The following is a 101007-nucleotide window of genomic DNA, read 5'->3' as shown; positions in this document are numbered from 1 at the left end:
CATCGACACTCTGAAAAGACCGCACGAAAGCCCCACAACGGACCCAAGACAATTCTCGCTGCAATTGACCGGGAGTTAAACCGGACAATAGTGGGTTGTGGCCGGGACTGCTGATTGAGCTGACGGCCCTGACGCCATTTTCGGACGCCAGGCGTTTGAAGCCATCTAGTCGCTGAGGACGCTCAGTTCAACCAGGCAGGAAAAGAGAACCACCTGTTACTGGACGCTCTGGTCCCACCATGCCGGCAGCTGGTAGCCGTAAAGCGGCACCGTGTCGGGACGGCCGATGCGCTTGCTGCGAGCGACCCACTGGTTGTTGACGTGATAGAGCGGCAGCACATAGTGCCCCGACAGGAGCATGCGGTCGTGCGCGCGGACGGCGGCGGTGAAGTCCTCCGCGGAGCGGGACGTCAGGATGTTCTGGATCAGCTTGTCGACATCCGGGTCCGCGACGCCGGCGAAATTGTCGGTGCCATCGCGGTCTCGCGAGGCCGACGACCAGCGGCCGACCTGCTCGATGCCTGGAGACAGCGACGAGGTGAAGGATTTGACGATGACGTCGTAGTCGAAGGTGTTCGTACGGCTCTGATACTGCGAATCATCCACGGTGCGGATGGAGACGCTGATGCCGAGCAACTGCAACGATCGCTGGAAGGAGACGGCGAGTTTCTCCTGGTCGGTGTTCTGCGTCATGATCTCGAAGGACAGCGGCCGGCCGTTGGCGTCGCTCATCCTGCCGTTCTTGATCGTGTAGCCGGCCTCCTTCAGTATAGCGGCGGCTTGCTTCAGCACGTTGCGGTCACGCCCGGAGCCATCCGTGACCGGAAGCTTGTAGGTGCCATCGAGGATGGCGGGATCGATACGATCCTTGATCGGGCCGAGCAGTTTCAGTTCGCGCTCGTCGGCGGGGACGCCGAAGCTGGAGAGACCGGAGTTCTGCCAGTAGCTCTGCGTCCTGATATAGGCGCTGGAGAAAAGGTTCTTGTTGGCCCATTCGAAGTCGAAGATCAGCGACAGGCCCTCGCGCAGCTTCACGTCGGCGAAGAGCGGCCGGCGGGTGTTGAAGACGAAGCCGAACATGCCCGAGGGCAGCTTGGGCTGGAAGGTGTCCTTGACGACGTCGCCTGATGTGACCGCCGGAAAATTATAGGCGCTGGCCCAGTGGCCGGGGCTGCCATCTGGATAGACATCGATATCGCCCTTCTTGAACGATTCGAATAGTGTCGTGTCCTGCAAGAAATACTGGACGGTGATCTGGTCGTAATTGTCGAGGCCGACCTTGGCCGGGACATCCTTGCCCCAATAGTTCGGATCGCGCTCGAAAGTTATGCTTTCGCCGGGTTTCAGCGACTTGATCTTGTAGGGGCCGGAGCCGATCGGCGGCTTCAGCGTCGAGCGGTCGAAATTCTCCGCGTCGATCGCGTGCCTGGGGAGAATCGGCGTCGAGCCGGCGAGAATCAGCGGGAATTCGCGGTCGGCCTTGTCGTTGAAGGTGAAGCGGACGCTGTTGTCGCCGACCTTCTCCATTTTCTCGACGGCATTGAGGCGCGTGCTGAAGGGAACGCGGCCTTTCTCCTTGAGGATATTGAAGGAGAAGATCACATCCTCGGGCGTCACCGGCTGGCCATCCGACCATCTGGCGGCGGGGTTCAGATTGAACTGGATGTAGGTGCGGTCGTCGTCCCACTCGACGGATTGGGCGAGCAGGCCATAGAGCGTGAATGGCTCGTCGCGCGAGCGCAGCATCAGCGTCTCATAGACAAGGTTGCCATATTCCGGGTCCCACATGCCGCGGGCGGTCGTGCGCATGCTTTTCAGGATGAACGGGTTCAGGTTGTCGTAGGTGCCGACGACACCATAGGAGATCTTCCCGCCCTTCTTCACATCCGGATTGACGTAGGGAAGGTTCTTGAAATCCTGGGGCAGGGCGGGCGCGCCGTGCATCGCGATGCCGGTCACCGGCTCGGCAAGCGCTGTGCCGCAAACGAGAGCAAAGGCAACGGGGAGAACGATCCGGAGCATAGTCGAAATCCTTTCCGGAAAACGGCGCGATTCGCGCGAAGACTATCATGCGCGCGGCCCGATTCACCATCCATGGCGAATTCTTTCGGGCGACACGCAAAACGCCAAAGAAACACTGGAAATCTCCGACAACGCGATGTAACAGGGACCCCGAAGTCGGGGGGTCATGCATTTGCCTTATTGTTTTAAGAGGTCAGATGCGAACAACCCTGTTGGTGAGGATGGCATATCGGCTGTCCCAACGGGATATCAGGAGACGGAATTCGTTATGATGTTCAAGTCTGAAAAGAAAACACGGGCAGCCCTGTCCGTTATGGCATTGATGCTTGGCGCCGCGATGGCTCCGGTGTCTTCTTTCGCGCAGGACGCATCGGCCGATGCGGCAAGCCAGGCCCCCGGCGCTCCGCGCCTTGGCTGGTACAAGACCTGCAGCAAGCAGCAGGACAACGACGTTTGCGTCGTCCAGAACGTCGTTCTGGCAACCGGCGGTCAGCTCGTTACCGGCGTTGGCCTCATTTCGGTTTCCGGCAAGGTCAACAACAAGAGCCTGCAGGTTTCTGTTCCGCCGGCACGCCTCATTCCTCCGGGTATCGGCATGCAGATCGACGGCGGCAAGCCGCAGAAGATCGACTATCTGATGTGCATGCCCGATCGCTGCGTCGCTCAGATTCCGCTGACGGATGCCATGGTCGCCAGCCTGAAGAAGGGCACCGATCTGATCCTGACCTCGGTCAACTTCCGCCGTGCGCCGAACCCGATCAAGATTTCGCTTGAAGGCTTCACCGGCGCATTCGACGGCGAAGCGGTTTCCGCTTCCAAGCTCGCCGAGAGCCAGAAGAGCCTGCAGGACAGCATGCAGAAGAAGGCCGACGAAGCGCGCAAGAAGCTTGAAGACGCCCAGAAGGCCGCCAAGGCTCAGTAATGCCAGAGGCTCGGTAATGTCGAGCCCTAAGGATTTTCGAGAAACCCGGCTTCGCGCCGGGTTTTTTGTTGCCTGCAATCCGGATCGCAGCCAAAGAAAAACCCCGCTGGGTGAGCGGGGTTTTGAAACGGATATGCAGCGGCTTAGTGGGTGAAGCTCATCTTGGGTTTGAACTGCCCCGTCGGTGCCATATCGAAAATCTGGTAGACCTGTTCATTGCGAAGCGGTTCGCCGCTTTCGTCATTCATCAGGTTCTGTTCGGATACGTAGGCGACGTATTCGTTATCTTCGTTTTCGGCGAGCAAGTGGTAGAAGGGCTGGTCCTTGCTGGGGCGCACGTCGGCGGGAATAGAATTCCACCATTCTTCCGTATTCGCGAATTCCGGATCGACATCGAAGATGACGCCGCGAAACGGAAATACCTTGTGCCGAACCACTTCGCCGATACTGAACTTAGCTAGTCTTTCTTTCATGGTACGACTTCCTTTCATCACCTGATTTGGTGATTGGTCTCACTCAAATCAAGATTTGTGCGAGAACTCGTCACATGAGTGTCACATTCGCGCGCGGCGTCCGCGACATCTGGCAGGCGAAAGCCCCGGCGAACCGGGGCTTCCTGTCGGCTTATGCCGAGTAGTACATGTCGTATTCGACCGGATGCGGGGTCATGTCGTAGCGCATGACCTCGATCATCTTCAGTTCGATGAAGCTATCGATCTGGTCGTCGTCGAAGACGCCGCCGGCGGTCAGGAACTTGCGGTCCTTGTCCAGGCTTTCCAGCGCTTCGCGGAGCGAGCCGCAAACCGTCGGGATCTTCTTCAGCTCCTTCGGCGGCAGGTCGTAGAGATCCTTGTCCATGGCCTTGCCGGGATGGATCTTGTTCTTGATGCCATCGAGGCCAGCCATCAGCATGGCGGCGAAAGCGAGGTAGGGGTTCGCCATCGGGTCCGGGAAGCGGACTTCGACGCGCTTTGCCTTCGGGTTGCTGCCGAACGGAATACGGCACGAGGCGGAACGGTTGCGCGCCGAATAGGCGAGCAGAACCGGTGCTTCATAGCCCGGGACGAGACGCTTGTAGGAGTTCGTCGACGGGTTGGTGAAGGCGTTCAGCGCCTTGGCGTGCTTGATGATGCCGCCGATGAAATAGAGGCAGCTCTCGGAGAGGCCCGCATATTCATCACCCGCGAAGCTCGGCTTGCCGCTCTTCCAGATCGACATGTGGACGTGCATGCCCGAGCCGTTGTCGCCGAAGATCGGCTTCGGCATGAAGGTTGCCGTCTTGCCGTAGGCATTGGCGACCTGGTGCACGACGTACTTGTAGATCTGCATCTTGTCGGCGTTGCGAACGAGCGTGTCGAACTTGATGCCGAGCTCGTGCTGGGCGGCCGCCACTTCGTGGTGGTGCTTTTCGACGACGACGCCCATTTCCGACAGCACCGTCAGCATCTCGGAGCGCATGTCCTGGCAGCTGTCGATCGGCGGAACCGGGAAATAGCCGCCCTTGACGCGCGGACGGTGGCCGAGGTTGCCGGTCTCGTATTCGGTGTCGTCGTTGGACGGCAGTTCGGTGGAATCGAGCTTGAAGCCGGTGTTGTAGGGATCGGCCTTGTAGCGAACGTCGTCGAAGATGAAGAACTCGGCTTCGGGACCGACGAACACGGTGTCGCCGATGCCGGATGCCTTCAGATAGGCTTCGGCCTTCTTGGCGGTGCCGCGCGGATCGCGGTTATAGGCTTCGCCGGAGACCGGATCGAGAATGTCGCAGAGGATGACCATGGTGGACTGCGCGAAGAACGGGTCCATGTGGACCGTTTCCGTGTCGGGCATCAGCACCATGTCGGATTCGTTGATCGCCTTCCAGCCGCCGATCGAGGAGCCGTCGAACATGACGCCATCGGCGAACATGTCTTCATCGACGCAAACGACGTCCATCGTGACGTGCTGCAGCTTGCCCTTGGGATCGGTAAAGCGCAGGTCAACAAACTTGACGTCGTTATCCTTGATTTGCTTGAGGATTTCGCTTGCGGTCGCCATAAAATGGTTCCTTCATTTGAGAAGACGGGACGATTGTCTCGCCTGGACCAACGTCAGATCGCGTCGACACCGGTTTCGCCGGTACGGATACGAATGACTTCTTCGATATTGGATACAAAAATTTTTCCATCGCCGATACGGCCCGTTTGCGCGGCCTTGCGGATCGCGTCGATGACGGCCTCCGCATTTTCATCGGCGAGGACGACTTCGACCTTCACCTTCGGCAGGAAATCGACGACATATTCGGCGCCACGGTACAGTTCCGTGTGACCCTTCTGGCGACCGAAGCCCTTTGCTTCCGTGACCGTGATCCCCTGCAGGCCAACTTCCTGAAGGGCTTCCTTCACTTCGTCCAGCTTGAAGGGCTTAATGATCGCTTCGATCTTTTTCATGAGAAAATGACTCTCCGCTTCTCCCGTTATAGCAGGCTCATACCCACCCCCCGATATGATGCAGTTATCGTGCCAGTTGGAAAGTGGAATCTTCGCGGAAATGGCGGCCACAGGCCGAAAGTCGAGTGATTTTCAGTAATTTCAACGATTTTTTTGTCAAAATCGGCGCGGGTTGTGCGCGAAAAGCTTAAAATTCAATCGAAATCCGGAATATTCGCGATGTCTGATGCTTTCTTTATGGTTTGGGTGTGCGGTTAAAATATATGCAAATGGCTAAATAATAAGCTTCCAGATTTTGCGCCAATCGGTTGTTTTTTAGGCGGATTCTGTTTGAATGACCGGATGGACACTCAGCTCGCCGACCTTCTCCTTACACCCGCCGAAATGACCGCCGTCGATGCCGCCGCTGCTTCCTCGGGTATCGACAGTTTCGGGCTCATGCTGCGGGCTGGCGCCGGCGTGGCGGCGGCCTTCCTGCGCCATTATCCGTCGGCGAGGCGCGCCGTCGTGCTGTGCGGCCCCGGCAACAATGGTGGTGACGGCTACGTTGCGGCGCGGTGCCTTGCGGACAGCGGTGTCGCGGTGGCGCTTTTTCATCTGGGCGATGCCGCGCGATTGACGGGCGATGCCGCGCGGGCGCGCAGCCACTGGTCCGGTGTCGGCGCGCCGATCGAGGACTACAGGCCCGCGGATGGTGACGTGGTGATCGACGCGCTGTTCGGGGCCGGGTTGACGCGGGCCGTGCCGGAGGCTGTTGGTGCCGTGATCGGTCGTATCGCCGATGCCGGCCTGCCGGTGCTTGCCGTCGATCTGCCGTCGGGCAACGACGGCCGGACTGGCATGGTGCTGGGAGCGGCGTTTTCCGCCGCGCGGACGATCACCTTCATGACCCGCAAGCCGGGGCATCTGTTGATGCCGGGCCGCGAGCTTTCGGGCGTGCTCGAGGTGCTCGACATCGGCATACCCGCGCGGATCGTGCGCGGGCAGGCATCGGGCACGCTGGCGGAGAACAGGCCGGACGCGTGGCGGCGGTGGCTCCCGTCATCGGAGCAGGAGACGCACAAGTACAAGCGCGGCCACCTTGTCGTCTTCTCGGGCGAGAAGGGCAAGACGGGTGCGGCACGCATGTCGGCCATGTCCGGATTGAAGGCCGGCGCGGGGCTGGTGACGATCGTCTCGCCTGATGATGCCATGGCGGAGAACGCGACGCATCTGACCGCCGTGATGCTGCACGGCATCGATGGGGACGCAGAGCTCTCCGACTGGCTGAAGGATGACCGGTTGCGCAGCTTCGTGCTCGGGCCGGGCTTCGGGGCCGGCCAGAAGGCGCGGGGTTTCGTGGCAGCACTTTCCCGTCGACATCTGGTACTGGATGCCGATGGCATCACCTCGTTCCGCGATGATCCGAACGCGCTGTTCTCACTGTTCGCCGAAGGGGAGACGCGGTTGGTTCTGACGCCGCATGAGGGCGAGTTTTCGCGGCTGTTTCCCGATATCGCCGCGGACCCGAGTCTCGGCAAGGCCGACAAGGCGCTGGCGGCGGCGGCGAGGGCCAATGCGGCCATCGTCTACAAGGGGCCCGACACGGTGATCGCCTCGCCGCATGGGCGAGCGTTGATCAACACCAATGCGCCGATCTGGCTCGCCACCGCGGGGTCCGGAGATGTGTTGGCGGGGATTGTCGGGGCGCTGATGGCGCAGGGACTGCCGGCCTTCGAGGCGGCGGCGGCGGGCGTCTACCTGCATGGCGAAGCGGGCAGCCGCGCTGGCAAGGGGCTGACGGCGGAAGACCTCGTCAGCCACGTCTTGCCACTCTGATTGTTTCGCGCTCCGACTACTTGCCGACCTCTTCCTGCAGCGCGATGGCGCCGAAGGGAGCATTGACCTTGCCCTCGTGGATCATGAAGGCGAAGACGTCGCGCGGCTCGACCTTGACCTTGCGGTCGCTATCGATGAGCGGCAGATCGTCCGGCACCTTGCCCTCGGCCCAGGTCTCCAGGCGCTTGGCCCAGTTCTTTAGCTCCTTCGGCGGATAGCAGGTCCGGATGTCGTCCGAGCCCTTCTGCAGCCGCGTGTAGACGAAATCGGCGGTGACATCCGCCACCATCGGATAATCGAAATGCTCGGCGACAACAGGGGCGACGCCGTATTTCGCGAGCAGCGCCACGAACTCCGGCACCTTGAAGCTGTCGTGGCGGACTTCGACCACATGCTTCAGCGGCAGGCCATCCTGCCTGTCCGGCAACAGCTTGAGGAAGCCCTCGAAATCCTCGGGCTCGAACTTCTTGGTTGGAGCGAACTGCCAGAGAATGGGGCCGAGATGCGGGCCGAGCTCGACGATGCCCTGGCCGAGAAAGCGCTCGACCGATTCACCGGCTTCGGAGAGGATCTTTCTGTTCGTGCTGAAGCGGCTGGCCTTCAGCGAGAAAATGAAGCCTTCAGGCACATCGGCGGCCCACTTGGCGAAGGTCTCGGGCTTCTGCGAGCTGTAATAGGTGCCGTTGACCTCGATGACCTTCAGCTGCCGGCTGGCATAGTTCAGCTCATCCTTCTGCTTCAGGTCCGAGGGGAAGAAGTGGTTGCGCCAGGGCTCGAACGTCCAGCCGCCGATGCCGACGCGAATGGTGCCGGGTTTTGTCATGACTTCAATCCATCCTGTTCGTTTTCGCCGAAACCGATTTTCGGATAGTCGGCCTCGCGCGGCACCAGACGAAAGACGCGAGAATCCTTCTCGGCACGTTCGAAATCGCGGTCACGAAGCGCGCGGCGTACGCGATCCAGCTTGCGGATATCCTCCGGGCTTACCGTCGGGGACCATTCACCACCATCGTCGCGAAGCTCCACGACGACCTCCGCGGCATATTCCCCCTCACGAATGAGCTGCGACGCCTGTCTCGTCATTGCGGCTTCCTCCTAGTGAAATCGTCATTCCAGCGGTCTGGATCGGGAATGTATGCTGTTATCAACACTGCCGGTTCGGATGCGCCTGATGGGATGCCCCAAAGTAAATGTATGGTGCGTCCCCGCTCGTCCGTCTGCAGGACCAGAACACAGGGTCCCTTGTGATACTGCGGGTACTCCTCCACGACCACCGCCGACACTATATCCATCACCAACGGCTCGATGAGCAGATCGTCGTTCAACAACTCCCGCAGTGCGTGTGCCGAGACCCTGAACTTGCCGTCAGCGATAAGCAAACGCACCGTGGAGAGGATATCACTCACTCCGCCGCCTGCACCTTCTTTACCGGCCGCCGCTCCAGCAGTTCCTTCAGGAACTGGCCGGTATAGGACCGCTTTTCCTTCACGATCGCCTCAGGCGTGCCGGATGCCACGATCTCGCCGCCGCCGTCACCGCCTTCAGGGCCGAAGTCAAGGACCCAGTCGGCGGTCTTGATGACTTCGAGATTGTGCTCGATGACTACGACCGAGTTGCCCTGGTTGACCAGTTCGTGCAGCATCTCCAGCAGCTTGGCGACGTCGTGGAAGTGGAGGCCCGTCGTCGGCTCGTCGAGGATGTAGAGCGTGCGGCCGGTCGAGCGCTTCGAGAGTTCCTTGGCGAGCTTGACGCGCTGGGCTTCGCCGCCGGACAGCGTGTTCGCCTGCTGGCCAACCTTGATGTAACCTAGGCCGACATCGAAGAGGGCCTGCAGCTTGTCGCGGACGGCGGGGACGGCTGCGAAGAATTCGACGCCTTCCTCGACCGTCATGTCGAGTACGTCGGCGATCGACTTCTGCTTGAAGGTGACGTCGAGCGTTTCGCGGTTGTAACGCTTGCCGTGGCAGACGTCGCAGGTGACGTAGACGTCGGGCAGGAAGTGCATCTCGATCTTGATGACGCCGTCGCCCTGGCAGGCCTCGCAGCGGCCGCCCTTGACGTTGAAGGAGAAGCGGCCCGGCTGATAGCCGCGCGCCTTTGCTTCCGGCAGGCCGGCGAACCAGTCGCGGATCGGGGTGAAGGCGCCGGTATAGGTGGCCGGGTTGGAGCGCGGCGTGCGGCCGATCGGCGATTGGTCGATGTCGATGACCTTGTCGATATGCTCGAAGCCGTCGATGCGATCGTGATCGGCTGGGATCTCGCGCGCGCCCATGACGCGACGGGCGGCTGACTTGTAGAGCGTTTCGATCAGGAAGGTGGACTTGCCGCCGCCGGACACACCCGTAACCGCCGTGAAGACGCCGAGCGGGATCGATGCCGTGACGTTCTTCAGGTTGTTGCCGCGGGCGCCGACGACCTTGATTTCCTTGCCCTTCTTCACCTTGCGGCGCTCTTCGGGAACGATGACGCCGAGCTCGCCCGACAGGTATTTACCGGTCAGTGACTTCGGGTTGGCCATGATGTCCTGCGGCGTGCCGTGGGCGATGACCTGGCCGCCATGGATGCCGGCGGCGGGGCCGATATCGACGACGTCGTCGGCCTGCAGGATGGCGTCCTCGTCGTGTTCGACGACGATGACGGTGTTGCCGATGTCGCGCAGGTGCTTCAGCGTTTCCAGCAGGCGGGCATTGTCGCGCTGGTGCAGGCCGATCGACGGCTCGTCGAGCACGTAGAGAACGCCGGTGAGACCCGAGCCGATCTGCGAGGCCAAGCGGATACGCTGGCTCTCGCCGCCCGAGAGCGTACCGGAGTTGCGCGACAGGCTCAGATATTCGAGGCCGACGTCGTTCAGGAAGCGCAGGCGGTCCCTGATCTCCTTCAGGATGCGAACTGCGATTTCGTTCTGCTTGGCGTTGAAACTGTCAGGCAGCGTTTCGAACCAGTCGCGGGCGACGCGGATCGACATGTCGGTGACCTGGCCGATATGCAGCTTGTTGACCTTCACGGCCAACGCTTCCGGCTTCAGGCGGAAGCCGTTGCAGGACGGGCAGGGTGCGGCCGACATGTAGCGCTCGATCTCCTCGCGCGCCCAGGCGCTATCGGTTTCCTTCCAGCGGCGCTCGAGGTTGGTGATGATGCCTTCAAAATTCTTGTGCGTCGTGTAGGAGCGGGCGCCATCGACGTAGTGGAATTCGATCTTTTCCTCGGTGCCGTTGAGAATGACGTCCTGCGCCTTGGCGGAGAGGTCGTTCCAGCGGGCGCCGAGCTTGAAGCCGAAATGCTTGCCGAGCGCTTCCAGCGTCTGGTTGTAATAGGGCGAGGACGATTTGGCCCACGGGGCGATGGCGCCGTCGCGCAGCGTGCGCTCGGGTTCCGGCACGATCAGGTTGGCGTCGATCTTCTGCTGGGCGCCAAGGCCGTCGCAGGTCGGGCAGGCGCCGGCCGGGTTGTTGAAGGAGAACAGGCGCGGCTCGATCTCCGAGATGGTGAAGCCGGACACCGGGCAGGCGAATTTTTCCGAGAAGAGAACGCGTTCGTGCGTCTCGTTGAGCGACTTGTTGGCCGAGCCGCCGGCGGCGGTTTCCTCGACCGGCAGCGGCTTGTCGGCGAATTCGGCGATGGCGAGGCCGTCGGCGAGCTTCAGCGAGGTCTCCAAGCTGTCGGCTAGTCGCGCCGAGACGTCGGCGCGCACGACGATGCGGTCGACGACGATATCGATATCGTGCTTGTATTTCTTGTCGAGCGCGGGAGCGTCGGCGATCTCGTAGAACTGGCCGTCGATCTTGACGCGCTGGAAGCCCTTCTTCATGAGCTCCGCGAGTTCCTTCTTGTACTCGCCCTTGCGGCCGCGCACGAGCGGCGCGAGGATGAAGAGACGCGTGCCTTCGTCAAAGGCGAGAATGCGGTCAACCATCTGGCTGACCGTCTGGCTCTCGATCGGCAGGCCGGTGGCCGGCGAATAGGGAACGCCGACGCGCGCGAAAAGCAGGCGCATGTAGTCGTAGATCTCGGTGACGGTACCGACCGTCGAGCGCGGGTTGCGCGAGGTCGTCTTCTGCTCGATCGAGATCGCGGGCGACAGGCCGTCGATCTGGTCGACATCGGGCTTCTGCATCATCTCGAGGAACTGGCGGGCATAGGCCGACAGGCTCTCGACATAGCGGCGCTGGCCCTCGGCATAGATGGTGTCGAAGGCGAGCGAGGATTTGCCCGATCCCGACAGGCCCGTCATGACGATCAGCTTGTTGCGCGGCAGATCGAGGTCGATGCCCTTCAGATTGTGCTCGCGCGCGCCACGGATTGAAATCGTCTTCAGTTCGCTCATCGTCTTCTGCTTCTGTGCTGGAACAAGCCCCTTATTTAGTGATGCCGGCGGGCGAGTCGAGGCTGAATATCTTGAAGGTGCAAGGTTTTCGATTCGGTTGACACGATCATAGGGATAAAATAGAACAAATAAAGAACAAAATTCCTTGTGGATGAACCGCTATGGACGTCCATCGCGCCGCCTCTATGGTTTAAGGTGCACCGATTGTTTCAAGCGCCGCCGGGCAGGGCGGCAGGTAGGGTGAAAAGTATGGCTGGCAGCGTGAACAAGGTAATTCTGATCGGAAACGTGGGTGCGGACCCCGAGATCCGTCGGACGCAGGACGGCCGGCCGATCGCCAACCTCCGCATCGCGACATCAGAGACCTGGCGCGACCGCAATTCCGGCGAGCGTCGCGAAAAGACCGAGTGGCACACTGTCGTCGTGTTCAACGAAGGCCTGTGCAAGGTCGTCGAGCAGTATGTCAAGAAGGGCGCCAAACTCTATATCGAAGGCGCGCTACAGACCCGCAAGTGGCAGGACCAGCAGGGCCAGGACCGTTATTCCACGGAAGTCGTGCTGCAGGGCTTCGGCTCGACGCTGACGATGCTCGATGGACGCGGTGAAGGCGGCGGCGATCGTTCTGGCGGTGGTTACGGCGGTGGCCGTGGCGGCAATGCCGGCGGTGGTGATTTCGGCGGCGGCGGCGGTTATGGCGACGATTACGGTTCGCCTTCGCAGTCTTCCGGCCGTGGTGGCTCGGGCGGCGGTTCGTCTTCCGGCGGCGGCGGCAACTTCTCGCGTGATCTGGACGACGATATTCCGTTTTGATCGGACGACAAACCGCATGGTTTCAAACGGCGCGCCTCAGGGTGCGCCGTTTGCGTTTTGTCTTGGGTTTTGACTTCGAGCGATGGCTTTGACTGGGAGCGATGGGCTCAGACGGGTGAGGGAGCGAGGTTCATCGCCGACTTGATGCCATCGACGACGAACTGGGTCGCCAGCGCCGCCAGGATAACGCCGAGCAGGCGGGTCAGGATGGCGCGGCCGGTGACGCCGAGGAAACGGTCGAGCCGGTCGGCGATCAGCAGTGCCAGGAAGAGCAGCAGCAGGCTTGCGGCGATGACGATAATGAGCTGCGCCAGCTCGAAGGCCGTCTGCATCGATCCAGAGATCAGGATGGTCGCGGAAATCGCGCCCGGGCCGGAAATCAGCGGAATGGCCAGCGGGAAGACGGCGATGTTCTGGATGTGGTCTACGGTGATCGCGGCCGTGCCGGTCTTCTCCTTGCGATCCTGGCGCTTCTCGAACACCATTTCGAAGGCGATCCAGAAGAGCAGCAGGCCGCCGGCGATGCGGAAGGCACCGATCGAGATGCCGAGCACGCCGAGCACGCTCGATCCGAAGAGCGCGAAGACGGCGAGGATGATGAAAGCGATGATCGTGCCGCGCAGCGCCACCTGCTTGCGCTGGGCTCTGCTCATGCCGACGGTGAGGCCGAGAAAGATCGGCGCGAGACCGGGTGGATCGATCGTCACGAGCAGCGTGGTGAAGGCGTTGATCAGTTGGTCGGCGCTTGCCATCATGTCTCCGTATGCCCATATCCGGGCCTGATTTTCGTGCGATTGTGAGGTGGGCAAACCAATTTTGCAAATGGCGCGCCGTGCTCAACGACGCGTTAGGGGCGATTGGGGCCGATAAGCCTCGTTTTGCCCTGATTAGACCGCAAAAGCCTGTTCAAAACCTCCGGCAAAATTGGCTTAGGAACAGCCTTTCCGCTATAAATCTTCAAGTGATTCTAGAAGAGATGTGATCCATTTTGACTGAGCAAACACCCCCCGGCGGCGGGAAGCTCCCGCCAGGCATCGAGCCCATCTCCATTATGGAGGAAATGCAGCGGTCGTATCTCGATTACGCGATGAGCGTCATCGTCAGCCGCGCGCTTCCTGACGTGCGCGACGGCCTCAAGCCCGTGCACCGGCGCATCCTCTACGGCATGTCCGAGCTCGGCATCGACTGGAACAAGAAATACGTCAAATGCGCCCGCGTGACCGGGGACGTGATGGGTAAATACCATCCGCACGGCAACACCGCGATCTACGACGCGCTGGCGCGCATGGCGCAGGACTGGTCTCTTCGCCTGCCCCTCATCGACGGCCAGGGCAACTTCGGCTCCGTCGACGGTGATCCGCCGGCGGCCGAACGCTACACCGAATGCCGTCTCGAGAAGGCCGCGCATTCGCTGCTCGACGATCTCGACAAGGAAACGGTCGATTTTCGCGACAACTACGACGGTACGCTCTCCGAGCCCGTGGTCGTTCCCGCGAAATTCCCGAACCTGCTCGTCAACGGCGCCGGCGGTATCGCCGTCGGCATGGCGACCAACATTCCGCCGCACAATCTCGGCGAGGTGATCAATGGCTGTATCGCGCTGATCGACGATCCGGCGATCGAACTGCCCGAGATGATGCAGATCATTCCCGGTCCCGATTTTCCGACCGGCGCCAAGATCCTCGGCCGCTCCGGCATCCGTTCGGCCTACGAGACGGGCCGTGGCTCGGTGATCATGCGCGGTGTCGCGACGATCGAGCCGATGCGCGGCGATCGCGAGCAGATCATCATCACCGAGATCCCGTATCAGGTGAACAAGTCGACGATGATCGAGAAGATGGCCGAGCTGGTGCGCGACAAGCGCATCGAGGGCATCTCCGACCTGCGCGATGAATCCGACCGTCAGGGCTACCGCGTCGTCGTCGAATTGAAGCGCGACGCCAATGCCGACGTCATCCTGAACCAGCTGTATCGCTACACGCCGCTGCAGACCTCGTTTGGCTGCAACATGGTGGCGCTGAACGGCGGCAAGCCGGAACAGCTGCAGCTGCTCGACATGCTGCGCGCCTTCGTCTCGTTCCGCGAGGAAGTCGTTAGCCGGCGTACGAAATTCCTGCTGCGCAAGGCGCGCGAGCGCGCGCACGTCTTGGTCGGTCTGGCGATCGCTGTCGCCAATATCGACGAAGTCATCCGCGTCATCCGCCAGGCGCCGGATCCGCAGTCCGCCCGCGAAGAGCTGATGACCCGCCGCTGGCCGGCGCATGACGTCGAAAGCCTGATCCGCCTCATCGACGATCCGCGTCACCGCATCAACGACGACATGACCTACAACCTCTCGGAAGAGCAGGCACGGGCCATTCTCGAACTGCGTCTCGCCCGTCTGACGGCCCTTGGTCGCGACGAAATTGGCGACGAACTCAACAAGATCGGCGAGGAAATCAAGGATTACCTCGATATACTGTCGTCGCGCGTACGCATCCAGTCGATCGTCAAGGACGAACTCGCGGCTGTCCGCGACGAGTTCGGCACGCCGCGCCGCACCGAGATCATGGACGGCGGTCTTGAGATGGACGATGAAGATCTCATCGCCCGCGAGGACATGGTCGTCACCGTCTCGCATCTCGGCTACATCAAGCGCGTGCCGCTGACGACCTACCGCGCGCAGCGTCGTGGCGGCAAGGGTCGCTCCGGCATGACCACGCGTGACGAGGATTTCGTTAGCCAGCTATTCGTACTCAACACGCATACGCCGGTGCTGTTCTTCTCGTCGCGAGGCATCGTCTACAAGGAAAAGGTCTACCGCCTGCCGATCGGCACGCCGACCTCTCGCGGCAAGGCGATGATCAACATGCTGCCGCTCGCTCCAGGCGAACGCATCACCACCATCCTGCCGCTGCCGGAGGACGAGGACAGCTGGGCAACGCTCGACGTGATGTTCTCGACGACGCGCGGCACCGTGCGCCGCAACAAGCTCAGCGACTTCGTCCAGGTCAACCGCAACGGCAAGATCGCGATGAAGCTCGAGGAAGAGGGCGATGAAATCCTCTCCGTCGAGACCTGCACCGAGCTTGACGACGTGCTGCTGACGACGGCCCTCGGCCAGTGCATCCGCTTCGCGGTCGACGACGTCCGCGTCTTCGCGGGCCGCAATTCGATCGGCGTGCGCGGGATCAACCTCGGCGATAACGACCGCATCATCTCGATGACGATCGTCGGCCATGTGGATGCCGAGCCGTGGGAACGCGCCGCCTATCTGAAGCGCGCCGCCAACGAGCGTCGCCTGACGACGGGTGAAGCCGAGGAAATCGCGCTTGTTGGCGAGGAAGTCACCGAAGAGGGACAGCTGAGCGACGAGCGCTACGAAGAGCTGAAGGCACGCGAACAGTACGTGCTGACGGTTTCCGAGAAGGGCTATGGCAAGCGATCCTCGTCCTACGACTTCCGAATCTCCGGCCGTGGCGGCAAGGGCATCCGCGCCACCGACACGTCGAAGACGGGCGAGATCGGCGAACTCGTCGCTGCCTTCCCTGTCGATGACAACGACCAGATCATGCTGGTTTCGGATGGCGGTCAGCTCATCCGCGTGCCGGTTGGCGGTATCCGCATCGCCAGCCGCGCGACCAAGGGCGTGACCATCTTCTCGACCGCCAAGGACGAGAAGGTCGTATCGGTCGAGCGCATCCGCGATCCGGAAGACGAGGTCGAGGAAGGTGTCGAGAACAGCGATGAAGCCGCCGTTGTGCCGGGTGACGAGCCTGCCGCTGAGGCTGGCGACGAAACGCCGCCGGACGCCGAGGCGTAAGCACCTTGCTTTCCCGCACCGGGTTTCCCGGTGGGTGGATATGAATTGAAAGAGAAGGGCCGGACCTGATGGGTTCGGCCCTTTTTGTTTGGGGTGGCGTGACCTTGCCGCAGGTGACTGCGCGCTTTCCGCGCGGGACGCGGATGGCTCTTCGGAGGCGGAGAGCCTTTGTTTTTCCTAGTAAATACCGGGGTTGCGGTCGTCGTTACTTTTGGCGAATATTCCTCACGATGCAACCAGGTGGCGATTCGTGGGCGTGATGGAGGATCCGCTCGCCAATCGCTCAAGGGCCGGTGGGGAGGATGTCATGCACCCGTATCTGTTACAGTCACTCGAGACCGCTCAAGCCTCGGACCGCCTTGACGTGGTCGACGCGGCGCGGAAGCGTGCGCTCGTCATATCGGCCGCGAGAGCAATCCATCGAATGCATTCCGAGTTGGGCATCGATCTCGCGGAAAGCGAGTTGCGGCGCGGCCATATCGTCTATGATCTCGCGGAGCTTGCGACGCTGATCGATGACGGCGTGCCGGATCATGTGGTGGCCTCCGGGCTGAAGGAGGCTGCCGAGGTAATGGCGAGCCTTTGCTATTTAATGATGGAGAATTCCGCCGCGGAGTGAGCTTGCGGCGCCGTTATCTCGTGCGGCGGTGGTCGCGAGCATTGAGTATTCGGCCCAAGCCAACAGAACAAAAAGGCCGCATCGTTTCCGATGCGGCCTGTTCAGTGTCTCTGGGACCGTCTTAGTTCAGGCGACCTGCCGCGTGGGCGAGCATGGTGTAGACCTTGCCGGTATCCGAGGTCAGGTAGGATTGGGTGATCGTCCGGTCGCGGTCGGTGCGGGCGACGTCGGCGAGCAGCTTTTCGAAGTCGGCGATGTAGCGGTTGACGGCGGTGCGGAATTCCGGCTCGCGGTCATACTTGTGCTTGATCTCGTCGAAGGTCTGCTGGCCCTTCAGCGTGTAGAGGCGACGCGTGAAGACGTCGCGCTCGCCGCGCTGGTAGCGGCGCCACAGATCGACCGATGCATCGTGATCGATGGCGCGGGCGATATCGACGGAGAGCGAGTTCAGCGATTCCACCACATGGCGCGGATTGCGGTTGTCGCCGGCGCGCGGCGCCTGGGGTGCCGGTGCCTCGGCGCGGGGCGCCGGCTGGCGGACGACCGCTTCCTCGGCGCTCTCGTCGCGCGATGCGCCACGCAGCAGGTCGCTGATCCAGCCGCCGGATGCCGGCGAAGCGGCAGGCGCCTGGGTTACGGCCGGGGCACGCTGCGGCGTTGCAGGCGTTGCGGCCGTCGGGCCGAGCGAACCGCGCAGGCCGAAGCCTTCGATCGAGGAGGGCGGGATGGCGGCGGCGGCCGGGGTTGAAATCGGCGCGGGTGCCGGAGCCGGCACGGGAGCCGGCTGCGGCTGCTGCTGGATCGCGGACTGTACCGGCGCCTGGCGCGGGGCAGGCTGCGGCTGCGGGGGCTGGGCCAGCGTGCGGGCGGCGGGCTCGGAGACTTCGAGCTGCTGCGTCGAGCGGCCGACGATCTGCGATATGTCCTGCAGCGCCTTGATCTGCTCGGAGACGGCGCGGCGCATGGCGGCGGCGCTCTCCTTGGCTTCCTCGGGCAGGTCAAATGCGCCGCGCTTCAGCTCGCTGCGCGTCATGTCGAGTTCCTTGCGGATATCGCCGGCGGAGCGGCGGATTTCCTCGGTGGCGCCGGAGAAGCGGGCGACGGCTTCGTCGACGGCTTCGCGCAGCGATTCACGCATCTGCTGTGCCGCGCCATCCGACAGGCGACCTGCGTCGCCCATCATCCGCTCGACTTCCGACAGCGATGCCGTCAGGCCGCCGCGAACGCGGTTGGCGAGCTCGCCGGAGCGGCGCTCGGCATTGCCAAGCGTAGTGTCCAGCGTCGCGTTGACGTCGTCGCTCGCCTGGCTGACGCTGCTGCGCATCGCCTCAGCTGCTTCGGCGGCACGCTTTTCGGCATCCGAGAGCGTGGCGCTGATATCGGCGAAGGAGGACTGGACGCCCTGGCGCAGGTTGTTGCTGACCTGGTTCGAGCGCTGCTCGGCGCGATCGAATGCCGAGTCGACCATGCTGCCGAGGGCACGCATCGTCTTTTCGATGTCTTCCGAGCGCTGGACGAGGCCGACCGACAGCGTCTGCAATGCGGATTCGCGATCTTCCAGCGTCGAAACCAGGTTGGACTGAGCGGCGCCGAGCAGGTTCGAGGCCTGCGTCAGGACCTTGGAGTGCTCGTCGAAGCGGCCGATGATGCTGCCGACCTGCGACAGCGTCTGGCCCGAGATGTCGGAGAGGCGGTCGACCTTGCCTTCGAGAAGACGGGTGGAGGCCGCGACCATTTCGGCGGCCTTGGAGGCCGAGTCGGTGAAGCGCGAGGTGGTGTCGCCGAGGCGGCCGTCCACGGCGCTGAGTTCCTCGGCGGCGCGGCTCATCATCTGGCCCATGACCATGCTGTTGTCGGACAGGCGGTCGATCAGGCGGTTGACGTTGGAGAGAAGGCTGTTTTCGATCGCATCGACGGCCGAGGTGGCGCGTTCCGTGCGGGCGTTGATGGCGTCGATCAGCGCGTTGTTTTCAGTGCGCAAACGCTCGGCGCTCTGCTCGCCGGCCGAGGTGATCTGCGCCGCGGCATCCCGGCCGGTCTGCGCGTAGCGATCGATCATTGGGCGGGCGGTCTCATCGAGAATGCGCGACAGCTCGGTCGTGCGGCCCGCGAGCATCGAGTTCAGTTCGCGAGTGCGGTCGTCGAGGGCGGCGCGGATGGAGCTGCCGCGTGCCTCGAGCGCCTGCTCGACGGTGTTGAGCGTGCCGTCGAGTTCGCGCGAGCGCTCCTCGAGGCCGCTGCGGATCGCATTGCCGCGGGCTTCGAGCGCGCGATCGACCTCGGCCATCGTCGAGGCGATCTCTTCGCTGGCGCTCGAGATCGTCGTGCGGATATCGGTGCCGTGGCTGGCGAAGGTCGTCTGCGCGTCGTTCAGCGCCTTGGAGATGGCGCCGACCTGGCCGCTGACCAGCGTTTCGGCTTCGGCGACCTTGTTGATGATGGCGTTACCGGCTTCGGAGAAGGTCTGGGCGACGGCTGCGGCCTGGCCGGCGAGGCGGTTCTGTGCCTCGGAGACGCGGCTGACGATCTGCTCGGAGCGCTCGCCCATGGAGCGGGCGAAATCGCTGCTCTTGGCGTCGAGACCTTCGGCGAACTGCTGGCCGGTCTGGTTGAGGGAGGCTGCGGCGCGCGCGGCTTCCTCGTCCATGCCCTGCGTGGTGTCGGCCACCGCGCTGCGCAGCGAGGCGGCGAGGCCGGCGGCCTTGCCTTCGATCGTGCGGTTGACGGCGTCGAGGCCGACATTCAGCGCGCGGTCCATGGTCGACAGGCGCTCGTCGATCTTGGCGGTGCCACGCTCCATGGCTTCGCCGATGCCAGCGGTGCGGGCGTCGATGTCGGAGGTCAGGCTTGCCGCGCGGCTGTCGATCTCGGAGGCGAGGTGGCTGGTGCGGCCATCGATCGTCTCGGAGAACTTGGCGATGCTGTTGTCAACGGCGGATGCGATGCGGCCGGAGGTCTCGTCGCTCAGCGCGCCAAGTCTGGAGATGCCGTCGGTGAGCGTGCCGGTCAGGCGTTCGCCCGCGGCATCGACCTGCTGGGCAACGCCGCCGACGCCGTCGCGGATGCGGTTTTCGAGGGCGGCGAGGCCGGCTTCGACACGCGAGCCGGTATCGGCGAAGCGGCCGGTCATGCCGTCGATCGACTGGTCGAGGTGCGAGGCGAAGCTCTCGGTGGAACGGGAGATTTCGTCGGCCGCGTTCTGGAAGCGACCGGCGATGTTGCCGGTGCTGTCGCGAAGGCGGTCCTCGAGCGACTGGGCGCTGTTATCGATCGCCTGGCGGATGGAGGCTTCGCGATCTTCCAGCGACATTTCGAGCATGCTGACGCTCGCGGCGATCGAGGCGCCGATGGTCGTGGCCTGGTCGGACAGCGTCTCGCCGATCTGGGTCTGCGCTTCGTTGAGCGTCAGGTTGATCGCCTGGGTGCGGTCGTCGAGCGTTGCGCGGATGCGGGCATGCGCCGAGACAAGGCCGTCTTCCAGCCTGGTCGTGGCGTTGCCGGTCAGCGCCTCGAAGCGATCGGCGGCCGAGGTCAGGCCGCCCTCGATGCGGTCGGCGCCATCGGTGATGGTGCTGGAGATGGAGGAGGCGTGTTCGGCGAGCGTGCGCTCCAGGCGCTGCTGGTTTTCGGTGTAGGCGCCGCGGATTTCCTGGGCCTTGTCGGTGAAGGCGCCGGCCACGCGGGCTTCTGCTCCGGCGACGCTATCGATCAGCGCGTTGGTGCGGGCGTCCAGAACCTCGTCGAAGCGGTTCTGGCTATCGCCAAGCGAGATCGCCAGCGCCATCGATTTTTCGGCGAGCGTGTCGGCAAGGCGGTCGTGGACGTCGGCAACCGTGTCGTTGATCGACTTGGCGTTCTGCGAAAGCGTGCTCTCGATGCGATCGTGGCCGCTGACGAGCGAGCTCGCGATGCTTTCGGCATGATGGCCGAGCGTGTCCTCGAGGCGCGAATGGCTTTCGTTGAGCGCGATCGCCAGGCCCATGGCCTTGTCGTCGAGGGCTTCGCTGATGCGCTCGTGACCGGTGGAGAGCGAGGCCGCGATGCCATCGGCATGGTGCGCCAGCGTGTCGGCGAGGCGGCCCTGGCTGTCATCCATCGAGATGGCGAAGGCCATGGCGCGGTCGTCGATCGCTTCCGTGAGCTTTTCCTGGCCGGCGGCGAGCGATTGCGAGATGGCCTGCGCGCGGCTGTCGAGCGCGGTCTCGATCAGGTTGCGGCCCTCGTTCAGCGATGCGGTGAAGGCGGCGCTGCGTTCGGCCATGGTGTCGGCAAGCTTGCGCTCGCCCGTCGCCAGCGACTGCGAGATCGCGCCGGCATGGGTGCCGAGCGTTTCCTCGATGCGGCTGTGGCCTTCATTGAGCGAGATGGCGAGCGCCATGGCGCGGTCGTCGAGCGTTTCGGCAAGGCGATCGTGACCGGAGGCGATGGAGCCAGCGATGGCGTCGACCTGCGATCCAAGCGTCTCCTCGAAGCGGCTCTGGCTTTCGTTCAGCGAGATCGCCAGCGCCATGGCCTTGTCATCGAGGGTATCGGCGAGGCGGTCATGGCTGCCGGTGACGGCTTCGATGATCGCTTCCGAGCGGCTTGCGAGGGTGTTTTCGAAGCGCGACTGGCTGTCGGAGAGGGCGCCGAGGAAGACGCCGCTGCGCGCCGACATGACGTCGTCGATGCGCTCATGGGCGGAATCCAGCGCCTGGGTGATATCCTCAGCGCGCTTGGAGATCGTCGTGTTCAGCTCATCGGCGCGGCCGAAGGCCGAGGTGATCTGATCGGTTCCGGCCGAAACAGCCGAGCTCAGATCCGAGGTCGTCGACAGCAGCGTGTCGCGGAACTCGGTGGCGCGGGCGGACAGGTTGTTGTGGAGCTCCGAGGTGCCGGAGGCCAGCGCCAGCGAGATCTCGGAGGTGGCATGGCTGAGCGCCGAGGTCATTTCGGCCGTGCGGGCGCCGATCGCGTTCGTGACTTCGTCGACCTTGCCGGAAAGCGTGCTTTCAAGCACTTCCTGGCCGGTCGAAAGCGCCGTCGTCAGCGCGAAGGACTGGTCGGTCAGCGACGAGCCGATGCGCTCGATGCTGGAGCTCAGGATGCCGTTCAGCGAGTCCGAGCCGCCGGTCAGCGTGTCGTTGATGCGGTTCAGGCTTTCCATCAGCTTGGTGTCAAGCGTGCCGGCGCGCTTGTCGAAGGCGTTGGCGAATTCGGCGACGCGTTCGTCGAAGGATGTGGAAAGCTGGGCGACGGTCGCCTGCAGGCGCTCGTCGAAGAAGCCGGAGCGCAGGTCGAGATCCATGATCGTGTCGTCGACGCTCGACTGCAGGCTGTGGCGGAAGCTGGTGCCGCGCTCGTCGAGCGTGCTGTTCAGCTTGGCGAGAACGTCATCCAGCGTGCTGGTGATGGTGCGTTCGCCGCCCGTCAGGCTCTCGTTGATATCGCGGGTGCGCGCGATCAGGATCTCGTTCAGCTGGCGGGCGCGGTCGTTGAGCGCGGCGTTCAGCTTTTCGGCGTTGCTGTCCATGGTGGACGCACGCGTCTCGAACTGGCTGAGAATGGTGTTGCCATGGTCGCTCAGGCTAGACGTCAGCGAATCCAGGCGGTTATCGAACTCGTTGGCGAGCGCGAAGCCGGAAGATGTGAGGGTCTGCAGCAGCGAATCCGTCTTGGCGGCAAGCAGCGTTCCAAGCGACTGGATGGCGGATTCCGACTTCTCGGTGATCGTGGCGGCGCGGGTGTCGATCATCGAGGCGAAGGCTTCGCCCGAGGTCGCCAGGCGCACGGCGATTTCTTCGGTCGCCAGCGACAGGTCTTCGCGCAGCTGGTCGTGGACGCCGACGATCGAGGTGCGGATGCGCTCCGCGTGGTTGACGATCGCCTCGCGCTCGGAGCCGAGTTCGTGAACGAGGCCGCGCACGCGCAGTTCGTTGTCGGCGTAGCTGCGCTCCAGCGCGTTCACTTCGGAGTGAACCAGCGTTTCGAGCTCGGAGGCGCGGGCGATGGTGCGCTCGATGCCTTCGTTCATGGCGGAGACTTCACGACGCACGGCCTGGCCGACCGTCATGATGCGTTCCGACGCGATCGTTTCCGGTTCGGAAAGGCGCAGCGCCACTTCCGCCATCGAGCGGGCGGCGTTTCGCATGTCCTGGGCGCGCGCCATCATGATGGCGAAGGCGTAGAACAGGAGAACCGGGATGATGATGCCGACGAGACCGGCGATCACGCCGGGCAGGGCGACGAGGTCGGCCAGCGAACGGATCTGCCAGATCTGCGGCGAATAGAGGAGCGACATCAGGCCCAGGCCGCCGACGATCCACAGAAGCGAAACGAGTGTGGCGTTGCGCAACGCCGGACGGGCGGAGCCGTTGTCGAGCGATTTCAAGAGCGAAGCGGGGCTGACCCTGCTGCCATCGTTGGCGGCGAATGCCGGCGCGCGCGATCCCTGCTCGGCGGAGCGGGGCGCTGCTGCGTGGCGCTGCTGCTTGGCATCGTCTTTACGCTGATTGCGGACAGTTGGCTTTTCGGACACTTTTGCCTCCGAGGCGTCTTGCTTCCTGACTTGTGGAGACGGCGTATCATCGTCCTCGAAGTCGATCTGCAGGGCTTCATCAAGCGCCTTGAACGCCTTGTCCTCGATCGATTCGTTGTACTTGTTGTTCGCCATTCCGTTACGCCTCGTTACATCTCAGCCGGTTTACTACGCATCCGGGATTTCCGCGTCACCCGAACAAACCTTGCCTCTGAACCTGTCCGCCCCGAATTCGTAGAGCGGATAAGTATGTCATTTCAGAGTGGATAGCTGCTTTCGCACACTTACGGTATCAAAACATTACCATTATCCACTTGGCGAGCAAAGGCATCCACAACCCAGCTCTCCCAGTCGTATCGTAGTGACACATCCGGGCCTGCGAGACAATTAACGCCTTCGGTCAAATGCCAGGTTATTAACGCTTGATTAACCCGACTTAACGCCGGGGCGGCCTTGAAATCCAATGTGTTAGAGGCGTTTGACCGGCGTTAACCATATGGCGAGAAATTCGCCCTCATTGCGCCCGAATTTAACGCGATTGGCACCGCGCCCCCGCAACATCATTCAAACGGCGGGACCTAAGACGGGAGAATTGGCATATGGCAGCAGTCAGTATTGCGTTCGCGGCGCCAGATCATGGCAAGGGACAGGTTCCCTCGCAACAGCGGCCGGTCGACCTTGTTCACCTGGCCAACCAGACGATGGGCGACAAGACGCTTGAATTGGAAGTCCTGCAGATGTTCGCGCGCCAGGCCCGCGCCTGCCTGCAGGACATGTCTTCCGGCGACCGCAAGGCGGTCGCGGCGGCCGCTCACAAGCTGAAGGGTGCGGCGGGCGCCGTCGGCGCCTTTAGGGTGCGTGATGCCGCCGAAGCGCTGGAGGGCAATTGCGGCGATGCCTCGAACATGGCGGCCGTCGGCGTCGCGGTCATCGAGGCGGAGAATTTCATTCTGAAGCTCTGCCGCTAACGTCAGACAGCGCTGGCAAGTGTTCGATCATGGGACCCGTTGATCCATTGCGGAGCAACGGGTCTTTTTGCTCGCGGCGTGGCGCAATCTGACAAGCGTGTCGCTTCCAAATCTGGAATGAAGAGCACAAGGGCGGTCGTTGTTGACTGCCTCGCGTAATTGTTGGAAGTAAAAATCCAAACCCATCCCATTGATGATCACCGGAAAACACCATGCCTAAACTGACCATTGTCGCTTTCGACGGTACGCGCTTCGATCTTGATGTCGATCAGGGATCGACCGTCATGGAAAACGCCGTGCGCAACTCCGTGCCGGGCATCGAGGCCGAATGTGGCGGCGCCTGCGCCTGCGCGACCTGTCATGTCTACATCGACGAGGAGTGGACCGAGCGCGTCGGTCCGCCCGAAGCGATGGAAGAAGACATGCTTGATTTCGCCTTCGACGTTCGTCCGACCTCGCGGCTCTCCTGTCAGATCCGCATGAAGGCGGCGCTGGACGGCTTGACCGTGCACGTGCCGGAGCGCCAGGCTTAATCCCAGGCACAATTCTCCCGAGGAAGAAGCGGCCAAAAAAAGCCTCGCTTGCCGATGTGACGAGCGAGGCGAGGTAGGCGCATTACCTACGATCGAGGGAGGATCGACCGCGGCTTCGCAACGCGCCAGGAGAACCCAGAGAACGAAAGTCCCGACTGACCGATCTGAACTTTCGAATGACTGAATATTAGCGCGTTGTGTTTCACAAAGCTATGGTGAGAAATAACCATTCATTGGCTGGGGCCGTGCCGGTTTCGCACAATTTTCATTGCGCGGCTAAGTTTCAGCCGTCGTTTTTCGCCCGGGAATCAGCTATCTTTCGCCGCCGGATGGTTTGAGGCGGTTGTTGAGAAGGCGCAGCATCCGCTTCTGGAAGTTGACCGCCTCGACCTGATCGAATCGCGCCTGCAGCCTGTCATGCTCGGCGATCCCGCGTGTCGATACCTCGGTCACCAGTTCCTGCATGGCTTCGCAATTGGGTTGCGGCGGCAGCGCGAGTATCTTGCGCTCCATGCTGCGCGCCTGGGTCCGGGCGATCTCGGCGTGGCGTTCCTCGTGCCGCTTGATGTCGCTCGACAGCGTGTCCCAGATCATCGACAGCTCGGGGCTGGCGCCGCGACGGTTGTTCCAGCGCGGCAGGATGATCTGCGTATGCACGGTGACGCGGGCGGTGCCGACGCGGCAGCGGCCGTTTTCCTCGACATAGGTGGCATCGCCGCCGAAGCGGATCTTGGTGGCGCCGGGGTGGCGGGCCGACGAGCCATTGGCCGTGGGGCCGCGCATGCTCAACTGCTCGTCCAGTTCGTCGGCGGTTTTGCCCTTGATGCTGAAGTACGAATAGCTTTTGGTCGCCACAACGGCGGCGCTTGCGGGATTGCCAGCGGACAGCGAAACGGAAATGGCGAGGAGGAGCGGCATATAACGCGACACGGACGGCATTCTGCAAATACTCATGTTGAAGTTTGCGGGAGCTTGGGGCATAGCCACGCCTAGCGCAATATGATGACGCTGTTTTTTCGATCGATAGGATGAATGCAGGTGGCACAGCTTGGCGGCGGTTTCTGGCGGGTCGGGCATGGCCGCGAGATTGAGCTCGGTTCGACGGCGGTCATCATGGCGATCGTCAACGTGACGCCGGACTCCTTTTCCGACGGCGGTCGCTACGACAGCGTCGACAAGGCCGTGGCGCATGCCCTTGATGCAGTCCAGGCGGGCGCCGGCATTGTCGATATCGGCGGGGAATCCACGCGGCCGGACGCCGAGAGCGTCGATGCGCTCGAGGAGCAGGCGCGGGTGCTGCCTGTCATCGAGGCGTTGCGCGGCAGGACCGAGGCGCTGATCTCCATCGATACCTATCGCGCCGAGACCGCCTGCCTTGCGGTCGCCGCGGGCGCGCATATCGTCAACGATGTCTTCGGGCTGCAGAAGGAGCCTGAGATCGCCGATATCGCCGCGAAGACCGGCGCCGGGCTCTGCGTGATGCATACCGGCCGCGACCGCGACAAGCTGGACGACGTCATCGCCGATCAGTTGCTGTTCCTGGAACGGTCCCTGGAGATCGCCGGACGCGCCGGCGTCGCGCGGGACCGCATCGTTCTCGATCCCGGCTTCGGCTTCGCCAAGGATACGCGGGAAAACCTGGAACTGATGGCGCGCGCCGACGAGCTTCAACGGCTCGGCTTTCCGATCCTGGCCGGCACGTCGCGCAAGCGGTTCGTCGGCGCGGTCACGGGCCGCGAGGCGGCTGAGCGCGACGCCGGCACGGCCGCCACCAGCGTGCTTTTGAGACTGAAGGGCGCTGCGATTTTTCGGGTGCACGATGTCGCAATCAACAGGGACGCGCTTGCCGTGACTGATGCTATGCTGAAGGCACGCGACGTATTCGAGCGGAAGGGCACCTCATGAGCACCACCTACACCATCACCCTGCAAAACTGCGCCTTCTTCGCCCGCCACGGCGTTCACGACGAAGAGGAGTTTCTGGGCCAGCGTTTCTTCGTCGACGCTGAGCTCGATGTCGTCTCCGGCAATGCGCTCGAGACGGATTCCATCGACGATACCGTCAATTACGGGATCGCGTTCACCGTCATCGAGGAGATCGTCACGGGCAAGCGACGCTATCTCATCGAGGCGCTGGCGCTCGATATCGCCAAGGGGCTCTGTCAGAAATTCCCACAGATCAAGCGGGCCAGGATTACCGTCCGCAAGCCGAACGCGCCGGTTCCAGGCGTACTCGATTTCGTTCAGGTGAGCGTCGAACATTTTGTCTGACATGGATTTTCAGAACGCCACGCTCGGGCTTGGCGGCAATATCGGCGATCCCGTCCATGCCATGGCTCTTGCGCTGAGGGCGCTTGACGCGCGGGCGGATTGCCGTGTGGTCGCGGTCTCCAGGCTTTACCGGACGCCGCCCTGGGGCAAGACGGACCAGTCGTTCTTCTTCAATTGCTGCGCGCAAGTGGCGACGTCGCTTCAGCCGGAAGCGCTGCTCGACGTCTGCCTCGACATAGAGCGCGGCATGAAGCGGGAGCGCATCGAACGCTGGGGGCCGCGTACGCTCGACATCGATGTCCTGACCTATGGTGATATCAGCCAGGACGCACCGAGGCTGGAGCTTCCGCATCCGAGAATGACGGATCGCGGCTTCGTGCTGATGCCGCTTGCCGACTTCGCCCCGGAGCTGATCGTCAAGGGTGTCGCCGTGCGCGACTGGCTTGCCCGCGCCGACATCGCGGGCATCGAGGTGGCCAATCCAGGCACCGACTGGTGGCGCAACGCCTGAAACGCGAGAAGCGGCCGGATGGCCGCTTCGTCGAGTGCTTCGTTCGTCTCAATCGTTTACTGGACCGAGCCGACCGTTATCTCGTCGAGCTGGCGCGACAGCGTCAGGCCGATGACGGGGATCATCTGGCTCTCCACCTTGACGGACACAGTCACGTTCATCGTCTTTTCGTCGCGGACGCGGGCGATCATCGCGCCGTTGAGCTTGGCACGGTTGAGGCCGACCACGACGGTGTCGTCGGTGACAGTGCCGGAGACGACGTCGAGACCCTTGCCGGCGGCGCCGTCCAAGAACTTGCCCTTGTAGCTGCTTCCGGACTGGGTGATCAGGGCGGTCATCGGCTGCTTGAAGACACCGACGCGGCAGGTGCCGTCGAGCTTGACGCCCGTGCCATTGCCGTCGGTGACGGGCTCGCCGATCAGGTTGCAGGTGAACTTCGTGCCCTTGTACTTGCCGGCGACGATTTCGCCCGGACCGCGCCAGGAGCCAGCGACGGATTCGAAGAATGCCTTGTCACGCGTGGCGGCGGTAGCCGCCGGAGCCGTGTCGGCGATAGGCGACAAAGCGATTGCCGCGAGACCGAAGAGATAGAGAAACTTGCGCGAGTACATGGATTTTCCTTGGCGAACCATATCGCTTAACTGACGCCGAGTTTTGCCGAAAAATGGTTAATGCTTGGTTTCTAATGGGTCGAAAGCGGCGCGTTTGCGGGCTTTTCAACGCGAGCCAGACTCAGGCCTTGCTTCTGTAAGCCATTGAAACACATCGGATTCCAAAAATCGATTGTCTCGAGTGAATGGTTTGCGGAGCTTAGCCTAATTCCGCCCGTTGCCATCCGTCTTGGTCATCGACGGGGTCAGGTCGCCGATGAAATCACCGATTCCCGGGCGCTTCAGGGCGCGGAACGCCAGCGGACGGCAGAGGTCCATGGCGGCGATTCCGATGCGGGCGGTCATCAGCCCGTTGATCACGCCTTCGCCGAGGCGCGCCGAGAGCCTGGATGCCAGGCCGTGGCCGAGAACCTGCTGGACGAGGCTGTCGCCGACGGCGATCGAGCCGGTGACGGCAAGATGGGCCAGCACGTCGCGCATCAGCCGCAACATGCCGAAGGTGCCGGGGCGGCCGCCGTAGAGGTCGGCCATGGCGCGGATGAGCTTCGCGGCCTCGTAGAGAACGTAGAGCAGGTCGACGATGGCGCGCGGGCTGACGGCGGTGACGACCGAGACGCGTTTGGAGGCGTTGAGGATGAGGCTGCGGGCCTGCCGGTCGAGCGGCGCGAGCAGTTCCCGTTCGGCGAGCGCCACCAGATGCGGGGCGTCGATGATATCGGTCTCCGCCGCCTTCAGCGTCGCGCGGCCGCGCGCGGTCTTGGGCTTGTTGGACAGAAGATGCTCCAGGCTCTTGACGAGCGCGCGTGCCTTGGCGGGCTTGGTCTCGAGGATCGCCGCTTCCGCCTCGGCCTTGATCGTCTGCACAGCGGCGAGCCGCATGATGCCGGCGGTTTCCCTGATAACCACGGCGATGACCGCCAGGACGCCGATGCCGACGGCGGCGAGCGCGGTATAGCCGAGCCAGTCGGCGCGGGTGAAGAGGTCGCGGATCAGGCTGTCGGTCCAGAGCCCGAAGGCGAGCGAGAACAGCACCCCAAAAGCGCCAAGCGCGATCTTGCCGAAGGAGGCGCCACGCCTGGGCGGCCGGGCGACGGGCAGGGCCGGGAGGTCCTTGTCGGGATTGATGAAGGGATCGTCCTCGTCCGATGTCAGTGTGATCTCACCCGAGAAGGCGGCCGGCTTGCGGGGCTCCGCCGTTTGTCGGCCGGCTTTGGCCTCCGGCTGCTCGCGCTCGTCCTCATAAGCGAAGGCAGCCGGCGCGCGGCGCGGAGGCTGGTCGGCGGGCGGCTTGATCATGCGAGGCGATCTCCGAACAGAAACTGCATTGCCCGGTCGAGCCGGATGTGCGGCACCGACAGCTTTATGCCGCCGCCGGTCTCCTCGAGACTGGGCGGGCGAAAGCGGACGACGTTCACGTCGGGCAGCCTGATAGCACTGTCCCCGGCCTCGATGCTTTCGAACAGGGCGGAGGGGTCTTCGGGCAGGTCGCCGGGGAAGATCGCGGTCTTCCTGATGCCGTCGAAGGTTTCGCCTGAAATCGTCTCGCCCTCGATCGGCGTTCCGACGATGACGGGCAGCTCGTGACCGTCGCGCTTGACGGTCGCCTCGCGCGTTGCCCGCACCGAGGCAAGCGCCATGACGTCGATGCCGGCGCCCGCCATGCCGATGCGCTGGATGGCGCGGTCGACGAGGCGGCGCGTCAGGGCGTCGAGGCGATGGTGGCTCTCGTGATGCAGGTGGTCGGCCTTGGTGGCGGCGACGAGAACGCGGTCGATGCGGCGGCCGAGCAGCGACGACAGCAGCGAATTCGTGCCCGGGCGGAAGCAGGCGAGCACGTCCGTCAGCGCGCGCTCCAGATCCTGCACCGCCTCGGGGCCGCGATTGATCGCCTGCAGGGCGTCGACAAGGACGATCTGGCGGTCGATGCGGGAGAAATGCTCGCGGAAGAACGGCTTGACGACCACGGACTTGTAGGCCTCGTAGCGCCGTTCCATCATCGCCCAGAGCGATCCCTTTTCCGGCTTTCCGGCCGGCGGCAGAACCAGGGGCGCGAAGGTGAGCGCGGGCGAGCCGTCGAGATCGCCGGGGAGAAGGAAGCGGCCGGGTGGTAGCGTCGACAATGAGCGCTCGTCGGCCTTGCAGGCCTTGAGATAATCCGCGAAGGCGGTGGCGAGTTCGCGGGCGCGCATCTCATCCGCGGCGGCTGCGATGTCGCAATTGTCGGTGAGTGTCAGCCATGGCCGGGAGAGTTCGGTGCGTATGCCCGAGCGGGCCAGCGCGATCGTCTCCTCGCTGAAAGTGCGGTAGTCCTTGGCCAAGAGCGGCAGGTCTAGCAGCCATTCACCGGGATAGTCGACGATGTCGATCGAGAGCCTGCCGGGCGAGAAGAAGCGGCTCCAGCCGCTGGCGCTCTGGTAGTCGATGGTCAGCCGAAGCTCTGATATGGCGCGGGTCGAATCGGGCCAGATACGGTCCTTGACCAGCGCCTTGATGTGGTCCTCGTACTGGAAGCGCGGCACGCTATCGTCCGGCTGCTCTTCGAGGCGAACGGCGGAGACGCGGCCCGACTGGACGGCCTCGAACAAGGGCAGGCGGCCGCCATGCAGCAGGTTATGGACCAGCGAGGAGATGAACACCGTCTTGCCGGCCCGCGACAGGCCGGTGACGCCGAGGCGGATCGTCGGGTTGACAAGGCCCGAGGCGCGGTCCGACAGGTTGTCGAAGGCGATGCGCGCGTCGTCGGTAAAGGATGTCATGCTTGGCGGCAAGGCGAAATTCCGATTGCTGGTGGACGCCATATAGGAACCGGCACGCCGAAGAAAAAGACGTCTGGTGCCCGTCAGTCGATCATGAAGTCGATCAGGCGCCAGTTGTTTCGGCCCTGGTCGAAATCGAGTACCGCGAGACCACCCGGCGGAAAGCCGTTCGGGAGCGCCTGCGCCAGCAGCTGGTGGCCGATCAGCGCTTCGAGCGTCTGCTCGATGACGGGGTTGTGGCCGACGAGCATGACGGCTCCCATGTCCTGCTGCGCGCCAAGAATGTCGAGATATATCTCGGGCGTCGCGTTATAGAGCGCGTCGACGAAGCGGATATCGAGGTTTTCACCCATGGCGCGGTGCACGGCATCGGCCGTCTGCCGGCAGCGTATGGCGGTGGAGCTGACGACCAAATCCGGCTTGTAGCTTTTGTCGGCCGCGTTCTCGGCGAGGATCTCGGCCGCGGCATAGCCGCGCTCGCTCAGCGGGCGGTCGAAATCGCTCTGTCCGGGGGCGGGAAATGCCGCTTCGGCATGTCTCAAGAGATAAATCCGGGAAGGCGGCGGCACGATTGCTGTCATCGGAAAGTCCCCGGTCGATTGATCTATTTCAGTAGCGCCAGCCCGGTGTCTTCGTCAACCGGCGCGCGGAATCCAGTGGGCAAGTTGCGCGGTAAATGCTACTTCAGCTAGCAGGCGAAAAGCCGGGTCTTGAAAAATAGTGATGTAAAAATAGTCTGTTAGCTCAAAATTGTGACAGATTTAAAAATGTGTTTACCTAGCGGATTGGGCTTGAATCGGACGCCGTGGTCGGGATATACAGCCGCCAGATGAGATGTTCTTCAGGAGAATCGCGTTGAGTGAGAAGATCGATCTTAGCAAATACGTGCCCTCGGAAGAGGAAGAGTTCATGAACGGAAACCAGCGCGCCTATTTCAGGGCGAAGCTGGTGGCCTGGAAGAACGACATCCTCAGAGAGGCGCGCGAAACCCTCGAGCACCTTGCCGAGGAAAGCGCAAACCATCCGGATCTCGCCGACAGGGCGTCGTCCGAGACGGACAGAGCCATCGAGCTGCGCGCCCGTGACCGCCAGAGAAAGCTGATATCCAAGATCGACGCCGCACTGCAGCGTATTGAGGAAGGCACTTACGGCTATTGCGAGGAAACCGGTGAACCGATCGGACTCAAGCGTCTGGACGCTCGCCCGATCGCAACGCTGTCCATCGAAGCGCAAGAACGCCACGAGCGTCGCGAGAAGGTCTACCGGGACGAATAATCCCGGATATATCGCAAACTAAAAAAGGCACCGCTTTCGCGTGGTGCCTTTTTTGTTTGCGTGAAAAGGGGACGGCCCTGGCCGCCCGCCGATCACTTATCGCGGTTGACGCTCATTTCGCCGAAGATGCGGGCCACCTCGTTCTGGAGGGCGGCGTCGGCGCCCGTGATCGGCGCCATCTCGGGATCGCGGCGCGGCATGTTGCCGGGCACCGGGCGGGCCGGAGTATTCTGCGTCGGCGCGTTCTGCATATGAACCGGGCGTTCGGCCGCCAGATTGCTCGTCATCTCTTCTTCGAGGACGCGCTGGAAATCGCTGGGCTGGGCCGAGGGCGCCGGGCGCGCGACGGGCTGAAATGCCGTCGGCTGCGGAGCGGGCGCCTGCGGCGCCGGCGGATAGAGATCGACGCGCTGCGGCGGAGAGGGCGGGCTCATCACCTGCGGCTCGATCCTCTGCGGGGTCAGGACACGCTGGCGCGCCGAATCGAGAATATCGACGGCTGTTGCCGTTTCGATCGGGCCGGGTTCCTGTCGCGAGAAGACCGGGGGCTGTGGGCGCGGTACGACAGGGGCCACCGACGCCGGTGCGATCGATGCCGGGAGAGGGCGCGGCGCGGGTTCGATCTCGGCTTCAATCTCGGGTTCGAAGACCTCATGCTGCTGCCGCTGCGCTGGCTGCGGTGCGATCGGCGGTGTCTCCAGGCGGTCGGAGACCGGCGCGAACTCCTCGATCGGCGACAGGCCACGCGTGGGGGCCGGGCGCGGCGCCGGCGGAACGATGACGGATGGCGCGGCTTCGGCCATGGCGGCGCTCACAGCTGGCTCGGCTTGCGGCGCGCTGGCGGCTGCCGGCTGCGGTGCTTCGGGGCGAGCCGGTTCGCGTGTGATCTCGGTCTGCCCATCCGGCAGGATGCGGCTTTCGATGACGACGTCGGACGGCCCCCCGATCAAGATGAGGTGTTCGACATCGTCGCGGCGCACCAGCACCAGGCGGCGGCGGGCATCGACGGCGGCGGCGTCGAGAACCTGAAGGCGTGGCTGACGGTTGCGGCCGCCGCGAACGAAGGGCGAGGATGGCCGGTTGCGCATGATCCAGAGGACCGCGACGAGAAGCAGCAGGGCGATGGCCACGCCGCCCGCGGCAATGATGAAGCGGCTGCCATAAGATTCCATGATGCCATCGAACATAGTCACGTACTCCTTTGCGGCGTTCAACCACATGACGACTTTTAAGCTTCCTAGACAAGGGGGAGGCGGCTTGTCCAGTCACCGAAAGGTGCGATGCAACGTCTGTGGATCGTCTCATCACGACATTTAACGGCAAAACTGGCGCTGTAGCTTGTGAATTCAATCACTCTTCATGGAGTGTGGTGTTTTTGGTGGGGCAGCAAATTGCTAAGAAGGAAAAGGCGCCTGATTCCTGCTTCGTCTGTTTGTCACGAATGAAGGCCGGCGGGCAATGCGAGGAAGTACATGACGAAATCCCGTCAGGCCGACAATTTTAGCGAACCGCTCGTGGACCGTGGAGGGCGGGCCGGAACCGCCGTGCGGATCCTGCTTCTGGCGCTGGTGCTGATCGGCGTCGCCGCCGCCTTCGTCGTGTTCAAGACCTCGCTCGACAACGAGATGGTGCTCGGCGTCCTCGGCGTGCTTGCTATGGTCGGCATCTTCTTTCTGGTGTCGTCGATCATCGGCTTCATCGAGGTGATGCCGCAGCGCCAGTCCGATAGTCTCGCCCGCGCTTTTCTCAACAGTCATCCCGACGGATCGCTGATCACGGACGAGAAGGGCCGGATCGTCTACGCCAATGCCGCCTATGGCGCGCTGACCGGCGCCCGCAAGCCGACGGAGGTGCAGACGCTCGAGGCGCTTCTGTCGCGCCACCGCGAATCGAACGAGGCGCTCTACCGGCTCTCCAACGGGCTGCGCGAGGGCCGCGAGGGACGCGAGGAATTCCGGCTGTTGCGCGCGCTCGGTCCGTCGCTGAACGGGTCCGGCGCCCATTGGTACCGGCTGAAGGCGCGTATCCTGCAGAGCGAGGAAAGCGGCGGCCGGCCGCTGCATATCTGGCAGATCAGCGACATCACGTCGGAGCGCGACGACCAGGAGCGCTTCTTCAAGGAGCTGCAAAACGCCATCGACTATCTCGACCACGCGCCTGCCGGTTTCTTTTCGGCGGGCCGCAAGGGCGAGATCTTCTATCTCAACGCGACGCTCGCCGAATGGCTGGGGATCGACCTCACCAAGTTCATTCCCGGCTCGATGACGATCGGCGACATGGTGGCCGGCGAGGGGCTGGCGCTGATCCAGTCCGTGCAGGCCGATCCCGGTCTGCGGAAGACGGTGACGCTCGATCTCGACCTGAAGAAATCGAACGGCCAGGGCGTTCCGGTGCAGATCGTTCACAGCGTCACCTCGATGCGCGACGGCGCACCCGGCGAAAGCCGCTCGATCGTTCTGACGCGGCGCGACAGCACGGCTGGTGACCAGTCGGCGTCGGCGGCATCGATGCGTTTCACGCGCTTCTTCAACAACACGCCGATGGCGATCGCCTCGGTCGATGGCGACGGCCGCATCCTCAGGACCAACGCGCCGTTCCTCAAACTCTTCTCCGGCATCGTTTCGCGCGATGACGTCGAGAACGGCGCATTGTTCGAAACCATCGTGCAGGATGTCGACAAGCCGAGGCTGCAGGGGGCGCTGGCCGCCGCCAAGGACCGGCAGGGCGACATTCCGCCGCTCGATTCCAAGACGCAGGCCGACGATAGCAGGCATTTCCGCTTCTACGTCAATGCCGTGATCGACCAGAGCGACGAAGCGCCGGAAGAGGCCGCGATCGTCTACGCCGTCGAGGTGACCGAGCAGAAGGCGCTCGAGGCGCAGATGGCGCAGACGCAGAAGATGAATGCCGTGGGCACGCTCGCCGGCGGCATCGCGCACGATTTCAACAACGTTTTGACCGCCATCCTTCTGTCGTCCGACCACCTGCTGCTGCAGGCGCGGCCGGCCGATCCCGGCTTCGCGGATCTGATGGAGATCAAGCGCAACGCCAACCGCGCCGCCGTCCTGGTGCGCCAGCTGCTCGCCTTCTCGCGCAAGCAGACGATGCGGCCGAGCGTGCTCAATCTCACCGACGTGGTCGGCGACCTCAGGATGCTGGTCGACCGGCTGCTGTCGGGCACCAACGTGAAGCTCGACGTCGAATACGGGCGCGATCTCTGGCCGGTGAAGACCGACCTGTCGCAGTTCGAGCAGGTGCTGATCAACCTTTGCGTCAATGCGCGCGACGCGATGCCGGAGGGCGGCAAGCTGACGGTGCGGACGAAGAACGCGACGGCCACTGAGGTCGCCGCCTTCAACTATTCCTACATGCCGCACGAGGACATGGTTCTGGTGGAGGTGTCGGATAACGGCACCGGCATCGCGCCCGAAATCATGGACAAGATCTTCGAGCCGTTCTTCACGACGAAGGAAGTCGGCAAGGGTACGGGCCTCGGTCTTGCCATGGTCTACGGCATCGTCAAGCAATCGGGCGGCTATATCCAGCCGGAATCGGAAGTCGGCAAGGGTACGACTTTCCGTGTATTCCTCCCGCGCCATATCGTCGAGCCGGCAATCGCCGCCGAGGCCGACGCGGTCACGCCGAGCGCCGACAACGTCGTTTCGCTGGTGCCCGCCAAGGCCGAGCAGCCGGAGGATCTGACGGGATCGGCCGTCATCCTTCTGGTCGAGGACGAAGAGGCGGTTCGTCGCGGCGGCAAGCGCATGCTGGAGACGCGCGGCTACACCGTACACGAAGCGGGATCGGGCGTGGAAGCGCTCGATATCATGGACGAGCTCGACGGCAAGGTCGATATCGTCGTGTCGGACGTCGTCATGCCTGAAATGGACGGGCCGTCGCTGTTGCGCGAGCTGCGCAAGAAATATCCGGATCTGAAGTTCATCTTCGTGTCGGGCTACGCCGAGGACGCATTCGCGCGCAACCTGCCGCCGGACTCCAAGTTCGGCTTCCTGCCGAAGCCGTTCTCGCTGAAGCAGCTGGCCGTGGTGGTCAAGGAGACGCTTGAGGGGTGAGTTGTGGCGGTACGCTCTTGTAGGGCTTACCGTGTGAGACCTCCCTCTGTCCTGCCGGACTGCCGGGGCCGAGCCGCTTGTCTCGGCCCGCGCTTCGCGCCCCCCACAAGGGGGGAGATCGGCTAGGGGCGGTGGCTCGCTTCACTTCATTGGCGAAGACGGTCGGCCAATGGGGGGCATGCCGGGCGACACACCCCATCAAGTGTCAGGCGTTGAGCGCAACGGCAATCTCGCCGGCAAGACGGGCGTTGTTTTCCACCAGTGCGATATTGGTCTTCAGGCTCTGGCCGTCAGTCAGGTCGAAGATGGTGCTCAGCAGGTAGGGAGTGACTGCCTTGCCGGAGATTTCGTCGCGTTCGGCGCTGTCGAGCGCGCGCTGGATGTAGATTTCCATCTCTTCGGCGGGAATCTCGTCGGCCTCGGGCACTGGATTGGCGATCAGCATGCCGCCGTCGATGCCGAGCTGTTCGCGCACCATCTGGAAATTGGCGATGGCTGCCGGGCTGTTCAGCGTCAGCGGGCTGCGCAGGCCGGATGACCGCGACCAGAAGGCCGGGAATTCCTCGCTTTCATAGGTGACCACGGGCACGCCAGCGGTTTCCAGCACTTCCAGCGTCTTCGGCACGTCGAGGATCGCCTTGGCGCCGGCACAGACGACGATGACGCCGGTGCGAGCGAGCTCTTCCAGGTCGGCGGAGATGTCGAAGCTCTCCTCCGCGCCGCGATGCACGCCGCCGATGCCGCCGGTGGCGAAGACCTTGATGCCGGCGCGTTCGGCGGCGATCATCGTGGCGGCGACCGTGGTGGCTCCATGGCGGCGCTCGGCGATCGCGAATGCGAGGTCGGCGCGCGAGACTTTCAGCACATCCTTCGCCTTGGCCAGCTGCTCGAGCTCTTCTGCTTCCAGCCCGATGTGGAGCGTGCCGTGGATGACGGCGATGGTGGCGGGGACGGCGCCCTGTTCACGGATGATCGATTCGACGCTGCGGGCCATCTCGATATTCCCGGGGTAGGGCATGCCGTGGGTGATGATCGTCGATTCGAGTGCCACGATCGGCGCGCCGCGCTGCTTGGCGCTCGCCACTTCCTTGGAATAGGTGATCGGCAGCTGGGGGGATAGAGAGTTCGTCATCGGAGCTTCCATTTCGTCTAATCGGGTTTCAATGCAGAATTCTTGCCGGCGGAACAAGAGCCAGAGCCTGTTTCAGCAGATCGGCGGAGAGATTTTCGTTGACCGCGTTGGGCGACTGAACCGTCAGCGCCGCCGCGGCGGCACCCTCGCGGATCGCCTCGCTCATCGGCAGCCCGCGCAACAGTGCCGCGATGACGCCCGAGGCAAGGGAATCGCCGGCGCCGGTCACGTCGGAGACATGCTCGACATCGGCCGGCTGCAGCGCCGCCACGTGACCGGCGGAAAAGGCGATCAGCTCGCGCTGTCCCCGGGTGACGACACCGCCCCTGAGGCCTATGTCACCGAGCAGGGACGGCCAGTGAACAGGGTTTTCCGGCCGCTCGCCGGTCAGCGCCGTGGCTTCGGCCTCGTTGAGAAAGAGATAGTCGATACCCTGCATGCAGGCCTTCAGCTTCACCGCCTTCGCCGGCGAGATGGCGATCGCCGCCACCGGCTTGCCGAGCGCCTTGGCGCGTGTCGTGATCGAGACCAGCGTTTCCTCCGGCAGGTTCGCGTCGAAGAGGATCATGTCGGTTGCGGCGAACGCGTCGCGCACCGAACGGATCGACAGGCGGCGCGGCACGAACATGCGGTAGAGATCCATGTCGGCCAACGCGATCACCAGATTGCCGTCGCGCTCGATGATCGCGGTATAGCTCGGCGTCTTGCGGTCGAGAAAGATGAAGGGGCGGTCGTTGACGCCGGCGAGATCGGCGGCTTCGCTCACCATCTCTCCGGTCGGGTCGCCGCCACGCGGCGAGATCATGGTGACGTCGAAGCCGAGGCGGGCGAGGTTGCGGGCCGCGTTGAAGCCGCCGCCGCCGGCCTCCTCGAACCAGGAGCCGGGGTTGCTTGCGCCATCGGCCGTCGCGCCCGATATGCGGCCGCGGCGATCGACATGGGCGCCGCCAAGCACGAGAATCTTCTTGCTCATCTCATCGCTCCGAAATGCGGTCGTGGCCGAATCGTGCGGTCTTTCGCATGGCGGGGAGCCGCCGGCCAAGCGTTGTAAGCTCTTGCTTCGCATGGATAAAACAAATGTAGAACACAGGCCGTTTTACCTCTTTCTTTCAATGCCTTGAACGGCACTTGCGTGATGAGAACAAATGCGGTACAAAATCGACATCGGCGGCGACATTGCTTGAGCGGCTTCAATAACCTAAAGGTGGATCGAATGTCACAGAATACATTGCGGCTTGTAGAGGACAAATCGGTGGACAAAAGCAAGGCACTTGAAGCGGCACTCTCACAGATCGAGCGGTCGTTCGGCAAGGGCTCTATCATGAAGCTCGGCTCGAACGAGGGCGTCGTCGAGATCGAGACCGTTTCGACGGGCTCTCTCGGACTGGATATCGCGCTCGGGATCGGCGGTCTTCCCAAGGGGCGTATCATCGAGATTTACGGGCCGGAAAGCTCGGGTAAGACGACACTGGCGCTGCAGACGATCGCGGAAGCCCAGAAGAAGGGCGGCATCTGCGCCTTCGTCGACGCGGAACACGCGCTCGATCCCGTCTATGCCCGCAAGCTGGGCGTCGATCTGCACAATCTCCTGATCTCGCAGCCGGATACCGGCGAGCAGGCGCTCGAGATCACCGACACGCTGGTGCGCTCCGGCGCCGTCGACGTGCTGGTCGTGGACTCGGTCGCGGCGCTGACGCCGCGCGCCGAAATCGAAGGCGAGATGGGCGACAGCCTTCCCGGCCTGCAGGCCCGACTGATGAGCCAGGCGCTGCGCAAGCTGACGGCCTCGATCTCGAAGTCGAAGACCATGGTCATCTTCATCAACCAGATCCGCATGAAGATCGGCGTCATGTTCGGTTCGCCGGAAACGACGACTGGTGGCAACGCGCTGAAATTCTACGCCTCGGTGCGCCTCGACATCCGCCGCATCGGCGCCGTCAAGGAGCGCGAAGAGGTGATCGGCAACCAGACGCGCGTCAAGGTCGTCAAGAACAAGATGGCGCCTCCCTTCAAGCAGGTCGAATTCGACATCATGTATGGCGAAGGCGTGTCGAAGACCGGCGAGCTGGTCGACCTCGGCGTCAAGGCCGGGATCGTCGAGAAGTCGGGCGCCTGGTTCTCCTACAACAGCCAGCGTCTCGGCCAGGGTCGCGAGAACGCCAAGATGTTCCTGCGCGACAATCCCGAGTTGATGCGCGAGATCGAAACCTCGATCCGCCAGAACGCCGGCCTGATCGCCGACCAGCTGCAGAATGGCGGTCCCGATGCCAACGATGCGGACGGCGAATAAGCCTCATCCGCGCTGAACGCTTCAAAACCGGCTGCATTCCTTGATCAGAATGCAGCCGGTTTTGTTTGTCTGCTGGACAGTGGTTAACGTCAGCGATAAAAGCCACTGAATTTTCAAGATCTGACCTGCCTTGGGCAGCACTGAAGGGCATAGCATGAGCGGTGTGAACGAAATCCGGTCGACCTTCCTCGACTACTTCAAGAAGAACGGCCACGAGATCGTTTCCTCGAGCCCGCTGGTGCCGCGCAACGACCCGACGCTGATGTTCACGAACGCCGGCATGGTGCAATTCAAGAACGTCTTCACCGGTCTCGAGCAGCGCCCCTACAAGACGGCGGCGACGGCGCAGAAGTGCGTGCGCGCCGGCGGCAAGCACAACGACCTCGACAATGTCGGCTATACCGCGCGCCACCATACCTTCTTCGAAATGCTCGGCAATTTCTCCTTTGGGGATTACTTCAAGGAGCAGGCGATCGAGCATGCCTGGACGCTGATCACCAAGGAGTTCGGCATCGACGCCAAGCGCCTGCTGGTCACCGTCTATCACACCGACGACGAAGCCTTTAATCTCTGGAAGAAGATCGCGGGCCTTTCCGACGACAAGATCATCCGCATTCCGACCAGCGACAATTTCTGGGCGATGGGCGATACCGGCCCGTGCGGCCCCTGTTCGGAGATATTCTACGACCACGGCGACCATATCTGGGGCGGCCCTCCCGGTTCGCCGGAGGAAGACGGTGACCGTTTCATCGAGATCTGGAACCTCGTCTTCATGCAGTACGAGCAGATCACGAAGGAGGAGCGCGTCGACCTGCCGCGTCCGTCGATCGATACCGGCATGGGTCTCGAGCGTATCGCAGCGCTGCTGCAGGGCAAGCACGACAACTACGACATCGACCTGTTCCGCGCCCTGATCGCCGCTTCCGAGGAAGCGACCGGTGTCAAGGCCGAGGGTGAGCAGCGCGCCAGCCATCGCGTCATTGCCGATCACCTGCGCTCGTCCGCCTTCCTGATCGCCGACGGCGTTCTGCCATCGGCCGAAGGCCGTGGCTACGTGCTTCGCCGCATCATGCGCCGCGCCATGCGCCATGCCGAACTGCTCGGCGCCCGTGAGCCGCTGATGTGGAAGCTCCTGCCGGCGCTGATCCAGCAGATGGGCCGCGCCTATCCGGAGCTGGTGCGCGCGGAAGCCTTGATCACCGAGACGCTGAAGCTGGAAGAGACCAAGTTCCGCGCGACACTGAAGCGCGGCCTGTCGCTGCTGTCGGACGCAACGACGACGCTCGGGAAGGGCGACATGCTCGACGGCGAGACCGCCTTCAAGCTCTACGACACCTACGGCTTCCCGCTCGACCTCACGCAGGACGCGCTGCGCGCCCGCGAAATCAACGTCGATCTCGCCGGCTTTACTGACGCGATGGAGCGCCAGAAGGCGGAAGCCCGCTCGCATTGGGCCGGTTCCGGCGACAAGGCAACCGAGACCATCTGGTTCGAGCTGCGCGACAAGCACGGCGCCACCGAATTCCTCGGCTATGACACTGAGACCGCCGAGGGTGTCGTCCAGGCGATCGTCAGGGACGGCGCCGCCGTCGGCGAGGCCGCCAAGGGCGACAAGGTTCAGATCGTCGTCAACCAGACGCCGTTCTATGGCGAATCCGGCGGCCAGATGGGCGATACGGGCGTCATTTCGTCCGATAATGCCCGGATCGAGATCACCGACACGCAAAGGCGCGGCGAGGGCCTGTTCGTCCACACCGGTACCGTCGCCGATGGCACGGTCAAGACCGGCGACGCGGTCGCCATGACGGTCGATCACGCCCGCCGCTCGCGCATCCGCGCCAACCATTCGGCGACCCACCTGCTGCACGAGGCGCTGCGCGAGGTGCTCGGCACCCATGTCGCCCAGAAGGGCTCGCTGGTCGCGCCCGAGCGGCTGCGATTCGACGTTTCGCATCCCAAGCCGATGACGGCGGAAGAGCTGAAGCAGGTCGAGGACATGGCCAACGAGATCATCCTGCAGAACGCGCCGGTGACGACGCGGCTGATGAGCGTCGACGATGCGATCGCCGAGGGCGCCATGGCGCTGTTCGGCGAGAAGTACGGCGAGGAAGTGCGCGTGGTCGCCATGGGGCAGGGTCTGCATGGCGCAAAGAGCAACCGGCCTTACTCGGTCGAATTGTGCGGCGGCACGCACGTGTCGGCGACCGGTGACATCGGCCTGGTGCGCATTCTCGGCGACAGCGCCGTCAGCTCCGGCGTTCGCCGCCTGGAAGCCGTTACCGGTGAGACGGCGCGCGCCTATCTCGCCGAGCAGGACGAACGCGTGAAGGCGCTCGCCACCTCGCTCAAGGTGCAGCCGGCCGAGGTGCTGACGCGCGTCGAAGCGCTGATGGACGAGCGCCGCAAGCTCGAAAAGGAACTGGCGGACGCCAAGCGCAAGCTCGCCATGGGCGGCGGGCAGGGCGGCTCGGAAGAGGCCGTACGCGACATCGGCGGCGTCAAGTTCCTCGGCAAGGCCATCTCGGGCGTCGATCCGAAGGATCTGAAGGGTCTCGCAGACGACGGCAAGGCCGGCCTCGGCTCCGGCGTCGTGACGCTGATCGGCGTCTCCGACGATGGCAAGGCCAGCGCCGTGGTCGCTGTCACCGCTGATCTCGTCGGCCGCTTCAGCGCCGTCGATCTGGTCCGTATCGCGTCCGCCGCTCTCGGCGGCAAGGGCGGCGGCGGCCGTCCCGACATGGCGCAGGCCGGTGGCCCCGATGGTTCGAAGGCCGACGAGGCGCTCGAGGCCGTGGCAGCGGCGCTGGCTGGCTGATCGGCCCGTTTTTGATTGAATTGCGAAAGGCGGGTGCTTCGAGTGCCCGCCTTTTTCTTTTGCGCCGGCAACTCAGCAGGATTTGTCAAATCGCGTTATGCTTGTCTGCAGCCGGTCAACTGGCATGAGGTTTCGACATGAACGGCAGCACGGCATGGGCACTCTATGAAAGCCGCCTGAGGCGGGTTTCCGCCTATATCCATGATCATCTCGACGAAGAGCTGGATATGGACAAGCTCGCCGGGATCGCCTGCATGTCGAGCTATCACTGGCACCGGATCTATCGCGCGGTTCATGGAGAGACGCTGGCGGCGACCGTCAAGCGGCTGCGATTGCATCGCGCGGCGGGCGACATCGTCCGTTCGGGTCTCGGGATCGGGGAGATTGCCAGGCGATCCGGCTATCCCAACCTCCAGTCTTTCAACCGCATCTTCAAGTCGGTCTACGGCATGCCGCCTGCCCGTTACCGGAAAGAGGGAAGCCACCAGGAGTTCCAACCCTCACCCAACGGAAGGACCAAAGCCATGTTCAACGTTACCTTACGGAAGATCGAGCCGATCGCGCTCATCGGTGTGCGCCATTCCGGCCCCTACATGCAGATCAGCAAGGCGTTCGAGGTTCTCTTCGGCACGCTCCACGCGCGCGGGCTGGCGAAGCCCGATATGCGGATGATCGGCGTCTATTTCGACGATCCCGATCTCGTGCCGGCCGAAGAGCTTCGCTCCATCGCCTGCGTGGCCGTCGACAGCGAGCTTACGGTCGAGGCGCCGCTCGAGCCGTTCACGCTCGAGGGCGGGGAATATGCCGTGCTCCGCCACAAGGGCCCCTATGCCGATATGTACAAGGCCTATCAGTGGCTGTTTTCGGAATGGCTGCCGAGTTCTGGCCGGCAGTTGCGTGACGGGCTGATGTTCGAGGATTACCTCAACAATCCGCGCGACGTGCCGCCGACCGAACTCGTGACCGAGATCTACATGCCTCTGATCTGAACCCTCAAGCGCCCGGTCAGGCGCTCTTCTGCAGCGCCTCGGTGGCTTCGTCGTCGATCGCGCGCGCCCGCTTGGAGGCGACGCGGTCGGTGACGCGGCCGACGTAATCGGCAAATGCCTGGCGCTTCTCGAAGGTGCCGAAGGAGAGCCCCCAGCCCACATGCGACCCGACATAGACATCGGCCGCCGTGAAGCGGTTGCCGGCGATATAGGGCGAGGCGCTGACGGCCTTTTCGAGCGTGTCCATCACGTCGGCATAGCTGCCATAGCCGGCCATCCGGCTCTTGTCGGCGGGCGTGTGAAAGCCGAGCGCGCGGTTGGTGGTTGCGGCTTCCAGAGGGCCGGCGGCAAAGAACATCCAGCGATAGTAGCTGCCGCGTTCTTCCGCCGTCGGTGCAAGGCCTGCGTCCGGAAAGGCTTCGGCCAGATAGGCGCAGATGGCGGCGCATTCGGTGACCACGGTCTTGCCGTGGCGGATCGCCGGCACCTTGCCCATCGGGTTGATGGCAAGATAATCCGGCGCCTTCATGCTGCTTTCGAAGCCAAGGATCTCGGTCGTATAGGGAGCGCCGGTTTCCTCCAGCATCCAGCGGGCGATCCGTCCGCGCGACATCGGGTTGGTATAGAAGATCAGTTCGTCGGCCATGGTGTTCTCCTCGTTTCGCTTGATAACTGGCGCGGGCCAGCGGCGAGGCAACGTCTACGGCATGGCGATGTCAGATTTTGGCAGTAGCGGCGGCGGGCTGTTCTCAGAGCGCCTTGCGATACTGGATGAAGCCGGAGCGCTCGGCGATGCGATCGTAGAGCTTTCGCGCCGTGGCATTGGTCTCGTGCGTCATCCAGTAGAGCCGGCCGGCGCCATGCTCGCGCGCAAGATCGGCGACGGCCTTGATCAATGCCGCGCCGATGCCGAGACCGCGCCCGATGTCGTCGACATAGAGATCCTGCAGGTAGCAGGTCGATTTGGGAAGCCAGGTGGAACGGTGAAAGATCGCGTGCACGATACCGACGAGCCCGTCGTCGCTATCGAAGGCGCCGAGCGCGTGCATCGGCTCTGCTGAATCATGGAAGCGCCCCCAGGTCAGGTCCGTCGTTTCCTCGGGGATCGCGACTTCGTAGAAGCGCTGGTAACCCGCCCAGAGCGGCTCCCAGGCGCCGCGGTCCGATGGCCGCAGCGGGCGGATGGTCGTGGTCTTCGTCATCGTCTTTCCCCTCCTGATATCCCTGAAACGAAAACGGCGGGGAAAACCCCGCCGCATCGTTCGCATATTCCGTATGGCTTATGCCATGGCCTTCTGCAGGTTCTCGTCGATCTTGTCGAGGAAAGCCGTGGTCGAGAGCCAGGGCTGATCCGGGCCGATCAGCAGCGCCAGGTCCTTGGTCATGAAGCCTGCTTCGACGGTGTCGACGCAGACCTTTTCCAGCGTCGCCGCGAACTTCGCCAGTTCGGCGTTGTCGTCGAGCTTGGCGCGGTGCGCGAGGCCACGGGTCCAGGCGAAGATCGAGGCGATCGAGTTCGTCGAGGTTTCCTGGCCCTTCTGGTGCTGGCGGTAGTGACGCGTCACCGTGCCGTGGGCGGCTTCGGCTTCGACGGTCTTGCCATCGGGGGTCAGGAGAACCGAGGTCATCAGGCCGAGCGAGCCGAAGCCCTGGGCAACGGTGTCGGACTGGACGTCGCCATCGTAGTTCTTGCAGGCCCAGACGTAGCCGCCGGACCACTTGAGTGCCGAAGCGACCATGTCGTCGATCAGGCGGTGCTCGTAGGTGATGCCGATTTCCTTGAACTGATCCTGGAATTCAGCCTCGTAGACTTCCTGGAAGATGTCCTTGAAGCGGCCGTCATAGGCCTTGAGGATGGTGTTCTTGGTCGACAGATAAACCGGCCACTTGCGCATCAGGCCGTACATCATCGAGGCGCGGGCGAATTCGCGGATCGATTCGTCGAGGTTGTACATGGCCATGGCCACGCCGGCGCCGGGAGCGTCGAAGACTTCCTTTTCGATGACCTGGCCGTCTTCACCGACGAACTTGATGGTCAGCTTGCCCTTGCCGGGGAATTTGAAGTCGGTGGCGCGGTACTGGTCGCCGAAGGCATGACGGCCGACGACGATCGGCTTGGTCCAGCCGGGAACGAGACGCGGCACGTTCTGGCAGATGATCGGCTCGCGGAAGATGACGCCGCCGAGGATGTTGCGGATCGTGCCGTTCGGGCTCTTCCACATCTGCTTGAGGTTGAATTCCTTGACACGGTCCTCATCGGGCGTGATCGTGGCGCACTTGATGCCGACGCCGTGCTTCTTGATGGCGTTGGCGGCGTCGATGGTCACCTGGTCGTTGGTGGCGTCGCGGTTTTCGACGGAGAGGTCGAAATAGTCGATGTCGAGGTCGAGATACGGGTGGATCAGCTTGTCCTTGATAAGCTGCCAGATGATGCGCGTCATTTCATCGCCGTCGAGATCGGCGACGGGATTGGCGACCTTGATCTTTTTCATATATCTGCCTCGTTAAGCTTATGAGGGACATGCGTCCCGGGTGGGTGATATAAAATCCCGAGGGCTATAGCATTGTGAGCCCGGAGTGCAAAGCCGCAAGCAGGGCAGATTTGTGTGTTTTTGCGGCATTGCCAAGAGATGGAAAATGGCTAGTCTCCGCGCGAAACCATTGCCTTGGACATTTGATCATGAAGACGATTTCGCTTGCCTCAGCCGTCCTGCTCGGCCTCACCGCCACCGTATTCGCCGCTGACGCGACGGCGCCGGTCAAGGAGATCATGGAGGCCACCGCCAAGAACTGGTCGGGCGCCGACGAGGACTGGCAGGATATCTTCGACGACAGCAGGCTCGGGCGCATCTACAGCAAGGATTTCGTCGCCAAGTACCGCGCGGCGATGCAGAATCCGGCCGCCGACGAGGACGGTGTTTCGCCGTTCGATTACGATGTCATCGTCAACGGCGAGGATGCCTGCCCGCTGCAGGACATGACCTATACGCCGAAGCCGGGCGAAAGCGGCGCGACCGAAGTGGTGGTCACCTTCAAGAAGCAGACCTGCATGGACGGGGTCGACGACAAGCAGGCGCTGACCACGGTGCGGTTCGAGGTGATGGACGAGGGTGGGAAGCCTGTCGTCGACGACGTGTTCACCGAAGGCGATCCCGGCCAGCCGGCGAATTCGCTGAAGAACACGATGGTGCAGATCTCCAAGGGCCAGTGAACGACGCCGCTCGGTTGACGCGCGGCGCCAGGCGTCGCGGCGGCGATCGCGAAGATTGATTTGCTTTGGGGCCTGTGGCGATATGTAAGCGGTGAACACCATTCCTGCGCTCCGGGGCCCGAACAGCTTGTTTTCCGGTTTTGATTTCCGCGATTGGCTGCTTGCCAACGATCCGGCGCTGTCTCGGCTGAGGATGGCGTTGCGCGTTACATTATCGGTGGCGCTGTCGTTCGGCGTGCTGCTTGTCATTCATTCGTTGCTGTTTCCGCTGCCGACGGCGTCCTACGGGCTCGGGATCGTGCTGGCCATCGAAGGCGGCGTGGCGGTGCGCGACAAGGGCGGCGGGCGGCAGCTGGTAACCCGGCTTCTGGGCTGCGCCGCCAGTCTCATAGTCGTCGTCATCGCCGCCGGGCTGGAAGGGCACCGGCTGATCTCCGACGCCGCTTTTCTTCTGATCATCTTCCTCGCGGCTTCCGCGCGTGTCCTTGGGGCCCGCGGTCATGCGATCGGCATGTTCGCCTTCATGTCGTACTTCCTCGGCGCCTATTTCCAGCCGCCGATCGCCGAGCTGCCTTTCGTCGCGATCGGCCCGGTCGTCTCCTCGCTGATCGCGCATGCGGTGCGCTCGGTCGTGCTGCCCGACGACTGGCGGCGCGACCTGTTGCGGTCGCTCGAAAGCGTGCAGGGGCGGATCAACCAGATCCTGTTCAAGATCGCGGCGCTCGCCGCGGTGAAAAGCGTTTCGGAGGCGGACCGGCAGGAACTCAATCAGCTGGAGGAGCGGCTGAAGGACGTCGTGCTGATGGCCGAGAGCTTCATCCCCCGGCCTGCGAGCGGCGTTTTCGATCCGGGCACGGAGCCGGCGGGCGAACTGGCGATCCGCTTGTTCGACGCGCATCTGGCAGCCGAGGGCGCGATCATGCTCTGCTCGCAAGCGCTGCCGCCTTTCGAGCTGGTGCATGGGATCATCGAGGGCCATTCCGTGCGCTCGCCCGGCGAGGACGACGACAGCTCCACGGCCGAGGCGACACGAGCGCTGATCAGGCTCGGCAATGCGCGGGCTGAGCTCGTCGAGACCATCGACGAGGGCAACCGGACCGGATTCGCCGATATCGCCGCCGTGGCCGAGGCACCGGCTCAGGCGTCGCGGCCCGATTTTTCGTTGCGCAATCCGCTGATGCGCTCGGCGCTGCAGATCACGGTCGCATCGGCGATCGCCATGACGCTCGGTCTCGGCCTTTCGCGCGAGCGCTGGTTCTGGGCGGTGCTCGCGTCCTTCCTTGTCTTTACCAACACGAATTCGCGTGGCGATACGGCGATGAAGGCGCTGCAGCGATCGGTGGGGACACTGTTCGGTATCGGGATCGGACTTCTGCTCGCGACGCTGCTTGCCGGCCATCAGCTGCCGGCGCTGGCAATCACGAGTCTCGCCATCTTCCTGGCCTTCTACTTCCTGCAGACAAGCTATGCGACGATGACCTTCTTCGTGTCGATCGCGCTTTGCCTTGTCTACGGGATGATCGGGTCGCTGACGCTCGATCTCCTCCTGCTGCGCGTCGAGGAGACGGCGCTCGGCGCGGCGGTGGGCACGCTGGTGGCCTTCGTCGTCTTTCCGGCACGCACCCGCGGCGCGCTCGACCTCGTGCTCGACAAATGGTTCGCGGCGCTTACCGCGCTGCTGAAGGCCGCCGCCGGCGGCGAGCCGCGGCATGTGCTGATCGGCCTGTCGCAGACGCTGGACGCCGCCTACAAGGATCTGGCGACGGCGGCGCGGCCGCTCGGGTCGTCATGGTCTGTTGTCACCAGGCCGGGACAGGTCCGTCAGACGCTGGCGATCTTCCTCGCCGCCACCTACTGGGCACGGATGATGGCGAAGAACCGGGAGGCATCGATCACCGACGACGATGCGCGCCAGTTGATCGACGCCAGCCTCGCACGCGTCACGTCTTCATCGGCGCGGCGCTCGGCGTGTTTCTTTGTCGATCGCAATATCCCGGTACCCTCCGCGCGCCACCATCCGCATGCCAGCAAGGGATGGCGGCAGGGGCTCGAGATGATCGGGCTGACGCTCGAGCGGCTGTATCCGGACGCATAAGCCTTGCCGTTTCAGCCCGTCTTGGCTATTTGCGCGCCTAGCAAAAGGATTTTGACTTCATGGCAGGCACGAACAGCGAGCGTCTTCTTCTGACGGAAGGTCCCGTCATCATTCTGGTCGAGCCGCAGATGGGCGAGAATATCGGGATGGTGGCGCGGGCCATGGCGAATTTCGGCCTTTCGGAACTGCGCCTCGTCAACCCGCGCGACGGATGGCCGAACGAGAAAGCGCAGGCTGCCGCCTCCAAGGCCGACCACGTGATCGAGGGCACCAAGGTGTTCGAGACGCTGGAAGAGGCGATATCCGATCTCAATTTCGTCTATGCGACGACGGCGCGCGAGCGCGACGGCTTCAAGCCGGTGCGTTCGCCCGTCGTGGCGGCTCAGACGTTGCGTGCGCGGTTTACGGCCGGTGAGGGGACTGGCATCCTCTTCGGGCGCGAGCGATGGGGCCTCTCCAATGAAGAGGTGGCGCTGGCCGACGAGATCGTGACCTTCCCGGTCAATCCCGCCTTCGCCTCGCTCAATATCGCGCAGGCGGTGCTGCTGATGTCCTATGAGTGGATGAAGTCGGGCATGGAGGATCTCGGCAGCGTTCCCTTCCAGGCGACGGAGCAGACGCCATCGACGAAGGAACAATTGCACGGGCTCTACGACCAGTTGGAAGAAGCGCTGGATTCGCGCAATTATTTCCACCCGCCCGCGAAAAAGCCGAAAATGATCGACAATCTCCGGGCAGTCCTTTCCCGCCGCGCCTTCACGGAGCAGGAAATCAGCGTGATGCGCGGCGTGATCTCCTCCCTCGACCGTTTCTCGCGGCAATATCCGCGCGGAAGCCGGGCGCCCGCAGACGTCAAGGAACATCAGGAAGATGACAGCAGCGACGCATGAGCTGAAACCCGTCCTGGTCTTCGATTCAGGCATTGGCGGGCTGACGGTGCTGCGCGAGGCGCGGGTGCTGATGCCCGAGCGCGGTTTCATCTATGTCGCCGACGATGCCGGCTTCCCCTATGGCGGATGGGAGGAGCAGGCGCTGAAGGAGCGGATCATCGATCTGTTCGCCCGGCTGCTTCGCGAGCACGACCCCGAGGTCTGCATCATCGCCTGCAACACGGCCTTCACGCTCGCCGGCGCCGATTTGCGCGCCGCATTCCCCGGCATGACCTTCGTCGGCACCGTGCCGGCGATCAAGCCGGCGGCGGAGCGGACGCGCTCGGGCCTCGTCTCGGTGCTGGCGACACCCGGAACCGTCAAGCGCGCCTATACGCGCGATCTCATCCAGTCCTTCGCGCAGCAATGCGATGTGCGCCTCGTCGGCTCGGAAAACCTGGCGCGCATGGCGGAGGCCTATATTCGCGGTGATACGCTCTCCGATGAAGCCGTCATGGGCGAGATCGCTCAGTGCTTCGTGGAGAAGGATGGCAGGAAGACCGATATCGTCGTGCTTGCCTGCACGCACTATCCGTTCATGGCCAACATCTTCAGAAGGCTGGCGCCGTGGCCGGTCGATTGGCTCGATCCGGCGGAAGCCATAGCCCGGCGGGCGCGCAGCCTCGTGCCTGAAGTGGCCGATGCCGTGCATCCCGACAATTTCGACTTCGCCGTCTTTACGTCGGGCAATCCGAATTTTTCGACGAAACGGCTGATGCAGGGATTTGGTCTCACCGTCAGGTGACATCGTTTCGTCGCGGCGATCTTTCGCGCCGCCGACGCTTTCCTTCGCGATGCCGATATCGCAAGCTCGCGGATGGAGAATCGTTCGCGAGCTTCGGCTCCCTGACGCGAACAGGGGATGTCTGATGTCGTTTCAAAGACTTGTGATGCTGATCTTCTTCCTGCAGCCGATCGCCTTCGGCAGCTGGCTGCCGCGCATTCCCGATGTGCAGGCGAAGCTCGGCATGGGGCCGGCCGATCTTGCCATCGCGCTGCTCGGGCTGCCGATCGGCACGCTGATGACCTTGCCCTTCGCCGGCCGGCTGGTCGCGAAGATCGGCGGACGGGCGACGATCATCTACGGTTTCGTCGCCTTTCTCGCGGTCGCCTCGCTACCGGCTTTCGCCGACAGCATGACGACGCTGTTCTTCACGCTGATGATCCTTGGCGTCACGCTGTCGACGCTCGAACTCGGCCTCAATGTCGAGGCCGACCGGGCGGAAAAGACGACCGGCCTCATGATCATGAGCCGCTGCCATGGCTTCTGGAGCCTCGGCATCATGGCAGGCAGCCTGCTTGGCGTCGGTGCCGCGGCGCTGCATCTGCCGGCGAACTGGTCGCTCGCCCTGATCGCGCTGCTGGTGCTGCCGATCGCGCTCTTCGTCAGCGCGCGGCTGCCGCTCGGGCCCGATCCGGCGGCCGAGACGTCGCATGCGAAAAGCGCGCCGTTCAAGCTGCCGAGTGCCGCCCTTCTCGGCATCTGCGCCTTCACCTTCGGCATCACCATGACCGAGGGCGCGATCGCCGACTGGTCGGCGGTCTATCTGCGCGACGTGCTGTTTGCGACAGGCGCGCTGACCGGTCTCGGTTATTCGGTCTTCGCCTGCCTCGTGGCAACAGGGCGCTTCGGCGGCGATTACATGAAGAGTCGCTTCGGCGCCGTTGTCATCGCGCGGGTCTGCGGCTGCGCCTCGCTGACGGGTATGGTGATCGTGCTCTTGGCGCCGAACACGGCGGTGGCGCTGATCGGTTTCGCGGCGATCGGTGTAGGGGTTTCGGTCGGCTTCCCGCTGGCGGTCACGGCCTCCGCCAGCCTGACGGACCGGCCGGCTGCCTCGAGCGTCGCCATCCTGACCTTCATCGCGCTCAGCGGTTTTCTCGTCGGTCCGCCGGCAATCGGCTTCGTCGCCGAAGCCTTCGGCCTGCGTGTCGGGCTGGGCATCCTGTTGATCCCGCTTGCCGTCAGCCTGCTCTTCACGCGGATGCTGATACCGAGCGCAGCGGGCGATGCAAGCTCGGTCGTTTCGGACAAGGCGGCTTGATTCGAGGCGGCGCGATTGGCTGTGGGTTTTGTTCGGTAGGCCGAGCATTCCGCCACGAATCTGCTAAAGAGTGGCGTTGATTTCAGAAGGGGAATGGGACTTGCAGGTTGGTATCGATATGGGATCGGCGTCGGGAGGCAATCCGGCCACGCTCGATATCGAGGAGCTTCTGGCGACCCGTCTCCTTGTTCAGGGCAATTCCGGCTCAGGAAAGTCGCATTTGCTGCGGCGCCTGCTCGAGCAATCCGCGCCGTGGGTGCAGCAGGTCATCATCGACCCCGAGGGTGATTTCGTCACGCTGAGCGACAAGTTCGGCCATGTGGTCGTCGATGGCGAGCGCACCGAGGCGGAGCTCGCCGGCATTGCCAACCGCATTCGCCAGCACCGCGTCTCCTGCGTTCTCACGCTCGAAGGGCTCGAGATCGAGCAGCAGATGCGCGCCGCCGCCGCCTTTCTCAACGGCATGTTCGATGCCGATCGCGAGTTCTGGTATCCGGTCCTCGTCGTCGTCGACGAAGCGCAGATGTTCGCGCCGTCGGTTGCCGGCGAAGTCTCCGACGATGCGCGCAAGATGTCGCTCGGCGCGATGACCAACCTGATGTGCCGCGGCCGCAAGCGCGGTCTGGCCGGCGTCATCGCCACGCAGCGTCTGGCGAAGCTCGCCAAGAACGTCGCCGCCGAAGCGTCGAATTTCCTGATGGGCCGAACCTTCCTCGATATCGACATGGCGCGCGCCGCCGACCTGCTCGGCATGGACCGTCGCCAGGCGGAGATGTTTCGCGATCTGAAGCGCGGTAACTTCGTCGCTCTCGGTCCGGCCCTGTCGCGCCGTCCGCTGCCGATCCAGATCGGCAATGTCGAGACCTCGGCGCGTTCGTCGAGCCCGAAGCTGATGCCGCTGCCGGACTGTCCTCAGGATGTCGAGGACCTGATCTTCACGCCCGATCCGGAAGAGTTCCAGCGGCCGATAGTGCGCCGCGCCGCTCCCGCACCCCGCCCGACCACCGATATCCTGGCCGAGCTTTCCCGCTCCGCGCCGGCGGCAACCGCGCCGCAGCCGGCCGAAGGCCGCGCCAGCCAGCCGGAGATGTCGGCGGAAGACCGCGAGGAGCGCGTCTCGGCAGTGCTCAGCGAGATCCTCGACGATCCGGGTTCGGGTTTCCGCACGGATTCGGTGCTCTATCAGGAGTTCCTCGTGCGCCTTCGCATGCGTCGCGTGCCGGGATCGCCGATGTCGCTGCCGGAGTTCCGCCGCCGCGTCGCCGTATCGCGCTCGGGCGTCGACCCCGACACCGCCGAAACCGAAGCCTGGGCGACGGCCCTGTCGCTGTCATCAGGCGTGACGGATGATCTGCAGGGCGTCTTCCTGATGCTCGCCAAGGCCGCCGTCTGCGGCGAGCCGTGCCCGTCGGATGCCCGCATCGCGCGCGCCTACGGCACGCATTCGGCGCGCCGCGCCCGGCGTCTCCTCGGCTATTTCGAGGAGCAGGGGACGGTGGTCGTGCATACCGATTTCTCCGGCAAGCGGATCGTCGCTTTCCCCGACATGAACTGCCAGACGGCGCCTGGCGATGCCAATGCGCCGGATGTCGACGGCGTGCGCTCGGCGGCCGAGTAATCCACAGGCATTCCCTGATCGCTATCGCCTGGCAGGGCGCGTTTTCACGTCATGCGAGCGCGTTTCTACACGATAGGGTTGCTTCTGTCATATCGAGTTCATCTACCGGGCCGATAAGGCTTGCATGCCCTTTGGGGGCACACACTTTGACCTTTTGCCCAAGGAGATGTTGGCCATGTCGAATTTCACCCGTTCACACGCGATCAAGGCATTCGCGGCAGCGCTGCTTGCCACCGTTGCCGGTCAGCCGGCTTATGCCCAGGATGCCGCGGCGACCAAGCTTCTGGAGCGCGGCGCAAGCGAGGACTTGAGCAAGCCGGGTGGCGCGCGCCGCATCTCCGGCGACATCACCGAGGCGTACCGCGCCGCGATCGTCGATGGCCGCCCGAAGAATGTGATCCTCCTGATCGGTGACGGCATGGGCGATTCCGAAATCACCGTCGCGCGCAACTATGCCGTCGGCGCCGGCCAGTATTTCAAGGGCCTCGACGCGCTGCCGATCACCGGCCAGTACACGCATTATTCGCTCGACAAGAAGACCGGCAAGCCGACCTACGTGACCGATTCGGCCGCGTCGGGCACCGCGTGGGCGAGCGGCGTGAAGAGCTATAACGGCGCGATCGGCGTCGACATCCGCGAAGAGGCGCAGGAGACGCTGCTGGAGAAGGCCAAAGCCGCCGGTCTTGCCACGGGCAACGTTTCGACCGCCGAACTGCAGGACGCGACGCCTGCCGTGCAGGTCGCCCACGTCACGCAGCGCAAGTGCTACGGCCCGGAAGCAACGACAGAGAAGTGCGCCAGCAACGCGCTCGAGAACGGTGGCAAGGGTTCGATCACCGAGCAGCTTATCGGCACGCGCGCCGACGTGACGCTCGGTGGCGGCGCCAAGAGCTTCGGCGAGACCGCCAAGGCCGGTGACTGGAAGGGCAAGACGTTGCGCCAGCAGGCCGAAGAACGCGGCTACAAGATTGTCACCAATGCCGACGAGCTTGCCGCCGTCAAGCAGGCCAATGACAGCGCCCCGGTTCTCGGCCTGTTCGCCGAGGGCAACATGCCGGTTCGCTGGCAGGGCCCGCAGGCGAGCCGCAACGGCAATATCGACAAGGAGCCCGTCGTCTGCCAGCCGAACGAGAAGCGCACGGCCGCCACGCCGACGCTGGCGCAGATGACCTCGAAGGCGATCGATCTGCTCAAGACCAATGAGAAGGGCTTCTTCCTGCAGGTCGAGGGCGCCTCGATCGACAAGCAGGACCACGCCTCCAATCCTTGCGCCCAGATCGGCGAAACCGTCGATCTCGACGAAGCCGTTCAGGAAGCACTGAAGTTCGCCAAGGAGAAGGGTGACACGCTCGTGATCGTCACCGCCGACCATGCCCACTCCAGCCAGATCATCGACCCGAGCTCCAAGGCTCCAGGCTTCACGGAAACGCTGATGACCAAGGACGGCGCGGTGATGGCCGTCAGCTACGGCAACGCGGAAGAGGCCGAGGACCAGGGGCATACCGGTTCGCAGCTGCGCATCGCCGGCTACGGTCCGCGCGCCGCCAACGTCAGCGGTTTGACCGACCAGACGGATCTGTTCTACACGATCAGCGACGCGCTCGGCCTCAAGCCGCAGAAGGCAGCAATGAAGTAAGCCTCTCCGGCTTTCTTGAGATCATACGGTTTTGGCGGTGCGGCCATGGATTGTGATTGACATTCCAGTGACTTCACCCTAAAGACCGCGCCAGCACGGGGCAGCAATGTCCCGTGTTTCATTTGACATGTCCCGTGGAGTTTCCAGTTCGCGTAACCGGAAAATCCTGTCGGGCCTCCTCAAAAGAGGCCAAAGGAGGGCGTGTTTCCTTCGAGCGGTTTGGAAACAGACCGCCGTAACACTCTGAAAGGAAATACGATGAGCAAGCGCGAATCGTCCAAGTATAAAATTGACCGCCGTATGGGCGAAAACATCTGGGGCCGTCCTAAGTCCCCGGTGAACCGCCGCGAATACGGCCCGGGCCAGCACGGCCAGCGCCGCAAGGGCAAGCTTTCGGACTTCGGTGTGCAGCTGCGCGCCAAGCAGAAGCTCAAGGGTTACTACGGTGACCTGCGCGAGAAGCAGTTCCGCGCGATCTTCGCCGAAGCTTCGCGCCGCAAGGGCGACACTTCTGAAAACCTCATCGGTCTGCTGGAATCCCGCCTGGATGCGATCGTCTATCGCGCCAAGTTCGTTCCGACCGTCTTCGCTGCCCGTCAGTTCGTCAACCACGGCCACGTGACCGTGAACGGCGTTCGCGTCAACATCGGTTCCTACCGTTGCAAGGCCGGCGATGTCATCGAAGTTCGTCAGAAGTCCAAGCAGCTGGTTTCGGTTCTCGAAGCCATCAGCCTGGCTGAACGCGACGTTCCTGAGTACATCGAAGTCGACCACAACAAGATGGTCGCTACCTTCGCTCGTGTACCGGCTCTCAGCGACGTACCGTACGCTGTTGTCATGGAACCGCACCTGGTGGTCGAATTCTACTCGCGTTAATCGCGACGTTTTCGCATACGGAAAAGCCGCCTCTCGGGGCGGCTTTTTTGTTATCTTCAGAGGGGTCGTGATGACGGATTTGCAGGCAGTCCTCGACAGTATCCATACCGAGCTCCAGCCGCGCATCGGCGAGGGCAAGGTGGCGGACTATATTCCCGAGCTCGCCAAGATCGATCCCGCCCAGTTCGGGCTCTCGGTCGTGACTGTCGATGGCAAGGTCTATAGCGTCGGCGATGCGGCCGTGCCGTTTTCGATCCAGAGTATCTCCAAGGTCTTCATGCTGACGCTGGCGCTCGGCAAGGTCGGCGAGGGGCTATGGAAGCGGGTCGGGCGCGAGCCGTCGGGCAATGCCTTCAACTCGATCGTCCAGCTCGAGCAGGAAGCCGGCATCCCCCGCAATCCCTTCATCAACGCTGGCGCCATCGCTGTTGCCGACGTGGTGCTCGCCGGCCACGAGCCGCGCGAGGCGATCGGCGAAGTCCTGCGCTTCGTGCGCTATCTGGCCGATGACGAGACGGTGACGATCGACGACAAGGTCGCCAGGTCGGAGACGCAGACGGGCTACCGCAATTTCGCGCTGGCCAATTTCATGCGCGCCTACAAGAATATCGATCATCCGGTCGAGCATGTGCTCGGCGTTTATTTCCATCAGTGCGCGCTGTCGATGAGCTGCGAGCAGCTGGCCCGCGCCGGGCTGTTTCTTGCCGCTCGCGGCGCAAACCCCATGACCGGCCATTCGGTCGTCTCGCCGAAGCGGGCGCGGCGTATCAACGCGCTGATGCTGACCTGTGGCCACTACGACGGTTCCGGCGATTTCGCCTATCACGTCGGCCTTCCCGGCAAGAGCGGCGTCGGCGGCGGCATCTTCGCGGTGGCGCCCGGTATCGCCTCGATCGCGGTGTGGTCGCCGGGGCTGAACAGGGTCGGCAATTCGCAGCTCGGCGCGGTGGCGCTGGAAATGCTGGCGGGCCGCACGGGATGGTCGGTTTTCGGCGATTGATGCTGTGTTAAGGCGCGGCTTTCTGCTAGACGGGATTTGGTTTCGACCTGGGGCCTGAACGGATGAGACAATGAATATCGCAGCCAATATCGCGGATGAGCTGGAAACGCCCGAGACCGAGGGCGCGATCGCGCATGCGCTGTTTGCCGATGCGCCAAGCTCCGTGTCGTTCAACAAGCTGCGCAAGCGGCTGCTGCGCCAGGTGCGCCAGGCCTTCGACGATTTCGGCATGCTGAAGGGCCAGAAGCGCTGGCTGATCGGGATTTCCGGCGGCAAGGATTCCTACGGCCTGCTGGCCCTGCTGCTTGATCTGCAATGGCGCGGCCTGCTGCCGGTCGAGCTCGTCGCCTGCAATCTCGACCAGGGGCAGCCGAACTTCCCGAAGCATATCCTGCCGGAGTATCTGGCGAAGATCGGCGTCAGGCACCGGATCGAATATCGCGACACCTATTCGATCGTGAAGGAGAAGGTCCCGGCCGGCGGCACCTACTGCTCGCTCTGTTCGCGCCTGCGCCGCGGCAATCTCTACCGGATCGCCCGCGAGGAGGGCTGCGACGCGCTGGTGCTCGGCCACCACCGCGAGGATATTCTCGAAACCTTCTTCATGAACTTCTTCCACGGCGGCCGCCTGGCCGCGATGCCGGCGAAGCTCCTCAACGACGAGGGCGACCTGATGGTGCTGCGGCCGCTGGCCTATTGCGCCGAGGACGACATGGCGAAATTCGCCGCCGCCATGCAGTTTCCGATCATCCCCTGCGACCTCTGCGGCTCGCAGGACGGGCTGCAGCGCAACGCCATGAAGGAAATGCTCGCCGATATCGAGCGCCGCATGCCGGGCCGCAAGGATACGATGCTGCGCGCGCTCTCGCACGTGAACCCGTCGCACCTGCTCGACCCCAAGCTTTTCGACTTCGCCGGCCTGATGGCGGGCGAAGCCGCGCCGGAAAAGTGAACTTCCGCGCGCGCTTAAGTTCTTGTTTGACACATGTCGCTGTCGCAAAATCGCGGCATAGTCTTTCGGCATGTCACAGCGCCAGGAAGGATGAACCATGGCTTCCAAGATAGATGTAACGACGCTTGCCGATCTCTTGCGGCGGGCGGCGAAGGCGGAGATATTGCCGCGCTTCCGCCGGCTCGGCAGCGACGACGTGCGCGCCAAGACCGAGGCGACCGATCTTGTGACGGAAGCCGATCTCGAAGCCGAGCGCATGATCAAGGCCGAGGTCGCCACGCTGTGGCCGGAGGCGCTGTTCATCGGCGAGGAGTCGGTCGCGGCCGATCCGGCGCTGCTTGGGAAACTGAAGGATGCGTCCTTGTCGATCATCGTCGATCCCGTCGATGGCACCTTCAACTTCGCATCCGGCATCCCCGCCTTCGGCGTCATGGCCTCGGTGGTCGCGAATGGCGAATGCATCGCCGGCATCATCTACGACCCGATGGGCGACGACTGGGTGATCGCCGAAAAGGGCGCCGGCACATGGCTGAAGCGCCCCGACGGCGATACGCAGCGGCTTCGCACGGCCGCGCCCGTCGCGCTCGAGCAGATGGTCGGCATGGCCTCGACCGGCTTTTTGCCGCAGGGCAAGCGTGCCGAAGTGCTCGCCAACCTCGCCAAGGTCCGCTTCATCTGCAACTACCGTTGCGCCGCGCACGAACACCGGGCATTCGCGGGCGGCCATGTGCATTACCTCATGTATAACAAGCTGATGCCCTGGGACCATCTCGGCGGCACGCTCGCCTGCGTCGAGGCCGGCGGCTATGCCGCGCGTTTCGACGGTTCGGCCTATCTGCCGGAGCATGTCGACGGCGGTCTGCTGATCGCGCCGGACAAGGAAAGCTGGGAGCTGCTGCGGCGCGAGGTGTTTACGGTGTAAGGCGGCGCGTCTCGACGTTTCCGCTCCGGTCATTGCAATCCCACCTTCGTTGCTCCTATAAATGTTGGCGGAGGTGGGCATGCTCAAGCACACGACGATCAATCTCCCTGAGGAACTGCTGGCACGCGTGGAAACCTACGCGGCCGAAAAACGGACGACTGTCACTGCCATCGTCCGCGAACATCTCGAAGCGATCGTCGAGCCGAGGCGGGCGCCGACCGACCATGACGCACTTCTAGCTTATTCCAAGGGCCTGCTGTCGCGAAGGGAGGCGGTTCGCCGCCTTGGGCTGCGGGACTATGCTTCGCTGCTAGTCGCGCTAGGCGACGCCGATCTGCCGCTGCCGCTTCCGCCAGCTCATGAACTCGAAGAGCAGGCGACGACTTTCGTTAAGCTCTGGCGGATGGGATGAAAAGATGTACGCTGATCCTTCCGGACGCCGGATCGGCAGTTCCTGGAGGCCCGATTAAGAGTGCAGCCGGCGCGCATGTCACGCGCCGGTTATCGCGAACTACTTAGAAATGCCCCGCGCCCGGATCGAGCTGCGGATCGTCGCCCGGGTGGGTGAAGAGCTTGCCGCCCTCGGCCCAGAGCGTGGCCACGATGCTGATCAGGCCGAACAGCGCGAAGCCGCCGAAGAGCGGCTGCACCGTGCCGTTGAACAGCTGGCCGACCGCGCCGCCGAGGATGGCGCCGAAGGTGGTCGAGACGAAGCCGGTGATCGAGGTCGCGGTGCCGGCGAGATTGCCCATCGGCTCCAGGCTGATCGCCGTGAAGTTGGTGGCGATCACCGCGAACATCATCAGCAGGATCGTGAAAAGCGCATAGGCCAGCGTGAAGCTTGGCGTGCCGCCGAGCGCCTTCACGAAGCCGATCGCCGAGATGATGGTGAAGAGGATCATCGCGACATGCGAGATGCGGCGCATGCCGAACTTGCGCACGAAGAAGCCGTTGGCGAAGTTGGCGACCGCGATACCGCCCGCGGTGGCGGCAAAGGCGATCGGCAGCCAGTCGCCAAGTCCGTAGACCTCGCCGAATACCTGCTGAACCGAGATGACATAGGCGCTGATGACGGCGGTGAACATGGTCAGGCCGATCATGTAGCCGCAGGTGATCCTGTTGGTAAGCACCGTCTTGAAGCCGTCGACCACATTGCCGAAGGAGAGCGGGATGCGCTCTTCGCGCGGCAGCGATTCCTTCAGGCGCAGGGATGCCCAGACGAACAGGATGGCGCCGACGATGCCGAGCAGGATGAAGATCCAGTGCCAGTTGGCGTAGGTGATGATCAGCTGGCCGACCGAGGGAGCGACGATCGGCACGATCATGAAGACGATCATGACATAGGACATGACACGCGCCATCTCACGGCCACCGAAGCAGTCGCGGACGACGGCCATGGTGGTGATCCGGACGGCCGCGCCGCCGAGGCCCTGGATGAAGCGCATGACGAGCAGCATCTCGAAGCTGCCGGTCGCCGCCGCGCCGAACATGGCCAGCACATAGACGGCGAGGCCGCCGAGCAGGATGTTGCGGCGGCCGAACGTGTCGGACAGGCTGCCGAAGATGATCTGCGATACGCCGAAGCCGAGGAAGAAGACGCCGATGACGAGCTGCGCGTCGTTGGCGTTCACCACGTTGAGCGCTCGGCCCATGGCGGGCAAAGCGGGCAACATGCTGTCGATCGCCATGGCGACGCTGGCGGTCATGATGGCGATGGTGATGACGAATTCTAGGAAGCCCATGCCGATGCGGCTGGAGCCCTGGTTTTCGGTATGCGGCTTATGGGGCGGCGTCATGGAATTGTCCTGAAATATGAAATTGTCTCGACCGGCGAATGTTTCAGGCCGCCGGATTATGCGGCTGGAACAGCTGGCCTTTCTCGGCGATCAGCACGAAGACGAGGCCGATGATCGAGACCGTGAAATAGCCGGCGACCATGGGAAGCGCCGTGCCGTTGAAAGCCTGGCCGATGCCGGCGCCGATCAGTGCGCCGCCGACGGTGCTCATGAAGCCGAGGACCGACGAGGCGGTGCCGGCGACGTGGCCGAGCGGCTCCATCGCCAGCGAGTTGAAGTTCGAGCCGATCCAGCCGAACTGGAACATCGCCAGACCGAAGAAACCGATGAACAGGAAGAATGGCATGGGATGCGGCCCGAACACCAGGGCCAGCAGCCAGATGGTGTTGATGGTGATGAAGCCGAGCAAGGCGCCATGCGACAGGCGGCGCATGCCGAACTTGCCGACAAGGCGCGAATTGAGGAACGACGACATCGACATGAAGACCGCGACGCCGGCGAAGGCGAGGGGGAAGTAGACGCCGAGGCCGTAGATACCGACATAGATCTGCTGCGCCGAGTTGATGAAACCGAACAGCGAGCCGAAGATGAAGGTGCTGGCGATCGTGTAGCAAAGCGCGACGCGATTGGTGAGAACCAGCTTGAAGCCGCCGAGCACCGATTTCACGGTGAAGGGGCGAACGTTTTCCGGACGCAGCGTTTCGGGCAGGCGGATGTAGGCCCATGCGGCGATGATGGCCGCCATGACGGCGATGAACAGGAAGATCAGGTGCCAGCTGCCGAACAGCATGATGATCTGGCCGCTTCCCGGCGCGATGACGGGAACGATCATGAAGACCATCATGATCAGCGACATGACCTCGGCCATCTGCCTGCCGCCGTAGATATCGCGAACGATGGAGATGGTGATGACGCGGGTGGCGGCGGAGCCGAGGCCCTGGATGAAGCGCAGGATGAGCAGGCCTTCGAAGGTCGGGACCAGCGCGCTGCCGAGCGAGGAGCAGATATAGATGCCGATGCCGGCGAGCAGCGGCAGCCGGCGACCGAAACGATCCGACAAGGGACCGTAGACAAGCTGGGCGACGCCGAAGCCGAGAAGGTAGCTCGAGACGACGAACTGGCGGTTGTTTTCGTTCTCGACGTTGAGGCTGGCGCCGATCTGCTGCAGCGCCGGCAGCATGATGTCGATCGCCAGCGAGTTGATCGCCATCAGGAAGGCCGCAAGCGCGATGAACTCACCCTTGCGCATGGGGATGCGGCCCACATGCGCGGCTTGTGATGAATCTGTCACAATGTAATTCCCAAAAACAGGCCAAGGCGCTGTTCAGCACAGCGCCTCGGACTCAAAATACAGAAATGGAAACCGGGCTGACGTCCGGTGACCGGTCAGGTCAAGCGGCGCCGCGAACGGTTACGCCGTTGTCCTGAAAGTGCTGCTGCAATTCGCCAGCCTGGAACATTTCCTTGACGATGTCGCAGCCGCCGATGAATTCACCCTTGACGTAAAGCTGGGGAATGGTCGGCCAGTTGGAGTAATCCTTGATGCCCTGGCGGATTTCCGAATCGGCGAGCACGTCGACGCTCTTGTAGTCGACGCCGATGTAATCGAGAATCTGCACGACCTGGCCGGAGAAACCACACTGGGGAAACTGCGGCGAGCCCTTCATGAAAAGGACGACGTCGTTGGTCTTGATTTCGTTGTCGATGAATTCGTTGATGCCGCTCATGGGACCTAATCCTTTCAACAGGCGAGTTAAAGGCCCGCCGTTTCAATCGTTCAGCTTAGATAGCATGTGACGATCGGAATTCCAGCGGGTGCGAACAAAAAAAGAAGGGCCCTATCGGTCTGATGTTCTGGCTGTTGCCGATCCGTTACGGATTGAGGTTCGGCAACGGCTGCGCGTCTTGTCCGGTGTCGATCAAGCCTTCCGCGCCTGGCTGGCGAGCGGGAATCAAAAATGCCCGGCGGAACCGGGCATCTTTCAACAGGCCTTGACCGCCGTACTTATTCAGGCGCCGAGGTCTGCAGCGCCAGTGCGTGCAGAACGCCGCCCATGTTGCCCTTCAGCGCGTCGTAGACCATCTTGTGCTGCTGCACGCGGCTCTTGCCGCGGAAGGCCTCGGCTACGACTTCGGCGGCGTAGTGATCGCCGTCGCCGGCCAGATCACGGATGACCACCTTGGCGCCGGGAATGCCGGCCTTGATCATGTCTTCGATGTCACCGGGTTTCATGGCCATGGTCGATTACTCCTTGCGCATCATTCCGCGGCAGCGAGCGTGCCGCTGCCATCCATGAACTCAGGGAACCACGATTCATGGGCGTGGCGCAATTGCTGAATTGGCAGCGACAGCAGATCGTCGATGACAAGCGCGTCACCCGCGACCGTGCCGAGGCGGCGGAACGGAACGCCCGCGCCTTCCGCGTTGGCGCAGACGAAGTCGGCGACATCGGCAGGGACGGTGAGCACGTAGCGTGCCTGGTCCTCGCCGAAGAGAAGCCCGTGGGTTTCGCCGCGGCCTTCGCTGAGGCTGATCTTCAGGCCCTTGCCCGAGGACATCGCCATTTCCGCCAGGGCGAGCGCAAGGCCGCCCGAGGAGAGGTCGTGGCAGGCGGTTGCCTGGCCGTTGCGGATGACGGAGCGCACGAAGTTGCCGTTGCGGCGTTCGGCGAAGAGATCGACTTCCGGCGGCGGGCCGTCGGTGCTGCCGAGGATGTCGCGCAGGTAGATCGATGAGCCGAGGTGGCTGCCGTCGGTGCCGATCATGATGACCTTGTCACCATCGGATGCACCGCCGATGCGCGCCATCTTCTTCCAGTCGCCGAGAAGGCCGACGCCGGCGATGGTTGGGGTCGGAAGGATCGCGACGCCGTTGGTCTCGTTGTAGAGAGAGACGTTGCCCGAAACGATCGGGAAGTCGAGCGCGCGGCAGGCTTCGCCAATGCCCTTCACGGCCTGCACCAGCTGGCCCATGATCTCGGGCTTTTCCGGGTTACCGAAGTTGAGGTTGTCGGTCGCCGCCAGCGGCTCGGCGCCGGTCGCGGTGATGTTGCGCCAGCATTCGGCCACGGCCTGCTTGCCGCCTTCGAACGGATCGGCCTCGACATAGCGCGGCGTCACGTCGGACGAGAAGGCGAGCGCCTTGGTCGGATGCGTGTCGACGCGCACGACGCCGGCATCGCCGCCCGGCAGTTGCAGCGAGTTGCCCTGGATCAGCGTGTCGTACTGTTCGTAGACCCAGCGGCGGCTGGATTCGTTCGGCGAGCCGACGAGTTTGAGCAGTGTCTGGCCGTAATCCTCGGGCGCCGCGACCAGATTGGCGGGCATGGGCGCGCGCTTGTCGGCTTCGCGCCAGGGGCGGTCATATTCCGGTGCCTGATCGCCGAGATCCTTGATCGGCAGGTCGGCGACTTCAACGCCCTGGTGCATGACGCGGAAACGCAGGTCGTCCGTGGTCTTGCCGACGATCGCGAAATCGAGGCCCCACTTGACGAAGATCGCCTTGGCGACTTCTTCCTTGGCGGGCTCGAGAACCATGAGCATACGCTCCTGGCTTTCCGACAGCATCATTTCGTAGGCGGTCATCTGGTCCTCGCGCACCGGGACGGTGTCGAGGTCGAGCAGGATGCCGAGGTCGCCCTTGGCGCCCATTTCGACGGCCGAACAGGTGAGACCCGCCGCACCCATGTCCTGGATGGCGATGACGGCGCCGGTCTGCATCAGTTCGAGGCAGGCTTCGAGCAGGCACTTTTCGGTGAAGGGGTCGCCGACCTGAACGGTCGGGCGCTTCTCTTCGATCGATTCGTCGAATTCCGCCGATGCCATGGTCGCGCCGCCGACACCGTCGCGGCCGGTCTTTGCGCCGAGATAGACGACGGGCAGGCCGACGCCCTTGGCTTCTGAGAGGAAGATGCCGTCGGACTTGGCAAGGCCGGCCGCGAATGCGTTGACCAGGATGTTGCCGTTATAGCGCGCGTCGAACTCGACTTCGCCGCCAACCGTCGGAACGCCGAAGGAATTGCCGTAGCCGCCGACGCCGGAGACGACGCCGGAGACGAGATGCTTCGTCTTGGGGTGATCGGGCGAGCCGAAACGCAGCGCGTTCATGGCGGCGATCGGGCGCGCACCCATGGTGAAGACGTCGCGCAGAATGCCGCCGACGCCCGTGGCCGCACCCTGGTAGGGCTCGATGTAGGACGGGTGGTTGTGGCTCTCCATCTTGAAGACGACGACGTCGCCGTCATCGATATCGACGACACCGGCGTTTTCGCCCGGGCCCTGGATGACGCGCGGACCCTTGGTGGGGAGCGTGCGGAGCCATTTCTTGGAGGATTTGTAGGAGCAGTGCTCGTTCCACATGGCCGAGAAGATGCCGAGCTCGGTAAAGGTCGGCTCCCTGCCGATCAGATCCAGAATCCGCTGGTATTCGTCCGGCTTCAGGCCGTGGGCGGCGATCAGTTCTGGAGTGATCGGGCGGGTATTGGAAATGGTCATGAGCTCTGCGAAGTCCCTGCCGTTGCGCGATTTCGGTGTCTTTAGCCTAAGTGGGTGCGGCGCGCGACAGAAAAAAGCCCGCTGTTCACAGAGAGCGGGCCCGCGAGGGCAATATCGGGACAGTTCAGAACTTGTAACCGACCTGAAGACCGGCACGGGTCATGCCGTTGTTCGGTCCGTCGCACAGGTTGGCGTGCGAGGAATGGGCGACTTGCGCGATCACGCTCCAGTTCGCATCGATACGGTAGCCGGCGCCGACATATTCGTGGAACAGGAAACGACAGCCAAGATTCGGCCCGTCGCCGCTGTTTTTGAGATTGCCGTTGTGCCAGACGCCGCCAAATCCGGCTTCCGCGAAGAGCTTCTCGTTGAAGTTCACCGTCCATGACAGGCCGCCGAAGATCTGGGTCGCTTCGCCCGACGTGCCGATCGAGGTGCCGACGTTCACGCGGGGGCGGGCGAGGGCTTGTTTCCAGTCCGTTGCCGTATCCTGATTGAACGGGTCGAAGAAGACCGTCACCTCGGGAAACACGCCGTCTTCGCGACTGTCGCCGCCCTGTATCGACGCCGAGGCGCCGAAGCGCAGTTCGTCGAAGATCTTGTCATCCGCATGGGCCGAAACCGGCATAAGCGAGGTGTTCACAAGGATCGCCGCGAGGAGTAGTCCGCAGCCAGTCGATGCCGATGCCATGCTGTTCATTGTCATGCGCCGCCCTTGGTGCCGGCGAGATCGCCGTCGTCGCGCCAATTGGTAGCATGCAAATCGATTCGGTAAAGCAGGCAGGTGCTCACGGAGCCGGATTTCGCCCGGTGCTGCCAATCTGCAACAGCGTCAGACCTCGCCGTCGTATCCCGCGCCGCCACTTTCAAGCAGGCGTCGAACTGTCATCAAGCCCGCAACCATTTCCCCTCTATCTCTTGGGGATGAGAAGCTGATGCGCACGCGGTGATAGACCTTGTCGGTGCGCGCCGCCTTGAACTCGTCCTCGTCGTCGATCAGCACGCCGTCTCGGAAGGCGGCGTTCTTGAAGGTGCCGGAGAGCCAGGGATCGGGAAGCTTGAGCCAGATGAACGGCACATGCGGATGCGAGATGAAGTCGAATCCCTCCAGCGTCTCGCGCGCCAGCCGTTCGCGTCCAGCAAGCTCGGTGACACAGGCCTCGCGAATGTCGTGAGCCTCGCCGCTCTCCACCAGACGGGCGCAGGCCTCGGCGAGGATGAAGGGCAGGCCGCCGGTGATCATCTTGTGGGTGACCTTGATGCGCTGCGCGAAATGCGGCGGGCAGGCGACCCAGCCGCCGCGGATGCCGGCCGCTACCGATTTCGACAGTCCGCTGATGAGGAAGGTGCGATCGGGCGCAAGCGAGGCGAGCAGCGGGTTCTCGTCGCCGGTCATGCCGCCATAGAGGTCGTCCTCGATCAGCCAGACACCATGCTTGCGCGCGATTTCGGCTATCCTGGCACGCCGTTCATGCGGCATGGTCGCAAGCGTCGGGTTGTGGGCTGTCGGCATCAGGAAGGCGAGCTTCGGATGCTGTTGCGAGCAGAGCCGCTCGAAATCATCGGGAATGACGCCATGCTCGTCTGAATCAACGGTGATGGTCCGTCGGCCAAGGATGCGGGCGCTGCGGCTCACCTGCGTATAGCTGAGGTTTTCGAAAACGATCTTGTCACCGGGCGATGATATCGCCGAGATGACGGCGATGGCGGCCGCGTGCGCGCCGAGCGTGGGAACGATGTTTTCGGTGTCGGGCGCCCAGTCGTTGCGCGACAGCCAGCGACGTCCGGCCTCATACCAGTTCTGCGGGAAGACGCGCGAATAGGAGGAGATCTCGGCAAGCTGCTGCTCGCCGATATCGGCAAGTATGCGGCCGATGGCCTTTCCCTGGCCAAGATCGGGAGCCGCCGTCGTGTCGAAGCGGATCTTGTCCGACGGCGCGTCGATTGTCCGGGTGCCGCCGAGTGCGATCGTCAGCGGATCGGGCTGATTTCCCGGCGCCGTCTCCGCGCGGTCCAGCACATAGGTGCCGCGCCCGACTTCGCCCGCCACCAGTCCGCGCTCATGCACCAGCGCGTAGGCGCGGCCGATTGTACCGATTGTCACGCCGATATCGTAAGCCAGATTGCGCTGCGGCGGCAGCTTGCTGCCCGCCGGCAATGCGCCGCTGGCGATGGCGGATTCGATATTGTCCGCAAGGCGCAGATAGACGGGACCAGAACCACGCGAGAGATCAGGGAGCCAATTTGTCATGATGACAATTTCCTATATTGTCACCATCGTCCTGTCAAGTTTATCAGGGCTAATACGTACAATGAGAGATAGGATCGAGACATGTCGGTAGCCCCTGACTGCAGGAGAGACAATGGATTCCATCAATCGGAGCAATTCCGCGACAGGGCGAGATTTGACCGGCACAATGTGTGGGTTACTCTTGGCCAAGTCTGGAGCAGCATTCTGACCTGGCACGAGAAGCGGGCCAGCCGGCGCGTGCTCCGTGATCTCACGGATTCCGAGCTCCAAGACATCGGCATCAGCAGGGCCGATGCCGACAAGGAGGTCGCAAAATCGTTCTTCTGGGATTGAGGCCGGGAAGCGTCGGTGGCCGCTTAGCTGCAGCTCTTGTTGCCGCCGGCCCAGCGCGTAACGTCCTGCGCGATGCGCGGACGTGCTGGGCCATCCATCATCGGGCCAAAGGCGTCGAGCTTGGAGGGGGTGCCTTCCGCCTGGACGACCAGCAGCGGCCGACCTTCCGGGCTGTTCCTGGGAACGACGAGGATACGCGGGCGGCCGGAGAACGAGTTGAGTTCGGGAGCGAGCCTGTAAGCGGTAAACGCCGCGTCGCCCGACTTGAACCAGCAAGTGTTGGCGGCCACCGCCACGCGTTCCATGGTCGACAGCGCGCTGCGATCCTGCGAAGGCGCCGGTGTCTTGGATTGGCAAGACGCAACCAGCGCCGCGATCGCGGCAACGGCGAAGATATGTGTCAGGGGCATGTGAGGGCGCATCGATCTTGCTCCAGTGGACCGGATGAATGGCCTCATACCCGTTTAAGGTTAAGCAGCGATTACGTCGAGCGCGGAAGCGAACAACGCCCGGCCGTCGGAGCCGCCATGGGCTGCCTCGATCAGGTTTTCGGGGTGCGGCATCATGCCGAGCACGTTGCCGCCCTCGTTCATGACGGCGGCGATGTCGTTCATCGAGCCGTTCGGGTTGGTGCCCTCGGCATAACGGAAGACCACCTGGCCGTTGCCTTCGATCTTCGCCAGCGTCTCGGCGTCGGCGAAGTAGTTGCCGTCGTGGTGGGCGACCGGGCAGCGGATGATCTGGCCCTTGGCATAGGCGCGGGTGAAATCCGTCTCGGCATTCGCGACTTCAAGCTTGATTTCGCGGCAGACGAACTTCAGCGACGAGTTGCGCATCAAGGCGCCCGGCAGCAGGCCGGATTCGACGAGGATCTGGAAACCGTTGCAGACGCCCAGAACCTTCACGCCCTTGTTGGCCTTCTCGATGATCGCCTGCATGACCGGCATGCGCGCGGCGATCGCGCCGCAGCGCAGATAGTCGCCATAGGAGAATCCACCCGGAATGACGATCAGGTCGACATCGGGAATGTCGGTCTCCGTCTGCCAGATCGTCACCGGCGCCTGGCCGGAGATCTTGGTGAGAGCGGCGATCATGTCACGATCGCGATTGAGGCCCGGAAGCTGAACGACGGCGGATTTCATGGGTGTGGTTCAAACCTTGCTTGTGCTTCTGCGAGTTCTCGAAGTTCGAGACGGTTTTCAATGCGTTCGAGGCGTTGGTCGTGACGGTCGAGCACGCTGTAGATGTTGTGGATGTCATGATGCATGGACACCATCGTTCCGCGCATCGCGTTCATCTCTTCCTCCAATCCGCGCTGGCCGAATTTCAGCTCAGCAATGTCTGCATGCACTCGCTTCAAAAGTTCATACACCAGTTCACTGCTGATTTCAGCCATCGGACAATCTCCGCAACCGTCAGTCGAGAGAGATAGTATAGTTCTCGATAACGGTGTTGGCGAGGAGCTTTTCGCACATGGCCTTGATGTCGCCTTCGGCCTTGGCCTTGTCGGTGCCTTCGACTTCGACGTCGAATACCTTGCCCTGGCGGACATGGCCGACGCCATCGAAGCCGAGCGCGCCGAGCGCGCCTTCGATGGCCTTGCCCTGCGGATCGAGAACGCCGTTTTTCAGCGTGACGGTTACACGAGCCTTGATCACTTTGTCTTCCCTTGCCTTTTTAGCGAATGGCTTGCTCAGCCACTATGTTACTTGACGAGCACCGGACCGGTGCCGCGCACAGGCTCGTTCTCGTTGATGATGCCGAGGCGGCGCGCCACTTCCGAATAGGCTTCGAGAAGGCCGCCCATGTCGCGGCGGAAGCGGTCCTTGTCCATCTTTTCCTGGGTGTCGATGTCCCAGAGACGGCAGCTGTCCGGCGAGATCTCGTCGGCGAGAATGATGCGCATCATGTCGCCCTCATAGAGGCGGCCGCATTCGATCTTGAAATCGACGAGCTGGATGCCGACGCCCAAAAACAGGCCGGTCATGAAGTCGTTGACGCGGATCGCCAGCGCCATGATGTCGTCGAGCTCGGCGGGATTGGCCCAGCCGAAGGCGGTGATGTGCTCCTCGGAGACCATCGGGTCCTCGAGCGCGTCCGACTTGTAATAGAACTCGATGATCGAGCGCGGCAGCACAGTGCCCTCGTCGATGCCGAGACGCTTGGCCAGCGAGCCGGCGGCGACATTGCGCACGACGATCTCAAGCGGGATCATCTCGACTTCGCGGATCAACTGCTCGCGCATGTTGAGGCGGCGGATGAAGTGCGTGGGAATGCCGATCTTGTTCAGATGGTTGAATATGAACTCGCAGATGCGGTTGTTCAGAACGCCCTTGCCATCGATGACTTCGTGCTTCTTCTTGTTGAAGGCGGTGGCGTCGTCCTTGAAGAACTGGATCAGCGTGCCTGGCTCGGGTCCCTCATACAGAATCTTGGCCTTGCCCTCGTAAATACGGCGGCGACGGTTCATTGCGATTGTTCTCTTGTCGTTGGCGCTCTTGGGATTAGCGCGAGTGGATCGATCTCGTGGCGTCCCCATAAAGGAAAAGCGAGGGTTTCACAATCCGCCTGTCACTCCTTCCCCGGATTCCGGTCTTCCGGAGCACCGATGCGAGAATCGAATGTCTAAGAATGGCATTCTACCCCGTTTCCCGGCTTAACAAAACGACCGTAGGTTTATGCCGGGGTTGTGCAGTGTTTTATTTGGCGGCAGTCGCCTTGCCCGGCTTGCGCGGCGAGGGCGTTTGGGCGGCCGCCGCCTGGCGCCAGCTGGCGGCCCGCACGAAAGAGGGGATCTGCGCTGATGGCATCGGACGGGCCAGCGCATAGCCCTGCAGCACGTCGCAGCCGAGGTCGCCGAGAATCCGGGCGTGCTCCATGGTCTCGACGCCTTCGGCGGTGACCAGAATGCTCAGGGAGCGGCCGATCTCGATGATCGAGCGGACGAGCTTGCGCTGTTCGGAAGAGGTCGGCAGCATCCGGATCAACTCGCGGTCGATCTTCAGCGTCTTCGGGCTCAGCCTGAGCAGGCTGACGATCGAGGCGTGACCGGTGCCGAAGTCGTCGATCTCGATGTCGATGCCGAGCCGGCGGAACTGGCGGAGATTGGCGATGACGGCGTCGTCGCAGTCATCGAGCGAAATGGATTCTAGAAGCTCGAAGGCGATGGTTCCGGGCACGATCTTCAGCGCCCGCAGCTTCTTGCCGAGCGCCGGATCGTCAAGTCTCCGGGAGGAGACATTGACGGCGATCTTCGGAATGACGATGCCTTCGCGCTCCCACGCCTTGCGATCGGCGAGCGCCTGCTCGAGGATGACACCGTCGATGGTCGCGACGACGTTGATATCCTCGGCTATGTCGAGAAAGCGATCGGGCGCAAGCAGGCCGTGTTCGCGGTGCTGCCATCTCGCCAGCGTCTCGACACCCGTCACGTCGAGCGTGCGGGCATCGAATTGCGGCTGATAAAAGGGCACGAATTCGCGCCGCTCGAGACCGATGAGGATATCGTCGGCCAGCCGCTTGCTCGCGATCACCTGGCGGCGGGCGTCCTTGGAGAAGAATTCGTGCCGGTTCCTGCCGCCGCTCTTGGCGCGATAGAGCGCGATGTCGGCGTTGAGCAGGAGCTGCTTGCCATCCAGCATCGGGCCGCTATCGGTGGCGATGCCGACGCTGGCGCCGAAGCGACATTCGTGATGCTCGTAACGGATGGGGCGGCTGAGTTCGCGCACGATGCGCTCGGCCAAGTTGGAAATCTTCTTCGGCGTCACATCGATCGCGCACAGCACCACGAACTCGTCGCCGCCGATGCGGGCCACGAAATCCCCCGGCCGAACGGCTTCGGTCAGGACCGAGGCGGCATGCTTCAGCATGGCGTCGCCGGCGCGGTGGCCGAGCGTGTCGTTGATCTGCTTGAAGCGGTCGAGGTCGATGTGCAGCACCGCGAGCGTATCGTCGGCGGTGCTTACTCTTGTCGAATATTCTTCGAGCTTGCGGTCGAGGTAGCGCCGGTTCGGCAGCCCTGTGAGGAAGTCATGAAGGGCGAGATGCTCGATGCTCTCCTTGGCCGCCTCCAGTTCGCGGTTGTGGGCTTCCGCGAGGTCCTTGGCCCGTTGAAGCTCGGCGTTGAGCGCCACCTCCTCGGTCACGTCCCAATTGGCGCCGATCAGCTTGCGGTGGCCGTTGCCGTCGATGAAGAAGGCTGCCTTGGCCCGGATGACGCGCTCGGCGCCATCGCCGCGGATGATCCTGAATTCATGCTGGAAGCCCGATTGGCGCTCGATGTTCTCCATCACGGTCCTGTGCACCCGGTCGCGGTCGTCGGGATGCAGCGTCTCGCTCCAGGCGTCGCCGTGCCAGGCGCGCGTCGCGTCCTTGATGCCGTAGATCCACAGCAGCCGAGCATCCCATTCGACGGTGCCGGTATCGAGATCGGACTCGAACACGCCGATCCCTGAAATGTCGAGCGCGAGATCGAGCCGCCGCGACATATGCGCCAGACGCTCTTCCGCCTGCTTGCGGGCGGTGATGTCGGTGTCGGTGCCGACGAGACGGGCAGGGGCGCCGTTTTCATCCCACTCGACGCAGGCGCCGCGGCATTCGATCCATATCCAGTGGCCGTCCCGGTGCCGCTCGCGATATTCGAAGACACGGAAGTTCGGATCGCCGGCGTTCTGCCGATCGATCGCGTCGATGACGAAAGCGCGGTCATCGGGATGGATCAGCGCGATCCAGGTATCGTAGTCGCCATCCGCCTCCTCGTCGGGCGCGATGCCGCGCATGGCCTTCCAGGTCTGCGAATAATAGCGCGTTCCGAGCTTCAGGTTGTGATCCCATACGCCGAGATCGGAACCGACCAGCGCATAGTTCCAGCGGCTTTCGCGCTCGACAAGCACGTCGTTTTCGCGATCGGAAGCATCCGCGGAGGCGATGATGTCATCGCTTTTTCTCGAATCAACCGGTTGATCAGGCCTCTTCTTCGTCAATGCTCGCACTCGCTCGTCTGGCGTGTGTCAATTTGCTCATGTTAAATTAATCCGGGCTTAATAACGGAGAAAACTTATGCGTCCGTCCAGTCTTTCGGGCGAACACTTCCGGCCGAACGCTTCACGCCGATGCTCGCGGCGATATTTTGCCAGGATCGTCGCGACGGCCGCAAAAATACCGCCCGGTGTTTCGCGCCCTATATGAGGGGCATGGAGGAAAAGCCATGGCTCAGGATTGGCCAATGTTCATCATGCAATGCGTCGTGCTCGCCGCGTTCGCGAGCGTGTTCTTCGTTCGCGGCGAGGGTGACTGAGCTTGTCGGCGTTGGAACGCGCGCAGCCTAGCCCTTGAGGCGGCTGAGGAACTGCGCGAAGACCATCGTGCCCTCGGGCCACGGGCCGTGGCCGGAGTCGGCGTTGATGTGGCCGGACTCTCCCGCATCGATCAGCAATGAGCCCCAGCTGGCGGCAATCTCGTCGGCGTGCTCGTAGGCGCCGAAGGGATCGTTGCGGCTTGCGACGGTGATGCTCGGGAACGGCAAGGGATCGCGGGGATACGGACCGAAGGTCATCAGATGCTTCGGGCGGATGTCGGGGTTGGTGACATCGGGCGGCGCCACCAGAAAGGCGCCGGCGACGGGTTTCTTGAACTGCGGGATCGCATGCAGAAGCGACGGCACGCCGAGCGAGTGGGCGACCAGCACCACCGGACGGGTCGATGCATTGACTTCCTCGGCAATTCTGGCTGCCCAGTCCTCGCGCACGGGCTTGGACCACTCCGCCTGCTCGACGCGGCGCGCGGTGCTGAGTTTGGCCTGCCAACGGCTCTGCCAGTGGTCGGGGCCGGAATTGGTGTAACCGGGAATGATGAGGATATCGGCGTCTGAAGCTTTCATGGTGCCGCCGATGTGAGAAGGCGTGGCGACAAAGTCAAGGGAAAGCGGGACAGCTCCGGCGATTTTTGTTATAGTACCCTACTGCCGGTCGCGTTCGATGTCGGCACCGCCGATGCTTTCGCCGCTGGCCTCAATGGCGAGGAGGAGAAAGCCATGACGGCATTTCACGTCATGTCCGGCGCGGACAATGTCTATTCGCGCCCGGTCATCAACAGAATTGGCCTTGCGGACGTCTTCGACGCCATCAGGCTCGGGATAGCGGATTTCAGGGAAAAACCCTCGCATTACGTGTTTCTGTGCCTGATGTATCCAATCGCGGGCATATTTCTCGCGGTCGCGACGTCGAGCGCCAACCTGCTTCCGATGATATTCCCGCTGATTGCCGGCTTTGCCCTGATCGGCCCCCTGGCGGCGATCGGTCTCTATGAAATCAGCCGGCGACGGGAGGCCGGAATGGACAGTTCCTGGCGGCACGCCATGGACGTGACGCGGTCGCCGGCCTTCCCGTCGATCGTCACGGGCGGGCTTCTCCTGTTTGCGTTCTTCGTCGTCTGGCTCGTGGCCGCGCAGACGCTCTACATGAACGTGTTGAGCGATGTGTTTCCGCGGTCGATTTCCACCTTCTTCTCCGAAATCTTCGGCACGCCGCAGGGCATGCAGCTGATCATCTGGGGCAACCTGATCGGCTTCGGCTTCGCGCTGATCGTGCTGGCGACGACCGTCGTCACATTCCCGATCCTGCTCGATCGCGATATCGGTCTGGTCGCCGCCATGGAAACATCGTTGCGGGCGACGCTTGCCAATCCCGTTCCAGTCCTGTGCTGGGGCCTGATCGTTGCTGTCTCGCTCGCCGTCGCGACCATCCCGCTCTTCGTCGGGCTGGCGCTGGCAATGCCGATCCTCGGTCATTCGACCTGGCACCTCTACCGCAAGCTGGTGGCGCCGCCGATCGTGTGACTGCCACCTTATTGCGACCTGGGCTGCGCAGGAACACAATGCCTCCCTCCGAGTTTGACTGATGCAGGCTTCGAGGGAGGCAATCATGGCCGACACCCAGCACATCTTCATGCGCTTTTCGGCGAAGACGTCGGAATGGGCGGGCAAGCCCGCCACATTCGTGCTTGCTTTGGTGCTCGTCGTCCTTTGGGCCGCGACAGGATCGTTCTTCGACTATTCCCAGACATGGCAACTGGTCATCAACACCGGCACGACGATCATCACCTTCCTCATGGTGTTCGTGCTGCAGAACGCGCAGACGCGCGACACGCGCGCCATTCAGGCCAAGCTCGACGAACTGATCCTGACAAGCCATGCGGAGAACCGGTTCATCGGCATCGAGAACCTCGACGAGGACGATCTCAAACATCTCGATCGGCTGGTGGCGAAGGCTGCGAAGGGCGGGCAGGCGGAGAAACAGGCGGCGGCCGATGCCGCGCCGAAATCCACCAAGACCGCCACCGCCGTTCGCAAGAAGATCGATGCGGCGGCGCGTTCGCGCAAGGACAAACGAAAAGCGGCGCCCCGAAAGGCGCCGCAGAAGAGTTGATCGTGCCGATCAGCCGTCGGCGAAGACGCGGCTGAAAATCGTGTCGACGTGCTTGGTGTGATAGCCGAGATCGAACTTCTCGCGGATTTCCTCTTCCGTGAGCGCCGCGCGCACTTCCGCGTCGCCAAGCAGTTCCTCGAGGAAGTCGGCGCCCTTTTCCCAGACCTTCATGGCGTTGCGCTGCACCAGACGGTAGCTGTCCTCGCGCGAGACGCCGGCCTGGGTCAGCGCCAGAAGCACGCGCTGGCTCATGACCAGTCCCTTGAACTGGTTCATGTTGCGCAGCATGTTTTCCGGATAGATCACCAGCTTTTCGACGACGCCGGCGAGACGGTTCAGCGCGAAATCCAGCGTGATCGTCGTGTCGGGGCCGATGGCGCGCTCGACGCTAGAATGGCTGATGTCGCGCTCGTGCCAGAGGGCGACATTTTCCATGGCCGGAACAACCGACATGCGCACGAGGCGGGCAAGACCCGTCAGGTTTTCGGTGAGCACCGGGTTGCGCTTGTGCGGCATGGCGGACGAGCCCTTCTGGCCGGGCGAGAAGAACTCCTCGGCTTCGAGCACTTCGGTGCGCTGCATGTGGCGGATTTCGATGGCGACGTTTTCGATCGACGAGGCGATGACGCCGAGCGTCGCGAAGAACATCGCGTGGCGGTCGCGCGGGATGACCTGGGTCGAGATCGGCTCGGCTGCGAGGCCGAGCTGTTCGCAGACATATTCCTCGACGCTCGGGTCGATGTTGGCGAAGGTGCCGACGGCACCAGAGATCGCACCGGTCGCGACTTCGGCGCGGGCGGCGACCAGACGGTCGCGGTTGCGCTTCATTTCAGCGTAGAAGCGCGCGAAGGTCAGGCCCATCGTGGTCGGCTCGGCGTGGATGCCGTGGCTGCGGCCGATGCGGACCGTATCCTTGTGCTCGAAGGCGCGGGTCTTCAGTGCCGCGAGAACGCGGTCCATATCGGCAAGCAGAAGGTCGGCGGCGCGCACCAGCTGGATGTTGAAAGTGGTGTCCAGCACGTCGGAGGACGTCATGCCCTGGTGGACGAAGCGGCTGTCGGGACCGATGAATTCGGCGAGATGCGTCAGGAAGGCGATGACGTCGTGCTTGGTGACGGCCTCGATCTCGTCGATGCGGGCGACGTCGAATTGGGCGACCGAACCCTTTTCCCAGATGGTGCGCGCGGATTCCTGCGGAATGACGCCGAGGTTGGCGAGCGCGGTGCAGGCATGGGCCTCGATCTCGAACCAGATACGGAACTTGGTTTCGGGCGACCAGATGGCGACCATTTCAGGTCGGGAGTAGCGCGGGATCATGGCTTCCTGCTTTCGTTCTAGGGAATGTTGGCGTTTTTTTAGAATGTTGGCGCCCCTGTAGCAAAGACGGGCGGCAATCTCAACGCATGCGTTTCGCAAGGGCGAAACTCGTCGCCAGCAGGCAGACGAGGCCGAGGGGAAAGAACAGCCGCAAACCGAGGACCATGAACTGGTAGACGGAGCTCGCGCCGGTGAAGAGGAACTGCACAAACCAGATCACCGAGCCGGGCGAGGCATGCCAGCGCGAGTAAAAGACGCGGTAGTCCATCGCGAAGAGAAATGCCGTCATCAGGATCGTGCAGGCCGAAAGTGCGACGAAGAAGGCGGCGAACCGCGTTTCGATGCGGCGCCGGTGCGCGAAGAAGCGTCCGAGCATGAGCGCGAACGGCCAGGCAAGCAGGCCGCCCGCGAAGTAGAGGATGGCGAGGTCGTCGACGTGGCTGGTCCGCAGGCCGTTGCGGACATAAAGCGTGCTCATCGCCGAGGCCAGCATCTGGAGAGCCCAGAGAGGCGCGCCGGCGAGCACGGCGGAGTAGGGCGGGCAAGCCGCCTGCAGCCGTTCTCCCATCAGCGACACGTCGCTCCCGGCATTATTTGGATTGGCCTTCAGCGGCGGCGCGGAGCGCCGATATGGCCGACCTGTAGGCCTCGACGGAGCCGCCCTTGAAGATGGCGGAGCCGGCGACGAGCACGTTGCCGCCCGCCTTGCCGATGACGGGAGCGGTCTCGACCGTGACGCCGCCATCGACCTGGAGATCGATCGGCCGGTCACCGATCAGTGACCTGGCGGCGGCGATCTTGTCGGCCATGGCGGGAATGAACTTCTGGCCGCCGAAACCGGGATTGACCGACATGATGAGGATCATGTCGATATCATCCAGCACGTTTTCGAAGACCGAGAGCGGCGTTGCCGGGTTGAGGGTGACGCCGACCTTCTTGCCGAGATTGCGCACCGTCTGCAGCGAGCGGTGCAGGTGCGGCCCGGCCTCGGCGTGAACGGTGATGCGGTCGCAGCCGGCCTTGGCGAAGGCCTCGAGATAGTCGTCGACGGGCGCGATCATCAGGTGGCAGTCGAAGGTCGCGTCGGTATAGGAGCGCAGCGACTTGATGACATCCGGACCGAAGGAAATATTGGGAACGAAGTGACCATCCATGACGTCGAGGTGGATCCAGTCGGCGCCGGCCGCTGTCACGTCGCGCACCTCCTGGCCGAGCTTGGCGAAGTCGGCGGCCAAAACGGATGGCGCGATGCGGATGGGCTGGGTCATTGTCTCTCTCCGTTGAAGTCGCCCGACATCAGGCAGGCGTTATTGCGCCGGCGCGTCGAAGGGCACGAATGCCCCGGCGCGCCATTGCATCAGCTGGTAAGGGTTTTGCGACAGCTCGCGGCCGGCATCGAAGGCGATCTGGCCAAGTACGGTGTCGAAGGGCGTGCCGGCGAGATGCTGGGCGACGGGCCGCTCATCGGCGGCCGCGGCCTGCACCGCCTTGATCGCGATCTCGACGGCGGCATAGGATGGCAGGACGTAGCCCTCGGGCTCGATGCCGGCTGCGCGCAGCGCCACGCCGGCGGGCGACGCGTCGGCGCGGGCGGTATAATCGGGCAGCGTCACCGCGCGGACGCCGTCGGCAAGCGGAAGAGGCTGGTCGGCCGCGCGCATCGCGTCACCGCCCATCAGGTCGAGTGCGATCTTGTCGGCCTTCGCGTCGCGGGCGATGATGGAGACGTCGCTGCGGTCGCCGCCGATGAAGACCTTGGTGGCGCCCGCTCTCTTGAGCCGGCGAACGAGCGCGATCTGCTGTTCCTGGCCGGGGCGGTAGGTGTCCGTGAAAACGGGCTTCAGGCCGTTCTGCTCCAGCGCGTTGCGCACCGCTTCGGTGAGCTCCCGGCCGTGGATCGTTCCGTCCTCGACAAGGGCGATGGGGCTCGATGCCCAATCGCGCAGGATGACCTCGATGATCTTCGCTGCCTCGGCGCCATCGGAGGGCGCGAGCCGAAACAGCGGCCAGCTGTTCTTCAGCGCATCCTCCATGAGGATGCGGGAACGGACGGAGACGGTGATGGCCGGGATATTGGCGTCCTTGAGCTTGGGGAGCGCGCCGTCGAGCGTCTGGCTGCAGAGAAAGCCGACGGCGACCTGAACCTTGGCCGATATCAGCGCGTCGGCGACCGTGCCGCCGCTGCCATCCTCACAGGTTTCATTGACGGTGACGATGGTGTCGCCATCCTCGCGGATCTTCGCCTCGGCGCCGGCCACGATCTGGGCACCGAGCGCGGCGAAATTGCCCGTCTGCGGGGCAACGACGCCGATCGTCACGCCGGCTGCATGGGATTCTCCCGCTGCGACAAGCAGCAACGGAAGAAGACCTAAGCAACGCGAGATAGTCATGAAGGATGCGCCCCAACCGATTATTCCTGCTCTTTTATCCGTCCGAACCGGATCGTCAAAGAAAAACGCACGGATCGGTCGCTTTTCGGCAGCGGTTTGTAGAAAAGATAACCTATCGCCGTCATAATGCGCCGCAAATGCGTGTGTTCGTGGAGTAAAATTTTGTTGAGCAAGCAACCGATCGATCCCGGCCTTTACAGGGACGCGATGAGCCGCTTCGGCGGTCACGTCCAGTTGGTGACGACGGCAGTCGGCGATCTGCGGCGCGGGGTGACGATCACGGCGGCCTGTTCGGTGTCGGACAATCCGGCGACGGTGCTCGTGTGCCTGAACAACAGCAATCCGAAGAACGAGATATTCTTCCGCAGCGGCATCTTCGCGCTCAATACGCTGGGCGCCCATCACCAGACACTCGCCGACGCGTTTTCCGGACGCACCAAGATGGAGGACGGCGACCGTTTCTCGACGGGCCGGTTCGACAGGCTGGTCACAGGCGCGCCCGTGCTGATGGACGCGCTCGCCTCCTTCGATTGCCGGGTGACGGAGATCAAGGAGATGACCACGCATCACATCATCTTCGGCGAGGTGATGGCCGTGCGGTTCGACGAGGCGAAGCCGGCGCTGTTCTACATGAACCGCGATTACTACACCCTCTAGAAACGGGCTTTCTCATGGACGCGGCCGAAATCGAAGAGATGTTTCAGGGGCTCGGCCCGGTCACCATCAAGCGCATGTTCGGCGGCAAGGGGATCTATCATCTCGGCCGGATCGTCGCGCTGGAGTTTCGCGGCGACATGCTTCTCAAGGCCGACGACGTCAGTTCGCCCGCCTTCGCGGAGGCAGGCGCCAGCCAGTGGACCTACGAGGGAAAGAGCGGCAAGCCGGTGAAGATGCCGTACTGGTCGATCCCCGACGACGCCTATGACGATCCCGACCTGATGGCGGGCTGGGTGCGGCTGGCTTACGAGGCGGCGATGCGGGCGGAGTGATCGGCCGCGTCTTCCAAGTTCAATTCTAGAATTGCTCGCTGCCGAGACGGCCGATGGCGGCCTCGGCGAAGGCGGAGAGCGGCCGCGGCAACTCGCTGCGTGTGAACCAGCCGAAATCAGACAGCTTGTCAGGCTCGGTCAATGCCGGCTCGCCCGAGTAGTCTTCGGCGATATAAAGAAGTGAGATCCAGTGCTGGCGGTCGGCGTCGCTGATGACCTCGGTCGGGCCGAGAAGGCTGACGCGGCCGATTTCGAGGCCGCTTTCTTCCTCGGCCTCGCGCTTCGCCGCCTGCTCGGCGGGCTCCATATGATCGACCTTGCCGCCCACGATGCTCCAGTGGCCGGCTTCGGGCGCCTTGACGCGCTTGTAGAGCAGGATCTTTCTGTCGCGCAGGATAACCAACCCCACGCCGAGACCCGGAAAATCAATGCCGGGGCTGCCCATCCTATCAGATCTTGGCGTTCGCCGTGATCAGCATGAAGGCGGGAATGTCGTCGCCGAAACCGACCGGTGTCGGGCCGTCGTCGTGGTCGCGATAGCGGCGGCGGTCACGATTGTCGTCGTTAGCCGGGTAAGGGCGGTTGCCGCGCGCGTTGTTGTTCTGTCTGTTGTTCTCTGACTTGCGCTCTTGCTTCACGCTTTCGACCCTTGCTGGTGCGGCTTGTACCGGTGCGGCTGCTGTTTCGATCGTCTCGACGCCATTATCCTCGGCGGCGATATCAGATTTATGACCCGAACGATTTCTGCCGCGGCCACGGTCCTTGTCCCGCTCACGGCCGCCCTTGCGGCGCGAGCGATCGTCGTCACGGCTCGGCTCGGCCGGCGGCAACGTCGAGAGATCGCCATTGTGCCATTCGATCTTCTCACCGATCAGCTTTTCGATCGCGTCGGTGAATTTCTGGTCGCGGCTGGTGACGATGGTGAAAGCAGCGCCTGCGCGGCCTGCGCGGCCGGTACGGCCGATGCGGTGTACATAATCCTCAGCGTGAATAGGTACATCGAAGTTGAAGACGTGGCTGACATCGGGGATGTCGAGACCACGGGCCGCGACGTCGGAAGCCACCAGAAGCTGGAGCTGGCCGTCGCGGAAATTCTGCAGCATGGTCGTGCGCGAACGCTGGTCCATGTCGCCATGCAGCGCGCCAACGGAGAAGCCGTGACGTTCCAGCGAACGGAACAGATCGGCGACGTCCTTCTTGCGGTTGCAGAAGATGATGGCGTTCTTCAGCTCTTCCTGGGCACGAATGAGGTCGCGCAGCGTCGAGCGCTTCTCGTAGTCCTTGCCATGGGCGGCGACGAAGCGCTGCGTGATGGTCTTGGACGCGGAGGCGGGCTTGGCGACTTCGACACGTTCCGGGTTCTGAAGGAAGCGGTCGGCCAGCTTCTGGATCTCCGGCGGCATGGTGGCCGAGAAGAACAGCGTCTGGCGGGTGAACGGGATCATCTTGGCGATGCGTTCGATATCGGGAATGAAGCCCATGTCGAGCATGCGGTCGGCTTCGTCGATGACGAAAATCTCGACGCCGCTCATCAGGAGCTTGCCGCGCTCGAAATGGTCGAGCAGGCGGCCGGGGGTGCAGATGAGGACATCGGCGCCACGCTCGAGCTTGCGATCCTGATCCTCGAACGAAACGCCGCCGATCAAAAGCGCGACGTTGAGGCGGTGGTTCTTGCCGTATTTCTCGAAATTCTCGGCGACCTGGGCCGCGAGTTCGCGGGTCGGCTCGAGGATCAGCGTGCGCGGCATGCGGGCGCGGGCGCGACCCTTCTCCAGCAGCGACAGCATCGGCAGAACGAAGGAAGCGGTCTTGCCGGTGCCCGTCTGTGCGATGCCGCAAATATCGCGGCGCTGAAGCGCAAACGGAATCGCGCCAGCCTGGATAGGTGTTGGCACCGTGTAGCCCGCGTCCGTGACAGCGGAAAGCACTTTTTGGCTCAAGCCAAGATCAGCAAATGTCGTCAAAGGGAAAACTGTTTCCGTTCCGGTTCGGCCGGACTCAGGCTTGAGTCGGCGTGATTGCATGCCGCAATGCAGCGCCACATAGGCTGAAACGGTTGAGAAGTCAAGGAAGCGGCGCGGTCTCAGGGTTGTTGAGGTAAAACCACGGTTAGCGAGATCGTTCAGTTTATATAACCGGCGAGTTTCGTGCCGGCGCTGATGAAGTAGATCGGGTCGACGGCGCGTCCATTCTGGCGCACCTCGTAGTGCAGGTGGGTGCCGGTGGAGCGGCCCGTGCTGCCGGCCAGCCCGACCGCGTCCTCGCGGCCGACGATATCGCCGACCTTGACCAGAACCCCGGCCATGTGGCCGTAGCGGGTGATGATGCCATTGCCGTGGTCGATCTCGACCATGTTGCCATAGCCGCCGCTCCATCCCGCCGTAATCACCTTGCCGGGGGCCGTCGGACGGATCTTCTCGTTGGGCGTGAAGCGGAAATCGATCCCGGAATGCAGCGCCAGCCGGCCCATGAAGGGATCGCGGCGGTTGCCGAAGGGGCTGGTGACTTCCTTGCCGATCGCGGGATGCTGGAATGGCAGCGATACGGCGGTTTCGCGCACGGCTTCGAGCCGGGTGAGGGCGGTGTCCAGTTGCGCCAGCGAATTGTCGAATTCATTGCCGATCCCGGGGCCGATCTCGGGCTCGACATAGGGGCCGCCGACGGCGCTGCTTTCATCCGGCTTGACACCGGCCGTCTCGGAGGGGACGCGGATCTGGAAGCGGGTCAGCACGTTGGAGATCGCGGCCGAGGCATCGCTGGCGTCGGTCGTCAGCTGGCTGACGCGATCGCGCTGGCGCTGCTCGATCCCCTTGAGGGACAGCGTGACCTTGGAGAAGACGCGGTCGGCACGATCGCCGCTGGTTTCGCGCGGCGGGACGTAGGCGAGCGTCGAATTGTCCGGTGTCACGTCGGCCGGTGTCGCGTCGCCGGCGAGCTGGCGCTCGATCGGTTGCATCGTCGCCGGCAGTTCGGCGCGCTTGCCTTTGGCGTCGGCCGCATCGGCGGATGCCGGCGTTTCGGTCTTGGCGTCGAGGCCGGAATTTTCCGCCCGGTCGAGCAGCTGGCCGAGCTTGCCGCGGCGCGAGACCAGCGCCTGCTGCTGCTCCATCAGCTTGTCGACCTTGTCTTCGACGACCTGCTGGTCGAGCAGCTGGCGCGAGGTGACGCGATCGACCTGGGCACGCAAGGCGGCGATGCGATCCTCGTAGTCGTGCTGCATGCGCGCCTGGCGCGCCATCGTGGCGCCGATGAGATCGTCTCGGAGCACGAGGTAGGAGGTGGCGAGCAGATAGCCGATCGCGAAAACACCCACGAAGCAGAACGCGATTGCCGCCATCCACGGCTTGACGGTCAGGTGACGGACCCGGTCGCCGCTGGCAAGGATCAGGATATGTTCCTGTTTTTGTTTGCCGAATATGCGGTTCTGCTGTGTGTGCGTCACGGAGAATCTCCCAACTGACGGACCTGCCTCAATTGGATCGATTACATACTGTTAAGGTTAATAAAGCCTTAGATTTGGCCTTATTCAACACATGGGTGAATTTTCGGAATTTACTCTTTTCGCGGTCAGGAGGGGAGATTCCTGACCGCCTCCAGCACCGCTTCGGCGTGCCCGGCGACCTTGACCTTCTGCCAGATGGCGGCGATCTCGCCATTGGGGCTGATCAGGAAGGTCGTGCGCTCCACGCCCATGTAGGTGCGGCCGTACATGCTCTTTTGCTTCCAGACGCCATAGGCCTCCAGCGTGGTCTTGTCCTCGTCGGCGGCGAGCGTCACGCCAAGCTTGTGCTTCTTGATGAAGCGATCATGGCAGGCGGCCGAATCCGGCGACATTCCGACAATGGTGGCGCCCGATTTCTCGAACGCGTCGGCGAGCGCCGTGAAGGCGATCGATTCGGTGGTGCATCCGCTCGTGTCGTCCTTCGGATAAAAGAACAGAACCAATGCCTTGCCGCGAAAATCCGTCAGTTTCACGCGTCCGCCGCCGTCGCGCGGGAGGTCGAAATCGGGCGCCATGGAGCCGATGGTGAGTTCCGCCATGGGGAAACCTTTCTTTTGCCGGGTTTGTGGATAAGAGGTGATTTGCCAGATATATATTGGACAAATCAGCGTCCAGCCAGTCTGGTCCAATCACAGAACAGGGGTACAGGCGAGGCGCATGTCGGCGATCCGCGGCGAGAAGGTCAGATTCCGCAAGAAAGATATCGTCGCGCTGCACGATCTTCCCTCCGCACGGACCGAGGATCCGTTGATCGTGCATTGCCCGCCGATGCGCTCGCGCATGCGTCGGACAGCGGGTCTCGCGGGTGGCCTGATCGGCTTGTTCATCTTCATCGTCGCCGCCATCATCTTCACCGTCGAAAGCGGCGTCTTCGATGAACCCTTGTCGCGGCAGGCGCAGTCGGCGCTGAATTCGGCGATCGGGCCGCGTTACCGGGCCGAGGTCGGCTCCACGGTCATCCGTTTCACCTCCAACATGCGGCTGGCGCTCGAAGCGCGCGACGTCAGCGTGATCGACGAAAAAAGCGGTCAGCACATGTCGACGACGGGCGCCATGCGCATGGCGCTCGATCCCCTGCAATTGTTCCGGGGACGGATCGCGATCGCGCAGGTGGAGGCGCAGGACATCGCTCTCGACACCGCGCTGCTGCCCTCGGGCAAACCCTTGAAGCTGGACGGCCTCAGGATCGACCAGATTCCGGCCGCGATGGAAACGGTGTTCGAGCAGCTGGATGTTCTCGACGGCTTCGTCGATCGCGGCGGGACGAAGTCGATCAAGCTCGAGGGCCTCGACATCAAGCTCGCCGACACGGCCAACGGGCCGCTGTCCATCGTCGTCAACAGCCTGGTGTTCTCACGAAATCCTGAGAACGCGCTGCAGCTCGATGGCGAGGTCGCGATCAACGGTCGTCTGACGACGCTGCACCTGGCGACCGAAAAGGCCAACGGGCGAACGTCACGGCTGACGGGCGAGCTCGATGGCGCCGATCTGGCGCCCTTCACGCTGAAGCGCAACGCGATCGGCGAGATCCGGCAAGGTGTCGACGCACTGGCGGGCACGGCGGTTTCAGCCGTGCGCGGCGACGAGGCGACCACGCCGTCGCTTGCCGTCGCGGTCAACCTGCAGGCCGGCAAGTTCTACATGGACGGCGACGAGCAGGAGCTGACGGGCGGGCAGGTCAACCTTGCCTATGACTTCAGCAAGCAATCGCTGGAGATCGCACGCTCGCGGCTGCAGTTCGGGCCGACGATCGTGCCCTTCAACGGCGCGCTGATCGACCTCGACAAGATCGACACCACCGCCGCGAAGGGTTTCGGCGTCGATCTCCTGATCAGCGGCGGCACGGCCGCGCCGGTGACCTCGGGCGAACAGCCGCTGGCCTTCGATGTTCAGGCGACGGGGCGCTATTTCGTCGACGCGCGCGAGCTGCAGTTCGCCAATATGACCGTGTCGAGCCCAGGCGGATCGCTCTACGGCTCGCTGCGGGTCCGTTTCGGAGACAAGTCGCCCGAGATCAGCTTCTCCGGCCAGTCGCAACAGTTGCAGACCACCGCGGTGAAGCAGCTCTGGCCGTTCTGGATGGCGACCAAGGGGCGCGAGTGGGTCGAGCGCAACCTTTACGGCGGCGTGGTGTCCAATGCCTCGATCGATGTCTTCATTCCCTTCGGGCGGCTGGAGGAGGCCGTCGGCAAGGGGCTGAAGCTGGATGAAAACCAGATCAGGATCGCCTTCGACATCGCCAATACGCGCATGAACGTGACCGGCGACATTCCGCCGATCCGCGATACCAACGCGCATTTCTCGCTTGCCGGTCCGAAGGCGACGATCTCGATCAAGAGCGGCAAGTCGTTCTTCCCGTCCGGGCGCACCGTCGACGTCGGCGAGGGTACGTTCATCCTGCCTTCGACCTACGACAAGCCGCTGATGGCCGAGCTCAACCTGCCGATATCCGGCGCGGCCGACGCGATCGGCGAGCTGCTGACGTTCAAGCCCATCCAGGTGCTGCAGCGGGCGGGCTTCGTGCCCGAGGATCTGAAGGGCAACGTCACCGCCTCGGTGCAGGCGCGCATCGGTCTCATCGCCTCGCAAAACCCGCCGCCGGTCGAATGGAAGGCGGTGCTGCAATTGCAGGACCTTGATGTCGCCAAGGCCATATCGGGACGCAAGATCACCAATCTCGACGGCACGCTGACGGCCGACCCGAAACAGGTGGTTCTCGACGGCAAGGGCGACATCGACGGCGTGGCGGCGGCGATCAAGCTGGTCGAGCCGACCGAAAAGTCCTCCGACATCCAGCCGCAGCAAAGCGTGACGGCGACGCTCAACAACGATCAGCGTGAGAAGATCCTGCCTGGTCTGTCCGATATCATCGACGGTCCGATCAGCGTCCAGCTCGACCGCATCGACAAGGATCGCCAGTCCGTATCGCTCGATCTCGGCAAGGCGAGGCTCGATCTGCCCTGGATCGGATGGTCGAAGGGAAGCGGCATCGGGGCGACGGCCGATTTCGAGATTTCCGGGCCCGACGACAATCTGCAGATCAAGAATTTCGTCCTGAAAGGCGACGGATTTGGAGCCAGCGGCGCGCTGTCGATGAGCAAGGGCAATCTGCAGAAGGCCGATTTCGACAGCGTGAAACTGTCGTCGCTCGACAATTTCGCGATCTCGCTTCGCCGCGCCAAGGGCGGCATGGAGGTCTCGGTCTCCGGCGCCAGCGCCGACGTGCGTCCGGTTCTGGCGCGGATCAAATCGGGAAGCGGAGACAAGGGCGACGGGGCGTCGAAGAGCGACAGCAGCGTTTCGCTGAAAGCCAGCCTTGGAAGCGTCGTCGGCTTCAACGACGAGAAGCTGCGCAACGTGCAGGCCACCTACATGGCTGATGGCAGCCGCATCCGCTCGCTCAACCTGTCCGGCCTCACCGACAGCGGCGAAGCCGTGGTCGCGCAGACGCAAGGCGGCGGCGCCATCACCGTCACGAGCGGCGATGCCGGCGCCGTCTCGCGGTTCGCCGATCTCTATCAGCACATGCGCGGCGGCCTGCTCAACCTTTCCATCCGGCTCGGCGCCGGCGACGACTGGGACGGCTCGATCGACGTGCGGCGCTTCTCCATCGTCAACGAGCAGCGTCTTAACTCGATCGTCTCGACACCTGTCGGCCAGGAACAGCGCAGCCTGAACGCGGCCGTGAAGCGCAACATCGACACATCCGCGCAACGCTTCCAGCGCGGATTCGCCCGCATTCTGTCGAGAAACGGCGTCGTCGGCATCGAAAACGGCGTGGTACGCGGCGATCAGGTCGGCGCGGTGTTCCAGGGCACGCTGCGTGACGTTCGCGGCAACATGGACATGACGGGAACCTTCATGCCCGCCTACGGCCTGAACCGGCTGTTCGCCGAACTGCCGATCATCGGCATCATCCTCGGCAACGGCACCGACCGCGGCCTGATCGGCATCACCTTCAAGCTGACGGGCAAGCTCGATGCCCCGAACCTGACGATCAACCCGCTGTCGATCATCGCGCCCGGCGTTTTCAGGAATATTTTCGAGTTTCAGTGAGGCGATGATGGTGTCCCTCGACGTCATCCTCGGGCTCGGCAAAGCACAAAAAAGGCCGGCGATCGTGCCGGCCTTTCGGTAAAGTCCTGAACAACCCGCCCTTATGCGGCCGGGCGGATCAGGATGTGTTTCTTTTTTCCGAGCGACAGCTTGATCACGCCGTCGGCGGTCACTTCACCGCCGCCGATGAGCTTGCGCTCGTCGCTGATGGCCTGGTCGTTGATGCGGACCGCGCCGCCCTGGACATGGCGGCGGGCTTCGCCGTTGGAGGCGGCGAGGCCGGCGCGGACGATCAGGGCGAGCAGGCCGATGCCGGCATCCAGTTCTGCGGCCGGCACGTCGATCGAGGGGAGGTTGTCGGAAAGCGCGCCTTCCTCGAAAGTCTTGCGGGCCGTTTCGGCCGCCTGTTCGGCGTTTTCACGACCGTGCAGGATCGTGGTGACCTCGGTCGCCAGGATCTTCTTGACCTCGTTGAGCTCGGAGCCGGCAAGGGCCGACAGGCGGGCGATTTCGTCCATCGGCAGCGTCGTGAAGAGCTTCAGGAAGCGCGGCACGTCGGCATCCTCGGTGTTGCGCCAGTATTGCCAGAAGTCATAGACCGGCAGCAGGTCGGCGTTGAGCCACACCGCGCCCGAAGCGGACTTGCCCATCTTGGCGCCCGACGAGGTGGTCAAGAGCGGCGAGGTCAGCGCGTAGAGCTGCTCGGTCCCCATGCGGTGACCGAGGTCGATGCCGTTGATGATGTTGCCCCACTGGTCGGAGCCACCCATCTGCAGCCGGCAATCGTAGCGCTTGGCGAGCTCGACGAAGTCGTAGGCCTGCAGGATCATGTAGTTGAATTCGAGGAAGGACAGCGAGTGCTCGCGGTCGAGGCGCGTCTTGACACTGTCGAAGGAGAGCATGCGGTTGACCGAGAAATGGCGGCCGACATCGCGCAGGAACTCCAGGTAGTTCAGCGAGCGCAGCCACTCGGCGTTGTTGATCATCAGCGCCGGATTGCCCGACTTGTCGTAGTCGAGATAGTTGGCAAAGCAGCTCTTGATCGAGGCGATGTTCTCCTCGATCGTATCGACCGTCATCAGCTTGCGTGCCTCGTCCTTGAAGGAGGGGTCGCCGACCATGCCGGTGCCGCCACCCATCAGCGAGATCGGACGGTGGCCGGTGGCTTGGAACCAGTGCAGCATCATGATCTGGGTGAGGTGGCCGACATGCAGGCTCGATGCGGTCGGGTCATAGCCGATATAGGCGGTCACGGTTTCCTTTGCGAGCAGGGCGTCGAGGCCGGATTCATCGGAGATCTGATGAATGAAGCCACGCTCTTTCAGCGTGCGGAGGAAATCGGATTTGAACTCGGTCATGACCTTTTGCTTTCGGATCAGGATTTTCGGATTGGCTATTGTTGAAGCAACGCGGCGCGTTTAGCACTGTTTTCTCGCACAGTCACCATTTGGTTGATTGGCTCCTTTATTTGTAGATCATCGAGGGACAATGGGGAAAATCCTGACAGCGATCGGCTTGATGAGCGGCACCTCGATGGACGGGATCGACGCGGCGCTGCTTGAGACCGACGGCGAAAATATCATCCGTCGCGGCCCGAGCCTCTACGTGCCCTATGACGACGATCTGCGTGGCCGCTGGAAGCAGGCGCTGCAGACGGCCAAGGCCGTGGTCGAGCGCGGCGACCGGCCGGGCGACCTCGCCGACGCCGAGAGGGTGCTGACGCTTTGCCACGCCGCCGTGGTCAAGTCTTTCCTGGCGCGACATAATTTCAAGCCTGACGATATCGACCTCATCGGCTTTCACGGACAGACCGTGCTGCACCGGCCGGATGCCGGCGTCACCGTGCAGATAGGCGACGGACCGCTGCTCGCGTCAGAGACCGGCATCGACGTCGTCTACGACATGCGCGCCAACGACATGGTGCAGGGCGGGCAGGGCGCGCCGCTGATCCCGGTCTATCATGCGGCCCTCTCCGCCAACCTGCCGGACGGTTTCGCCGCGCCCGTGGTGTTCGTCAATATCGGCGGCATTTCGAACCTCACCTATGTCGGCGCCGACGGCGTGCTTTCCGCTTTCGACAGCGGGCCGGGCAACATGCTGATCGACCAATGGGTCGAGGCGCATACCGGCCGGGCCTATGACCGCAACGGCGAGACGGCCAGCCGCGGGGCGGTGGTGCCTGATCTTACGCGCCGCTATCTGTTGAGCCCGTTCTTTTCCGGCAACATCAGGCGCTCGCTCGACCGCGGCGATTTCCTGCCGCCCGAGAAAGGCGAGGTGTCGCTGGAGGACGGCGCAAGAACGCTGGCGCATGTTACCGCCGCCTCGATCGTCACGCTCGCCGATCACCTGCCGCAACCGCCCAGGACATATGTCGTCTGTGGCGGCGGGCGGCTCAATCCCGTGATCATGCGCGAATTCGCCGATCTCGCCACGGCAAAGGGTGCCCGGGTCGTCTCGGCGGAGATGGCCGGCTTTGACGGCGGCGCCATGGAGGCGGAGGCCTGGGCCTATCTCGCGGTGCGCTCGCTCAACGGACTCCCGCTGACATATCCCGGGACGACAGGCGTTTCCGCGCCGGTGACCGGCGGCGTGATCGCGAGGAAGCCATGACCGATCTTGTGATCCTGAAGACACCCAGGCTCGTTTTGTCCATGTGGGGGCAATACGACGTCCATCTGCTGCAATTGCTGCATTCGACGATCGAGACGACACGCTATCTCTCTGGTGCCGCACCCTGGAGCGCTGCCAAGGTGCAGGAGCGCTTCATGAGCTTCTTTGCCGAGCAGGCGCGCGATGGGGTGACCAAGTACAAGGTCACCAGCCTCGACGACGGCCGATTCATCGGTCGTGCCGGCTTTTCGCGCTATGGCAGCGATCGCGGCGCGTTCGAGCTCGGCTATTCCCTTCGCCACGAGGAGTGGGGCAAGGGCTACGCGACGGAACTGGGGATGGGGCTCGCGGACTGGTTTTTCGACAAGAGATTCGCTGACCAGTTCATCGCCTTCACGCATCCCGACAATGTCGCGTCGCAACGTGTTCTGACGAAAATCGGCATGCGGGGCCGCATGCCGATCACCATTGACGGGATGTCCTGCCCGACCTTCGAGCTGACCGCCGAGATGCGCCAAGCCTAGCGGACGCGCTTAGCTTCTGTCGGGCTTACGCAGGAGGTCCAGCGCCTTGTCGACATCACCGCGTCCGCGTTCCGACATCGCTTCGAACGTCTGGCGCGCTTCGAAGTCCCGCACCATCCGCGCCGTCATGTCGCTCAGCAGATCCTCGACGGTTCTACCGCTCTCGGCCGCAATGTCCGCGACTTTCCTCTCGACATCCTTGGAAACCTGAAAACTCAGCATCGTCATGAATTTCGCTCTTCGAGAAAGACATCGGGCGTGACGACGCGCAAATCCGGAAACCGCAATTCCCGCTGGCGAAAGTCTCGCTGGTTATAGGTGACGATTGTAGCGCTGTTTGCCGCAACGGCCAATTCGAAAACATGGTTTTCGGCTTCGTCGGGAAGATTGGGTCGCCAGAGGTAGAATACTTCCTGCCATTGGCTGCGGGAAGCGAAAGCGCGGAGCAGCAGCCGGCGTTCCTCCAGACTCAAACGAGCCGCCCTGAAGAGCGGCTCGCGTTCGATAACATCGAGATATTCCAGAAACAGCGCAGCGCCGATTACGGGCGTCAATTCCCCCGTCAGGCACAGCTCAATAACGCGGCTGGCTGGGCCGTTACCGATACAAGCGCTGACGAGCACGTTGGTATCGACAACGATCCGCATCATCAGCGGATGCGCTTGGCGGCCGGCTCCGGGACCAGTTCGCCGTTGAGGCGGCGGTCGAGGTAGTCCTCGCATTCGCCCATCAGCGTTTCCACCTGGCCGTTGAAGAAGTGGTTGGCGCCCGGCACCGTGCGGTGGGTGATGAGGATGCCCTTCTGGGTCTTCAGCTTCTCGACCAGGCCGTTGACGTCCTTCTCCGGTGCCACCTTGTCGGCGTCGCCGTTGATGATCAGGCCGGAGGACGGGCAGGGAGCGAGGAAGGAGAAGTCGTAGGTGTTCGGCTGCGGCGCGATCGACATGAAGCCTTCGATCTCCGGACGGCGCATCAACAGCTGCATGCCGATCCACGAGCCGAAGGAATAGCCGGCGACCCAACAGGTCTTCGAATCAGGATGCAGGCTCTGCACCCAGTCGAGCGCGGAGGCCGCGTCGGAGAGCTCGCCGGCGCCATGGTCGAATTCGCCCTGGCTGCGGCCGATACCCCGGAAGTTGAAGCGCAACGTCGTGAACCCGCGCTTCTGGAACATGTAGAAGAGCTGGTAGACGATCTGGTTGTTCATCGTGCCGCCGAACTGTGGGTGCGGGTGCAAAATGAGGGCAATCGGCGCGCTCTTTTCCTTGGAGGGCTGGTAGCGGCCTTCAAGGCGGCCTGCGGGGCCGTTGAAAATGACTTCGGGCATCGGTACTCCGGCTTTTATTTCTCGCGTTCGCCCTGCGCAGACTTGACGGACGTTGTCAGCTTTTCTAAAACGCAGTTTAGAACAATTCGAAACTTGCATGGCAATCCACGCAGTGTTGGATGTGTCATAGGACAAGCCCGGCTGACTTTTCAAGGAAAATGCACCGGTCCGCCACGCAAGAAACAAGCGCAGGACGAAAAGATCATGGCGCCGGCCCGGCTCTATCTCGATTGGAACGCGACGGCACCGCTGCATCCCGCGGCGCGCGACGCGGTCCTGCGGACGCTTGATATGTTCGGCAATCCGAGTTCCGTCCATGGCGAGGGCCGCGCGGTGCGCGCCGCGATCGAAGGCGCCCGCCGTCAGGTGGCGACGCTCGCCGGCGCCGATCCCGCCCATGTCATTTTTACCAGCGGCGCCACCGAGGCCGCCAACATGGTGCTGACACCCGATTTCCGCATGGGCCGCACGCCGATGGCGATCGGGCACCTCTATCACTCGGCGATCGAGCATCCGGCGATCCGCGAGGGTGGACGGTTCGGCAAGGACCGCACGACCGAGATCGCGGTGACCGCCGACGGCGTCGTCGATCTCGATCAGCTGCAAAGCCTTCTGGCTGGCCACGACAAATCGACCGGCCTGCCGATGGTCGCCGTCATGCTCGTCAACAACGAGACGGGCGTGGTGCAGCCGGTGGGCGAGGTCGCCAAGGTCGTTCAGGGACATGGCGGCCTGCTCGTGGTCGATGCCGTGCAGGCTGCGGGCCGGATCGCGCTTGATATCAATGCGCTCGGCGCCGATTTCGTCATTGTCTCCTCGCACAAGATCGGCGGCCCTAAGGGCGCCGGCGCTCTGGTGTCGCGCGGCGAAGTGCTGATGCCGAGGGCGCTTATCCACGGTGGCGGCCAGGAAAAGGGTCACCGGTCGGGGACCGAGAATTCGCTTGCCGTCATCGGCTTCGGCGCGGCGGCCGAGGTCGCTGTCCGGGAGTTCGACGAGCGCAATGGCCGCATCTCCGCTCTGCGGGAGCAGCTGGAAGACGGGATGCGCAACGCAGCGCCGGATGTCGTGATCTACGGCGCTGATCAACAGCGTGTCTCCAACACCACCTTCTTCACCCTGCCGGGGCTGAAGGCCGAAACCGGGCAGATTGCCTTCGATCTCGAAGGCGTGGCACTGTCTGCCGGTGCTGCCTGCTCGTCCGGCAAGGTCGGCGAGAGCCATGTGCTGGTGGCGATGGGTCGCGATCCAAAGCTCGGCGCGCTCCGGATGTCGCTCGGTTTTTCCACGACGGACGAGGATATCGGCAGGGCGGTCGCGACATTCACGAAGATAGCCGCGCGGCGCAAGCCGGCGGGAGAGGCGGCGTGATTGCCTGATAAGGCGCCACGACCGCCTGATAAATTTGCGAAAACGCAAATTTCCACTTGCCATTCGGGCTGAAAAGTCCCCTTTGGCCACTTACATAAGGGGCAACCGAAATTGCCCGAACGACAAGCTGCCGGACCTTTTCTCCGGCGAGATTGGAGAACGATATGCCCGCCGTCCAGGAAACGGTCGATCGCGTCCGCGAGATTGACGTCGATCAGTACAAATACGGTTTCGAGACGATCATCGAGATGGACAAGGCACCCAAGGGCCTGTCCGAGGATATCATCCGTTTCATCTCCGCCAAGAAGCAGGAGCCGGAATGGATGCTCGAATGGCGTCTGGAAGCCTACAAGCGCTGGCTGACGCTGGAAGAGCCGAACTGGGCTCGCGTCGATTATCCGAAGATCGATTTCAACGACATCCACTACTACGCCGCGCCGAAGTCGACGCCGGGCCCGAAGTCGCTCGACGAGGTCGATCCTGAAATTCTCAAGGTCTACGAGAAGCTCGGCATTCCGCTGAAGGAACAGGAAATTCTCGCCGGCGTCGAACGGCCGAAGATCGCCGTCGATGCGGTTTTTGACAGCGTTTCCGTCGTGACGACATTCAAGGAAGAGCTGAAGAAGGCCGGCGTGATCTTCATGTCGATCTCCGAAGCCATTCGCGAGCATCCCGAACTCGTACGAAAGTATCTCGGCTCGGTCGTTCCGACCTCCGACAACTATTATGCGACGCTGAACTCGGCCGTGTTCACCGACGGTTCCTTCGTGTTCATTCCGAAGGGCGTTCGCTGCCCGATGGAACTGTCGACTTACTTCCGCATCAACGAGAAGAACACCGGCCAGTTCGAGCGCACGCTGATCATCGCCGAGGAGGGCGCCTACGTGTCCTATCTCGAGGGCTGCACCGCGCCGCAGCGCGACGAAAACCAGCTGCATGCGGCCGTGGTCGAGCTCGTTGCTCTCGATGACGCCGAGATCAAGTATTCGACGGTCCAGAACTGGTATCCGGGCGATGCCCAGGGCAAGGGCGGCATCTACAACTTCGTGACCAAGCGCGGCGATTGCCGTGGCGCGCGTTCGAAGATCTCGTGGACGCAGGTCGAAACCGGTTCGGCGATCACCTGGAAGTACCCGTCCTGCATCCTGCGCGGCGATGATTCCAGGGGCGAGTTCTACTCGATCGCGGTGTCGAACGGCCATCAGCAGATCGATTCGGGCACCAAGATGATCCATCTCGGCAAGAACACGTCGAGCCGCATCGTGTCGAAGGGTATTGCCGCCGGCGTTTCCCAGAACACCTATCGCGGCCAGGTCTCGGCCCACCGCAAGGCATCGAACGCCCGCAACTTCACGCAGTGCGATTCGCTTCTGATCGGCGACAAGTGCGGCGCGCACACGGTTCCCTACATCGAGGCGAAGAACTCGACCGCGCAGTTCGAACACGAGGCGACAACCTCGAAGATCTCCGAGGACCAGAAGTTCTACTGCCTGCAGCGCGGCATTCCCGAGGAAGAGGCGATCGCGTTGATCGTCAACGGCTTCGTCAAGGAAGTGCTGCAGGAACTGCCGATGGAATTCGCCGTCGAAGCGCAGAAGCTGATCAGCATCTCGCTTGAGGGTAGCGTGGGGTAACCATGAGAGAGCGCGAAAAGTTTCCTGTTCTGTTGCAGATCTACATACTTGCGTTGTTGATCTCGCTATCGGGGATGGGGGTTTCTGCACTCTCCTACTGGTTCGGCTGGCCGTTCGCTCTGCCCGTCGCCGTCGGATCAGGTTTCCTGCTCATCGTGGCCCTTTTGATGGCCGAATATGTGAATTTTCCGGGCTCTTCCCTTGGGAAGAAGCTGCCTGAACAAGAGAAGTGAACACAATGCTTGAAATCAAGAACCTGCACGCCCGCATCGCCGAAGACGGCACCGAGATCATCAAGGGGCTGAACCTCACCGTGAAGGCGGGCGAAGTGGCTGCGATCATGGGGCCGAACGGCTCCGGCAAGTCGACGCTGTCCTACATCCTGTCCGGTCGTGACGATTACGAGGTCACCGAGGGCGACATTCTCTACAACGGCGAGAGCATTCTCGAACTCGATCCGGCCGAGCGCGCCTCGAAGGGCATCTTCCTCGCCTTCCAGTATCCGGTCGAAATCCCCGGCGTCGCCACCATGCAGTTCCTGAAGGTCGCGATGAACGAGCAGCGCAAGGCGCGCGGCGAGGAAGAGCTGAAGACGCCTGATTTCATGCGCCTCGTCAAGGATGCGGCCGCCAAGCTGCAGATCAACACCGAGATGCTGAAGCGTCCTCTCAATGTCGGCTTCTCCGGCGGCGAGAAGAAGCGCGCCGAGATCCTGCAGATGGCGCTGCTCGAGCCGCAGCTTTGCATCCTCGACGAAACCGACAGCGGCCTCGACATCGACGCGCTGAAGATCGTCGCCGACGGCGTCAACGCGCTGCGCTCGCCCGACCGCGCCACCATCGTCATTACTCACTACCAGCGCCTGCTCGATTATATCGTGCCGGATACCGTCCACGTTCTCTACAAGGGCCAGATCATCAAGAGCGGCGACAAGACGCTGGCGCATGATCTGGAAGCCAACGGCTATGCCGACATCATCGGCGCGGCGGCCTGATCTAGGCGGAAAGGAACTGGTCGCATGAACATGCAGACGACGACCCGCCTGACCGCCGCTGAAGCGGCGCTGATCGAGGCGTTCAACAACGAGATCGGCGAACTGCCGGGCGATGGCGCCGTGATCGCCATTCGCGACCGGCTGCTCGACGACCTGAAGACTTCGGGGCTTCCAACGCGCCGCGTCGAGGCCTGGCACTACACCGACCTGAAGACGCTGCTGCGCGCCGTGCCCGCACAGGCAGGCGACGCCGGCTCCGACGCCCGCGATCCGCTGGTCGAGGGTTCGGCCGTGCTGTCCGTCATCCAGGGACGTCCTGATCACAGGGCGCGCGCCGGCGATCTCGCGATCTCGTGCTATGCCGACCAGCTGTCGGATGGTTCGGCCGCCGATCGCCTCGGCGCGCTCGACAAGGACGACGCGGTCGGCCGGATCAACGGCAGCTTCGTGCGCGACGGCTACGTCATCGACGTGCCCACCGAGACCGTGCTTGACGAGCCGCTGGAGATCCAGTTCGTGCATGCCGGCGGCCAGACGCATACGCGCCTTCCAGTCAGCATCGGCGCCGCCGTCCAGGCGACCGTGATCGAACGTCACCTGTCGGTGACGGCGGACGCGGCGCTGGTTTCGCATGTCAGCGACGTCACGGTCGGCGAGGGCAGCGAAGTGACCTGGATCATCCTGCAGCAGCAGGGCGCCGACGATACGCATCTCGGCCAGATCCGCGTCGAGCTTGCCGCGAACGCCAAGCTGAAGCTGTTCGTCATCAACGCCGGCGGCCAGCTGGTGCGCCAGGAACTGCATATCAAGGTGGCGGGCGAGGGTGCTGACCTGACACTGCGCGGGATCAACCTGCTCGGCGCCGAGACGCATACCGACGTGACCATGGTGCTCGGCCACAACGTGCCGCATACCGGTTCCACCGAGATCATCCGCAACGTCGTCTTCGACCGCGCCAAGGGCGTGTTCCAGGGTATGATCCGGGTCGCGCCCGATGCGCAGAAGACCGACGCGAAGATGGCGTGCAACACGCTTCTCATGTCCGACGACGCCGAGTTCTCGGTGAAGCCGGAGCTCGAGATCTTCGCCGACGACGTGCAGTGCGGCCATGGCGCCACGGTTGCCGATATCGACCACAACCATCTCTATTATCTGATGGCGCGTGGCATCCCGGAAAACAAGGCGCGCGCCATGCTGGTCAACGCCTTCGTTGCCGAGATCGTCGAGGAACTGGAAGACGAAGCCCTGGTCGAAGCGCTGGAAGGCGTGATCTCGGCCTGGCTCGAAAAGCACGCCTGATCGGACGAGATGATGGACAAGATAGTGCCCGCAACCGCCTATGACGTCGAAGCCATTCGCAGGGATTTTCCGATCCTTGCGAAGGAAGTGTACGGCAAGCCGCTGGTCTATCTCGACAACGGCGCCTCGGCCCAGAAGCCGCAGGTGGTGATCGACGCGATCAGCCACGCCTATTCCAGCGAATACGCCAATGTCCATCGCGGCCTGCACTTCCTGTCCAACGCCGCCACCGAAGCCTATGAAGCCGCGCGCGAAAAGGTGCGCCGCTTCCTGAACGCGCCTTCGGTTGACGACATCGTCTTCACCAAGTCTTCGACCGAGGCGATCAACACGGTCGCCTATGGCTGGGGCATGCCGAATATCGGCGAGGGCGACGAGATCGTCATCTCGATCATGGAGCACCACTCCAACATTGTGCCGTGGCATTTCATCCGCGAGCGGCAGGGCGCCAAGCTGGTCTGGGTCCCCGTCGACGACGAGGGTGCCTTCCACATCGAGGCCTTCGAAAAGAGCCTCACCGAGCGCACCAAGCTGGTCGCCATCACGCATATGTCGAATGCGCTGGGCACCGTCGTTCCGGTGAAGGAGATCTGCCGGATCGCGCATGAACGCGGCATTCCTGTCCTCATCGATGGCTCGCAGGGCGCCGTCCACATGCCCGTCGACGTGCAGGATATCGATTGCGACTGGTACGTGATGACCGGCCACAAGCTCTATGGTCCCTCGGGGATCGGCGTGCTCTACGGCAAGAAGGATCGGCTGAAGGCGATGCGGCCGTTCCAGGGCGGCGGCGAGATGATCTTCGAGGTCACCGAGGATGCCGTCACCTACAACGACCCGCCGCACCGCTTCGAGGCCGGCACGCCGCCGATCGTCCAGGCGATCGGGCTCGGCTATGCGCTCGACTACATGGACAAGGTCGGCCGCGAGGCGATCGCCAGGCACGAGGCTGATCTGGCGGCCTATGCGGCCGAGCGGCTGCGCGACATCAATTCGCTGCGCGTCATCGGCAACGCGCCGGGCAAGGGCGGTATTTTCTCCTTCGAGATCGAGGGGCTGCATGCCCACGACGTCTCGACCGTGATCGACCGTCGCGGCGTCGCCGTTCGGGCCGGCACGCATTGCGCCATGCCGCTCTTGAAACGCTTCGGCGTCACCTCCACATGCCGTGCATCCTTCGGCATGTACAATACCCGTGCCGAGGTGGATGCCTTGGCCGACGCGCTCGAGTATGCGCGCAAGTTCTTTGGCTAGAGCTGTTCCATCTTTTTTCGAATGGAAGAACAGCTCTGGTTTGTTTTGTATACGCAATTCCGGACGGAAAACCGCTTCGCACTTTTCTTGGAATTGCTTTAAGGAGTGGTCCGCATGAGTTTGGACGATAGCGAACAGAAGATCGACGTGCGCGAAGGCATCGTGCATTCCAGCATTCCGGCCGACGAACTGGCGCGCCTCAGCGACGACGTCATCATGGCGCTGAAGACGGTCTACGACCCGGAAATTCCCGCCGACATCTTCGAACTCGGGCTGATCTACAAGATCGACATCGAGGACGACCGGATGGTCAAGATCATGATGACATTGACAGCCCCCGGCTGCCCGGTCGCCGGCGAGATGCCCGGCTGGGTCGAAAACGCCGTCGGTTCCGTCGAGGGCGTGTCGGGCGTCGAAGTGGCGATGACCTTCGATCCGCCGTGGACGCCGGACCGGATGTCGGAAGAAGCGCAGGTGTCGGTCGGCTGGTATTGATGCTCAGGCCGCCGATCTGTCGCCTGGCATGACGGGCGCAATGCCGATGCCGAGCGCCTTCATCACTTTCATGATGGTCGCAAATTCCGGATTGCCCTGGCCGCTCAGCGCCTTGTAGAGCGCTGCACGGCTCATTCCGATCTCGCGTGCCAGTTCGCTCATGTTGCGGGCTTTGGCCACGACGCCGAGGCTTTTGGCGATGAAGGCCGCGTCCTGGGTTTCGAAGGCGGCGACGATGAACTCCTCGATCGCTTCGTCGCTGTCGAGAAATTCGGCGGCGTCAAAGGGCAGGGTCTCTGTCGTCATCGTGCGTCCTTCCATTCCCTTGCGAGGCGCTTCGCCTCGATGATATCGCGGGTTTGCGTCGACTTGTCGCCGCCGCTAAGCAGCACGATCAGCGTCGAGCGGTCCATCGTGACATAGATCCGGTAGCCCGGTCCGTAGTCGATGCGCAGTTCGCTTACGCCATCTCCGACCGCCTTGATGTCACCGAGATATCCGGTCTCGATGCGCAGCAGCCGCGAAGCGATCCGGGCAACGGCGCGGCGATCTCTCTGCCGTGAAAGCCATTTGGCGAAAGTCGCCGTTTGAACCACCGTTAGCATGAAGAATGTATCCTGTGGAGTACACAAATCGATGAAAAAGCATTTGAAGGCAATGAACTCGGCATTCGATATTGAAGCATCGATCATCGCCGCTTAAATTGGAAAGAACAAGCGCCGGACCTTGACCCCGGTTGCGGAAGGAGAATGGGCCCATGGGCTTTGCAGTCATGAGCATGACCGACACCGCCGCCGCGCGCGTGAAGGCGATCGTCGAGAATTCGGGACCGGAGGCGAAGGGGATTCGCGTCGGCATCAAGAAGGGCGGTTGTGCGGGGATGGAGTATACCATCGACCTCGTCACCGAGCCCAACGCCAAGGACGACCTGATCGAGCGGGATGGCGCGAGCGTGTGGATCGAGCCGTCGGCGGTTCTCTATCTGCTCGGCACCGAGATGGGCTTTGAGCAGACGACGCTGCGCTCCGGCTTCACCTTCACCAATCCGAACCAGACGTCGGCCTGCGGCTGTGGCGAATCGGTCGAACTGAAGCCCGCCGATCTGGCGGCGCTTGCTGCGCGCGGCGATGCAGTCGTGCCTGCGCGGTAAACGCCGCAGTATCGATCGCAACCGTGCCGCCATTATGGCCCGGTATTTTCTCTCGGGTATTTTGTCACGAGCATTTCGTCTTGAGCAATTCGCAAGCGGCCGCCGGTTTCGGCGGCTTTTTTCGTTGCGGCGACCGCCAGAGCGTTTAAGACCCGCCACATGTTTCTGCTGTTCCTCAAGGGTGCTCTCCTGGGTGTCATCATCACCGCGCCGCTCGGGCCGATCGGCATGCTGTGCATCAACCGGACGCTGGAGCGCGGCTTCCTCGCCGGCTTTTCCTGCGGTTTCGGCACGGCGATCGGGGATGCCAGCTATGCGCTGGTGGCCGTCACCGGCATCGCGGTTTTCGCCGAAGCCATGTCGATGGCGACCTTGCCGCTGGCGATCGGCGGCGGATTGCTGCTTTTGTTTATCGGTTGGCGCGGGCTGACCCATGACCCGGCTCAAGCGGCCGAGATCGGCGCCGGCGGCCTGCTTGCCACCACGATCGCGACCTTCCTGCTTACCATATCCAACCCGGCGACGATCCTCTCCTTCGGGGCGCTGTTCGCCGGCTTCGGCCTGCTCGACGAGACGAGGCGCTTCAGTTCGGTCGCGATCGTCGGTGGCGTCTTTGCGGGCTCGCTGGCCTGGTGGTTCTGCCTCAGCGGCGCCGTCAGCCTGGCGCGCGACAGGTTGTCGGAGGACTTCACGTCCAAGGTCATGCGGGCGACGAGCTGGCTTCTGATCGTCTTTGGTGTCGTGGCGCTTGGCTCGGCGGCGTATACGTTGCTTGGGTGAGGGGTTTGTGGGTTAGAGGTGGCTGGCGTTGTGCCGGTGGCCCCCTCATCCCCGGTGCAACTTTGTTGCACCTGAAACCTTCGGGCACCTTCTCCCTGTTGGGGCGAAGGGTAGGTCGGCGCGAGCGGCTTGCCACGAATCTCTTCTCCCCGGCGGGGAGCAACCATGTCTCATCCTTTCACATATTTCGGCGTCCATTCGGTCTGTCGGGTGAGGATTGTGTTGGCGAGAATGACGAGTTTGCGGG

The 101007-nt window shown here is 63.1% G+C and carries 93 protein-coding genes; 44 read left to right on the top strand and 49 right to left on the bottom strand.

Features of this window, described 5'->3' with window-relative positions; genetic code table 11:
- Positions 1-216 precede the first annotated feature (216 nt).
- On the bottom strand, positions 217-2022 hold the full coding sequence (locus tag GGQ67_RS19825; protein ID WP_183901853.1) for an extracellular solute-binding protein: 1806 nt from the start codon (positions 2020-2022) through the stop codon (positions 217-219).
- 268 nt (positions 2023-2290) lie between these two features.
- Here GGQ67_RS19825 and GGQ67_RS19820 point away from each other — a divergent pair, with 268 nt between their 5' ends.
- Positions 2291-2944: an invasion associated locus B family protein gene (locus GGQ67_RS19820; RefSeq protein ID WP_183901852.1), complete on the top strand. Its 654-nt coding sequence runs from the start codon at positions 2291-2293 to the stop codon at positions 2942-2944.
- A 143-nt stretch (positions 2945-3087) separates the two neighbouring features.
- Here GGQ67_RS19820 and hspQ read toward each other — a convergent pair whose 3' ends face one another.
- From hspQ to GGQ67_RS19805, 3 genes are all read right to left on the bottom strand, one after another.
- Positions 3088-3417 (bottom strand): heat shock protein HspQ, encoded by a 330-nt coding sequence (hspQ, locus tag GGQ67_RS19815; RefSeq protein ID WP_183901851.1) that lies wholly within the window; start codon positions 3415-3417, stop codon positions 3088-3090.
- A 151-nt stretch (positions 3418-3568) separates the two neighbouring features.
- Positions 3569-4978 carry a type I glutamate--ammonia ligase gene (gene glnA, locus GGQ67_RS19810; RefSeq protein ID WP_018900557.1) on the bottom strand — a complete coding sequence of 470 codons (1410 nt, stop codon included), beginning with the start codon at positions 4976-4978 and terminating at the stop codon, positions 3569-3571.
- Between the two features lie 53 nt (positions 4979-5031).
- Positions 5032-5370: a P-II family nitrogen regulator gene (locus tag GGQ67_RS19805; protein WP_018900556.1), complete on the bottom strand. Its 339-nt coding sequence runs from the start codon at positions 5368-5370 to the stop codon at positions 5032-5034.
- 342 nt (positions 5371-5712) lie between these two features.
- Between GGQ67_RS19805 and GGQ67_RS19800 the strand changes: the two genes are divergently transcribed.
- Complete coding sequence (locus tag GGQ67_RS19800) at positions 5713-7188, top strand: NAD(P)H-hydrate dehydratase (RefSeq protein ID WP_183901850.1); 1476 nt, start codon at positions 5713-5715, stop codon at positions 7186-7188.
- Between the two features lie 16 nt (positions 7189-7204).
- On the opposite strand, the gene GGQ67_RS19795 is transcribed toward GGQ67_RS19800, so the two are convergent.
- The 4 genes from GGQ67_RS19795 to uvrA are packed head-to-tail and all read right to left on the bottom strand — an operon-like array spanning position 7205 to position 11512.
- Complete coding sequence (locus tag GGQ67_RS19795) at positions 7205-8011, bottom strand: DUF72 domain-containing protein (RefSeq protein ID WP_183901849.1); 807 nt, start codon at positions 8009-8011, stop codon at positions 7205-7207.
- The gene (locus GGQ67_RS19790; protein WP_183901848.1) at positions 8008-8271 is read right to left on the bottom strand and encodes a hypothetical protein; all 264 of its coding nucleotides are present in this window, start codon (positions 8269-8271) and stop codon (positions 8008-8010) included. The genes GGQ67_RS19795 and GGQ67_RS19790 overlap by 4 nt, the downstream gene beginning before the upstream one ends.
- Positions 8268-8594: a DUF4258 domain-containing protein gene (locus tag GGQ67_RS19785; protein WP_183901847.1), complete on the bottom strand. Its 327-nt coding sequence runs from the start codon at positions 8592-8594 to the stop codon at positions 8268-8270. The genes GGQ67_RS19790 and GGQ67_RS19785 overlap by 4 nt, the downstream gene beginning before the upstream one ends.
- Positions 8591-11512: an excinuclease ABC subunit UvrA gene (uvrA, locus tag GGQ67_RS19780; protein WP_183901846.1), complete on the bottom strand. Its 2922-nt coding sequence runs from the start codon at positions 11510-11512 to the stop codon at positions 8591-8593. The genes GGQ67_RS19785 and uvrA overlap by 4 nt, the downstream gene beginning before the upstream one ends.
- Positions 11513-11761: 249 nt before the next feature.
- Here uvrA and GGQ67_RS19775 point away from each other — a divergent pair, with 249 nt between their 5' ends.
- Positions 11762-12322, top strand: a complete 561-nt coding sequence (locus tag GGQ67_RS19775; RefSeq protein ID WP_047512240.1) for a single-stranded DNA-binding protein — start codon at positions 11762-11764, stop codon at positions 12320-12322.
- 107 nt (positions 12323-12429) lie between these two features.
- On the opposite strand, the gene GGQ67_RS19770 is transcribed toward GGQ67_RS19775, so the two are convergent.
- Positions 12430-13074 (bottom strand): MarC family protein, encoded by a 645-nt coding sequence (locus GGQ67_RS19770; protein ID WP_183901845.1) that lies wholly within the window; start codon positions 13072-13074, stop codon positions 12430-12432.
- Between the two features lie 236 nt (positions 13075-13310).
- Between GGQ67_RS19770 and gyrA the strand changes: the two genes are divergently transcribed.
- Positions 13311-16124, top strand: coding sequence for a DNA gyrase subunit A (gene gyrA / locus GGQ67_RS19765; RefSeq protein WP_183901844.1), 2814 nt, complete (start codon positions 13311-13313; stop codon positions 16122-16124).
- A 307-nt stretch (positions 16125-16431) separates the two neighbouring features.
- Positions 16432-16743 (top strand): hypothetical protein, encoded by a 312-nt coding sequence (locus GGQ67_RS19760; protein ID WP_183901843.1) that lies wholly within the window; start codon positions 16432-16434, stop codon positions 16741-16743.
- Positions 16744-16864: 121 nt separating this feature from the next.
- Here GGQ67_RS19760 and GGQ67_RS19755 read toward each other — a convergent pair whose 3' ends face one another.
- Complete coding sequence (locus GGQ67_RS19755) at positions 16865-23395, bottom strand: apolipoprotein A-IV repeat region-like domain-containing protein (RefSeq protein ID WP_183901842.1); 6531 nt, start codon at positions 23393-23395, stop codon at positions 16865-16867.
- 464 nt (positions 23396-23859) lie between these two features.
- On the opposite strand from GGQ67_RS19755, the gene GGQ67_RS19750 reads away from it, so the two are divergent.
- Together GGQ67_RS19750 and GGQ67_RS19745 are read left to right on the top strand one after the other, a co-directional pair.
- Complete coding sequence (locus GGQ67_RS19750; RefSeq protein WP_183901841.1) at positions 23860-24228, top strand: Hpt domain-containing protein; 369 nt, start codon at positions 23860-23862, stop codon at positions 24226-24228.
- Between the two features lie 212 nt (positions 24229-24440).
- Positions 24441-24761 carry a 2Fe-2S iron-sulfur cluster-binding protein gene (locus tag GGQ67_RS19745; protein WP_037128298.1) on the top strand — a complete coding sequence of 107 codons (321 nt, stop codon included), beginning with the start codon at positions 24441-24443 and terminating at the stop codon, positions 24759-24761.
- A gap of 312 nt (positions 24762-25073) precedes the next feature.
- On the opposite strand, the gene GGQ67_RS19740 is transcribed toward GGQ67_RS19745, so the two are convergent.
- Positions 25074-25700, bottom strand: coding sequence for a DUF922 domain-containing Zn-dependent protease (locus GGQ67_RS19740; RefSeq protein ID WP_183901858.1), 627 nt, complete (start codon positions 25698-25700; stop codon positions 25074-25076).
- Positions 25701-25793: 93 nt separating this feature from the next.
- Between GGQ67_RS19740 and folP the strand changes: the two genes are divergently transcribed.
- The 3 genes from folP to folK are packed head-to-tail and all read left to right on the top strand — an operon-like array spanning position 25794 to position 27542.
- A complete protein-coding gene (gene folP, locus GGQ67_RS19735; protein WP_183901840.1) occupies positions 25794-26666 on the top strand; it encodes a dihydropteroate synthase in 873 nt (290 codons plus the stop codon).
- Entirely contained in the window at positions 26663-27031 is a 369-nt protein-coding gene (gene folB, locus GGQ67_RS19730; protein WP_183901839.1) for a dihydroneopterin aldolase, read from the top strand. The genes folP and folB overlap by 4 nt, the downstream gene beginning before the upstream one ends.
- Positions 27024-27542: a 2-amino-4-hydroxy-6-hydroxymethyldihydropteridine diphosphokinase gene (folK, locus tag GGQ67_RS19725; protein ID WP_425503816.1), complete on the top strand. Its 519-nt coding sequence runs from the start codon at positions 27024-27026 to the stop codon at positions 27540-27542. The genes folB and folK overlap by 8 nt, the downstream gene beginning before the upstream one ends.
- Positions 27543-27598: 56 nt before the next feature.
- On the opposite strand, the gene GGQ67_RS19720 is transcribed toward folK, so the two are convergent.
- From GGQ67_RS19720 to GGQ67_RS19705, 4 genes are all read right to left on the bottom strand, one after another.
- Positions 27599-28153 (bottom strand): hypothetical protein, encoded by a 555-nt coding sequence (locus GGQ67_RS19720; protein WP_183901837.1) that lies wholly within the window; start codon positions 28151-28153, stop codon positions 27599-27601.
- Positions 28154-28357: 204 nt separating this feature from the next.
- Positions 28358-29449 carry a YcjF family protein gene (locus GGQ67_RS19715; RefSeq protein WP_183901836.1) on the bottom strand — a complete coding sequence of 364 codons (1092 nt, stop codon included), beginning with the start codon at positions 29447-29449 and terminating at the stop codon, positions 28358-28360.
- Entirely contained in the window at positions 29446-30921 is a 1476-nt protein-coding gene (locus GGQ67_RS19710; RefSeq protein WP_183901835.1) for a YcjX family GTP-binding protein, read from the bottom strand. Before GGQ67_RS19710 ends, GGQ67_RS19715 begins: the two co-directional genes overlap by 4 nt.
- A 71-nt stretch (positions 30922-30992) precedes the next feature.
- The gene (locus GGQ67_RS19705) at positions 30993-31490 is read right to left on the bottom strand and encodes a SixA phosphatase family protein (protein ID WP_047512219.1); all 498 of its coding nucleotides are present in this window, start codon (positions 31488-31490) and stop codon (positions 30993-30995) included.
- 274 nt (positions 31491-31764) lie between these two features.
- Here GGQ67_RS19705 and dksA point away from each other — a divergent pair, with 274 nt between their 5' ends.
- Entirely contained in the window at positions 31765-32184 is a 420-nt protein-coding gene (gene dksA / locus GGQ67_RS19700) for an RNA polymerase-binding protein DksA (protein ID WP_183901834.1), read from the top strand.
- Positions 32185-32276: 92 nt separating this feature from the next.
- On the opposite strand, the gene GGQ67_RS19695 is transcribed toward dksA, so the two are convergent.
- The gene (locus tag GGQ67_RS19695) at positions 32277-33371 is read right to left on the bottom strand and encodes a flagellar biosynthetic protein FliO (protein ID WP_183901833.1); all 1095 of its coding nucleotides are present in this window, start codon (positions 33369-33371) and stop codon (positions 32277-32279) included.
- 285 nt (positions 33372-33656) lie between these two features.
- Between GGQ67_RS19695 and cckA the strand changes: the two genes are divergently transcribed.
- On the top strand, positions 33657-36257 hold the full coding sequence (cckA, locus tag GGQ67_RS19690; RefSeq protein ID WP_183901832.1) for a cell cycle histidine kinase CckA: 2601 nt from the start codon (positions 33657-33659) through the stop codon (positions 36255-36257).
- A gap of 205 nt (positions 36258-36462) precedes the next feature.
- Here cckA and GGQ67_RS19685 read toward each other — a convergent pair whose 3' ends face one another.
- Positions 36463-37389, bottom strand: a complete 927-nt coding sequence (locus GGQ67_RS19685) for a pseudouridine-5'-phosphate glycosidase (RefSeq protein ID WP_183901831.1) — start codon at positions 37387-37389, stop codon at positions 36463-36465.
- Between the two features lie 28 nt (positions 37390-37417).
- Entirely contained in the window at positions 37418-38362 is a 945-nt protein-coding gene (locus GGQ67_RS19680) for a carbohydrate kinase family protein (protein WP_183901830.1), read from the bottom strand.
- A 240-nt stretch (positions 38363-38602) separates the two neighbouring features.
- On the opposite strand from GGQ67_RS19680, the gene recA reads away from it, so the two are divergent.
- From recA to GGQ67_RS19665, 3 genes are all read left to right on the top strand, one after another.
- Positions 38603-39679: a recombinase RecA gene (gene recA, locus GGQ67_RS19675; protein ID WP_183901829.1), complete on the top strand. Its 1077-nt coding sequence runs from the start codon at positions 38603-38605 to the stop codon at positions 39677-39679.
- A 154-nt stretch (positions 39680-39833) separates the two neighbouring features.
- On the top strand, positions 39834-42494 hold the full coding sequence (gene alaS / locus GGQ67_RS19670) for an alanine--tRNA ligase (RefSeq protein ID WP_183901828.1): 2661 nt from the start codon (positions 39834-39836) through the stop codon (positions 42492-42494).
- A gap of 137 nt (positions 42495-42631) precedes the next feature.
- The gene (locus GGQ67_RS19665; RefSeq protein ID WP_183901827.1) at positions 42632-43483 is read left to right on the top strand and encodes an AraC family transcriptional regulator; all 852 of its coding nucleotides are present in this window, start codon (positions 42632-42634) and stop codon (positions 43481-43483) included.
- Positions 43484-43499: 16 nt separating this feature from the next.
- Here the strand turns inward: GGQ67_RS19665 and GGQ67_RS19660 are convergent, their stop codons facing one another.
- The 3 genes from GGQ67_RS19660 to GGQ67_RS19650 all read right to left on the bottom strand — a co-directional run bounded on the left by GGQ67_RS19660 (position 43500) and on the right by GGQ67_RS19650 (position 45975).
- Positions 43500-44129, bottom strand: a complete 630-nt coding sequence (locus GGQ67_RS19660; protein WP_183901826.1) for a glutathione S-transferase family protein — start codon at positions 44127-44129, stop codon at positions 43500-43502.
- Between the two features lie 103 nt (positions 44130-44232).
- Positions 44233-44685: a GNAT family N-acetyltransferase gene (locus GGQ67_RS19655; protein WP_183901825.1), complete on the bottom strand. Its 453-nt coding sequence runs from the start codon at positions 44683-44685 to the stop codon at positions 44233-44235.
- A gap of 78 nt (positions 44686-44763) precedes the next feature.
- The gene (locus GGQ67_RS19650) at positions 44764-45975 is read right to left on the bottom strand and encodes an NADP-dependent isocitrate dehydrogenase (protein ID WP_018902180.1); all 1212 of its coding nucleotides are present in this window, start codon (positions 45973-45975) and stop codon (positions 44764-44766) included.
- Positions 45976-46163: 188 nt separating this feature from the next.
- On the opposite strand from GGQ67_RS19650, the gene GGQ67_RS19645 reads away from it, so the two are divergent.
- The 12 genes from GGQ67_RS19645 (at position 46164) to GGQ67_RS19590 (ending at position 59179) form a co-directional block, all read left to right on the top strand.
- Positions 46164-46694: a hypothetical protein gene (locus tag GGQ67_RS19645; RefSeq protein WP_183901824.1), complete on the top strand. Its 531-nt coding sequence runs from the start codon at positions 46164-46166 to the stop codon at positions 46692-46694.
- A 127-nt stretch (positions 46695-46821) separates the two neighbouring features.
- Positions 46822-48789, top strand: coding sequence for an FUSC family protein (locus tag GGQ67_RS19640; RefSeq protein WP_183901823.1), 1968 nt, complete (start codon positions 46822-46824; stop codon positions 48787-48789).
- A 59-nt stretch (positions 48790-48848) separates the two neighbouring features.
- A complete protein-coding gene (locus GGQ67_RS19635; protein ID WP_183901822.1) occupies positions 48849-49679 on the top strand; it encodes an RNA methyltransferase in 831 nt (276 codons plus the stop codon).
- Positions 49660-50463 (top strand): glutamate racemase, encoded by an 804-nt coding sequence (murI, locus tag GGQ67_RS19630; protein WP_183901821.1) that lies wholly within the window; start codon positions 49660-49662, stop codon positions 50461-50463. Before GGQ67_RS19635 ends, murI begins: the two co-directional genes overlap by 20 nt.
- 124 nt (positions 50464-50587) lie before the next feature.
- Positions 50588-51763, top strand: a complete 1176-nt coding sequence (locus GGQ67_RS19625; protein ID WP_183901820.1) for an MFS transporter — start codon at positions 50588-50590, stop codon at positions 51761-51763.
- 100 nt (positions 51764-51863) lie between these two features.
- On the top strand, positions 51864-53381 hold the full coding sequence (locus tag GGQ67_RS19620; RefSeq protein WP_183901819.1) for a helicase HerA domain-containing protein: 1518 nt from the start codon (positions 51864-51866) through the stop codon (positions 53379-53381).
- Positions 53382-53556: 175 nt separating this feature from the next.
- A complete protein-coding gene (gene phoA, locus GGQ67_RS19615) occupies positions 53557-55017 on the top strand; it encodes an alkaline phosphatase (RefSeq protein ID WP_183901818.1) in 1461 nt (486 codons plus the stop codon).
- Positions 55018-55275: 258 nt separating this feature from the next.
- Positions 55276-55893: a 30S ribosomal protein S4 gene (rpsD, locus tag GGQ67_RS19610; RefSeq protein ID WP_183901817.1), complete on the top strand. Its 618-nt coding sequence runs from the start codon at positions 55276-55278 to the stop codon at positions 55891-55893.
- A 70-nt stretch (positions 55894-55963) separates the two neighbouring features.
- On the top strand, positions 55964-56893 hold the full coding sequence (locus GGQ67_RS19605; protein ID WP_183901816.1) for a glutaminase: 930 nt from the start codon (positions 55964-55966) through the stop codon (positions 56891-56893).
- Positions 56894-56963: 70 nt separating this feature from the next.
- Positions 56964-57845, top strand: coding sequence for a tRNA 2-thiocytidine(32) synthetase TtcA (gene ttcA / locus GGQ67_RS19600; RefSeq protein WP_183901815.1), 882 nt, complete (start codon positions 56964-56966; stop codon positions 57843-57845).
- 97 nt (positions 57846-57942) lie between these two features.
- Positions 57943-58767, top strand: a complete 825-nt coding sequence (locus tag GGQ67_RS19595) for an inositol monophosphatase family protein (protein ID WP_183901814.1) — start codon at positions 57943-57945, stop codon at positions 58765-58767.
- A 79-nt stretch (positions 58768-58846) separates the two neighbouring features.
- The gene (locus GGQ67_RS19590) at positions 58847-59179 is read left to right on the top strand and encodes a hypothetical protein (protein WP_183901813.1); all 333 of its coding nucleotides are present in this window, start codon (positions 58847-58849) and stop codon (positions 59177-59179) included.
- Positions 59180-59282: 103 nt separating this feature from the next.
- On the opposite strand, the gene GGQ67_RS19585 is transcribed toward GGQ67_RS19590, so the two are convergent.
- The 7 genes from GGQ67_RS19585 to GGQ67_RS19555 all read right to left on the bottom strand — a co-directional run bounded on the left by GGQ67_RS19585 (position 59283) and on the right by GGQ67_RS19555 (position 67308).
- Entirely contained in the window at positions 59283-60563 is a 1281-nt protein-coding gene (locus tag GGQ67_RS19585; protein ID WP_183901812.1) for a multidrug effflux MFS transporter, read from the bottom strand.
- A gap of 43 nt (positions 60564-60606) precedes the next feature.
- A complete protein-coding gene (locus tag GGQ67_RS19580) occupies positions 60607-61812 on the bottom strand; it encodes a multidrug effflux MFS transporter (protein WP_183901857.1) in 1206 nt (401 codons plus the stop codon).
- A 142-nt stretch (positions 61813-61954) separates the two neighbouring features.
- Positions 61955-62290 carry a Grx4 family monothiol glutaredoxin gene (grxD, locus tag GGQ67_RS19575; protein ID WP_183901811.1) on the bottom strand — a complete coding sequence of 112 codons (336 nt, stop codon included), beginning with the start codon at positions 62288-62290 and terminating at the stop codon, positions 61955-61957.
- Positions 62291-62568: 278 nt separating this feature from the next.
- Positions 62569-62802 (bottom strand): BolA/IbaG family iron-sulfur metabolism protein, encoded by a 234-nt coding sequence (locus tag GGQ67_RS19570; protein WP_018902199.1) that lies wholly within the window; start codon positions 62800-62802, stop codon positions 62569-62571.
- Between the two features lie 20 nt (positions 62803-62822).
- Positions 62823-65057 carry a phosphoribosylformylglycinamidine synthase subunit PurL gene (gene purL, locus GGQ67_RS19565; RefSeq protein ID WP_183901810.1) on the bottom strand — a complete coding sequence of 745 codons (2235 nt, stop codon included), beginning with the start codon at positions 65055-65057 and terminating at the stop codon, positions 62823-62825.
- Positions 65058-65181: 124 nt separating this feature from the next.
- On the bottom strand, positions 65182-65685 hold the full coding sequence (locus GGQ67_RS19560; protein WP_246400248.1) for an acyloxyacyl hydrolase: 504 nt from the start codon (positions 65683-65685) through the stop codon (positions 65182-65184).
- Between the two features lie 204 nt (positions 65686-65889).
- The gene (locus GGQ67_RS19555) at positions 65890-67308 is read right to left on the bottom strand and encodes an aminotransferase-like domain-containing protein (RefSeq protein WP_183901809.1); all 1419 of its coding nucleotides are present in this window, start codon (positions 67306-67308) and stop codon (positions 65890-65892) included.
- An 81-nt stretch (positions 67309-67389) separates the two neighbouring features.
- Here GGQ67_RS19555 and GGQ67_RS19550 point away from each other — a divergent pair, with 81 nt between their 5' ends.
- Positions 67390-67641 (top strand): DUF1127 domain-containing protein, encoded by a 252-nt coding sequence (locus tag GGQ67_RS19550; protein ID WP_183901808.1) that lies wholly within the window; start codon positions 67390-67392, stop codon positions 67639-67641.
- 23 nt (positions 67642-67664) lie between these two features.
- Here GGQ67_RS19550 and GGQ67_RS19545 read toward each other — a convergent pair whose 3' ends face one another.
- The 7 genes from GGQ67_RS19545 to GGQ67_RS19515 form a co-directional block, all read right to left on the bottom strand.
- Entirely contained in the window at positions 67665-68063 is a 399-nt protein-coding gene (locus GGQ67_RS19545; protein WP_183901807.1) for a hypothetical protein, read from the bottom strand.
- 48 nt (positions 68064-68111) lie between these two features.
- Complete coding sequence (gene purQ, locus GGQ67_RS19540; protein WP_183901806.1) at positions 68112-68783, bottom strand: phosphoribosylformylglycinamidine synthase subunit PurQ; 672 nt, start codon at positions 68781-68783, stop codon at positions 68112-68114.
- Positions 68780-69037: a hypothetical protein gene (locus GGQ67_RS19535; RefSeq protein WP_183901805.1), complete on the bottom strand. Its 258-nt coding sequence runs from the start codon at positions 69035-69037 to the stop codon at positions 68780-68782. Before GGQ67_RS19535 ends, purQ begins: the two co-directional genes overlap by 4 nt.
- Before the next feature lie 19 nt (positions 69038-69056).
- Positions 69057-69299, bottom strand: a complete 243-nt coding sequence (gene purS / locus GGQ67_RS19530) for a phosphoribosylformylglycinamidine synthase subunit PurS (RefSeq protein ID WP_018902207.1) — start codon at positions 69297-69299, stop codon at positions 69057-69059.
- Positions 69300-69346: 47 nt separating this feature from the next.
- Positions 69347-70111, bottom strand: coding sequence for a phosphoribosylaminoimidazolesuccinocarboxamide synthase (gene purC, locus GGQ67_RS19525; RefSeq protein ID WP_183901804.1), 765 nt, complete (start codon positions 70109-70111; stop codon positions 69347-69349).
- A gap of 229 nt (positions 70112-70340) precedes the next feature.
- Entirely contained in the window at positions 70341-72572 is a 2232-nt protein-coding gene (locus tag GGQ67_RS19520) for a putative bifunctional diguanylate cyclase/phosphodiesterase (protein WP_343056530.1), read from the bottom strand.
- Between the two features lie 392 nt (positions 72573-72964).
- Entirely contained in the window at positions 72965-73519 is a 555-nt protein-coding gene (locus GGQ67_RS19515) for an RBBP9/YdeN family alpha/beta hydrolase (RefSeq protein WP_183901802.1), read from the bottom strand.
- 153 nt (positions 73520-73672) lie between these two features.
- On the opposite strand from GGQ67_RS19515, the gene GGQ67_RS19510 reads away from it, so the two are divergent.
- Both GGQ67_RS19510 and GGQ67_RS19505 read left to right on the top strand, forming a co-directional pair.
- Positions 73673-74476 carry a DUF2189 domain-containing protein gene (locus tag GGQ67_RS19510; RefSeq protein WP_183901801.1) on the top strand — a complete coding sequence of 268 codons (804 nt, stop codon included), beginning with the start codon at positions 73673-73675 and terminating at the stop codon, positions 74474-74476.
- 85 nt (positions 74477-74561) lie between these two features.
- The gene (locus GGQ67_RS19505) at positions 74562-75065 is read left to right on the top strand and encodes a low affinity iron permease family protein (RefSeq protein ID WP_183901800.1); all 504 of its coding nucleotides are present in this window, start codon (positions 74562-74564) and stop codon (positions 75063-75065) included.
- Positions 75066-75074: 9 nt separating this feature from the next.
- Here GGQ67_RS19505 and purB read toward each other — a convergent pair whose 3' ends face one another.
- The 4 genes from purB to GGQ67_RS19485 form a co-directional block, all read right to left on the bottom strand.
- A complete protein-coding gene (gene purB, locus GGQ67_RS19500; protein WP_183901799.1) occupies positions 75075-76382 on the bottom strand; it encodes an adenylosuccinate lyase in 1308 nt (435 codons plus the stop codon).
- Positions 76383-76461: 79 nt separating this feature from the next.
- Positions 76462-76950, bottom strand: a complete 489-nt coding sequence (locus tag GGQ67_RS19495) for a hypothetical protein (protein WP_183901855.1) — start codon at positions 76948-76950, stop codon at positions 76462-76464.
- A gap of 22 nt (positions 76951-76972) precedes the next feature.
- Positions 76973-77650, bottom strand: a complete 678-nt coding sequence (gene rpe, locus GGQ67_RS19490) for a ribulose-phosphate 3-epimerase (protein ID WP_183901798.1) — start codon at positions 77648-77650, stop codon at positions 76973-76975.
- A 39-nt stretch (positions 77651-77689) separates the two neighbouring features.
- The gene (locus GGQ67_RS19485) at positions 77690-78772 is read right to left on the bottom strand and encodes a branched-chain amino acid ABC transporter substrate-binding protein (protein ID WP_183901797.1); all 1083 of its coding nucleotides are present in this window, start codon (positions 78770-78772) and stop codon (positions 77690-77692) included.
- Between the two features lie 162 nt (positions 78773-78934).
- Between GGQ67_RS19485 and GGQ67_RS19480 the strand changes: the two genes are divergently transcribed.
- Both GGQ67_RS19480 and GGQ67_RS19475 read left to right on the top strand, forming a co-directional pair.
- The gene (locus GGQ67_RS19480; RefSeq protein ID WP_183901796.1) at positions 78935-79429 is read left to right on the top strand and encodes a flavin reductase; all 495 of its coding nucleotides are present in this window, start codon (positions 78935-78937) and stop codon (positions 79427-79429) included.
- A 14-nt stretch (positions 79430-79443) separates the two neighbouring features.
- Positions 79444-79761, top strand: a complete 318-nt coding sequence (locus tag GGQ67_RS19475) for a TfoX/Sxy family protein (RefSeq protein ID WP_183901795.1) — start codon at positions 79444-79446, stop codon at positions 79759-79761.
- A gap of 25 nt (positions 79762-79786) precedes the next feature.
- On the opposite strand, the gene GGQ67_RS19470 is transcribed toward GGQ67_RS19475, so the two are convergent.
- The 4 genes from GGQ67_RS19470 to GGQ67_RS19455 all read right to left on the bottom strand — a co-directional run bounded on the left by GGQ67_RS19470 (position 79787) and on the right by GGQ67_RS19455 (position 83802).
- Positions 79787-80206 carry an NUDIX domain-containing protein gene (locus GGQ67_RS19470; protein WP_183901794.1) on the bottom strand — a complete coding sequence of 140 codons (420 nt, stop codon included), beginning with the start codon at positions 80204-80206 and terminating at the stop codon, positions 79787-79789.
- Between the two features lie 4 nt (positions 80207-80210).
- Positions 80211-81785: a DEAD/DEAH box helicase gene (locus tag GGQ67_RS19465; RefSeq protein WP_484573238.1), complete on the bottom strand. Its 1575-nt coding sequence runs from the start codon at positions 81783-81785 to the stop codon at positions 80211-80213.
- A 98-nt stretch (positions 81786-81883) separates the two neighbouring features.
- Positions 81884-83203: a peptidoglycan DD-metalloendopeptidase family protein gene (locus GGQ67_RS19460; protein WP_183901792.1), complete on the bottom strand. Its 1320-nt coding sequence runs from the start codon at positions 83201-83203 to the stop codon at positions 81884-81886.
- A gap of 125 nt (positions 83204-83328) precedes the next feature.
- The gene (locus GGQ67_RS19455; RefSeq protein WP_183901791.1) at positions 83329-83802 is read right to left on the bottom strand and encodes a peroxiredoxin; all 474 of its coding nucleotides are present in this window, start codon (positions 83800-83802) and stop codon (positions 83329-83331) included.
- A 118-nt stretch (positions 83803-83920) separates the two neighbouring features.
- Here GGQ67_RS19455 and GGQ67_RS19450 point away from each other — a divergent pair, with 118 nt between their 5' ends.
- Positions 83921-87319 carry a DUF3971 domain-containing protein gene (locus GGQ67_RS19450; protein WP_183901790.1) on the top strand — a complete coding sequence of 1133 codons (3399 nt, stop codon included), beginning with the start codon at positions 83921-83923 and terminating at the stop codon, positions 87317-87319.
- 101 nt (positions 87320-87420) lie between these two features.
- On the opposite strand, the gene tyrS is transcribed toward GGQ67_RS19450, so the two are convergent.
- Positions 87421-88677: a tyrosine--tRNA ligase gene (gene tyrS, locus GGQ67_RS19445; RefSeq protein WP_183901789.1), complete on the bottom strand. Its 1257-nt coding sequence runs from the start codon at positions 88675-88677 to the stop codon at positions 87421-87423.
- A gap of 130 nt (positions 88678-88807) precedes the next feature.
- On the opposite strand from tyrS, the gene GGQ67_RS19440 reads away from it, so the two are divergent.
- Both GGQ67_RS19440 and GGQ67_RS19435 read left to right on the top strand, forming a co-directional pair.
- A complete protein-coding gene (locus GGQ67_RS19440; RefSeq protein WP_183901788.1) occupies positions 88808-89932 on the top strand; it encodes an anhydro-N-acetylmuramic acid kinase in 1125 nt (374 codons plus the stop codon).
- Positions 89929-90456: a GNAT family N-acetyltransferase gene (locus tag GGQ67_RS19435; protein ID WP_183901787.1), complete on the top strand. Its 528-nt coding sequence runs from the start codon at positions 89929-89931 to the stop codon at positions 90454-90456. The genes GGQ67_RS19440 and GGQ67_RS19435 overlap by 4 nt, the downstream gene beginning before the upstream one ends.
- Positions 90457-90465: 9 nt before the next feature.
- On the opposite strand, the gene GGQ67_RS19430 is transcribed toward GGQ67_RS19435, so the two are convergent.
- Genes GGQ67_RS19430 through GGQ67_RS19420 form a run of 3 tightly spaced genes read right to left on the bottom strand, consistent with a single transcriptional unit; the run spans position 90466 to position 91783 of the window.
- Complete coding sequence (locus tag GGQ67_RS19430; protein ID WP_183901786.1) at positions 90466-90684, bottom strand: hypothetical protein; 219 nt, start codon at positions 90682-90684, stop codon at positions 90466-90468.
- A complete protein-coding gene (locus GGQ67_RS19425) occupies positions 90681-91106 on the bottom strand; it encodes a putative toxin-antitoxin system toxin component, PIN family (protein WP_210279717.1) in 426 nt (141 codons plus the stop codon). The genes GGQ67_RS19430 and GGQ67_RS19425 overlap by 4 nt, the downstream gene beginning before the upstream one ends.
- Positions 91106-91783, bottom strand: a complete 678-nt coding sequence (locus GGQ67_RS19420; protein ID WP_018902229.1) for an alpha/beta hydrolase — start codon at positions 91781-91783, stop codon at positions 91106-91108. Before GGQ67_RS19420 ends, GGQ67_RS19425 begins: the two co-directional genes overlap by 1 nt.
- Positions 91784-91987: 204 nt before the next feature.
- Between GGQ67_RS19420 and GGQ67_RS19415 the strand changes: the two genes are divergently transcribed.
- The 7 genes from GGQ67_RS19415 to GGQ67_RS19385 all read left to right on the top strand — a co-directional run bounded on the left by GGQ67_RS19415 (position 91988) and on the right by GGQ67_RS19385 (position 98830).
- Entirely contained in the window at positions 91988-93154 is a 1167-nt protein-coding gene (locus GGQ67_RS19415; RefSeq protein ID WP_183901785.1) for a cysteine desulfurase family protein, read from the top strand.
- A gap of 164 nt (positions 93155-93318) precedes the next feature.
- Positions 93319-94788 carry a Fe-S cluster assembly protein SufB gene (gene sufB, locus GGQ67_RS19410; protein WP_183901784.1) on the top strand — a complete coding sequence of 490 codons (1470 nt, stop codon included), beginning with the start codon at positions 93319-93321 and terminating at the stop codon, positions 94786-94788.
- Between the two features lie 2 nt (positions 94789-94790).
- Positions 94791-95021, top strand: coding sequence for a hypothetical protein (locus tag GGQ67_RS19405; RefSeq protein WP_183901783.1), 231 nt, complete (start codon positions 94791-94793; stop codon positions 95019-95021).
- 5 nt (positions 95022-95026) lie between these two features.
- Positions 95027-95782 (top strand): Fe-S cluster assembly ATPase SufC, encoded by a 756-nt coding sequence (gene sufC / locus GGQ67_RS19400; protein ID WP_183901782.1) that lies wholly within the window; start codon positions 95027-95029, stop codon positions 95780-95782.
- A 24-nt stretch (positions 95783-95806) separates the two neighbouring features.
- Positions 95807-97081, top strand: coding sequence for a Fe-S cluster assembly protein SufD (sufD, locus tag GGQ67_RS19395; RefSeq protein WP_183901781.1), 1275 nt, complete (start codon positions 95807-95809; stop codon positions 97079-97081).
- A gap of 12 nt (positions 97082-97093) precedes the next feature.
- Positions 97094-98335 carry a cysteine desulfurase gene (locus tag GGQ67_RS19390; RefSeq protein WP_183901780.1) on the top strand — a complete coding sequence of 414 codons (1242 nt, stop codon included), beginning with the start codon at positions 97094-97096 and terminating at the stop codon, positions 98333-98335.
- 114 nt (positions 98336-98449) lie between these two features.
- Entirely contained in the window at positions 98450-98830 is a 381-nt protein-coding gene (locus GGQ67_RS19385; RefSeq protein ID WP_183901779.1) for an SUF system Fe-S cluster assembly protein, read from the top strand.
- 3 nt (positions 98831-98833) lie between these two features.
- On the opposite strand, the gene GGQ67_RS19380 is transcribed toward GGQ67_RS19385, so the two are convergent.
- Positions 98834-99136 carry an addiction module antidote protein gene (locus tag GGQ67_RS19380; protein WP_183901778.1) on the bottom strand — a complete coding sequence of 101 codons (303 nt, stop codon included), beginning with the start codon at positions 99134-99136 and terminating at the stop codon, positions 98834-98836.
- Positions 99133-99435: a type II toxin-antitoxin system RelE/ParE family toxin gene (locus GGQ67_RS19375; protein ID WP_183901777.1), complete on the bottom strand. Its 303-nt coding sequence runs from the start codon at positions 99433-99435 to the stop codon at positions 99133-99135. The genes GGQ67_RS19380 and GGQ67_RS19375 overlap by 4 nt, the downstream gene beginning before the upstream one ends.
- 152 nt (positions 99436-99587) lie before the next feature.
- Between GGQ67_RS19375 and sufA the strand changes: the two genes are divergently transcribed.
- Together sufA and GGQ67_RS19365 are read left to right on the top strand one after the other, a co-directional pair.
- Entirely contained in the window at positions 99588-99980 is a 393-nt protein-coding gene (gene sufA / locus GGQ67_RS19370; protein WP_113011327.1) for a Fe-S cluster assembly scaffold SufA, read from the top strand.
- Between the two features lie 159 nt (positions 99981-100139).
- On the top strand, positions 100140-100760 hold the full coding sequence (locus GGQ67_RS19365; RefSeq protein WP_183901776.1) for a LysE family translocator: 621 nt from the start codon (positions 100140-100142) through the stop codon (positions 100758-100760).
- Positions 100761-101007 lie beyond the last annotated feature (247 nt).

Origin of the sequence: Rhizobium metallidurans (assembly GCF_014196505.1) — a bacterium.
Lineage (GTDB): Bacteria > Pseudomonadota > Alphaproteobacteria > Rhizobiales > Rhizobiaceae > Rhizobium > Rhizobium metallidurans.
This window is presented reverse-complemented; position numbering and strand designations above follow the sequence as displayed.

Coding starts and splice junctions, on each gene's coding strand:
- GGQ67_RS19635 (WP_183901822.1), top strand. CDS start 48,849: ATGGCAGGCACGAACAGCGAGCGTCTTCTTCTGACGGAAGGTCCCGTC.
- GGQ67_RS19790 (WP_183901848.1), bottom strand. CDS start 8,271: ATGACGAGACAGGCGTCGCAGCTCATTCGTGAGGGGGAATATGCCGCG.
- GGQ67_RS19795 (WP_183901849.1), bottom strand. CDS start 8,011: ATGACAAAACCCGGCACCATTCGCGTCGGCATCGGCGGCTGGACGTTC.
- GGQ67_RS19555 (WP_183901809.1), bottom strand. CDS start 67,308: ATGACAAATTGGCTCCCTGATCTCTCGCGTGGTTCTGGTCCCGTCTAT.
- GGQ67_RS19820 (WP_183901852.1), top strand. CDS start 2,291: ATGATGTTCAAGTCTGAAAAGAAAACACGGGCAGCCCTGTCCGTTATG.
- GGQ67_RS19545 (WP_183901807.1), bottom strand. CDS start 68,063: ATGCGCCCTCACATGCCCCTGACACATATCTTCGCCGTTGCCGCGATC.
- GGQ67_RS19505 (WP_183901800.1), top strand. CDS start 74,562: ATGGCCGACACCCAGCACATCTTCATGCGCTTTTCGGCGAAGACGTCG.
- GGQ67_RS19755 (WP_183901842.1), bottom strand. CDS start 23,395: ATGGCGAACAACAAGTACAACGAATCGATCGAGGACAAGGCGTTCAAG.
- GGQ67_RS19420 (WP_018902229.1), bottom strand. CDS start 91,783: ATGCCCGAAGTCATTTTCAACGGCCCCGCAGGCCGCCTTGAAGGCCGC.
- GGQ67_RS19415 (WP_183901785.1), top strand. CDS start 91,988: ATGGCGCCGGCCCGGCTCTATCTCGATTGGAACGCGACGGCACCGCTG.
- GGQ67_RS19745 (WP_037128298.1), top strand. CDS start 24,441: ATGCCTAAACTGACCATTGTCGCTTTCGACGGTACGCGCTTCGATCTT.
- murI (WP_183901821.1), top strand. CDS start 49,660: ATGACAGCAGCGACGCATGAGCTGAAACCCGTCCTGGTCTTCGATTCA.
- GGQ67_RS19515 (WP_183901802.1), bottom strand. CDS start 73,519: ATGAAAGCTTCAGACGCCGATATCCTCATCATTCCCGGTTACACCAAT.
- GGQ67_RS19485 (WP_183901797.1), bottom strand. CDS start 78,772: ATGACTATCTCGCGTTGCTTAGGTCTTCTTCCGTTGCTGCTTGTCGCA.
- GGQ67_RS19535 (WP_183901805.1), bottom strand. CDS start 69,037: ATGGCTGAAATCAGCAGTGAACTGGTGTATGAACTTTTGAAGCGAGTG.
- GGQ67_RS19760 (WP_183901843.1), top strand. CDS start 16,432: ATGCACCCGTATCTGTTACAGTCACTCGAGACCGCTCAAGCCTCGGAC.
- phoA (WP_183901818.1), top strand. CDS start 53,557: ATGTCGAATTTCACCCGTTCACACGCGATCAAGGCATTCGCGGCAGCG.
- hspQ (WP_183901851.1), bottom strand. CDS start 3,417: ATGAAAGAAAGACTAGCTAAGTTCAGTATCGGCGAAGTGGTTCGGCAC.
- rpsD (WP_183901817.1), top strand. CDS start 55,276: ATGAGCAAGCGCGAATCGTCCAAGTATAAAATTGACCGCCGTATGGGC.
- glnA (WP_018900557.1), bottom strand. CDS start 4,978: ATGGCGACCGCAAGCGAAATCCTCAAGCAAATCAAGGATAACGACGTC.
- GGQ67_RS19585 (WP_183901812.1), bottom strand. CDS start 60,563: ATGACGCCGCCCCATAAGCCGCATACCGAAAACCAGGGCTCCAGCCGC.
- GGQ67_RS19425 (WP_210279717.1), bottom strand. CDS start 91,106: ATGATGCGGATCGTTGTCGATACCAACGTGCTCGTCAGCGCTTGTATC.
- GGQ67_RS19390 (WP_183901780.1), top strand. CDS start 97,094: ATGGACAAGATAGTGCCCGCAACCGCCTATGACGTCGAAGCCATTCGC.
- GGQ67_RS19580 (WP_183901857.1), bottom strand. CDS start 61,812: ATGCGCAAGGGTGAGTTCATCGCGCTTGCGGCCTTCCTGATGGCGATC.
- GGQ67_RS19825 (WP_183901853.1), bottom strand. CDS start 2,022: ATGCTCCGGATCGTTCTCCCCGTTGCCTTTGCTCTCGTTTGCGGCACA.
- alaS (WP_183901828.1), top strand. CDS start 39,834: ATGAGCGGTGTGAACGAAATCCGGTCGACCTTCCTCGACTACTTCAAG.
- purL (WP_183901810.1), bottom strand. CDS start 65,057: ATGACCATTTCCAATACCCGCCCGATCACTCCAGAACTGATCGCCGCC.
- GGQ67_RS19800 (WP_183901850.1), top strand. CDS start 5,713: ATGGACACTCAGCTCGCCGACCTTCTCCTTACACCCGCCGAAATGACC.
- GGQ67_RS19475 (WP_183901795.1), top strand. CDS start 79,444: ATGGACGCGGCCGAAATCGAAGAGATGTTTCAGGGGCTCGGCCCGGTC.
- GGQ67_RS19645 (WP_183901824.1), top strand. CDS start 46,164: ATGAAGACGATTTCGCTTGCCTCAGCCGTCCTGCTCGGCCTCACCGCC.
- GGQ67_RS19570 (WP_018902199.1), bottom strand. CDS start 62,802: ATGGCCATGAAACCCGGTGACATCGAAGACATGATCAAGGCCGGCATT.
- GGQ67_RS19750 (WP_183901841.1), top strand. CDS start 23,860: ATGGCAGCAGTCAGTATTGCGTTCGCGGCGCCAGATCATGGCAAGGGA.
- GGQ67_RS19720 (WP_183901837.1), bottom strand. CDS start 28,153: ATGTACTCGCGCAAGTTTCTCTATCTCTTCGGTCTCGCGGCAATCGCT.
- sufA (WP_113011327.1), top strand. CDS start 99,588: ATGGGCTTTGCAGTCATGAGCATGACCGACACCGCCGCCGCGCGCGTG.
- GGQ67_RS19590 (WP_183901813.1), top strand. CDS start 58,847: ATGCTCAAGCACACGACGATCAATCTCCCTGAGGAACTGCTGGCACGC.
- GGQ67_RS19450 (WP_183901790.1), top strand. CDS start 83,921: ATGTCGGCGATCCGCGGCGAGAAGGTCAGATTCCGCAAGAAAGATATC.
- GGQ67_RS19375 (WP_183901777.1), bottom strand. CDS start 99,435: ATGCTAACGGTGGTTCAAACGGCGACTTTCGCCAAATGGCTTTCACGG.
- GGQ67_RS19665 (WP_183901827.1), top strand. CDS start 42,632: ATGAACGGCAGCACGGCATGGGCACTCTATGAAAGCCGCCTGAGGCGG.
- GGQ67_RS19380 (WP_183901778.1), bottom strand. CDS start 99,136: ATGACGACAGAGACCCTGCCCTTTGACGCCGCCGAATTTCTCGACAGC.
- folB (WP_183901839.1), top strand. CDS start 26,663: ATGAGCACCACCTACACCATCACCCTGCAAAACTGCGCCTTCTTCGCC.
- GGQ67_RS19770 (WP_183901845.1), bottom strand. CDS start 13,074: ATGGCAAGCGCCGACCAACTGATCAACGCCTTCACCACGCTGCTCGTG.
- ttcA (WP_183901815.1), top strand. CDS start 56,964: ATGAATATCGCAGCCAATATCGCGGATGAGCTGGAAACGCCCGAGACC.
- GGQ67_RS19740 (WP_183901858.1), bottom strand. CDS start 25,700: ATGCCGTCCGTGTCGCGTTATATGCCGCTCCTCCTCGCCATTTCCGTT.
- cckA (WP_183901832.1), top strand. CDS start 33,657: ATGACGAAATCCCGTCAGGCCGACAATTTTAGCGAACCGCTCGTGGAC.
- GGQ67_RS19695 (WP_183901833.1), bottom strand. CDS start 33,371: ATGTTCGATGGCATCATGGAATCTTATGGCAGCCGCTTCATCATTGCC.
- purB (WP_183901799.1), bottom strand. CDS start 76,382: ATGATCCCGCGCTACTCCCGACCTGAAATGGTCGCCATCTGGTCGCCC.
- sufD (WP_183901781.1), top strand. CDS start 95,807: ATGAACATGCAGACGACGACCCGCCTGACCGCCGCTGAAGCGGCGCTG.
- GGQ67_RS19455 (WP_183901791.1), bottom strand. CDS start 83,802: ATGGCGGAACTCACCATCGGCTCCATGGCGCCCGATTTCGACCTCCCG.
- GGQ67_RS19550 (WP_183901808.1), top strand. CDS start 67,390: ATGTCGGTAGCCCCTGACTGCAGGAGAGACAATGGATTCCATCAATCG.
- uvrA (WP_183901846.1), bottom strand. CDS start 11,512: ATGAGCGAACTGAAGACGATTTCAATCCGTGGCGCGCGCGAGCACAAT.
- GGQ67_RS19595 (WP_183901814.1), top strand. CDS start 57,943: ATGGCTTCCAAGATAGATGTAACGACGCTTGCCGATCTCTTGCGGCGG.
- GGQ67_RS19385 (WP_183901779.1), top strand. CDS start 98,450: ATGAGTTTGGACGATAGCGAACAGAAGATCGACGTGCGCGAAGGCATC.
- GGQ67_RS19715 (WP_183901836.1), bottom strand. CDS start 29,449: ATGATCAAGCCGCCCGCCGACCAGCCTCCGCGCCGCGCGCCGGCTGCC.
- GGQ67_RS19405 (WP_183901783.1), top strand. CDS start 94,791: ATGAGAGAGCGCGAAAAGTTTCCTGTTCTGTTGCAGATCTACATACTT.
- GGQ67_RS19775 (WP_047512240.1), top strand. CDS start 11,762: ATGGCTGGCAGCGTGAACAAGGTAATTCTGATCGGAAACGTGGGTGCG.
- GGQ67_RS19660 (WP_183901826.1), bottom strand. CDS start 44,129: ATGGCCGACGAACTGATCTTCTATACCAACCCGATGTCGCGCGGACGG.
- GGQ67_RS19655 (WP_183901825.1), bottom strand. CDS start 44,685: ATGACGAAGACCACGACCATCCGCCCGCTGCGGCCATCGGACCGCGGC.
- folP (WP_183901840.1), top strand. CDS start 25,794: ATGCAGGTGGCACAGCTTGGCGGCGGTTTCTGGCGGGTCGGGCATGGC.
- GGQ67_RS19685 (WP_183901831.1), bottom strand. CDS start 37,389: ATGACGAACTCTCTATCCCCCCAGCTGCCGATCACCTATTCCAAGGAA.
- recA (WP_183901829.1), top strand. CDS start 38,603: ATGTCACAGAATACATTGCGGCTTGTAGAGGACAAATCGGTGGACAAA.
- GGQ67_RS19365 (WP_183901776.1), top strand. CDS start 100,140: ATGTTTCTGCTGTTCCTCAAGGGTGCTCTCCTGGGTGTCATCATCACC.
- GGQ67_RS19435 (WP_183901787.1), top strand. CDS start 89,929: ATGACCGATCTTGTGATCCTGAAGACACCCAGGCTCGTTTTGTCCATG.
- GGQ67_RS19805 (WP_018900556.1), bottom strand. CDS start 5,370: ATGAAAAAGATCGAAGCGATCATTAAGCCCTTCAAGCTGGACGAAGTG.
- sufB (WP_183901784.1), top strand. CDS start 93,319: ATGCCCGCCGTCCAGGAAACGGTCGATCGCGTCCGCGAGATTGACGTC.
- GGQ67_RS19495 (WP_183901855.1), bottom strand. CDS start 76,950: ATGGGAGAACGGCTGCAGGCGGCTTGCCCGCCCTACTCCGCCGTGCTC.
- GGQ67_RS19605 (WP_183901816.1), top strand. CDS start 55,964: ATGACGGATTTGCAGGCAGTCCTCGACAGTATCCATACCGAGCTCCAG.
- grxD (WP_183901811.1), bottom strand. CDS start 62,290: ATGAGCGGCATCAACGAATTCATCGACAACGAAATCAAGACCAACGAC.
- GGQ67_RS19680 (WP_183901830.1), bottom strand. CDS start 38,362: ATGAGCAAGAAGATTCTCGTGCTTGGCGGCGCCCATGTCGATCGCCGC.
- GGQ67_RS19440 (WP_183901788.1), top strand. CDS start 88,808: ATGGGGAAAATCCTGACAGCGATCGGCTTGATGAGCGGCACCTCGATG.
- purQ (WP_183901806.1), bottom strand. CDS start 68,783: ATGAAATCCGCCGTCGTTCAGCTTCCGGGCCTCAATCGCGATCGTGAC.
- GGQ67_RS19465 (WP_484573238.1), bottom strand. CDS start 81,785: ATGCAATCACGCCGACTCAAGCCTGAGTCCGGCCGAACCGGAACGGAA.
- rpe (WP_183901798.1), bottom strand. CDS start 77,650: ATGACCCAGCCCATCCGCATCGCGCCATCCGTTTTGGCCGCCGACTTC.
- GGQ67_RS19705 (WP_047512219.1), bottom strand. CDS start 31,490: ATGACAGCAATCGTGCCGCCGCCTTCCCGGATTTATCTCTTGAGACAT.
- GGQ67_RS19650 (WP_018902180.1), bottom strand. CDS start 45,975: ATGAAAAAGATCAAGGTCGCCAATCCCGTCGCCGATCTCGACGGCGAT.
- GGQ67_RS19560 (WP_246400248.1), bottom strand. CDS start 65,685: ATGCCGGTTTCGGCCCATGCGGATGACAAGATCTTCGACGAACTGCGC.
- sufC (WP_183901782.1), top strand. CDS start 95,027: ATGCTTGAAATCAAGAACCTGCACGCCCGCATCGCCGAAGACGGCACC.
- GGQ67_RS19510 (WP_183901801.1), top strand. CDS start 73,673: ATGACGGCATTTCACGTCATGTCCGGCGCGGACAATGTCTATTCGCGC.
- purC (WP_183901804.1), bottom strand. CDS start 70,111: ATGAACCGTCGCCGCCGTATTTACGAGGGCAAGGCCAAGATTCTGTAT.
- GGQ67_RS19470 (WP_183901794.1), bottom strand. CDS start 80,206: ATGGGCAGCCCCGGCATTGATTTTCCGGGTCTCGGCGTGGGGTTGGTT.
- GGQ67_RS19430 (WP_183901786.1), bottom strand. CDS start 90,684: ATGACGATGCTGAGTTTTCAGGTTTCCAAGGATGTCGAGAGGAAAGTC.
- tyrS (WP_183901789.1), bottom strand. CDS start 88,677: ATGACCGAGTTCAAATCCGATTTCCTCCGCACGCTGAAAGAGCGTGGC.
- GGQ67_RS19625 (WP_183901820.1), top strand. CDS start 50,588: ATGTCGTTTCAAAGACTTGTGATGCTGATCTTCTTCCTGCAGCCGATC.